This window comes from Lysobacter firmicutimachus, from assembly GCF_037027445.1.
GTDB classification, from domain to species: domain Bacteria; phylum Pseudomonadota; class Gammaproteobacteria; order Xanthomonadales; family Xanthomonadaceae; genus Lysobacter; species Lysobacter firmicutimachus.
Map to the genome: position 1 here is coordinate 3498064 of NZ_JBANDL010000002.1, position 114771 is coordinate 3612834.

The window sequence follows — 114771 nt, forward strand, 5'->3', positions numbered from 1 at the left end:
GCTTGCCGAGGTTGTGCTTGAAGTGATGCAGGATGCGCCCGGCGTTGGCCATGCCGGAACCGGCGATCACGATCGCGCCGCGCTCGATGCGGTTGATCGCCATCGATTGCTCGGCGGTTTCGCTGAACTGGAGATTGGGCAAGCGGAAGGGATTGGGCCGCTCCTGCCAGACCCGCAGCGCGTCTTCGTCGAACAGCGCGGTGTGGCGGTCATAGACGCCGACCACCTTGGCCGCCATCGGGCTGTCGAGGAAGATCCGCCAACGCGCCAGCTGCCACTCGTCCCAGTACTTGGCGAACCAGTACAGCAGCTCCTGGCTGCGCCCGACCGCGAACGCCGGGATCAGCACGTTGCCGCCGTCGTTCCAGGCCGCGTCGAGCACCCGGCCGAGTTCGAGGATGGTCTCGGCGCGGTCCTTGTGCAGGCGATCGCCGTAGGTCGATTCCATCAGCACCAGATCGGCCGCGTCGATCGGCGCCGGATCGCGCAGGATCGGCGTGCCCTTCGGGCCGATATCGCCGGAGAACACCAGCTTGCGCCCTTCCGCCCACAGCTCGACCGCCGACGACCCCAGAATATGGCCGGCCTCGCGGAACGCGATGTCGACGCCGGGCAGGATCGTCTCGCGCGCGTCGTAGGCCAGCGGGCGTACCTGGCGCAGGCTGGCTTCGACATCGTCGCGGGTATACAGCGGCAGCGCCTCGGGCTCGCCGTCGCCGCGCCGGCGGTTGCTGCGCTCGGCTTCGCTTTCGGAAATCGAGGCCGCGTCGAGCAGCATGATCCGCATCAGCTCCGCGGTCGCGGCCTGGGCGTAGATCGGCCCGCGAAAACCGCGCCGCACCAGCAGCGGCACCCGGCCGATGTGGTCGATATGGGCATGGCTGATCACCAGTGCGTCGAGCGCGGTCGGCTCGAAACCGAACGGGTCGAAGTTGCGCCGCTCGGCTTCGGGGCTGCCCTGGATCATTCCGCAGTCGAGCAGGATGCGCCGGCCCGCGGCGTGGACCTCGTGCAGGGAACCGGTGACCTCGCCGGCCGCTCCGTGGAAATGGACTTGCATCGCTCGACCGCCTCGCTGCCGTGGAAAGCCCGACGCTAGCACGGTGCCGATGCGCAGCCGGTCGCGGCGGCGCGCACAGCCGATGCGCAAGCGGGGCAAAGCTGAACGGATCGGCGCCCCCCGACATGACCTTCGACACCCTTCCCGGCGCCGGAACGGGACTATCGTCCGGCCGTGTCCCGGCCCAGGAAGGCCCACCAAGGCGCCGAATCCGCGACAATCCCCTGTTCCCGCTTCACCCCCCAACGCTTTCACGCCAACGCCCTTTCGGCCGGAGCCCGCTGTGACCCTCAAGAAACCGCAAGTCCTGTTGTTGTCCCTCGCCATCGCCACGGTCGTGGCCGCCTGCGGCAAGCAGGAAACCCCTGCCCCGACCGCGCCGGCCGACAGCGCCGCCAAGCCGGCCGAGACCACCGGACTGAAGCTCGACGAGAGCAAGCTGCCGCCGGTCAACCGCTTCGCGATCTCCGATCTCGACACCAGCAAGGACGCCTGTACCGACTTCGGCGGCTACGTCAACGGCAAGTGGCTCGCCGCCAACGCCATCCCGGGCGACCGCACCTCGTGGGGCGCGTTCGAAATGCTCGACGAGCGTTCGACCGCCGTGCAGCGCCAGATCGCCGAGCAGGCCGCGGCCGACACCCAGGCCACCGGCGTGGAGAAGATCGTCGGCGACCTGTGGTCGACCGGCATGGACGCGGCCAAGATCAACGCCCAGGGCCTGGAGCCGCTGAAGGCCGACCTGGCCAAGATCGACGCGCTCGACAGCCCGGAGAAGATCGCCGAGTACCTGCGCGCCTCCGCCGCGACCGGCGACAACCCGCTGTTCGGCTTCGGCGCCGAAGCCGACTTCAAGGATTCGGCCAACAACATCGCCTACGCCGCTCAGGGCGGCCTGGGCCTGCCGGATACGCCCTACTATTTCGACGCCAAGCACAAGGACAAGCTGGCCGCGTACGAGGCCCACATCGCCAAGGTGCTCGAGCTCGGCGGCACGCCGGCGGCCGACGCGGCCAAGCAGGCCAAGGACGTGGTCGCGTTCGAGACCCGCCTGGCCAAGGTCTCCAAGTCGCGCGAACAGCTCTCGCGCGACGTTTCGCTGTACTACAACCCGGTCAGCCCGGCCGATGCCGACAAGCTGACCCCGAACTTCTCCTGGACCAAGTTCTTCGAATCGCAGGGCGTGGCCCTGCCGAAGATGTTCTCGCTCGCGGTGCCGGCCTTCCACCAGGAAGTCAGCAAGATGCTGGCCGACGTCCCGGCCGACCAGTGGAAGGCCTACCTGCGCTTCCACGCCATCGACGGCGCGTCGCCGTACCTGGCGGACGCTTTCGTCGAAGAGAACTTCAACTTCTACAACAAGACCCTGCGCGGCCAGAAGGAGCTGAAGGAACGCGGCAAGCGCGTGCTCGACACCATCGAGGGCCAGGCCGGCGAAGCGCTGGGCCAGATGTACGTCAAGGTCGCGTTCTCGCCGGAGTCGAAGGAGCGCATGCAGACCCTGGTCAAGAACCTCAGCGAAGCCCTCAAGGCGCGCATCGAGAATCTGGCCTGGATGAGCGCCGACACCAAGAAGAAGGCGCTGGAGAAGTGGGCCAGCTTCACCCCGAAGATCGGTTACCCGGACAAGTGGCGCGACTGGAGCGGCCTGAACACCAACCGCGACAGCTATTACGCCAACGTCAAGGCGGCCAACGAATTCAACTACAAGTGGAACCTGAGCAAGATCGGCAAGCCGGTCGACAAGACCGAGTGGGGCATGCCGCCGCAGATGGTCAACGCCTACTACAACCCGCTGCAGAACGAGATCGTGTTCCCGGCCGCGATCCTGCAGCCGCCGTTCTTCGACCCGAAGGCCGACGACGCCACCAACTACGGCGGCATCGGCGCGGTGATCGGCCACGAAATGACCCACGGCTACGACGACCAGGGTTCGCGCTTCGGGCCGACCGGCAATATGGAAGTGTGGTGGGCGCCGAGCGACGCCAAGGCCTTCTCCGGCCTGACCGACAAGCTGATCGCGCAGTTCAACGCCTATGAGGCCGCGCCGGGCAAGTTCGTCAACGGCAAGCACACCCTCGGCGAGAACATCGCCGACCTGGGCGGCCTGGCCACGGCCTACGACGCGATGAAGAAGGCCGCGGGCGACACCCCGGACCCGAAGACCGACGGTCTGACCCGCGACCAGCGCTTCTTCCTCAACTGGGCCACGGTGTGGCGCCGCAACTTCACCGAGAAGGAAATGGAAGTGCGCCTGCAGACCGACGAGCATGCGCTGGCCAACTTCCGCGCGATCGGCGCACCGTCGAACCTGCCGGCCTTCGCCGCCGCGTTCTCGTGCAAGCCGGGCCAGCCGATGGTCCGCGAGGGCGACAAGCAGGTCGTGATCTGGTGATGCGTCGGGGACGGAGGGAGTCGATTCTCTCCGCCTCCTGGCCAGCCGCGGAAAGGCCCGGGGATTCCCGGGCCTTTTTTCTTGTCTGGCCCGCATCCGGCCGAGCGCTTGCCCTCATCCGGCCTGCGGCCACCTTCTCCCGCTTGCGGGAGAGGGTTGGGGTGAGGGCCCCGCCCATTCCTCGCGCAACCGCCAAACCCGTTCATCGCCTTCCCACGCCGGGTTGTTAAACTCGCCCATCCCCAGGATGGAATACGCGATGTCGACCCTACGCCCGCTTGCCTGCGCCCTCGCCCTCAGCCTCATCGCCGGCCTCGCCTCGCCCGCCGCCGACGCCGCCAAGAAGAAGGCCGCCGCCAAGCCCAAGGCGCCCGCCGCGGCTTCCGCCTGCACCGACTTCTACGCCAGCGCCAACGCCGACTGGCTGCGCGCCAACCCGCTGTCCGGCGCCGGTTCGGTCTCGACCCTGGACCAGCTCGCCGCCAATGCGCGCAAGCAGCAGCTGGAGCTGCTCAACAGCGCCATGACCTCGCCGCAAGGCAATGTCCAGAAGCTGCTCGGCGACTTCTGGGCCAGCGGCCTGGACGAAGCGGCGGTCGAGCGCGACGGCGCCCAGCCGATCGCGCCGCTGCTGTCGCGCATCGGCGCGATCAAGAAGGCCAAGGACATCCCCGCCTCGATCGCCGCCCTGCACCAGGTCGGCATCCCGGTCGCGTTCAATTTCGGCGCCGACATCGACTTGCAGGACCTGGAACGCCACATCGGCTACTTCAGCCAGGGCGGCCTGGGCCTGCCGGACCCGGCCTATTACACCCGCAGCGACAACGACACCCGCCAGTTGCTCGGCCATTACAACAACTACGTGCAGAAGATCCTGGCCCTGACCGGCACGCCGAAGGACAAGCTGGCGGCCGAGTCGCAGCAGGTGATCGACCTGGAGACCCGCATCGCCCGCGCCTCCAAGTCGCTGCCGGACCTGCGCGACCCGCGCGCCAACTACGCCCGGGTGTCGGTGGCCGACGTCGGCAAGCAGTACAAGCGCCTGCAACTGGGCGATTTCCTCAAGGCCCAGGGCGTCAGCGACGACAGCGTCTCGCTGGCCAACCCGCAGTTGTTCGCCCAGCTCGACAATCTGGTCGCCACGCTCAAGCCCGAGCAGTGGAAGACCTATCTGCGCTGGCGCGTCGGCGACGCGATGGCGCCGTACCTGGCCAAGCCCTTCCGCGACGCCGAGTTCGAATTCCGCGGCCGCGTGCTGCGCGGCCAGAGCGCGCCGCCGGCGCGCCAGCAGGCCGTGCTCGACGCCGTCACCCTCGCCGCCGGCCCGATGGTCGGCCACGAGTACGCCGCGCGCTATCTGCCGGCCGCCACCGACAAGCGCGCCGAGCAAATCGCCGATCAGGTCCGCGATGCCCTGTCCAAGTCGATCGACGCCGACAGCCGCTTCTCCGACGCGGTCAAGAACGAGGCCCGCGCCAAGCTGGCCAAGCTCAAGATCGAAGTCGGCACGCCCAAGCGCGACCTCGACTACACCGTGCAGCCGATGGGCCGCGGCAGCTTCGGCAGCAACATGCTGATCGCCTCGACCTGGCGCCACCGCGAAGAGATGAAGCGGATCGGCCGCGGCAACGCCGACCGCCGCTGGGACGTGCTGCCGCAGGAGCCGTCGCTGGCTTACGACATCGCCCAGAACCGCCTGATCGTCACCGCCGCCATGCTGCAGGCGCCAGTGCTGGACCTGAGCAAGCCGGAAGCCGCGCAATACGGTTCCTACGGCGCGCTGGTCGGCGCCGAGCTGACCCACGGCTTCGACAACCGCGGCCGCTACGTCAATGCCAAGCAGGAAGTGCGCGACTGGTGGACGCCGAACGAAATCGCCGCCTGGGAGGCCCTGGGCAGCCGCGTCGCCGCCCAGTACAGCGCCGAGGCCTATCCGGGCCTGAGCGGAACCAAGGTCAACGGCAGCCAGGTGCGCGACGTCGCCATCGCCGACCAGGCCGGCTTGGAGATCGCCTGGAATGCGTACCGCAGCGCCGCGCCGTCGGCGGGCAAGGACGCCAACCAGGCCTTCTTCCGCGCCTGGGCCGGCCTGTGGGCGCAGCACCTGAGCCCGGAAGTCGCCGCCCAGCGTTCGGCCGCGGGCATCCACGCGCCGGGCCAGTGGCGCACCAACGTGCCACTGTCCAACCTGGCGGCGTTCGGCGAAGCCTTCGGCTGCAAGGCCGGCACGGCGATGCAGCGCAAGGCCGATCAGCAGATCAAGATCTTCCCCTGACCGATCGAGAAGGCGATACGACGAAGCCCGGCATCCGCCGGGCTTCGTTTTTTGGGAGTCGTCCGCCGCGTTCGCCGGCGGCGGCGCGCGCCGCTCAACGCAGCGCGAACGAATGCGCGATCGAGGTCTCGGTGTCGATGTCCAGCACCCGGCCGTGCGCATCGAACAGCAGCAAATGCCCGGCCTGCTCGCGCACCGCCACGCCCAGCCCGGGTTCGGGCCAGTCGATCTCGGCCACGGTCTGTCCGGACAGATTGAGCGCATAGGCGCGCGCCCGGCGTTCGTCCTGCAGCCAGGCCAGCAGGCCGGCGCCGAGCGTGCGCAAGGTATGCCAGAACGGCTGCGCCTGGCCGCTCGGCGCCGCCAACACGGCGCTGTGCCGGCGCCCGGCCGATTCGTAGGCCAGCAGCAGACCGCCCTCGGCCTGCGCATCGGCGAACACCGCCCAGGCTGCGCCCTGCGGGTGCAGATAGACCGACTCGCCCTCGCCCGGCGCGGCGATCGGATTGCGCGAGACCAGCGCGCGGCGCGGCGCGGCGCGGTAATGCCAGGCCGAGGCGTACTCGCGTTCGCGCACCAGATAGACCTCGTCGCGGGCGAAGTACTGCGCCGCCGCCACCGGGCCGCCGAGATCGCCGACGCTCCACAGCGCGTCCAGCCCGGGCCGGGCCGCATCGAGCACGGCGATGCGCTCGTCGGCGACCACCGACCAGGCGATGCCGTCGTAGCGGTCGGCGAAGAACTGCAGGCGCATCGCACCGAGATCGTCGATGCGATGGCGAACCAGGTCCAGGCGCGAAACGCGTGCGATCGCATCGCGCCGGATCACCGCCAGCGCGACTTCGCCGCTGTCGCCGATCACCAGGTGCGAAGCCGGCACCGGATACCGGCGCAGGCTCTGCCCCTGGCGGTCGACCACCGCGACCCCGGCCTCGCCCAGTGCGACCAGATAGCGGCCTCCGCCGAGCGCGGCGACGTCGAGCGGGCGCTGCAAGCCGGCGGCGGGGTCCAGCCGCAGCCGCACCGGTTCGGCGCGTTCCCATAGCCGCTGGCGCACCAGCGGCGGCGTCTGCAACGCCGGCAGATCCGCTTGCAGCCAGGGGTCGCGCGACAGCTTCAGCAGCCGCTGCAATTGTCGGGCCTCCAGATCGTTGGCGCCGACCGCGCGGTCGGCCGCCAACGCCGGCAATACTCGCGTCGCCAACAAAGCCAATGCGCGGTTATGGCCCTTGTGCGCCGCCAATGCCTGTCCCAGCGCGGCGCGCGGCGGTGCCGGCGCGCCCGGGTCGGCCAGCGCCTCGATGCGCGCGGCGTAGTGCGCGAGCGTGTCCGGCAACAAGACCGCACGCTGCACCAGCGCCGCGGCCGACAATTCGGCGCCGGCGTTCTCGGCCGCCAGCAGCCAGCGTGCGGCCTGCTCGCGCGAGCCCGGGTCCGGCCACACCGCGTCCACCGCGGCCAACCAACGGCCCTGTTCGACCAGGGCCTGGCCCCACTCACGGCGCAGCGCCAGCGCGTGCTCGGGGTGCTCGCTCTCCAACATCGCCACCGCGCTGGCGAAGGCGCCGTCGCGGCGCGCGACCAGCACCGCGCGTTCGCGGTCGCCGGCCAGCATCAGCAAGCGGATCACCGTATCGGCCGGCATGTCCCAGCCCAGCGCCAGTTCGGCGGCCTGTACGCTGCGCTGGTGCCGGACCAGATAGTCCAAGGCCTCCTGGCGCACGTTGAGCAGTTCGGCCAGCACGAACGCGGCTTCGTCGATCCGGCCGTCGCGGTCCAGACGCTGGAACGCGGCGCGGTAGCGCTTGCGCAGCAGCTCGCGCGCCATGTCGCCGATGTCGATGTTGACGCCATAGGACGTCCCGCCGTGCAGGCCGAAATCGGCGCGCCGCCCGGGCAGACCGAAGCCGCGGCCGACGCCGGGTTCGTGACCGTCGATCGGCAGCGCGTGGCGCAGGGCTTCGAGCAGGTCGCCGCGGTCGAATTGCTGCATCAGCCGCCGCAGATACGCGCCCTGGCGCGCACCGAGCAGGCTCGAGGCACGGCTGGCGACGGCCAGGCGCTCCAGCCACTGCCGCCAGGCCGACGGCGGCGGCGGCGTCTGCCGCGCGGGCACGCCGCCGGCGCCCGAAGCCGTCGCCGGGCGGCCCGCGGCGGCGCTGCGGCGCAGCAGCCACGCGGCGACGCGCTCGCTCGGGCCGGCGACGCGCTGCCACAGCCCCGTACCGTCCTCGCGGCCGCGCGCAAGACGCTCGAGAAAGGCCGCGCGCTGCACGCTCGGCGCCGGCACGCGGTGACCGAAGACATCGCGCAGCGGCTTGACCGCCAGGCGCTCGCGCCGGCCTTCGGCCACTGCATCGCTGCAATCGTAGGTCGGGTACAGAACGTAATCGTCGAGTTCGATCGCCGTCGACGGGTCCAAGGTTTCGCCCTGGCTGAGCTCGAAGCTGCGCAGAGCGCCGCCCAGGCTCAAATGCAGATCGGCCGGCGGCAACGCGGCGCGCTCGGCTTCGCTCAACGGGCCCGAGTACAGCGCATGCGCGCCGATCCGGCACAGCGGCAGGCCCGGCGCGCGCTCGCAGCGCAGCGGCCGCGGCGGATCGAAGCGCAGCAGGTCGCCCTCGGCGAAACGCCAGGCGCGGCAGCCCGGCGTCCAGGCCTGCAGGATGCGTCGCTCGCGCTGCGCCGGCGCCAGCCAGGCGGCGTCGAACCACAGCGCATCCACCCGCTGGCGTCCGCGCCAGACCGGATGGCGCGCGCGCGACGGCGCGTTCGCGACGGTGCCCGGCTCAGTCATCGCCGCCCTCGTAAACCAACACGTCCCGCCCTTGATGACGCAGGATCGTCAGCCGTCCGGACACGTCGATCAGGGCGATCGTATCGGCCGCCGCGGCGACGCTGGCGACGCTGATCTTCTGCGGGGATGCATACAGCGTGGTCCGTCCGCGTTCGCCGATCCGCACCACCGCCTTGCGGTCGGGATCGAGCGCGATCAGGGCCGGAGCGTCGGCCGAGACCGCCGCCAAGCCGACCACTTTCCACGCCGCGCTCAGCGCGAGCTCGAAATCCTGCAGGCCCTGCGACCGGCTGCGTCGCCACAGCCGCCAGCGACCGTGGCGCTCGCCGCCGCGTTGGCCGGCGGCGAACTCGACGGCGATGTCGCCCTGCCAACGATCGCCCCAGGCATTGCCGCAAAGGAAACCGACGCCGGCCTCGCCGTCGCAAGGCAGCGACTCCAGCGTTTCGACCCCAGCGCCATCGAACCGGCGCACCTGCACGCCCTCGCCGGTGCCTTGCAGGTAGAACGCACGCTGCGGCGGCAGAGCGACGAAACCGAGCACGTTCTCGCCGAGCAAACGGTAGCCGGGCCGATCGCAGCGGCGGCCGTTGCGCGGATGACGCGCGCTCCAGCACAGCAGACGGCTGCCGCTCCACAGCAGCAGGTGGCGTTGCTCGTCGTCGTTGCCGGCGATTTCCGCGCATTGCATCAGCCGCGCCTGCCCCGGCGCCGCATTGAGATGCTGCGGCAGCGGATGCGGCAGCCCGGGCCAATGGGCCAATTGCCAGGGATCGAGGAATTGCGAACGGGTCAGCACGCCGGCGAAATGCCGTCCGCTCAGGCAGGCCGCAAGCAAGTGCCGGTGCTTGGCCCAGCGCGCGGTCTTCGGCGGCAGCAGGCGCTGCGGCTGGTGCGGCGGGCTCAAACGCTGCACATAGGCGGCGTTTTCGCCCGCCCACAGCGTCGCCACGGAGCGTCCGTCGGCGGCGATGATCGGGGGTTGCTGCCGCGACAGGCGGGCGTGGGCCGGTATTTTCTGCCGGCTCGCGGCTAGGCGCTCGAACTCGCCGCGCAGCAAGCGGCTCGACGGTTCCGGATCGGGCAGGCGCAACCGCAGCTCGCGCCGCGCCTGGCGCGCGGCGACGGTGACCGCGAGTTCGTCGGCATCGGCGCGCACCACGTCGACGCGATGGCCGAGCGCGTAGCCCGGCGCGTGCGCACCGACCGACCAGCGTTCGCTCGGGCTCGGCTCGGCCGCATCCAGTGCCTGTGCCCACTGCGCGTGCAAGTCGCGGCCGAGATCGGCGCCCTGCTCGACGCTGGCGCGGGCGCTCGCGGCGCCGCCCGGAGTCAGGCTGCGCGCGCTCAGCAGGCGCTTGAGCGCCGCCGGCGAATCGGCCTCGTGCAGTTCGCCGGGCCGGGCCAGCACGCCCCACAGGAAACGCGCGCCGGCGGCCTGGGCGCGTTGCGCCAGCAATATCCACAAGACGGCATGGACCAGCCGCGGCGCACCGAGCTGGCTCGGCCCGGCGTCGAACACCGCCACGGTCAGCGCATCGACCTGGCGCGCGACCGGCTTCGGATTCAAAAACAAATGCTCGCCGCCGGCGGCGCGCCGGTCGAACTCCTCCGGCGCCGCGTCGGCCAGCGCCCACTCGCTGAGCAGCAGGCGCTCGTAGGAACCGCGCCGGCGCAGATCCTCGATGCCTTCCGGTTCGGCCGCGCCGCGTTGCGCGCGCAGGCGGAACGCGCCCAGCGCCGGATGCAGGCGCAGCAACAGATCGCCGAGCACGCCGGCGATCTCGGCATCGAACCAGATCAACCACGGCGCCCAAGGCTGCAGCGTGTCGGGCAGGCGCATGCTCAGTCCCGCCAGTTCGCGCGGATGCGCGCCAGCAAGGCCGCGCTGGCCGGCAGCGCACGCTGCAACGGCAGCAGCCGGCGCGGCGCGCGCAGCATCGCCAGCGGCGCCGGTCCGTGCCGGCGCGCGATCGCGCGCGCCAGCAGGTCCAACGGCAGGTCCGGCCGTTCGTGGGTCGGCAGCCACAAGGTCGTCGCCTCGGCGCGCGGCGCCAGATAGACCACGCCCTCGCACCAAGGCAAGGCCTCGGCCGCGCCGGCGACGATCAGGCTGTCGTCGTTGGCGGTCAACGCCAACGTCTCGCGCGCGGACGGCTCCAGCCGTTCGACCGCGTCGAGCAGACGCCGCGACGCCGCGCCGATGCCGATCGCGCCTTGCGGCGCCGGCGGGGCCCCCTCAGCCCGCCAGTGCCAGTTCATACCGGCGCCGATACCCGGGCGACCAGCCGGGCACGCTCGGCGGCCAGTTCGGGCGGAATCGAAGCGGCGTCGAAGTTGGCGTCGATCTCGCGCAGTACCGCTTCGGCGCCGGCGTGGTCGCCCGCGGCCGCCGCCAGGCAACCGCGCGCCGCCTCCAGCAGGCGCGCCTCGCGCGACAACGGCTGCAGCGCCGCGCATTCGACCGCCGCACGCAGGGTCGGATTGGCCGCCGCCGACAACGAGTCGCGCAGCGCATCCTGCGCCGCCGCCTGCGCCTCGCGGGTCGGCATGACGTAGAACAGCGGCCACAGATCGGCCTCGCCGGCGCGCTCGCGCCCGGCCAGCACGGCGGCCGCGGCGATCAGTCGCTGCGCCTTGACGATGCGCCGGTCCGACAGCCCCAGGCCGGCGCCACGCAGTTTGCGGATCGCGTCGGCCAGCAGGCCGCGCGCGGCGCCGAGATCGACCTCGTCGACGCAGCGGCTCAGGGTGTCGATGTCGGCCAGATCGGCGAAATGCTGCGGCGACGAACGGCCGGCCTGCCAACCGCCTTCGAGCAGCGCTTCCAACTGGTGGTCCGGCACCGGTTCGACGAACAGATGCAGCAGGAAGCGATCGGCGAACGCAGCCAGCGACTCGTCGTCGGGCAGAGCGTTCGCGGCGCCCACGCAGACCCGCAACGGACAGGCCAGCTGAGTGTGGCCGCGGCGGAAGCGGCGCTCGTTGAGCACGCCGAGCAAGGTATTCAGGATCGCAGTGGAACCGAGGAAGACCTCGTCCAGGAAGGCGATCTCGGCCTCCGGCAACATGCCGCTGACATCGGTTTCGACCACGCCCTCGCGCAGCCGGCGCAGGTCGACCGGGCCGAACAGTTCCGACGGCTCGGTGAATCGGCCGAGCAGGTACTCGAAATAGCGCCCGCCCAGGGCGGCGGCGACGCGGCGCACGACCGCGCTCTTGGCGGTGCCGGGCGGGCCCAGGATCAGCAAGTGCTCCTGCGCCACGGCGGCGAGCACGATGAGTTCGGCGAGCTGTTCGCGTTCGACCAGCCCGGTGGTGGCGGAATGCACCGCTTCGCGGACGCGGGCGGCGGCCTGCTGCGCGGCGGAAAGTTCGTGCGGAGGCATCATCGACGGCCGGAATCCTTGGCGTACGGGGACGACGGCACGCGGACCGCGGCCGGCCTCCCCAGGGCTGGCGTAGGGGCGCGACACCGGAACCCGGCGCCACCCGCGCACTGTAGGCGCGGGCATGCACGAATCGCAACCTGCGCCTCGTACGCTGAACGCGTCGCCGGTCTATCGTGTCCGGTTTTTCATTACCCTAGGCTGTCGCCACGCCCGGCCAGGACGCCGTCATGCCCGAAACTCCGCTCGAGGACCTGCTCGCCGCGCTCGCGGCCAGCCCGCACAATCCGGCCCTGGGCGCGTTGGTGGTCAACGCCTGCCTGAATGCCGCCGACCCGGACGCCCTGTTGCGCGCGATCGCGCTCGGCGGCGAGCCCCTGCTCGCCGACCCGGTACAGCGCGACGCCGCCTGGCGCTTGCTCCTGCAACACGGCCGCGATGCCGACGTGGCGCGCCTGGCGCCGGCCGGCACGGCCGCCTCGCTGCTGGCGCGTGCGCGCCTGAACCTGCAAGACGGCGCCCGCGACGAAGCGCGCGCGCTGTACCAGCAGGCGATCGCGCTGAACCCCGCACTCGAAGACGCGGCCTTGGCGAACGAACTGGCGGGCAAAGTGATTTCCCTGGCCAACGCGCGCCGGCAACACGAAGGCGCGCCGCGCCCGCAGACCAGCGTGGCCAACGACGACACCGATGCCGAGGACGTGGTGCGGCTGCTGCAGCCGGCGCAGGAGCGGATCGCGTTCGCCGACGTCGGCGGCCTGGACGAGGTCAAGCAGCAGATCCGCCGCCGCATCATCACCCCCTTCCTCAAGCCCTCGCTGTTCGAGCGCTTCAAGCGCCGTTCCGGCGGCGGCATCCTGCTGTACGGCCCGCCCGGCTGCGGCAAGACCCTGCTCGCCCGCGCCACCGCCGGCGAATGCGGCGCGCGTTTCTACAACGTCGCCATCACCGACGTACTCGACATGTACATCGGCGAATCCGAGCGCAAGCTGCACGCGATCTTCGAGCAGGCGCGTCGCACCGCGCCGTCGGTGGTGTTCTTCGACGAGGTCGAGGCGATCGGCGGCAAGCGCCAACACTCGCGCGAGGCCGGCTCGGCCAAGCTGGTCAGCCAGTTCCTGACCGAACTGGACGGCTTCGGCCAGAACAACCAGGGCGTGCTGATCCTCGGCGCGACCAACGTGCCCTGGGCGGTGGATTCGGCGTTCCGCCGCCCCGGCCGCTTCGACCGGGTGCTGTTCGTGCCGCCGCCGGACGAGCCCGCGCGGCGTGCGATCCTGGACTTGCTGCTGCGCGATCGTCCGCTCGACGGCGCGATCGACAGCGCCGAACTGGCGCGTCTGAGCTCGGGCCATTCCGGCGCCGACCTGCGTCACCTGGTCGAAAGCGCGATCGACGAGGCGATCGACGATTCCATCGACCAGGGCCGCGAAGTGCCGCTGAGCATGGCCCATCTGCGCGCGGCGCTGAAGGACAGCCGCGCCACCACGCTGGAATGGCTGACCACGGCGCGCAATCACGCCCGCTACGCCAATCAGGGCGGCCAGTACGACGAAGTGCTGGACTTCCTCAAGCGCCACGGGGGCGGCTGATGGCGGCCTCGGTCTATCGCCTGCCCGACGAACCGCTGCCGTCGGGCCTGTCGCGCTACGCGGTCGATCCGCTGTGGCCGATGCTGACCCTGATGCTGGCCGGCAACGGCTTCGGCCTGGCCTGGTTCGCGTTCAACGGTTTCGCCCTCGGCAGCCCGACCCGCGGCCGCGAACTGGCCTTGCTGGCGCTCAACCTGGCCGGCGCGATCGCGCTGCTGTGGCTGCTGGGCGCGCTCAGCCAGGCCGGCTGGCTGCCGCGCCAGTACATGGAGTACGCCTTGCTGTCGGTGATCACGCTCAAGCTGGCCACCGGCTACGCGCTGTACATGATGCAGCAGCGCTGCTTCGAGCTGTGGGAGTACTACGGCGGCATGGCGCGCAACGGCCTGCCGTTGCTGATTCTCGCGACCCTGTTCGCGCGCCGCCTGTTCGATCTGCAATGGCCGGCGCTGCTGCGCATGGTGCTGGAATGACCCCGGAGCCGCGCGCATGAGCCTGGACATGTCCCGTCACGCCCTCGCTCTGGCCCGCCGTCACTACGGCCACGGCCAGGTCGACCAAGCCATCGACGTGCTGCTGCGCCTGCTCGGCGAAGACCCCGATCTCGCCGAAGCGCACGCCCTGCTCGCGTTCTGCCTGCTCAAGCGCAAGCGCCTGCACGTGGCCGCGCTGGAAGCCGCGCGCGCGCTCGAGCTGGAGCCCGACTCGGTGTATTCGCACCTGGCCGCAGCGCTGGTCGCGATCGCGCGCCGGCGACTGAGCGAGGCCGAAACCCACTTGAACGCGGCGCGCGAACTCGATCCGGCCGCGGCGGTGATCGAAGACGGCTTCGCCCGGCTGCACCTGGCCTGGGGCCACGACGAACGCGCCCTGGCGCATGCGCGCCGCGCCTGCGAGCTGGAACCCGACGATCTCGACTACCGCGCCCTGCTCGCCAGCCTGGAGTTCCGCCGCGGCGACCGCGGCACGGCCGAAGCTTTGGCGCGCGAAGTGCTGGAGCTCGACCCCGAGCATCTGGAAGCGCTGTGCGTGCTCGGTCATTGCGAACTCGCCGCCGGCCGCGTCGACGACGCGCGCCAGCACGCCGCCTGGGCGGTGCAGTTGGACCCGATGGACGAACAGGCCTTGACCCTGCTGGCCGCGGTCAAGGCCCGGCGCAGCCCGCTGCTGGGCCTGTGGTGGCGCTTCCAGAGCTATCTGACCGCCGGCTCGCGCACCCGCACCGTCGTCCTGCTGCTGGGCCTGTTCCTGCTCTACCAGATCGGCATGATCGCACTGAGCCAAAACGGCCTGCAGCGCTGGACCCTGCCCTTGTCGCTGCTGTGGCTGGGCTTCTGCGCCTACACCTGGATCGCGCCGGGGCTGTTCTGGCGTTCGGTGAAGAAGGAATTGCAACAGGTGAGGTTGCGGCCGGGCTTCTGATCGCCCGGGTTTTGTAGGAACGGCGATGGGTCCGAGCTTCGATGAAGGACACGAGCCTTGAGGCCCCTGCGCGTCCCGTGGCCGCGGCTTGCGCCGCTCCCCACAACCGCAGCGATGCTGTGCCTGCCGTTGTTGCTGTTGCTGTTGCTGTTGCTGTTGCTGGTGCTGGTGCTGGTGCTGGTGCTGGTGCTGCGAACAGCTTGGCGCCGCTTCGAACTCGCGAGAACCCCCTGAAGCCCCGGAGGGCGGCCCGCAGGGAGGCGGGCCGTGCGCAGCCAGGCCAGGGAGGGCCTGTGCGGAGCCGCCCCGCGCACGCTCCGAACCATAGTGGCTCTTGATCCGAAACCGCCATGGCGTTTTCTTTGGTGACTTTTGACCGAAGGAAATCCCGTAGGACCTTGTCGCCTTGGACAAAGAAAGTGACCCGGCCGCCTGCGGACGGAAGCTTGGCTTTGGAGCTTTTGTACATAGAAGCCGGCGCGAGGGTTTCGAGCTTCGATCAATGACGAAAGGCGTTGATTCCTCTGCGCGTCCCGTGGTCGCGGCTTACGCCGCTCCTACAGGGGCCCAGGACAAAGCGCGGCGAGAGTGAAGGATGGCGGTCGCGGCTTGCGCCGCTGCTACCCTCTGGAAGCTACTTCACGACCCGCAGCTTCGACGCGCGGCGACGCTGCAACAAGGCTTCGCGGCGAGCATCACGGCCGTTGCCGCCATTGCCCCCGCCCGGCGGACGCCGGCGCCAGTAGAGAAGCGTCAGCCAACCGATCAACATGCCGCCGAGGTGGGCGAAATGCGCGATGCCGCTGCCCTGCGCGAACACGCCGTACACCACCGCCGCGATCGCATAGATGATCACCAACGTGCGCGCCTTGAGCACGATCGGGAACGGCAGCAAGGTCACCCGCCGGTGCGGGAACAACATGCCGTAGGCCAGCAACAGACCGTAGATCGCGCCCGACGCGCCCAGGGTCAGATAGAACTCGCCGTGCCGCACCGCATAGGACGCGAACAGCAACTGCAACACGCCCGAACCGAGCAAGCAGACGAAGTAGTAGACGACGAAGCGCCTGGCGCCCCAGTGATATTCCAACGAGGCGCCGAACATCACCAGCGCCAGCATGTTGAACACCAGATGGCCGACCGAGCCGTGCAGGAAACCGTAGGTCAGCAACTGCCAGGGCATGAAGCCCGGCCCGACGAAATCGAACTTGGCCGGAAGCCACGGCCACAGTTCCAGCCACAGCACCCACGACTGCGTCGACGGGCTCCAGCTCAACAGCCATTGCAAAACGAACGCGGCGACATTGGCGATCAGCAGTTTCCTGGTGACCGGCGGGATACTGGAAAACATCGCGACTCCTCGGACCGGCCGCTATGGTAGCCGCTGCCCCGCCCCGGCGCCGTGAGCGCCATGTGCACAGGCCTTGCGCAGGCGGTCGGGATTCAGTCCGCCGGACCCCAGATCTGCGAGTCCAGGGTCGCGGCGGCGCGCTGGCCGCGCACCCGCCCCTTCTCCACCGTCACCCCCTCGGCACGCAGACGCTGCGATTGTTCGCGATAGCCCTTGGACCCCTCGGGGAACGCGATCCGCCCGTCCGAACGCAGCACCCGGTGCCAGGGCAGCTTGGCGTCCTCGTTCTCGCTGAGCAGGCGCGCGACCAGGCGCGCCCGGCCCGGCAGGCCGGCGCGGCGGGCGATCTCGCCGTAACCGGCGACCTGGCCCTTGGGAATCGCGCGGATCGCGGCGCGGATGCGTGCGGCGGCAGTTTCGCTGTCCATCGCGGTAGCATAAGCCGCTGTAGCGCGCAGGAGTCGCCCCCATGCAGTTCGAACAGATCCGCCAGCACCTGACCCGGACCGGGTTCCACCTCACCGTTCATGACGAGAGCGTGATCTGCATCGAGCTCTCGCTCGAGCAGGGCACCCGCCACCAGGCGATCTTCCTGTCCGAGCTGATGGACGACGACGGCCGCCCGTTCCTGCGCGTGGCCACCGCGATCGCGCCGACCACCGGCCTGGACGCACGCCGCGCGCTGGCGTTCAACTGGGAAAGCCACGTCGGCTACCTGGCGATCGGCGATCTCGACGGAGTGCCCTATCTGCACCTGTGCGAGAACCGCCCGCTGGAAAGCCTGGACGGCGCCGAGGTGCAGCGCCTGGTGCTGGAGATCGGCGGCGTCGGCGACCGCATGGAGCGCGTGCTGTCGGCCAACGGCGACCTGCTCTGAGCCGAGCCTCGTCGCTTTTGCCGCTTTTGCGGGAGCCGCGGCCCACGGGGATTCGGCACAAAAGAGAAAGCCCGCTCGAAGCGGGCTTTTTTCGTCAGGACCCCGCCGATGCGGCGGCGGCTCAGACCCAACCGAACAGACGCATCAGCTCGAACAGGCCGTAGGCGATGCCGCCGGCCGCCGGAATGGTCAGGATCCAGGCCCAGATCATCTTCTCGACCACGGTCCACTTGATCGAATTGAAGCGTTTGGCCGTGCCCACGCCCATGATCGCAGCGGAGATGTTGTGGGTGGTCGAGACCGGAATGCCCAGCGACGAGGCGGCCATGATCACCGAGGCCGCGCTGGTCTCGGCGGCGAAGCCATGGATCGGATGCAGCTTGACCAGCTTGTGGCCCAGGGTCTTGATGATCCGCCAGCCGCCGGCGGCGGTGCCGGCCGCCATCACCACGGCGCAGGTCAGCTTGATCCAGGTGTCGATGTCGTTGTGCGCGATCGCGCCCGGCGAGGGGTGCAGGAACGCCAGCCACGCCGGCAGGTTGTCCAGCGTGCCGGCCTGCTGCGCGCTGATCAGGGCCAGGGCGATGATGCCCATGGTCTTCTGCGCGTCGTTCATGCCGTGGGCGAAGCCCATGCCGGCGGCGCTGAGCAACTGCGCCTTGCCGAAGAAACCGTTGACCCAGCGCGGCCGCGCCATCCGCCGCAGGAGGCCGCCGCTGGCGGCCATGCCCGAGATCAGCGCGAACAGCACGCCCATGACCAGGAAACCGGCGGCGAAGCCGAGTACCGGCGAGGTCACCATCGGCACGATCACTTTCCACAGCACGCCGGCGCTCTTCCAGATCGGATCGGCCGGATGCGACCAGATGACCGCGTGCCAGTTGTTCGAAGCCGCCGCCAGCGCCGCGCCGCACAGGCCGCCGATCAGCGCGTGCGAGGACGAGGACGGCAGGCCCAGCCACCAGGTGATCAGGTTCCAGACGATGCCGCCGAGCAGGGCGCACAGCAGCAGCTGCGAGCCGACCTCGACCACCCCGGCGTCGATCAGGCCCGAAGCGATGGTCTTGGCCACCGCGGTGCCCCACAGCGCGCCGACCAGGTTGGTCGAAGCCGCGAGCATCACCGCCTGCATCGGCGAGAGCACCTTGGTCGCCACCACGGTGGCGATGGAATTGGCGGTGTCGTGGAAGCCGTTGACGTACTCGAAGATCAACGCCGCGAGGATCACCACCAGGACCAGCGTAAGCATGGCGCGGGCCTCAGGAGTTCTTGAGCACGATCTGGTAGGCGACCACGCCGGCCTCGCGGCAGCGGTCGATCGCCTTCTCCAGGATCTCGAAGAACTCCTTGAGCAGGAACATCTGCAGGTTGTCGAGCTGGCCGGAATAGATGTCGCGGTACAGCTCCAGCATCAGCCGGTCGGCTTCGTTCTCCAGCGCGCGCAACTGGTCGTTGAGCGCCTTCATCGGCTCCAGCTTGAGGTGGCGCAGCTGGTGGACCATCTTCACCACCACCGCGGCGGCCTGTTCCAGCATCGCCGCGCGCGGGGCGAAGTCGATGTGCTCCAGGTGGCGGGTGGCCAGCGAGTAGCGATCGGCGAACTTCTCGACCTGCTTGGGGATCTTGTACAGAGCCGAGCTCAGCGCCTCGATGTCCTCGCGCTCGATCGGGGTGATGAAACTGTCGACCAGTTCCTGGCTGATCTTGTCCGAGGTCTCGCGTTCGCGCTGGCGGGCCAGCTTGAACGCATCCAGCGCCGGCTGACGGTCCGAGGCCTTGAGCATGTCGTACAGGGCCTTGGTGCTGTCATGGGCGGCGACCGCAGCCTCCTCGAGCAGGGTGTAGAACTGATTGCCTTGGCCGAAAATGGTCTGCAGGGAAAACATGCTGGGGTGCCTCTGGGCCTGTGGCCGCGGTTGCCGGCCGCCGGGGCCGAAAGGGTTTGCGGGCGCGATTATGACGGTTTGAGGCGCGCCCGCCCACCTTGACGCCGGCCTCGGCCGCCCCCACCCGATACCCGAAGGCCGTCGCAGCGCCGCATGCAGGCGGCTTTCACGCCCACCCGACAGCGCAGCCGGCACGGTCGGCCTGCTCGCCCCTCGCCCGGCAAACCCGTCCCGGCCGCCCCGCCGCGACGGAACCGGCCCGACCGACCCGGCCGCCATCAGGCGGCCTGCTAAGATCGGTGCCGGTCAGAGCGTCGGCCCCGCCGGCCGCTCGGCCGCCCTTCCCGTTTTTCCGCCCCGCACAATGGACGACGACCCAAAACCGCCGCCCGGCCGTACCCCGGCCCGCTCCCGCCGCGCAATGCGCCCCCTCCGTGATCCCACCGGCCGCAGGAGGCATTGCCGATGCTGGAACTTCTGATCGTCGCCGCCCTGATCGTTCTCAACGCCTTTTTCGCGATGTCGGAAATGGCGCTGATGACTTCGCGCAAGCTGCGCCTGAAGCAGATGGCCGAGACCAGCCGCGGCGCCCGCACCGCCCTGGCCCTGGCCGAACACCCCGACCACCTGCTTTCGACGGTGCAGGTCGGCATCACCGCGATCGGCGTGCTCACCGGTACCTTCGGCGGCGAATCCATCGGCCTGGTCATCGCCGGCTGGATCAGCTCCGTCGTGCCGGACGCGGCGCAGTACGCGCGCAGCATCGGCATCGGCACCGCGGTCACCCTGATCACCGCGTCCAGCGTGATTTTCGGCGAGCTCATCCCCAAGCGCCTGGCCCTGACCAACCCGGAGAAGATCGCCAGCACCGTGGCCGTCGTGCTCGACGGCCTGGCCCGTTTCGCCAAGCCGGTGGTGATGGCGCTCGGCGCGATCAACCGCGGCGTGCTGCGCCTGCTCGGGATCAAGGACGACGCCCGCAGCGAGATCAGCGAAGAGGAGATCCGCCTGCTGGTGACCGAAAGCCACGAGCAGGGCGTGATCGACGCCGACGAGCGCAAGATGATGAACCGCGTGCTCAGCCTCGGCGACCGCACCACCGAAAGCCTGATGACGCCGCGCACGCGGATCGCCTGGCTGGACGCGGCGGCGCCGCTGGAGGAGAACCTGGCGACCATGCGCGAGTCGCCGTTCTCGCGCTTCCCGGTCTATCGCGGCAGCGACCAGGACGTGCTCGGCGTGCTCGAGGCCAAGAGCCTGCTGGCCACCCTCGGCGTGCCGGGCGCGGTGCCGGACTTGTTCGGCCAGCTCAGCGAAGCCTTGTTCGTGTCCGAATCGACCCATGCGCTGAAATTGCTGGAGATCTTCCGCGAGGAGCAGCAATCGCTGGCCCTGGTGGTCGACGAGTACGGCGACGTCACCGGCCTGGTCACGGTCAACGACCTGATGGGCGCGGTGATCGGCCGGGTCCAGACCGCCGAGTCCGACGACCAGCCCGGCCCGGTGGTGCAGCGCGAGGACGGCTCCTACCTGATCGACGGCGCCCTGCCCCTGGAAGAGTTGCGCGAAGTCGTCGGCGGCGGCCGCTTGCCGAACGAGGACGAGCACGACTTCCATACCGCCGCGGGCATGGTCATCGCCCATTTCGGCCGCATCCCGCATGTGGGCGAGTACTTCGCCTGGACCGGCTGGCGGATCGAGGTGATCGACCTGGACGGCCCGCGCATCGACAAACTGCTGCTGCAACCGCAGGCGAGGACGCAGGAGTCCGGCGACGATGAGCTCGGCGGCTGACCGCGGCCCCGACGGCGGCGACGGCGACGGCGACGGCGAGCATCCGCGCTCGCGCCGCCGGCGCGGCCCGCGCCCGCACGAAGCCGGCACCCGCGCCCTGCTCGATGCGATCGTCGCCGGCGATCCGGACGAGGTGGTGCGCTTCGGCGACGTGTTCGCCGGGCTCGGCAACCGCTCCTTCGGCATGCTGCTGTTCGTCTCCACCCTGCCCGCCTTCATCCCGATCCCCGGGGTCGGCGGCGCGGTCAGCGGACCGCTGGTGGTGCTGGTCGGCTTGCAACTGCTGATCGGGCTGCGGAAACCGTGGCTGCCCGGCTTCATCGCCCGGCGCGGGCCGCACCGCCATGCCATGGCCAAGTTCCGCAACCTGTTGTCGCCATGGCTGGCGCGGCTGGAGCGCGTGGTCAGCCCGCGCGCGACGTATCTGCTCGACCATCGCCTGGCCAATGCCTTCACCGGGCTGTTGCTGATCCTGCTCGGCATCCTGCTGTCGCTGCCGATTCCGTTCACCAACTTCCTGTTCGGCGCGCTGTTGCTGTTGTTCGCCTTCGCCCTGCTCGAACGCGACGGCAAACTGATGGGCCTGGCCTGGATCGCCGGCGCCGCCGCGGTCGGCGTATTCGGCATCCTCTCCGGCACCCTGGCCCAGACCGCGGCGGAGTGGATCGACCTGGCGGGCCGCAAGATCGGTTGAGGACGCCCCCGACGGTCGCAGCCGCTTCTGTAGGAGCGGCGCAAGCCGCGACAACCGCAGCGACGTGACGCAAGCGTAGCTGCCGAAGCTCGGACAACCGGGCGTAGTCGTTCGCGTAGCCGGGCTTCGGAATGGCGGCGTGGTATCGCACCGCTGCAGTTGTCGCGGCTTACGCCGCTCCTACAGGGGCGGTGGATTCGGGCTTCGGCGAAGCAGCGCAGGTCGTGGGCGTGCTGCGCGTCCCGTGGTCGCGGCTTGCGCCGCTCCTACCCAGGAACCGCTACCAGTTTCGGCGTCTGTTTCTGTAGGAGCGGCGCGAGCCGCGACAACCGCAGCGAAGTGACGCGAGCGTAGCGACCGAAGCTCGGACAACCGGGCGTAGTCGTTGCGCAACCGGGATTCGGAAGGCGGCGTGGTATCGCACCGCTGCGGTGGTCGCGGCTTACGCCGCTCCTACAGGGGCGGTGGATTGGGGCTTCGATGTGGCCGCGCAAGCCTTGGGCGGGCTGCGCGTTCCGTGGTCGCGGCTTGCGCCGCTCCTACCCCGGAACCGCTACCGGTTTCGGCGTCTGTTTCTGTAGGAACGGCGCGAGCCGCGACAACCGCAGCGACGTGACGCAAGCGCAGCTGCCGAAGCTCGGACAGCCGGGCGTAGTCGTTGCGCGTAGCCGGGCTTCGGAATAGCGGCGTGGTATCGCACCGCTGCGGTGGTCGCGGCTTACGCCGCTCCTACAGGGGCGGTGGATCGGGGCTTCGATGTGGCCGCGCAAGCCTTGGGCGGGCTGCGCGTTCCGTGGCCGCTTACGAGATCAGCAAGGCGCGGAATTCCTGGGCGTTGACCGGATGGCCGAGCCAGTAGCCCTGCGCCAGATCGCAACCGCGCTCGCGCAACACCGCGTACTGGCCCTCTTTCTCCACGCCCTCGGCGACCACGGTGATGCCCAGCGAATGCGCCATGGCGATGATCGCCGTGGTCAGGGCCAGGTCGTCCGGGTCGCGCAGCACGTCGGCGATGAAGCTGCGGTCGATCTTGACCCCGTCCACCGGCACCCGGCGCAGATGGCTCAGGCCGGAAAAGCCGGTGCCGAAGTCGTCCAGCCACACCTTGACCCCGCTGGCGCGCAACCGCGCCAACAGATTGCTGGCGTGGATTTCGTCGCCGATCACCGCGGTTTCAGTCAGTTCCAGGTGCAAGTAGTGCGGCGCCAGCCCGGTGTCGTGCAGGCAGTCGGCCACGGTCTTGGGCAGGTCGCCGCTGCGCAGCTGGCGCGGCGACACGTTGACCGAAACGAACAAGGGCTCGGCGTCCGGGCGCGCCTTTTGCCAGGCCATCGCGTCCTCGCAGGCCGCACGCAGCACCTGCGGGCCCAGGGTTTCGATCAGGCCGCTCTGCTCGGCTACGTCGATGAACACCGACGGCGCGATCAGGCCCTGCTCCGGATGCTTCCAGCGCAGCAGCGCTTCGGCGCCGACCATCGCGCCGTCGGCGAGGCGATACACCGGCTGGTACACCAGGCTCAGTTCGCCGCGGTCCCAGGCGCCGCGCAGCTCGTGCTCCAGATGCACGCGGCGCTCCACTGCCTGGTCCATCGCCCGGCTGTAGAAGCGGTAGCAGTTCTTGCCGGCGACCTTGGCCTGGTACATCGCGATGTCGCCGTTCTTCATCAACCCGGTCGCCCCGGACGCGTCTTCGGGGTACAAGGTCACGCCGACCGAGGTGCCCAGGAACACCTGCCGGTCGTGGACCACGATCGGTTGGCCGAGCTCGCCGACCAGCACTTCGGCCAAGTGACTGGCGATGCCGCGGGCCTCGCCGTCGCGGTCGTCTTCGCCCTCGACCAAGATCACGAACTCGTCGCCGCCGAAGCGCGCCAGCAAGGCATGCTCGCCGCCGATCCGGGCCACGGTCTGCTGGATGCGCTGGGCGAACTGCAGCAGCACCTCGTCGCCGGCATCGTGGCCGAGGGTGTCGTTGACCCGCTTGAAATCGTCGATGTCGGCGAACAGCAGCGCCAGTTGGCCGCCGCCGTTGCGCAAGTGCAGCAGGCGCTGGTCCAGCGCTTCGCGGAACGCCAGCCGGTTGGCCAGCCCGGTGAGAGCATCGGTGTAGGCCATGCGGCGGATGTCGCGATCGTGCCGGGCCAGGCTCTGGCTCATGCGCCCGAACGCGCGCATCAGATCGCCGACCTCGTCGTTGCCCTGCCCGCCCGCGGGCGCGCTGTCGAACTGGCCGTTCTCGATCGCCTGCGCGGCGTCGGCCAGTTGCCGGATCGGATTGACCAGCCAGCGCTGGATCAGCCACAGCATCAGCCCGCCCAGCGCGAGCAGGCCCAGGCTCAGCACCCCGACCCACAGCAGCTGGCGCCGGCCGAGTTCGTCCAGGCGCTTGCGCAGTTTGTCCAGGGCGCCGTCCTGGTAGGCGCGCATGGCCTTGAGGTCGTAGCCCACCCGCACCCCGCCCAGGCGCTGCTGGCCGATCTTGATCGGCGCCGACACGTCGAGCGTGGTCTCGGTCCATTGCGCATGCAGCCGTTGCGCGCGCACCACCTGCGCCGCCATCGCATCGTCCATGCGCTTGCCGTAGCTGGGGATTTCCTCGCTGCCGTCGTGGACGATGTTGCCGTCGCTGTCGTAGACCAGCACGTAGCGCACGCCGGGGTTGTTCATCGCCGCGCGGCCGAGTTCGCCGATCGCGTCCAGGTCGAAGTAGTACAGCGGGTTGGTCAGCGAACCGGCCAACTGCGCCACCTCGCCCTCGCCGTGCCGGCGCAGGCTTTCGGCCATGGTGTCGCGCATCGCCTCGCGGCTGATTCCGACCACCTCGGTCTGCATCCGCTCCTGCCGGCCGAGCAGCATCGCGATCAGCACCGTCACGACCAGGCAGGCCACCGCCATCATCGCCAGGAACTTGGCCTGCAAGCCGGCGCGCAGCTTCATTCGACCTCCGCGCGGACCCGCGCGACGCCGTCGCCGATGTGGTCGAGCGTGCGCTGCGAGGCGGCGTCGATCGGCAGGAAGCGGGTGGTCTTGAAGAAACGCAGCAGGGCCTCGCCCGCCTCCGGGTCGCCGGCGGCGTCGATCAGCACTTCGCGCAGCCGCGCGGCGACCTTGGGATCCAGATCGCCGCGGACCAGTTCCAGCGCGCGCGGATAGTCCTCGCTGCGGCCGATCACCACCAGGTCGCGGCGGAACGCATCCGGCACCCGGCGCGGGTTGTCCCAGTCCAGGTTGCTCATCACCCCGGCATCGACCAGGCGCTTGTGCACCCAGGTCGAGATGTTCAGCTCCGAACGCGCGAACAGATAGCCCACCGCGCCGCGGTTGATGCGATCGGTCGGCGACAACAGGATCTCCAGCGCCAGGCCCTGTTCGAGCAAGGTCGCGGCGGGAACGAAGTAGGCGCTGGTCGAGGACGGGCGCTGGAAGGCCACGTTGTGGCCGCTGAGGTCCTTGAGCGTGCGCAGGCCGCTGTCGCGGCGCGCGAAAAACACCGAGTGATAGTGGCTGACCCCGTCGCGCTCGGTCAGCAGCAGCGGCCGCGCCTGCGCGCGCTGCCGCAGCAGCATCGCCGTGCCGGCGGTCTCGCTGACCCAGTCGACCCGGCCGCGGCGCAGATAGCTGGCCATCTGCTGCGCGTCCTTGGCCATCAGGATCCGGCCTTCGCGGATGCCGACGTCGGCCATGCGCGGTACCACGTAATCGAGCAGCGGCTTGAGCTGCTCGTAGTGCGTCTTGGGATCGTCGCTGATACGCCCCAGCACCAGCACATGCGCATCCGAGCCCTCCTTGTGGCTGCCGCGCAGCTCGTGCGACGCCGCCGTCGCGGCGAACGCGGCGAACGCGGCCCACAGGAGCAATGCCTGGACCAGGACCCGCCCCCACCGCGAACCGGAATTCCGCGCGCTAACGCTCAACAGTCGTCACCTGGTCGGATTGCCTAGCGAGCGTAATCGAAACCGAGCCCGGACCGGAACCGGGGCCGCCCCGCCGTCCATCAGCCCGCGCCCCCGCCTCAGCCGCCCGATGGGCCGCCCGGCCCAAGGCATCGCACTCTCCGGGCCGGCTCTGCCGCGCTCGTTCGCACCGCCGGCCCCGGGAGCGGCCGCTCGCTTTCGCCGCAGCGAAGGCGCAGTCGCGACCTCAGCGCCGCTGCCCCGCCAACATCGCCGTGCGCTCCACGTCGGCCAGCACGCCGCGCAACAGCCGCACCTCGCGCTCGTCCAGGTCGGCGCGCAGGAACAGACGGCGCAGCTTGCGCATCGCCGCATCCGGCGTGCGGCCCTTGTGGAAATCGATCGCGTCCAGGGCGTCGCCGAGCTGGCCGAAAAAGCCTTCCAACTGCGCATGCGAAGCCGGCGGATCGCGGCGCTCGTAGGCGCCGCCGGCGGCGGTCGCGGCCAACGAGGCCATGCGCAGCTCGTAACTCAGCACCTGCACCGCGGCACCGAGGTTCAGCGAGCTGTACGCCGGGTTGGCCGGAATGTGCACCGCCGCATGGCACAGTTGCAGCTCCTCGTTGTCCAGGCCGGTGCGCTCGCGCCCGAACACCAACGCGACTTCGCCGCCGCCGCGGGCGCGGCCGTCGATGCGCGCGGCCGCCTCGCGCGGCGCCAGTTCTTCCAGGGCGATGCGCCGGCTGCGCGCGGTGCAGCCCAGCACCAGATGGCAGTCGGCCACCGCCGCGGCCAGGTCGGGCAGCACCGCGGCGGCCTCGAGCACGTCGTCGGCGCCGGCGGCCATCGCGTAGGCGTCGCGGTCGATCGGCTTTTCCGGGGCGACCAGGACCAGCCGCGACAGGCCCATGGTCTTCATCGCCCGCGCCGCCGAGCCCATGTTGCCGGGGTGCTGGGTGCCGACCAGGACGATGCGGATGCGGGCGGCGGCGGGGTCGGCCGCGGCGGACGCAGCCTCAAGTGAGTTGGCATTTTCGGGCGCCTGGAGCGGCGCCGGGGGGTCGCGGGGATCGGCGTTCATGCGCAGATGGTAAACTCCCCGCCCCGGCCCCGCGCCGGTTGCGCTCTTTCTCCCCGCCAGTCCCGCCCCTCCTCACACGCTCGAGGCCGTAAGCCATGCAGAAACCCGCCGTCACCCTCATGGTCAAAGCCGCACGCGCCGCCGGCAACGTCCTGCTCCGCCACATGCACCGCGTGGACGCGCTGAACATCGTCGAGAAGGGCCGCATGGACTACGCCAGCGAGGTCGACCGCCTCGCCGAGGCCGAGATCATCAAGGAATTCCGCCGCGCCACCCCGGACTACGCCATCCTCGGCGAAGAACACGGTCCGCTCGGCCAGGCCCGCTTCACCTGGGTCATCGACCCGCTCGACGGCACCAGCAACTACCTGCACGGCATCCCGCATTTCTGCGTGTCCATCGCGCTGTGCGAGAACGGCGAGCCGATCCACGGCGTGATCTTCGACCCGCTGCGCAACGACCTGTTCACCGCCAGCCGCGGCAGCGGCACCCAGCTCAACGAAAAGCGCGTACGCATCGCCGAGCGCAAGGAATTGAACGGCGCCATGCTGATTACCGGCTTCCCGCCGCGCGAGCGCGCCAACGCCAGCGCCCACCTCAAGTGCCTGGACAATCTGCTGATCGACGTCGAGGACGTGCGCCGCACCGGTTCGGCCGCGCTCGACCTGGCCTACGTCGCCTGCGGCCGCGCCGACGGTTACTTCGAAGCCGGGCTCAAGCCCTGGGACGTCGCGGCGGGCGTGCTGATGGTGCGCGAAGCCGGCGGCAAGGTGGTCGATTTCCGCGGCCGCCCGACCGGCCCGATGGACAACCGCGGCCTGCCGCCGCGGCAGATCGTCGCCGGCAACCTGCGCGTGGCCGACGCGCTGCAGCAGCGCATCGTCAACACCGGCTACGCCAACGCGTTCGACTGAGTTCCGACCCCAGCCGGACACGCAGAACGCCGCGACCGGGTCGCGGCGTTTTCGTTTGCGCGGATGCGCCGCAAGCGCTGCGACGTGGCTGCGCCGCGGCTGCACGGGGCGCGGGCTTGCCGCACAATCGCCGCAACCGTGCCGTTGCGCTGCCGCGCCGGCGGGCGGCGCAGCCACGTCAACGGACGGACCCCATGAGCAAACCCGAAATCTACGTCAGCACCGACGTCGAGGCCGACGGCCCGATTCCGGGCCCGCATTCGATGCTGAGCTTCGCCTCGGCGGCGTACCTGGCCGACAAGACCCTGGTCGCCACGTTCTCGGCCAATCTGGACACTCTGCCTGGGGCGCACGGACACCCCGACACGATGCGCTGGTGGGCCGACAACCGCGCCGCCTGGGACGCCTGCCGGCGCGACCCGCAGGCGCCCGAAGCGGCGATGCGCGCCTACGTCGAGTGGCTGGACGCGCTGCCCGGAAAGCCGGTGTTCGTCGGCTATCCGGCCGCCTACGACTTCCTGTTCGTGTACTGGTACCTGATCCGCTTCGCCGGCCGCAGCCCGTTCTCGCATTCGGCGCTGGACATCAAGTCCTATGCGATGGCCGTGCTCAAGACCGATTACCGCGAATCGACCAAGCGGCGCATGCCCAAGGCCTGGTTCGACCGGCTGCCGCATACCCACGTCGCGCTCGACGATGCCATCGAGCAAGGCGCGCTGTTCTGCAACCTGCTCGCCGCCTCGCGCAGGGAGGCAACGGGTTGAGCGCAGCCGCCGCGCTCCGCCCCTCAGCCGCTGGCACCCCGCCGGATCACGCGGCCCGCGCCGTCACCGTCCAGGTCGCGCCCATCATCGCGATGCCGCGCTCGCGCGCGAGTTCGCGCAAGGCCGCGCGCAGACGCGCCTCGGCGCGCACGCGCACCGCCGGCTCCTGCGCAGCGAGCAAGCGCGCGACCGGGCCGACCCGCATCACCTGGTCGTAGGCGTCGGCGGCGGCCGCATCCGGATCGTCGCCTTCGCCGAGGTAGAACGGCGCTTCGAAGGCGCGCAGCTCGACCGCGTCGAAACCGGCCTCGCCCAGGACCTGGCGCACCCGCTCGGGCTTGCCGAACGCGAACGGGCCGGGCGCGTCGGGATCGGACGGCGGCAGCGCGATCGCCTCGGCGATCGCGCGCAGCGGCCAGCGATACCAATCGTTCCGGTCCGGCCCTTGCCAACAGGCGAAGGCGAGCCGGCCGCCGGGCTTGAGCGTCTTGCGCAATTCGGCGAAAGCCGCGACGGGATCGTCGAAGAACATCACCCCGAAGCGCGAGAACAGCAGGTCGAACCGCGCCGGCGCGAACAGCGGGCGGCTGGCGTCGGCCAGGCGGAACTCGACCGGCAGCGCCAAGGCCGCGGCGCGTTCGCGGGCGCGGCTCAGCAAGGGCTCGGACACGTCCACGCCGGTCACCGAGCCGCCCTCGCCGACCGCACGCGCCAGTTCGAACACGGTCGCGCCGGCGCCGCAGCCGATGTCGAGCACCGCTTCGCCCGGCTGCGCTGCGGCCGCATCGAGCGCGTCGCGGCCGTAGGCGGCGGTGCGCCGGTCGAGCCAGTCGTTATAGGTCAGCCAGCGTTCGCCGACGGCGCCGTTCCAGTCTTCGATCTGCTGCCGATTTGCCACGCCATCGCATCCTCTGTTCGGGGCGACCGCCGCACCCGGGCAGGTACGCGCGGGTTGCAAGAACCCGGTCGCCGGAAACCGATCGTCCGCCGCAACGCGGCAACGCCATGATGGCGCAACGGCCGAACAAAGCGGAACGGCCATGTCGCGCGGCGGCAGGGAGAAAGCAGAATCGGCGTTACCCGGCCGGCGGCGCCGGCGTCTTAGCACAAGGCTCCGACGCGCCCGCAATCGGGCGATCGCGAACCCGCCAGCCGGTCACAGGGAACGCTGGTTCACGCGTTTCGAAAGCGCTTCGGCATCCTCGACACGCTCGGAGTAGCGGTCCGTCAGGTAGCCGGAGCGTCCGCGGACCAGCCAAGTGAACTTGGCCAATTCCTCGCACACGTCGACCACCCGCATGTAGTAAGCGGAGGGCTTCATCCGGCCGGCGTCGTCGAACTCCAGGTGCGCCTTGGCGACCGAAGACTGGTTCGGGATCGTGACCATCCGCATCCAACGGCCGAGCGTGCGCATCTGATTGACGGAGTTGAAGCTCTGCGAGCCGCCGCAGACCTGCATGACGGCCAGGGTCTTGCCCTGCGTCGGCCGCCTGGCGCCCAACGCCAAGGGAATCCAGTCGATCTGCGCCTTCATGATTCCCGTCATCGCGCCGTGGCGTTCCGGGCTCACCCAGACCATGCCCTCCGACCAGTCGGCGAGCTCTCGCAGTTCGGTCACTTTCGGGTGATCCGGGCTCACCGCGTCGGGAAGCGGCAGGTCGCGGGGATCGAAAGTGCGCACCTGGCAGCCGAACCAACGCAGAAGCCGGCCGGCCTCCTCGGCCAGCAAGCGCGAGTAGGAGCGTTCGCGCAGCGAGCCGTAAAGGATGAGGATGCGTGGCGGGTGCCGAGGGTCGTCCGGAGCCGCGAGCGACTCGACATCGATCGCATTGAGCTGGGTCAGATCGATGTTCGGCAACTCCATCGAGACGGGCTGAGTCACGTCCGGGCTCCTGCCCAGACCACCACTTCGCCGTCCTCTTTCGTGAAAGAGGCCACCGGGTGGGCCAGCAGACTCAGCACTCGTTCCGACGGCCGACACAGAGCGGCGCCTTTCTCGGATACGACGATCGGGCGGTTGATGAGGATCGGATGCGACATCATCGCGTCCAGCAACTTCTCGTCGGAGAGTGCGGGATCGTCCAACCCCAGCTCGGCGTAAGGCGTTCCCTTCCGGCGCAGCAAATCTCGCGCCGTCAGGCCCATCGCCCGGATCAATTCGGCCAACGCTTCGCGCGACGGCGGCGTCTTCAGGTACTCGATCACCACCGGCTGTTCCCCGGATCGGCGAATCATTTCCAGCGTATTGCGGGACGTACCGCAATCGGGATTGTGATAGATCGTAACGGTCATGCAAAAGGCCTCAGGTGGGGTCCGGGCGCCGCATGGACGCGCCCTCGAACTGTCCGATTTCATGCACCCTGGCCGCCAGGCTCGATCGCTCCAGCGAGGCCAACGGCAGGGCCACGAAGGCGTTGATGCGGTTCTCCATATAGCCCAGCGCCTTTCGGAACGCTGCCCGTCTCCACATCTCGCCCCCGTCCTCGTGGCTTGGGTCTTCGATCCCCCAGTGCCCGGTCACCGGTTGCCCCGGCCAGACCGGGCACGCTTCGCCGGCGGCCCGGTCGCAGACGGTGAAGACGAAGTCCATGCGCGGCGCGCCGGGAACGGCGAACTCGTCCCACGACTTCGAGCGCATTGCGTCGACGGGATAACCGGACTCGCGCAGAACCTCCAATGCCAAGGGATTCACCTCGCGCCGGGGATGGCTCCCAGCGGAGAAGGCAGTGAAGCGACCGGCACCGACTTGGCGCAGGACCCCTTCGGCCAGGATGGAGCGCGCCGAATTGCCGGTGCACAGGAACAGGACGTTGAACGGCTGGACGGTGCTCATGGGCAGGTCTCCGCAGCGCAGGCAGCGACGGGATCGATGAGGGAGCCGCAGATTTCCGGGTTTCCGGAACAGCAGTCCTCGGTCAGGAAGGCAAGCAGCCGGCGCATGTCGTCATAGCTCGCGGCGTACAGAACTCGTCGCCCGTCTCGCCAGGACCTCAGCAGGCCCGCGCGCTCCAGCGCGGCGAGATGGAAGCTCATCCGCGTCGGCGGAATCGAAAGCGCATCGGCGATCTCGCCCGACGGCATGCCGTCGGGCCCTTTGCGGACCAGCATGCGGAAGGCCGCCAGGCGATCGGTGTGCGCGAGGGCGGAAAGGGCCGAAACGGCGGAATCGTCGTTCATGACCACATTCTACAATTATCCTTGTAGAGTGCAATAAATGATGCTTCTGCCCGCCCGCATGGCCCCGGGGGCCCAGGATGGGCCGCATCGACCCAGCCCCCCATCGACCGCTCCCCCGGGGATACGGCGTTGCGGCCACGCGCTCGCAGGCCGCCCCACCGGGGCCCGCGGGCAAAGAAAAAGGCCGCGCATGCGCGCGGCCTTTTCTTCGCAGCGGTTCCGGCGCCGATGCCGCAGGCGCCCCAGCGGCGGCGGTTACGGACGACGCGCCAGCGCCGCCTCGTCCTTGGCCTTCGGCAACAGGTCCTGCTTGCTGACCTTGAGCAGGCCCAGGGTCAGCAGCGGGCAGGCGACGAAGATCGACGACAGGGTGCCGATGATGATGCCGATCATCTGCGACTCGGCCATGCCGCGCAGCGAACCGCCGCCGTACAGGTACAGCGCGAACACGGTCAGGAAGGCGACGAACGAGGTGATCACCGTACGCGACAGGGTCTGGTTGATCGACTTGTTCAGCACGGTTTCCGGATCGGCGCGCATCGAGCGGAAGTTCTCGCGCACGCGGTCGAACACCACGATGGTGTCGTTGATCGAGTAGCCCATCACCGACAGGATGCCGGCCAGCACGGTCAGGTCGAACTCGTGGCCGGAGATCGCGAACCAGCCGGCGACCACGATCACGTCGTGCAGGGTGGTGATGATCGCGGCGACCGCGAACTTCCATTCGAAGCGGAAGGCGATGTAGATCAGGAAGCCCACCACCACGAACAGCAGCGCGTACAGACCGTTGAGCGCCAATTCGCGGCCGACCTGCGGGCCGACGAACTCGTTGCGCAGGATCTTGGCCTGGTTGTCGGCGCCCGACACCGCCTTCATCACCGCCTCGGCGGCGTGGGCGGTGGCGGCCGAACCGGAGTCGCCTTCGCGCGGCTGCAGGCGGATCAACAGTTCGTTGCCCGAACCGTAGGTCTGCACCTGGGCGCTGTCGTAGCCGTCGGCGGCCAGGCGCTCGCGCACCGTGTCCAGCCCCACCGGCTTGGCCAGGTGCACTTCGACCAGGTTGCCGCCGGTGAAGTCCAGGGCGTAGTTGAAGTTGCGGGTGACCATGGCGCCGATGGCGACGAACATGATCAGCGCGGCCACCGCGATCGAGACCCAACGCAACTTCATGAAGTTGACGTTGGCGTCGTTGGGCAGCAGGGTCAGCGGGAAAATCTTCATGTCTGGGTTCTCCCGTCAGATCGCGATGGACTTGAGCTTGCGGCGGTTGCCGTAGATCAACGTGGCGATGCCGCGCGAGACGGTCACGGCGGTGAAGACCGAAGTCAGGATGCCGATGATCATGGTCATCGCGAAGCCCTGCAGCGGGCCGGTGCCGAACGCCAGCAGCGCCAGGCCGGCCAGCAGCGCGGTCATGTTGGAGTCGAAGATCGTGCCGGAGGCCTTGTCGTAGCCGCTGGCGATCGCCGCCTGCGGCGGCACCCCGGCGCGCAGCTCCTCGCGTATGCGTTCGTTGATCAGCACGTTGGCGTCGACCGACATGCCCACCGACAAGGCCAGGCCGGCGAAGCCCGGCAGGCTCATGGTCGCGCCGATCATCGACATCAGCGCCACCACCATCAGCAGGTTCAGCAGCAGGGCCAGGCAGGTGATCAGGCCGAACATACGGTAGTAGATCAGGAAGAAGGTCAGCGCGAACACGAACGAGTACAGCACCGCGGTGGTGCCGCGCTTGACGTTGTCGGCGCCCAGGCTGGGGCCGACCACGCGCTCTTCGACGAAGGTCATCGGCGCGGCCAGGGCGCCGGACTTGAGCTGCTTGGCCAGGCTGTTGGCTTCGTCGCGGCTCAGGCCGGTCGTCTGGAAGTCCTTGCCGAACACGCCCTGGATGCGCGAGGAGCTGATCACGCGCTCTTCGGTGCGGGTGGTGCGCACTTCCTTGCCGTCCACGATCTCGGTGACCGGGATCTGCTCGACGTAGACGATGCCCAGGCGCTTGCCGACGTTTTCCAGGGTGTGGTTGAGCATGCGCTGACCGCCGATGGCGTTCAGGGTGATGCTCACGCTGGGCTGGCCCTGCTGGTCGTTGCCGGGGATGGCGTTGACCAGCTGGTCGCCGGACACCAGCAGGCGCTTGGACAGCAGCAGCGGCTGCTTGGCCTCGTTGTAGTACACGCGCGCTTCCGGCGGCACGTTGCGGTCGCGCACGGCGGCCGCGGCGGCGGCTTCGTCGCCGACCACGGCGCGGAATTCCAGGGTCGCGGTGGCGCCGATCTGGCGCTTGGCTTCGGCGGTGTCCTGCAGGCCCGGCAGCTGGATCACCACCCGGTCGGTGCCCTGGCGCTGGATCACCGGCTCGGCCACGCCGAAGGCGTTGATGCGGTTGCGCAGGGTGGTCAGGTTCTGCTCGATCGCGTCGAGCGAGATGCGCTGCAGTTCCGACTGCGGAATGTTCAGGGTCAGGGTGCGGCCTTCCAGGTCCTGGGTCAGGGTCGGGAAAGCGGTGCGCAGCTGCTTCTGCGCCTTGTCGGCGTCGGCGTTGCCGGCCAGGGTGGCGACGATGGCCTCGTTGCCGCGGCGCACCACCGAGGTGTAAGGCACGGCGCTGTCGCGCAGGGTCGCACGGACGTCTTCGACGTAGGCCTCCAGACGCTTGTTCAGCGCCGCGGCCTGGTCGACCTGCATCACGAAGTGCACGCCGCCCTGCAAGTCCAGGCCGCGCGGCATCGGCTTGGCGCCCAGCGCTTCCAGCCAGCCCGGCACGGTCGGCGCCAGGCTCAGCGCGACCACGTAGTCGCTGCCCAGCTGCGGACGCAGCAGGTCGGCGGCGCGGGTCTGCTGCTCGGTGTCGTTCAGGCGCACCATCAGGTTGCCCTGGTCCTCGACCTGCACCGACTTGGTCGGGATCTTGGCCTGGGCCAGCAGGTCGGCGGCGCGCTTGGCCAGCGCGGCGTCGATCTGGGTGCTGCCCGACCGCGCGGCGGAGATCTGTACGGACGGATCCTGCGGATAAGCGTTCGGCAGCGCGTACAGCACGCTGACGACCAGGACGACCAGGATGGCGAAGTATTTCCAGCGCGCGAAGGTCAGCATCGAAAACCCCTGCGGCGGCCTCCCCGGCCGCCGCGATTGAAGATGGCGTGGCGGCGTCGGATCAGGCCGACTTCAAGGTGCCCTTGGGCAGCACGTTGGCGATCGCGCCCTTCTGCACGCGGATGCGCACGTTGGCGGCGATTTCCACGGTGATGAAGTTCTCGCCGATGTCGGTCACGGTGCCGGCGATGCCGCCGTTGGTCAGCACTTCGTCGCCCTTGGACAGCTTGTCCAGCATCGCCCGGTGTTCCTTGGCGCGCTTCATCTGCGGGCGGAAGATCAGGAAGTACATGACGGCGATCAGCACCAGCGGCAGGACGAGGCCGCCGAGGCCGCCGCCGAACAGGCCGCCCTGCGGCGCGCCGGCCGGCGCGGCCTGGGCGTAGGCGGGGGCGATCAGGAGGTCGAGCAGGTTCATCTTGAAGTCCTGGAACGAAAATAGTCGGGGATTATGCCACGGCCGGACCGGGGCCGACGGCGGCCCCGGAATGGGGCCCGTGGCACGTTTTTGACCACGCATTCGCCGGCGTTCGGAACCGTCGCCGGCCCCGGACGGACCGGCGCTCCCGCCCCTGCCGCCGGCGGGCCGCCCGCGGCCGGTCAGCTGCGGGCGGCGTAGAAGGACTCGCGGAAGGCGGCAAAGGTTCCCTGCTCGATGGCCTGGCGCATTTGTGCCATCAGGCGCTGGTAGTAGCGCAGGTTGTGCAGGGTGCCGAGCATCGGCCCGAGCATCTCGTTGCAGCGGTCCAGGTGGCGCAGGTAGGCGCGGCTGAAGCCGTTGGCGCAGGCGTAGCAGTCGCAGCCCTCTTCGATCGGACGCAGGTCGCGCTCGTACTTGGCGTTGCGCACCCGCACCGTGCCGGTGGAGGTGAAGTAATGGCCGTTGCGGGCATTGCGGGTCGGCATCACGCAATCGAACATGTCCACGCCGCGCGCGACCGATTCGACCAGGTCCTCGGGCCGGCCCACGCCCATCAGGTAGCGCGGCCGGTCGGCCGGCAACTGCGGGCAGGTGTGCTCGAGCATCTCGTTGCGCTCGGCCTCCGGCTCGCCCACGGCCAGGCCGCCGATCGCATAGCCGTCGAAGCCCAGCGCCTGCAGGCCCTGCGCCGAGCGCGTGCGCAGGCCGTGGTGGACGCCGCCCTGGACGATGCCGAACAAGGCCGCGTCGTTGCCCTCGTGGGCGCGCTTGGAGCGCTCGGCCCAACGCAGGCTCAGTTCCATCGACTTGCGCGCGACCTCCTCGGTGGCCGGGTACGGGGTGCATTCGTCGAAGATCATCACGATGTCCGAATCCAGCACGCGCTGGATATGCATGCTTTCTTCCGGGCCGAGGAAGACCTTGCTGCCGTCGACCGGCGAGGCGAAGGTCACGCCCTGCTCGGTGATCTTGCGCCGGTGGGCGAGCGAGAACACCTGGAAGCCGCCGGAGTCGGTCAGGATCGGCCCGTTCCAGCGCGCGAAACCGTGCAGGCCGCCGTGGTCGCCGATCACCTCCAGGCCCGGGCGCAGGTACAGATGGAAGGTGTTGCCGAGGATGATCTGCGCGCCGAGCTCGCGCACCTGCTCGGGCATGATGCCCTTGACCGAGCCGTAGGTGCCGACCGGCATGAACGCCGGGGTTTCGACGACCCCGCGCGGGAAGGTCAGGCGGCCGCGGCGCGCAGCGCCGTCCTGGCCGAGCAGTTGGAAGGACATGCGGCTCATGCGCGGGCTCCTTGATGGAAGGTTGCGGCGCATGGGGCGACGCGCTGGGGGAATCGGGTCATCGGAATGAGGGCTGTCGCAGGTCGTTGCCGATCAAGCGCAACGGCCATGCTGCGGCCTGTCGGCTTCGGGTTGTGGCGGCGGGGCTACGTCGCGGCGGTCGGCCACAGCAGCATGGCGTCGCCGTAGGAGAAGAAGCGGTAGCGCTCGGCGATCGCATGCGCATACGCGGCGAACATGCGCTCCTTGCCGGCGAAGGCCGAGACCAGCATCAGCAGCGTGCTCTCGGGCAGGTGGAAATTGGTGATCAGGCCGTCGACCGAGCGGATCCGGTAGCCCGGCAGGATGAACAAGCGGGTCTCGCCGGCGAAGGGCTGCAACTCGCCCTCGCCGCTCTGCCCGCCCTCGTGCCGGGTCGCGCTTTCCAGCGCGCGCACCACGGTCGTGCCGACCGCGATCACCCGGCCGCCGGCGGCGCGGGTGCGGCGGATCTGCTCGATCAGGCCGGCACCGACGTTGAGCCATTCGCTGTGCATCACGTGCTGGTCGAGGTGCTCGGCGCGCACCGGCTGGAAGGTGCCGGCGCCGACGTGCAGGGTGACGTGGCCGAACTCGATGCCGCGCCCGCGCAACCGTTCCAGCAAAGCTTCGTCGAAATGCAGGCCGGCGGTCGGCGCGGCGACGGCGCCGACTTCGCGCGCGAACACGGTCTGGTAGCGCTCGTCGTCGTCGTGGCCGGGCTCGCGCTGGATGTACGGCGGCAGCGGCAGGCGGCCGGCGTGCAGCAGCCAGTGCTCCAGCGATTCGGGCACGTGGAAGCGCAGGCGGTAGAACTCGCCGTCGCGGCCGAGCACCTCGGCCTCGCCGCCGGCGTCCAAGGCGATGCGCGCGCCGGGCTTGGGCGATTTGCTGACGCCCAACTGGGCGCGCGCTTCGGAGCCGCCGAGCAGGCGCTCGATCAGGATCTCGACCCGGCCGCCGGTGCTCTTCTGCCCGAACAGGCGCGCCGGGATCACCCGGGTGTCGTTGAACACCAGCAGGTCGCCGGGCTGCAGCAGCTCGGTCAGGTCGCGAAAGCTGCGGTCCTGCAGCGGCGCCGGCGCCGGCGGCACGACCAGCAGCCGGCTGGCCGAGCGTTCGGGCAACGGGGCCTGGGCGATCAGCTCGGGCGGGAGTTCGTAGTGGAAGTCGGACTTTTTCAAAGGGAACCGAAGAGATTGAGCGCGCGGCGCCGCCGCAGCCGAAGCCCGGCCGACCGGTCGGTGCCGGGCGGAAGGCGGCCGGGGGCGGAACCGGGCGGAGAACGGGGCATTATCCCGGGTAAGGGCGGGATCGCCAAAAAAACGGATGCAGGCGAGCGCGGAGACCGGCGTCGGCAAAAGGCCAATCCCCCTTCCCTCCCTTTTCACAGGGGGGCCACAGGGGGATGACGCAGGGGCGGGTGCGGCCCCCGGGGAACGGCCGCGAGCCGTTGCCCCCTTCGACCGAGGCGCGCGGCGCCCGATGCCGGTGGGCTGCTGGGCGTCGCCCGGAGCGCGGAGGATTTGCTGGGGCCGGTTGCCCGGCTCTTGCCAAGCTTCGCCCCGCCTCGCGCGCCCCCGGCCCGGCCGCAGCGCCGCGGCTACAACCAACCGTTCTGCCGTGCGCGCCGGTAGGCCTCGATGCGGTTGTTGCTGTCGAGCTTGCCGATCGCTTCGGACAGGTAGTTGCGCACCGTGCCCTGGCTCAGGTGCAGCCGCTCGCCGATTTCGGCGGTGGACAAGCCCTCGCCGGCCAACCGCAGCACCTGGCGCTCGCGCTCGGTCAACGGGTCCTCGTCGCTCCAGGCGGCGACCGCGAGCTGGGGGTCGATGGCGCGGCCGCCGCGGTGGACCTGGCGCAAGGCATCGGCGAGTTGGCCGGCGGGCGCGTCCTTCAACAGATAGCCGCGCACGCCGGCGTCCATCGCCCGGCGCAGGTAGCCGGCGCGGCCGAAGGTGGTGACGATCACCACCCGCGTCGGCAACCCGGAATCGCGCACCTTCAAGGCCAGATCGATGCCGGTCATGCCGGGCATCTCGATGTCGGTGACCAGCAGGTCCGGCTGCACCCGCCGCACCGCTTCCCACGCCGTGGCGCCGTCGCCGGCTTCGGCCACGACTTCGATATCCGGCTCCAGGTTCAACAACGCGGCCAATGCGCCGCGCACCAGGGCCTGATCTTCGGCCAGCAACAATCGGATCATGCGATACCTCGTTCGAGCAAAGCCGGCCCCTTGTCCTGCGACGACGCCGGCGTCGTCGGCGGCAAGCGCCGCGCCGCGCTCAGCGCCTCGCGCGGCACCAGCAGGCTGAGCCGGGTGCCGCCGCCGTTGGGACTGTCGATTTCGACCGCTCCGCCGATCGCGCGCAGGCGCTCGCGCATGCCGGTCAGGCCGTGGCCTTCGGCGGCCACGCCGCCGCGGCCGTCGTCGGCGATGCGCAGCACGATGCCGCCGCGCGGGTCCTCGGTCAGTTCGACTTCGACCCGCCGCGCGCGCGCATGGCGCAGCACGTTGGTGACCGATTCGCGCAGGGCCAGGGCCAGGGTGGTTTCGATATTGCCGGGAATTTCCAGCGGCGCCAGGCGATGATCGAGGCTGATCTCGCCGCCGAGCAGGGCCAGCCGCGCCGCGGCGAGTTCGGCCTGCAGGCCGTTGGCGCGGATGCCGGCGACCGCTTCGCGGACCTGGGTCAGGGCCTCGCGCGCGACCCGCTCGACCTCGCCGATCTGGTCCTGCGCGGCGCGGGTGTCGTGTTCGATCAGGCGCGCGGCCAATTGCGATTTCAGCACCACAACCGACAAGGTGTGGCCGAGCAGGTCGTGCAGGTCGCGGCCGATGCGCTCGCGCTCGGCCAGGCTGGCCAGGCGCCGCACTTCTTCCTGGGTCAGGCGCAACTCGGCGTTGCGCAGCTCGCGCGAGCGCGCGGCGAGCACGCCGGCGTAGACGATCGAACCGACCAATACATGGATCAGGAACCCCGACAGCGGCATCGCCACTGCCGGCAGGGTCCAGATCATCTCCACGCCGAGCGCGGCGAACAGCAGCACCGTCAGGCTGACCCCGCGCCACAGCGGCAGGAAACTGGCGAGCATGCCGGCGGCGAAGATCAGGTAGGTGCCGCCGCCGACGCCGAACGGCAGCACCGTGTAGCCGATCGCCGCCACGCCCAGCACCAGCCACAAACGCGCCTTGACCCCGGCGCGGTAGAACGCCCAGTACAGCGGCAGGAACACCGCCACCGAGCCGACCGCGACCGCCACCACCCACCACGGCAGCACCGGCCAGAAGAACAGCGGCACGAAGACGAAGCTCAGATAGAGCAAGGACGCCAGGTGCCAGCCCAGCAGGTGTTCCTGTGTGTCCAGCGGCGGTCCGGGCAAGCGCATGGTCGTGTCCTACGGTGAAGTCTGCGTCCGGCCGCGCGGCGGCAGGACAGGCATGGGCTCGGCGCGATGGCGGCGGGATGCTACGAGCGTCGGGGCACGACCGTGACCCACGCTGCGGGATCGCATCCGCCACCGCATGCCGGCGGACTTTAACGGAGTTCGACCGTGTCGATCTCGAATTCGAATGCGCCCGGCGCCCCGCCCGCAGCGAAGGCGATGCCGCGCAGCAGGCTCAGATCGACATTGGCCATGCCGGCCAGGGGCACGCTGACCTGCTGCCATTGCCCGGCCTGGGTCGGCACCAGCTGCAAGCCCGGCGTGCCGGGCAGTTCCTTGCCGGAGAACACCAGCACCGACACCGGGCGGCCGTCGCCGCGCAGGCGCAGGCTCAGCTCGCGCACCGAACGGGCGTCGGCGGCGGCCATCGGCGTCGGGCCGGGCATCAGCATCAGCCCGGCCCAGGGCTGCGGCAGGCCGGCGACGAGGTCGCCCTTGGCCGCCAGCGCCGTACCGCCGCCCTGCCCCGCCTGCAGCTGCGACTTGGACTTGCCGCCCATGTAGGCGTCGAAGGACGCGACCCAGCGCGGGCCCGGTTGGCCGGCGTTCCAGGTCGCCACCGCGCCGGGCTGCAGGGTCGGCATCGAAACGGCGCGGTCGACCGGATAACCGTTCTTCCACACCGTGCGGATCGCGCGGGTCGCGGCGATGTCGGCGGTCGGGTCGCCGTCCACCAAAACCAGGTCGGCGCGCAGGCCCGGGGCGATGCGGCCGCGGTCGCTCAGGCCGAAGCTGCGCGCCGGCGTCGAGGTCGCGGCGCGCAATGCTTCGACCGGGCTCATCCCGGCGGCGACCAGCAACTCCAGCTCGCCGTGCTGGCTGGCGCCGTGGCTGGTGCCGGGGTTGCCGGCGTCGGTGCCGGCGAGCACGGCGACGCCGGCGCGATGCAGCAGGCGCACGTTCTCGGTCGCGTTCTTGGCCTTGTCCGGTTCCACCCGCCAACCGAAGCCGCGCCCCAGCTCGTCCTTCTGCGCCGAACTCAGGAACGGCGCCAGGCGCGGGTCGGCGATCAGCTGTTTGCCGTTGCCGGCGCCGTAGGCCGAGTGCTCGACGGTCAGGGTCGGCACCACGAACGCGCCGCGACGCTTGATCGCTTCGATCAGTTGCGGATCGTCGAGGCGGTCGGCATTGATATGCACCAGGCCGTCGGCGCCGGCGTCGATCGCCAGCTTCGCCTCCTCGGCGCGCGAGACGTGGACGACGGCCAGTTTCTTGCGGGCGTGCGCGGCCTGGATCGCCGCGCGCAGCGAGGCCTCGGACAAGGTGTTCAGGCGCGGCTTGCCCTGCGCGTCGCGCAGTTCTTCCAGCACCAGCTTGATGTAGTCCGAGCCCTCGTCGATGCGCGCATCGACGAAAGCCCGGGCCTGGGCCGGGTCGTCCAGGGTCGGGATCGGCACGCCGTACTGGGTGCCGTGGCCGCCCTTGGCGGTGACCAGGGTGCCGGCCGACCACAGGTCGGCGCGGTCGGTGCGCGCGCGGCCGCTGCGTTCGGTCTTCGCCGCCGTCAGTTGGCCGCTGGCGTTGAACATGTCCAGCTCGGTGGTGACGCCGAAACGCAGGGCGTCGCTGCGCGCCATGCCGAAGCTGTGGGTATGGGCGTCGATCAGCCCGGGCAGCAGGGTCGCGCCCTGGCCGTCGATCACCGCGGTCCCGGCCGGCACCCGCACTTTGGCGCCGACCTCGGCGATCAGGCCGTCGCGCACCAGCACCGTCGCCGACGGCAGCAGCGTGTCGCCGTCGAACACGCGCGCGCCGGCGATCGCGAAGCTCGCCGGCGCGGCACCGGTCGGCGCCGCGGCGGTCTCGGCCGCCGACAGCAGCGCGGCGGCGAACAGCGCGGCGCACAGCACCGGGGTCTTGAGTCGGCGCAGAGCGGGATTCGTCCGGGCGAGCGTGGCCATGGCGGCGGTCCGATGGGTGCGTGGAAGATGCGCCTACTCTCGGCGCGGGCCCCCGCAGCCGGCAGTGGGCGAAAGCATCGATCGCCGGTGACAAGCGTCAACCGGTCGCCGTTGGGCCCGCCTGAATACCTTCGCCCCGATGGGGGTTATCGCCGCCGCGCGGACATGCTAGACTCGATAAATCATTGAAATGAAACGAAAAATCGTCAAATAGGGCGGCCTTCACGCAAAATTTTTGCGCGATTTTTCTTCGTTTCGATCCGCAATAAGGTGTGCGAGATGGCGCTTGGCAGCCGGGGGCTGCTGCAACTGCGAAGGTCCGCGCCACGGCGCCGGACCGGTCTCCCACGTAGTCAAGCCTCGGCGGGACGCCGATGATCTTTGGAGATTGAAATGACCAACCTGCTCGACCAACTCGCGCCGCTGCGCGCCCACGCCGGCAAACGCCGCACCGTCGGCCTGGACGACGACACCCTCGTCCGTTTCGCCGTCACCCATCCCGAACTGGGCGAAGCCGTGGCCGCCGCCGCCGCCGAATACGCCCTGATCCGCGACCTGCACGCCGACCTGCTCGACCTCGATGAGGACGCGCAGATCCACGCGGTCCAGGCCGGCTACGTCAACTTTTACCCGGACGACGGCGTCAACCCGTATGTCGCCCTGACCGCGCGCGGCCCCTGGATCGTGACCCTCAAGGGCGCGGTGCTGCACGACTCCGGCGGCTACGGCATGCTCGGCTTCGGCCACACCCCCTCGGCGGTGATCGCGGCGATGGCCAAGCCGCAGGTGATGGCCAACATCATGACCCCGTCGCTGTCGCAGCTGCGCTTCGAGCGCGCCCTGCGCGGGGCCATCGGCACTGCCCGCGGCGGCTGCCCGTACGAGCGCTTCTTCTGCCTGAACTCCGGTTCCGAGTCGGTCTCGCTGGCCTCGCGCATCGCCGACGTCAACAGCAAGCTGATGACCGATCCGGGCGCCGCCCACGCCGGGCGCGCGATCAAGCGCGTGGTGGTCAAGGGCAGCTTCCACGGCCGCACCGAGCGCCCGGCGCTGTACTCGGATTCCTCGCGCAAGACCTATATCCAGCACCTGGCCAGCTTCCGCGGCGAAGATTCGGTGATCGCGATCGAGCCCTACGACGTCGACGCGCTCAAGCAGGTGTTCGCCGACGCCGACGCCAACGGCTGGTTCATCGAGGCGATGTTCCTGGAGCCGGTGATGGGCGAAGGCGACCCGGGCCGCGGTGTGCCGCCGGCGTTCTATGCCGCCGCGCGCGAACTGACCCGCAACCACGGTTCGCTGCTGCTGGTCGACTCGATCCAGGCCGGCCTGCGCGCCCACGGCGTGCTGTCGATCGTCGACTACCCGGGCTTCGAAGGCCTGGACGCGCCGGACATGGAGACCTACTCCAAGGCGCTCAACGCCGGCCAGTACCCGCTGTCGGTGCTCGCCGTCGGCGAACGCGCCGCCTCGCTGTACCGCAAGGGCCTGTACGGCAACACCATGACCAGCAACCCGCGCGCGCTCGACGTCGCCGTCGCCGTGCTCGAGCAGGTCACCCCGCAGCTGCGCGCCAACATCCGCGCCCGCGGCGCCGAGGCGATCGAGAAGCTGGAAAAGCTCAAGAGCGAGCTCGGCGGCCTGATCACCAAGGTCCAGGGCACCGGCCTGCTGTTCTCCTGCGAGCTGTCGCCGCAGTTCAAGTGCTACGGCGCCGGCTCGATCGAAGAGTGGCTGCGCGAGCGCGGCATCGGCGTGATCCACGGCGGCGTCAACTCGCTGCGCTTCACCCCGAACTTCACCATCGGCAGCGACGAACTGGAGCTGCTGGTGTCGATGGTCGGCCGCGCCCTGCGCGAGGGTCCGCGCCTGCAGCAGCAGGCGGCGGCCTGACGGCCGGGAACCGGCGCAGAAAAGGAGGAAGCCAGCGAAGGCTGTATTTCGCTGGTTTCCGGCCTTCGGCGCCCATCTGCTCATCTGCCCGCTAAGGAATGGAAATGATCCGTTTGTCCAACAAGGAAACCGGCGCCGACATCGGCGAGATCAGCGAGGAAGAGCTGCAGATCCTGGTCGCGGCGCTGGAAGAGGAAAACCGGCGCGACCAGGACTACTGGATCGATCATGCCGTGGTCGACATGATCGAGATCGACCACCTCAACGCCGGCTCGCTGATTACCGTGCTGCGCGCGGCGATCGGCGACAGCGACGGGATCGAGATCCGCTACGTCCGCACGGCCTGAGGCCGGACGCGCTTCGGCTGCGGCGACGCCGCGGTCCGGCCCGCTCTCCATGACGCTCGATCTGGTCCAGGCCCGGCACGAGCGCGAGGCGCTCACCTCGCGCAAATCGTTCGCCATCGAGCTGCTGTTCCACAGGCAGCTGATGGCCCGGGCGTTGCCGCACGAAGCCTATCCGCTGCTGCTCCGGCTACGCGACTACGGGGCCGACGCGGCATGGTCGTCCGCCGAACTGCCGGTTCTGCAGGCGGAACTGACGCGGCTGCAGACCCGGTTCACCGATCCCGCCGACATCCGCCGGCTATCGTTGTTCGTCGCCCAGGCCCTCGCCGACGGCGACAACCTCTACGCCATCGCGGACTGAACCCGCCGCGCCCCACGAACCGACGCCGGAGGCCGGCTTCGGCAACGGCGCGGAACCGCTCTTCGCCCGCACCAGCGAAAGCGAACGCCAGGCCGCTGCGGCGCCTCGCGACGCCGCTCTTTTCCATCGCAGCGAGCGCGCACGCTTGCGGCGGCCCGCGCCGCGCTTGCGCCCCGCCCCGCAACCATCAATCCTGTGCGGCGACAATCGCCGCCCGCCACCGTTTGAGGCCGCCATGAAAATCGTCGAAGTCCGCCATCCCCTGGTCCAGCACAAACTCGGCCTGATGCGCCGCGCCGACAACAGCACCAAGTCGTTCCGCGAGCTCGCCTCGGAAGTCGCGACCCTGCTCACTTACGAAGCCACCGCCGATCTGGAAACCGAAGAGGCGGTCGTCGAAGGCTGGGCCGGCCCCGTCGCCACGCGCCGAATCAAGGGCGCCAAGGTCACCCTGGTGCCGATCCTGCGCGCCGGCCTGGGCATGCTGCCGGGCGTGCTGGAACTGATCCCGGCGGCCAAGGTCGGCGTGGTCGGCCTGCAGCGCGACGAAGAGACGCTGCAACCGGTCGGCTATTACGAGAAGCTCACCGGCCGCATGGAAGAACGCACCGCGCTGATCCTCGATCCGATGCTCGCCACCGGCGGCAGCCTGATCGCCACCGTCGACCTGCTCAAGGCCGCCGGCTGCAAGCGCATCAAGGGCCTGTTCCTGGTCGCCGCGCCGGAAGGCTTGAAGGCGCTGGAAGCGCGCCACCCGGACGTGGAGGTCTACACCGCCTCGGTCGACGAGCGCCTCAACGAAGTCGGCTACATCCTGCCCGGCCTGGGCGACGCCGGCGACAAGATATTCGGCACCAAGCACTACGCCTGAACCGGCCGCGCCGCGGGCAAGCGCTCGCGGCGCGCGATGGCCGCCGGCCTACCGCGCTTTGCGCCGGCGCCGTTGCCGCAGGCGATACAACAGCAATAGCGCGAAGCCGACCGCGACCGCGAACCAGCCCGGCGACCATCCGCCCGGCGCCGCGTTCGCGTTCGCCGCCGGCGCCGTGCGTGCCGGCGCGGCCGCCAAAGCGGCGGCGGCGGCTTCCGGCAACAGCCGCCAGCGGCCGTCGCGCAGCTCCAGCTTGCCTTCCAGCGCCGGCAGACGCAGTTCGCGCCAACTCACCCGCAAATCGCCGATCTGCGGGTCCAGCGGATTCTCCGCACTGCCCAGGCCGTCGCCCTCGGGCTGGAAGGTCGCCGCCAGATTGGCCGGCAAACGGCTGAAATTGGGCCGGAACACCCGCCACTCGCCGATCGTGCGCAGCACGTCGACCTGGATCGGCCTGCCGTCCAGGGTCGCGTCCTGCGCCCACCAACGCTTGTTTTCCAGCGGCATGCGCGCCGGATTGACGTGGCCCGGAGCGAATCCGGCCGAATCGATCGGCGCGGCGTTCCAGACTCGTTCGTAGCCCTTGCCGGTGAATCGCCACTGATACATCTCGACCCGGCGATCCAGGCCGAACTGACGCGTCTCGACGCCGAAATCGCGATCGACCACGCGCTTGCCGGCGACCGGCTCGCCCAAGGGCTCGGCGTCTTCGGCCGGTTGCGCCCGGGCCTGCGCGGCGAAGGCGAGGCCGGCCAGCGCGAACAGCGCGATGGCCCATCCTCGGCTGCGCGCGCGCGCCAGCGTCATGCCGCCAGCGCCCTCGCCTGCAATTCGGCGACTTCGTGCGCGGTGCCGAACTTGCCCTTGTCGTCGCGCACCACCTGGGCCAGGGCGCACCCCGGATCGTGGGTGAAGAACAGATGCACGTTGCGCGCCAGCTTGTCGCTCAGAAAGGCCTTCTTCTCGTCGATCAACAGCTCGGCGTTGCGGTCGTAGCCCATCGTGATCGGCACGTGCACCCAGGGCCGGCCGGGGATCAGGTCGGCGCAGAACACCACGCCGCCGTGCGGCTGGCCGTCGACGAGTTCCGGGCCGACGATCTCGGCCAGCATCAGCCCCGGTGTGTGGCCGTCGCTGTAGTGGAAACGCACGCGGTCGCCGAGCAGCTTGGAATGCGCGCCCTCGACCAACTCCAATCGGCCGGTGGCTTCCAGCAGGCCCGGCAATTCCGGAATGAAGCTGGCGCGGTCGCGCGGATGCGGTTGCAGCGCGCGCCGGTAATGCTCGCGGCCGACCAGGTAATGCGCGTTCGGGAACAGCAGCCGCGGCGCCTGGCCTTCGGCCCACGGCGCCAGCAGGCCGCCGGCGTGGTCGAAGTGCAGATGCGACAGCACCACCACGTCGATGTCTTCCGGCGCGAAACCGGCCGCGGCCAACGAATCGATCAGCACGTGGCGCTCTTCGACCACGCCGTATCGCTCGCGCAGCTTGGGCTCGAAAAAGGCGCCGATGCCGGCCTCGAACAACACCGTCTTGCCGGCCAGCGGCGTCGCCAGCAGCGCCCGGCACGCCAGTTCGATGCGGTTGGCCTCGTCGGGCGGCGACCACTTCGCCCACATCGCGCGCGGCGCGTTGCCGAACATCGCACCGCCGTCGAGCTTCTGCGAATTGCCCAGGATCGACCAGAGTTTCATGGCTGCACCGCCCGTTCGGGCGTCGGCTGAGAAAGCTAGATTCTAGGCTTCAATGCGTGAATCGGGAATGGAGCCGGTGCAGCGGAGATTGGGGATTGGGGATTGGGGATTGGGGATTGGGGATTCGGGATTGGCAAAGCTGCGGCGTTCCGCTTTTGCGAATCCCCAATCCCCAATCCCCAATCCCGGCTTTACTGCGGCGTCGTAGTCGTCGCGAAATGGAAGATGAACTCGCCGTCGCGGCCGTTGTCGCCGGCCAGCACGCGCACCGGCGGCAGGTTCTGGCCGGCGCGCAAGGTCGCGCTGCCGCTGGCGTGGGCCTTGAGGATCAGGCCGGCGGAGCGGCCGCCGATCTTGACCGGCATTTCCTGGCCCGGCACCAGCACCACCTGGCCCATCGACGGATCGCTGGTGCGCGGGCTGACGATGCGGGCGTCGTCGGCATCGCTGTAGTCGCGTGCCGGTAGTTCGAACAGATCCTCGCCGCCGGCGCTGACGTCGAAGGTCCAGGCGGTGCTGCCGTTGGTGCCGTCGTTGACGACTTCGATCCGTTGCAGGGTCAGCAGCACGGTGTAGCGCGAAGGCGCCTGCGGCTTGGCGGGCGCAGGCGTCGCCGTTACCGCCGGCTGGGCCGCGGGCGTCGGCGCGGCGGCCGGCTTTTCCTTGAAGCCGCCGATCTCGCGGACGTTGTTGATCAAGGTGGTGAGAGCGACGAGGAATGCGACCAGGGCGATCGAGATCGCCGGCACCCGGGTATACCAACGCTTGTCCTCGTCCTTGTCCCCGCTCACCTTGCGCCCCTGACTGTGTGATGGCCGTCGCCGTTGCGCGGCAATCTACCGCGCCGCCCGGCCGCCGCGCCATCGCGGCGGCGGCAGGCCGCTCAGCGATCGCTCAGCAGCACATCGGCCTGGCCGACCGGATTGCGCGGATCGGTGCCGCCGGACAGGGTGTTGTCGCGCCGGTCCCACATCACCGTCTGCAGATTGCCCCAGTGGGACTCGCCGGCGTTGACCTTGTGCCCCATCGCCTGCAGCTTGGCCACGGTGGCGGCGTCGAGCGCGCCGGCCTCGGCCGAGATCGCGTCGGGGAACCACTGGTGGTGGATGCGCGGCTGCGCCGCGACCTGCTGCGGCGCCAGCCCGGCGTCGTAGGCCAGCACCGCCAGCAGCACCTGGGTGATGATCCGGCTGCCGCCCGGGGCGCCCACCGCGATCACCTTCTCAGCCGACTCCAGGAAGCTCGGAGTCATCGAGCTGAGCATGCGCTTGCCCGGCTCCGGCGCGTTGGCGGCGAAGCCCATCACGCCGAAGGCGTTGGGCGTGCCCGGGCGCAGGGCGAAATCGTCCATCTCGTTGTTGAGCAGCACGCCGGTGCCCGGCGCGACCATGCCCGAGCCGTACAGCAGGTTCACGGTCTGGGTCGCCGAGACCCGGTTGCCCTCGCCGTCGATGATCGAGAAGTGAGTGGTTTCCTCGTCTTCCAGCGGCGCCGGCTGGCCCGACAGCAGGTCGCTAGGAGTGGCCTTTTCGGGATGGATGGTGGCGCGCAGGCCGGCGGCGTAATCGGCGCTGGTCAGCCGCGCCAGCGGCACCTTCACGAAATCCGGATCGCCCAGGTAGATGGTGCGGTCGCGATACGCGCGGCGCATGGCCTCGACGATGAGGTGGGTGCGATGGGCCGGATCGAGCTTGGCCAGATCCCAGCCCTGCAGCATCTGCAGGATTTCGGCCATCGCCACTCCGCCGGAGGACGGCGGCGGTGCGGTGACGATGTCCCAGCCGCGGTACTTCAGCCGCAGCGGTTCGCGTTCGACCACCTTGTAGCCGGACAGCTCGTCGGCGCGCCACTGGCCGCCCTCTTCCTTCACCGCCTTGAGCAGCTTGGCGCCGACTTCGCCGCGGTAGAAGCCGTCGAAGCCCTTGGCTGCCAGCAGTTCCAGCGTATGCGCCAGGTCCGGCTGCTTGAGGACCTCGCCTTCCTTCGGCGGCGTGCCGTCGGCGAGGAACACTGCGCGGGTGCCGCGGTAGCGCTCCATCACCTCGCGCCGGCCGGCATAGCCCTTCTCCAGCCGCGCATACACCGGGAAGCCTTCGCGGGCGATGCGGATCGCCGGCGCCAGCGAAGTCTTCAGCGGCAACTTGCCGTACTTCTGCGCCAGGTGGACCAGCGCCGCCGGCAAGCCGGGAATGCCGGCCGACCACGGGCCGTTGGTGGCGCGGTCGCGATTGAGCTCGCCCTTGGCGTCCAGGTACGCGGCCGGCGTCGCCGCGGCCGGCGCGGTCTCGCGCGCGTCGACGAAGATGTCGCGGCCGCTCTTGGCTTCGTGCAGCAGGAAGAAACCGCCGCCGCCGATGCCGGAGCTGATCGGTTCGACCACCGACAACGCCGCCGACACGGCGATCGCCGCGTCGAAGGCGTTGCCGCCGGCGCGCACGATCTCCAGCCCGGCCTGGGTCGACAGCGAATGCGCGCTGGCGATCGCGGTGCCGGGCGGATGGGCGAAGCGGCGCGCGCTGTCGGCCGGCGCGGCGGCCGATGCGGGCGCCGGCGCGGCGTCCTGCGCGAAGGCGGGCGCGGCGAGCAGCAGCAGCGAGGCCAGCAACCAGGGGAACGTCGAACCGGCTCGCGGCCGCATCGCCTTGCGCATCGGGTTTACTCCTGTTGTAGACGCCGCAGCTTCTCTAGCAACTGCAGCTCGGATTCGGGGTGTTCCGGGTCCTTGTCGATGCACTCGACCGGACAGACGACCACGCATTGCGGCTCGTCGTAGTGGCCGACGCACTCGGTGCAGCGCGCCGGATCGATCACATAGATGGTCTCGCCCTGGGCGATGGCCTGGTTCGGGCAGGCCGGCTCGCAGACGTCGCAGTTGACGCAGAGTTCGTTGATCTTGAGCGACATGGCGGGAAAGTCCGGCGGAGGGCGCGATTGCCTGTGCCGGTCGGGAGCCCAGTGTAGGCCCCGGCGCGGGCCCGGCATAGCCGGCGGCCGGGACGCTGTATATCGGCGCCGGCCCGCGCCGGCCTCGGCGCATTGCCGCAACGCGGTGCGCAAACGATTCGGGCCGCGAACGCGGCCCGAACCGATGCGGCGGCAGCGCGCGGGCGCTGCGGCTTACTTCACTTCGGCGAAGACATAGTTGACGCCGGCCGGGGTCACGGCGGCCTTGACGCGCTCGTTGTCGACGGCGTCGCCGATGAAGATGAACTTCACGCCCTTCATCGTCGCCGGGTCGACCTTGGCGAACGAGGCCACGGCCAGGTCGGCGGTCTTGGCCGAGCTCGGCGAGCCGAACGCGACCAGGTTGCCCTCGAGGATGCCGCGCGACATGTCGACCTGGGCCTTTTCCAGCATCAGGTCGTAGTCGCGCTGGAAGGTCGGCGAATCCGGCGCCGGCAGGACGTAGACGTAGGTGCTGCCGCTGATGCCGTCCAGGTTGCGCTTGACCACGTCGGTCAGATACGCGTTCCAGGCGTTCTCGTCGTTGGTCTTCGGCGCCGGCAGCGGCGCGGCCTCGGCGGCGACCTCCTTCTTCTCCTCTTTCTGGCACGCGGCCACGAACGGCAGCGCCAGGCAGGCGATCAGCAGCAGGCGGGAGGAAGTCTTCATCGTATGCCCCTTAGGTATTGGCTTTGGTGTGACGTGTTGGGAGGTCAATGGTGCTTGCGTTGCCACTCGGCCCGCAGCGCCGCGTCCACCGCCGGCGGCACGAAGCCGGAAACGTCGCCGCCGAGGCGGGCGATTTCGCGCACCAGCGAGGAGGAAATGAAGCCGTACTGCTCGGCCGGAGTCAGGAACAGGGTCTCGACCTCGGGGATCAGGTGACGGTTCATGCTCGCCAGCTGGAATTCGTATTCGAAGTCGGACACCGCGCGCAGGCCGCGCAGCAGCACCCCGCCGCCGACCTCGGCGACGAAATGGGCCAGCAGCGAATTGAAGCCGCGCACCTCGACGTGCGAGTGGTGCGACACCGCCTGACGGGCCAGTTCGACGCGCACGTCCAGCGGCAGCGCCGGGCCCTTGCCCGGGCTCTCGGCCACGCCGATGACCAAGCGTTCGAACAGCGGCGCGGCGCGGTCGACCAGGTCGACGTGGCCGTTGGTGATCGGATCGAAGGTGCCGGGATAGACGGCGACGCGGTTGCGGGCGGAGCTCATTCGTTGGTCGTTCGCTGCAGGAATGAGGGAAAGCGGGAAGCCGCCCCGCCGGTTGCGGCGCAGTGTAGCAGCCGGCCGCGCGACGGGGTCAGGCCGGGCGGCGGCGGTACAAGGCGTAGCGCACCTCGCGGGTGCCGCCTTCGCGATGCAGGTCCCAGTCGGCCGGCAGGCGGATCGGCGCGTCCGGCAGCGCCTCGGCGTACAGCCAGGCCGACGGCGCCAGGACCGGCAACAACGCCGGCCAGACCCGATCCCACAAGCCGGCCGCGAACGGCGGATCGACGAAGGCCAGATCGAAGCCCGGCGCGCCCGCAGACGCGACCGGCTGCGACGCCAGCCAGGCCAAGGCGTCGGACTGGACCACCTGGGCCGCCTCGCCTCCCGGCAGACGCTCGCTCAGCGCGCGCAGTTGCGCGGCCAGGGCCGGGTCGCGCTCGACCAGCACCGCCGCGGCGGCGCCGCGCGACAGCGCTTCCAGGCCGAGCGCGCCGCTGCCGGCGAACAGGTCGAGCACGCGCGCGCCCGGCAGCATCGGCATCAGCCAGTTGAACAGCGTCTCGCGGACCCGGTCCGAGGTCGGGCGCAGACCGGGCGAATCGGCCACCGCCAGGCGGGTGCCGCGCCAGCGTCCGCCGATGATCCGGACTTTGCCGGTTGTGGCCTTGGCGCCGGCGGGACGACCGGGCGGGTCCGCGCCGGCGACGGCGGACGGAGGCGGAACGCGCGGGCCGCGGCGGGAATTCTTCATCGGGAGGGTTTGCGGGCCGGTGCTAGCATGTAGCAATTCTCGCGCATGCCCCCACGTTCCGTCTCATGGTCAGTTTTTTTCGCCGCAAGAAGCCCGAAACCGCTGCCGGAACGCCTGCGTCCGAGCGCCGCTACAGCACCGAGGAACTGGCCGCCGCCTTCCCCGGTGCCCAGCCGCGCGCGGCCGAACCGGTCGCGGCCGAACCCGCGCCGGCGGCGGTAACGCCGGCCGCCGAAGCGCCGCCGGCCGGCCCGGCCCCGGCCCCGGCCGAGCAAGCCCCCATCCAGGCGACCCCGCTAGCAACGCCGGCGATCGGTTCGCCCACCGCACCGGCGGCTCGCGCCGCCGAACCGCCCATCCCGGCCGAAGTCGTCGCCGCGGCCCTGGAGGTCGAGCCGCCGCTCCGCGACGACGAGGTGCCGCTACCGGCCGCACCGGCGCCGAGCGCGCCCGCCGCGCTGGACTACGTCGACAAGCCCGCCGCCGCACCCGGCAAGCCCGGCTGGCGCGAACGCCTGCGCGGCAGCGTGTTCGCGCGCAGCTTCGGCGGTCTGTTCTCGCGCAATCCGCGCCTGGACGACGACCTGCTCGACGAGATCGAGACCGCGCTGATCACCGCCGACGTCGGCGTAACCGCCACCACCCAGTTGGTCGAAGGTCTGCGCAAGCGGATGAAGTCGCGCGAGTTCGCCGACGCCAACGCCCTGCTCGCGGCGCTGCGCACAGAACTCATCGCGCTGCTGCAGCCGGTCGCCAAGCCGCTGCAGATCGACTCCCAGGCCAAGCCCTTCGTGCTGCTGACCGTCGGCGTCAACGGCGTCGGCAAGACCACCACCATCGGCAAGCTGGCCAAGCGCTTCCGCGACGAAAACCGGTCGCTGATGCTGGCCGCCGGCGACACCTTCCGCGCCGCCGCGGTCGCCCAACTGCAAGCCTGGGGCGAACGCAACGGCGTGCCGGTGGTGGCCCAGGGCCAGAACGCCGACGCCGCTTCGGTCGCCTTCGACGCCTTGCAGGCGGCCAAAGCGCGCGGCACCCAGGTGCTGATCGCCGACACCGCCGGACGCCTCCACACCCAGCAAGGGCTGATGGCCGAGCTGGGCAAAATCCGCCGCGTGCTCGGCAAGGTCGACCCGACCGCGCCGCACGAAGTGCTGATGGTGATCGACGGCACCACCGGCCAGAACGCGCTGTCGCAGCTGCGCCAGTTCCACGCCGCGGTCGGCGTCACCGGCCTGGTGGTGACCAAGCTGGACGGCACCGCCAAGGGCGGCGTGGTGTTCGCCCTGGCGCGCGAATTCGGCATTCCGATCCGCTTCGCCGGCATCGGCGAGCGCCCGGAAGATCTGCGCGTGTTCGACGCCGAAGCCTTCGTCGACGCCCTGCTGCCCGAAACGCTCGGCGGCTGAGGCGCAGCCGCGCCCATGTCCGCGCCGCCGGAGACCGCCGTCCCCGAACGACGACGCTGGCGCAGGCGCGTGCTCGTCGCCGCCGGCGCGGTGCTGGTCATGGTGCTGGCGCTGAGCTGGGTGTCGCAGCCCAGCCAGGTCAGCGCGATCCTGCTCGATCGCGTCGGCCAATCGCTCGGCCTGGAGCTCAGCGCCTCCGGCGCCAGCGAATACCGGTTGCGCGGCACGCCGATGCTGGAAGTGCGCGGCCTGGTCGCGCGCCAACCCGGCGCGGCGACGCCGCTGCTGCGCGCCGAGCGCGTCTACCTGTCGCTGCCCTGGAGCACGATCCGCGCCGCCGGCGCGGTGCTCGACGTCGAACGGATCGAACTCGATGCGCCGCAACTCGACCTGGCCGCACTGCAACGCTGGCTGGAGTCGCGGCCGCCCTCGCCCGGCCCGCTGCGGCTGCCGAGCCTGAGCCGCGGCGCGCGGGTCGAGCGCGGCCGGGTGATCGGCGCCGGCTGGTCGGTGGAACGCATCGCGATCGATCTGCCGGTCTTGCACCCCGCACGACCGCTGCGCGGCCGGCTCGACGGCGAAGTCGTCGCCGCGCCGCTGCGGATTCCGTTCTCGCTTGCGGCGACCCTGCAGCGTCCGGCCGCCGGGCGCGGGCTCGGTCTGGCCGGCCGGGTCGACGTGGTCGCGCACGACTGGCGCCTGCCGATGCGCACCGTCGCCGGCGGTCGCCTGCACGCCGGCGACGACGGCCTCGGCCTGGACCGGCTGCGCCTGGGCGCGCAGGCGCGCTATCGCGCCGGCACCACCGATCTGCCGTTCGTGTTCGGCCTGGCCGGCCCGCTGCGCTACCGCGACGGCCGCCTGAGCCTGGCGCCGCTGGGCGCCGCGCTGCGCGGCCGCGACGCGGTGCCCCACCTCGACGGCACCGGCCGCTTCGCCTATGCGCAGCAGTTGGAACTGCAGTTGCAGGGCCGCCTGGCCGAATGGCCGCAGGCCTGGCCGACGCTGCCGCCGCCACTGGGGCAGTCGCGCTCGCCGCTGCCGTTTGCGCTCGATTACGCCGGCCCGGCCGATTTCTCCGCGACCGCCGCGCTGCGCCTGCAACGCGACGCGACCGTGTTCGACGGCCGCTTCCGCTTGCCCGAAGTGCTGGAGTGGGTCGATGCCGGCGCGCAAGGCTCGCTGCTGCCGCCGCTGCAAGGGCGCCTGCACACACCGCGGGCCGAAGTCTCCGGCGCGGTGCTCGAAGGCGTGCGGATCGAGATCGAGGACGATCCGCCGCCCACCGACTCAGCCCCCGCCCCAACCCGCGAACCGACCGCTAACGCCGCCCCGCCGAACCGATGACCGCACCGCCCGTCCCAGCCACCGCCGACGCCTTCGCCGCCCGCCTGCTGGCGTGGTTCGACGTCAGCGGCCGCCACGACCTGCCCTGGCAGCACCCGCGCACGCCGTACCGCGTGTGGCTGTCGGAAATCATGCTGCAACAGACCCAGGTCAAGACCGCGGCGCCGTATTTCGAACGCTTCGTCTCCGCGCTGCCGAGCCTGCCCGACCTGGCCGCAGCCGAACTCGACACCGTGCTCGGCCTGTGGTCGGGCCTGGGCTACTACGCCCGCGCGCGCAATCTGCACGCGGCGGCCAAGCTCTGCGTCGAACGCCACGGCGGCGAACTGCCGCGCGATATCGACGCGCTGACCGCCCTGCCCGGCATCGGCCGCAGCACCGCCGCGGCGATCCTGGCCCAGGCCTGGGACGATCGCCACGCGATCCTCGACGGCAACGTCAAACGCGTGCTCAGCCGCTACCACGGCATCGACGGCTATCCGGGCCTGCCGGCGATCGAGCGGCAGTTGTGGACGCTGGCCGAATCGCACCTGCCGCAGACGCGCATGGTCGACTACACCCAGGCGCAGATGGACCTCGGCGCGACCTTATGCACGCGCGCCGACCCGTCCTGCATCCTGTGCCCGCTGCAGCACGACTGCGTCGCCCGCATCGAAGGCCGGGTCGCCGAACTGCCGACGCCCAAGCCCGGCAAGGCGGTACCGCAACGCCAGGCGCAGGTGTTGTGGCTGCTCGACGCGGACGGCCGGGTGCTGCTGCAGCGGCGTCCGCCGAGCGGCATCTGGGCCGGGCTGTGGACGCTGCCGCAAAGCGAGGAAACCGCCGGCGCGCAGCAGTGGTTCGAGGCCCATGTACGCGGCGATTTCGCCGCCGGCGAGGCCTTGCCGGCGGTCGCGCACGCTTTCAGCCATTACAAGCTCGACCTGTGGCCGCGGCGCTGGCGCGGCATCGCCCTGCGCGGCGGGGTCGGCGACAATGACGATCTGCGCTGGTTCGCGCGCGCCGAATTGGCCGCACTCGGCATTCCCGCGCCGATCCGCAAACTGATCGAAGCGGCCTGAGCGCCGCACCGCATTCTCCCGGGACCCAACGACATGAGCCGCACCGTTTTCTGCGAATACGAACGCCGCGACACCGAAGGCCTGGACTTCGTGCCCTGGCCCGGCGAACTGGGCAAGCGCGTGTTCGCCCACATCGGCAAGGCCGGCTGGGCCGCCTGGCTGGCCCACCAGACCATGCTGATCAACGAGAACCGGCTGTCGCCGCTGGACCCCAAGCATCGCGCCTTCCTCGAGGGCGAGATGGAAAAGTTCCTGTTCGGCGGCGGCGCGGAGAAGCCCGCAGGGTTCGTGCCTGAAGGCTAGGAATAGCCGAGTGCAGCGAGCGGCCAGCCAAAGCGGCATCGCGGGCGTTGCTCGCTCCGCACCTCTCCACGCTCGGCTCAGGAGCGGGCGAAGAGGAGCCCGTAGCGAGCGAAAGCGGCGTCGCGCCCGATTTGCTCACAACTCATTACTTACTCCTCCGCACTCGTTCCTGCTTCACAGCCCGAACGCCGGCGGGTAGGTCACCGAGCCGCGCTCGCCGGCCAGGGCGCCGGGGCGCAGTTCCAGGGCCATGAAGCACTCGCCCGAGAACGGCGCGGCCAGTTTCGCGGCCAGCGCGGCGGCGAAGCCGAAGCGCGGGTAGTAGTCGGCGTGGCCGAGCACCACCACCGCTTCGAAACCGGCTTCGGCCAGCTGCGCCAGGCCGGCGCGGATCAGCCGTCCGCCGACGCCGCGCCGCTGCCACGCCGGCAGCACCGACACCGGCGCCAGGCACAGCGCGTCGACCGGGCGCCCATCGACCCGCACCGCGAGCGCGGTGAACAGCGCGTGGCCGATCACCCGCGCCCTGTCGTCGAGCGCGACCAGCGACAGCCGCACCAGACCGTCGGCGTGCAGGCGCCCGATCAGCTCGGCCTCGCCAGCGCCGCCGAACGCGGCCCGGGTCGATGCGTCGATCTGCGCTTCGTGTTCGCGGGTTTGCGGCTGGATGCGCATGGGCGTCTCCGATGGCGGGGCGTACGGCGGCACACGGGAAAACATCATCAAACTGAGCATGAAGGCCTCCGTGGGATGCGAGGCAAGACAAGGTCCGGCCTGATGCCGGAACCGGACGCGGATACGCGCGGCCACCAGGCGGCGCGCCCGGACGGCCAGCGCGGGAGCGCGAGGAATGCGCGTCGCGGCATCGGCAACGCAAACGCCGATCGCGGCGCGAACGGCGCGCGCCGGATGCGGCGACGGCAATGGCGGCACGCGCCGCGGACGGCTGCGCATCGCGCGCATCGCCGTCGAATCGATAAGAGCATGGACGTCTGTCGGTAGTCGCCGGAACGGACGCGACCGCGCGCGTTCGCAAGGCGCGAACGACGAACCGCTTTCGACGCGTCGACCCACCTTCGCCGGGCGAAGGGATCAGCGGATGGCTACACGCTCAGACATGGTTCCCTCTGGACCGCCGGTCGGCGGAATACGGGGACGGGCACCGTAGTGCGCCTTGCGCGCGGCTGTCAACTTTCGCCGCCGGGCGACGCCATGACCTCGCCCGATGCACCGGGCTCGTCCTGTTTAGGCACATCCGCCCGTCTAACGGGACCTGCGCCAATCGGCGCCGAGTGGCCGCGATCGGGAACCGATTACAGCGCCAGGGGCAAAAACTGACCTTTTTTGTCTGTCCCAGTCGTGGCCGGCCGGGCTCAGCGCCTGGGATCAACGCTCATCGGGGCACACTCTTCGAAAAACTGTGAACTTTGGCACATTTTTTGCACGATTCAGCTCACGCTTTTTCACCCTGCCGAGCGGCTTCCGCTCCCGTCGGATGGAACCCCGGACTTCATGACGGCCAAATACCTCGCCCCCGCCCTCTGCCTGCTCGCCCTGTTCGCCAGCGTTCCCCGTCCCGTCCATGCGCAGGCCGGCATCGGCGTGCAGGCTGGCGCCACCCCGACCGGCACCATCGGCACCAACAAAGGCGATCCCGGCTCCGGAGCGCTGCAATGCCCCGCCGGCACCATCGTTCGCGGCGCCTACCATCGCGACAAATCGATGAGCGCGGGGCTCACCTCGACCCGCGGCATGACCAACCGGGTCGGCCTGTACTGCGGCGGCATCACCACCGACGGCAGCACCGTCAACGTGGTCAACCGCAACGCCAACGGCAGCCCGGACGTGCTGTCGGGCACCTACGCTCTGCCGGGCACCGAAGTCACCAATTACTGTCCCTCCAACCAGCTGGTGCACCAATTTGGCGGCTGGGACCGCGAATGGTCCAACGGCCAGTACCCGCCGTGGTCCTCGTCGCTGAACCTGGTCTGCCGGCCGCTGACCCTGGACGCGAACTCGTGGGTGCGGATGACCACCGGCACCTCGACCAGCATCGAGGTCGGCGTACGCGAAACCATGTCCGGGCAACCGGCCCACGTCTCGCGCGGTCCGTTCTGCGCCAACACCGCCACGACCCTGGTCTCGGGCTTGTTCATGCAGGCCGGCGGCGAAGGCTACGACGGCATCAACGTCTATTGCGGCACCCTGTTGCAAGCGCGCCATTCGGCGATCCTGAGCTTCGCCGATTTCGCCTGGAACAAGACCCTCGGCGGCACGGGCTGGCAGGTCAACCTGACCCAGGGCAGCACCCTGCTCGACAACGGCGCCGGCACCACCGGCGCCGGCCGCACCCCGCATGCCAGCGTCGCGTCCAACACCTCGACCGTACAAACCGCGAGCGAGATCTACGTGCTGCCCGGCGGCAACTACCGCGCCGCGATCAGCCAACGTCCGGCCGGCATCGCCGCCAATACCTACGTCACCACCGGCACCTGCCTCACCGGCACCACGCTGAGCAACGAACAAGACGCCTCGTGCACGCTGGCCGTCACCGGCCTGCCCGACATCGCGGTGACGCTGAGCACGCCGACGCCGGCCTACAGCAACTACGGCCAGTTGCAGAACATCGTCCTGACCGCGACCAATGTCGGCCCCGGCGCCACCGACGGCGACGACGGCTTCACCGTGGTCGCGACCCTTCCGGCGGGCTGGACCGCCGGCACCCTGCCGGCCAACTGCGTCGCCAGCGCCGGCAATAGCGTCGTCACCTGCGCACTGAATCCGACTCCTCTGGCCGGATCTAGCGCGCCCGGCAGCAACGGCGGCACGGTCAGCTTCACCATTCCGGTCACGGTCAATTCGCCCACGCTCAGCGGCACGTACACCGCCAATGCCGCACTGGGCCGCAGCGTGCCCGACGGCGACGCGGACGCGACCAACAACGACTTCAATACCGCCAACGACACCGCCAGCGGGCCGCTGGTGTTCCAGAAACAGCCGATCCTGCGCCTGCGCAAGGCGCTGCCGCTGGGGCGTTTCGTCGCCGCCGACCAATTCGACTTGAACATCGCCGGCACCGGCGGGCCGGTCGGCGTCACCACCACCGGCAGCGGCACCATCGCGACCGGCGAGGCCTTGCTCAACGGCAGCGTCGGCGCGGCCTACACCCTGTCCGAAACCGGCGCGGCCGGCGCCAACCTCAACAACTACGCCAGCGCCTACAGCTGCAGCAACGCGCTGGCCGGGGGCCAGACGCCGAGCGGCGCCGGCACCAGCTTCAGCCTCACCGCGGCCGCCGGCGACGATCTGACCTGCACCTTCAGCAACACTCGCGCGCCGCTGGCGGACTTGGCCATCACCAAGACCAATGGCGTCAACACCGTTTCCCGCGGCGCGTCGACCATCTACACCATCGTCGTCACCAACAACGGCCCGGACGCGGTCGCCGGCGCGATCCTGCGCGACCCGGCGGCCAGCCGCCAGGGCCTGAGCTGCACCGCAGCGCCGAGCTGCACCGGTGCGGCCTGCCCGGCCGGGCTGAGCCTGGCGCAGTTGGAAAGCGGCGTTGCCCTCGGCGCGCTCGCCAACGGCGCCACGGTGACCGTCCAGATGACCTGCACGGTGCAGTAGGCGCAACGCCGTGCGGTGCGCCGGGATTGGGGATTAGAGATCGGGGATGGGGAAAAGCGGTGGCTCGGGCGACGGGCTCGAACACCGTGGCCCGCCGCCGCTGGCAGTTGCGGCAGCGGGCGTTGCGCCGGCTTAGAACAATTCCATCACGTCGATCACCCGGCCATCGCGGACGGTGACCAGCACGGTCTTGCTGCCGACGTAGTACTCGTAGCGCTCGGCGACGTTGGCGCCGAACTTGTTCTGGATCGGCACGATCTTGGCCGGCTTGCCCGCCACCTGCTCCAGGCGGCCGACACTGTCGCCGACCACGATCACCTTGTTGCCGAAAGCGACGGTTTGCGCCATCGCGGCCGAGCTGAGGACCAACAGCAGCAGCGAAGCGATCGTACGGGTCATGGCCTGCACTCCTTTGAAGATGCGCCGAGCATAGAGCGCCCCCGCCGCGCGTCTTTGCGCCAATCCGCAGAATCACAGAGTTGCGCACCTTCGCGCCCGGCCAGCCGCCAAACGGCAATATCGGCAAAGATGCTGGCGGGCCTTCGGTCCCTGAAAACCCGTGGCGTGCGCGTAACTGGGGAGGGACGCACGCTGCCAGCCCATCCAGGCTGCCCCAGCGCCGGAGCCGACGCAGTCGGCCGGCACCCCGCCGGAGGGTCGGATTTCTCCTACCTGCGCCTGTCGTCGCGGCAATAACTCGACATGCGCGAATCGGCCTGCGCAAAAACGAAGGGCCCGACCTTGCGGTCGGGCCCTTCGTTTACAAATGGTGGCCGGGGAGGGAATCGAACCCCCGACACGGGGATTTTCAATCCCCTGCTCTACCAACTGAGCTACCCGGCCGTTCGCGGTGTCCCGCGAGAGAGGCGGCATGATACGGACGCAAATCGGATCTGGCAAGTCTCCCCCGCGCTGAACGATATCGGCACCGGTTCGCACTGCGCGCCTGTCCGCGGGCGCATGATGCGCGCAGTCCCGCCAGAACGGCCCGCGCCGTCGAGGAGTGCTCATGAAAACCCTGCTCACCGCCGTCCTTGTCGCCGCGGCACTGGCCGGCTGCGCCTCCACCCCGAAACTGGACGACGCGCAGCGCCTGGCGCTGTACCGCGCCCACGCCGGCGCGCCGGTCGACAGCTTCCAGTACTTCGGCACGCTCAACGGTTGGACGCCGCTCGGCGACAGTGCGCTGGCGGTGTGGACGCGTCCCAACCAGGCCTACCTGCTGGAGCTGCGCGGGCCTTGCAGCGACCTCGCGTTCGCCTCGGCGATCAGCGTCAGCAATCAGATGGGCCGCGTGCACGCGCGCTTCGACAAGGTCACCGCGCTCGGCACGCCGTCGATCAAGATGCCCTGCTTCATCGGCCGCATCCTTCCGCTCGACGTCAAGGCAATCAAGCAGGCGCAACAGGAGTTGCGCAACGCCGGCGCGGTGCCGCGCGACGACGCCGCGCAATGAGCCCGCGCGAACACATCGTGTCGCCGCCGCAACGGCGAGTGCGAGTACGCGCGCAGCCGCGCGATGCGACCGGGTCGAGCCGCGAAGCGTGACCGGGGGTCAGAAAATTCCTACAGCCGGCCGCGCCTTCGGCCGACTGTTTGGCCCCGGCCGCGGCGGCAATCTATGCAGGCCCCGGCAGCACGGTCGATGCGATGACACGGATGCCGCTCTGCAAAGGAAAAAGGCCGTCACCCTCGAGCAGGTGAGCCAGCGGAGCCGGGGTGTCTTCATTGCAAGTGCCGAGGAAGCGTGCATGCACGGCGAAACGGATTTCGCGCCGATGGCCAGGACGGCCGGTCGGCCGACGCCGCACAGGACGTGCGGGGTCCGCGCATGAGGGCGGCGACGTGGATGCAGGATTCGCTCCGCGCGCTGCCGCGCTACCTCCTGGTGCTGGCCACCGTCTCCGCGCTGGCATGCCTGGCGCAGACGGTGGCGCCTTCTTCTGCGCGCCCTTCTGCGCCCACCGCCTCCTCGCTGGCGTTCCCGACTCCTGCGCACCCCGCCGGCACGGCCGATGCGGCGACGCGCGGCACGGCCGTACGCGTCGCCGCACCCGCACGCCCATCGTCACGCCCCGCACCGCCTGCGGACTCTTCCGCGACGCACACCGTTGCGCTCGACTCCGCGACCGCCGCATCGCACTGAACCGCGTTCGCGACGCGCACTGCATCGGCCTTCGGCGGCCGGTCCGTGCGCGGCCCTTGATGATCGCGCGGTGATCAGGCCGGAATCGCCCGCACAGCGATGCCCGCTCGCCCCTGCGCGCTCAAGCCGATCCGTCGCGGCCGATCCGCCCGGTCGAACGCCTCCGGACCGCCCCGCCCCGGGATCGGCGCGCTTGCCCGGCCGGCCGCCGCCATGCTCCCGGCGAACCGGCCTGAGCCGCGCCTGTCCGCGCGAACCTCACCCGGCGCGCCCCTGCCGGGGCCACCATTCGCCGTAGTATCCTCGCGGTCCCAACCCTGTGGAGCGGCGGAATGAAAGCACGGCCCCGGATGCGTACGATCGGCCTTACGATCGGCCTGACCCTGGCCGCCGCGTTGCTGGCCAGCTGCTCGACCGGCCCGGTGCGGCGCGTCTCCGAGCCCGCCGCGCGCATTCAGCAGCTGACCGTACGCGCCAACGGCAGTTGGACGGTCGAAGTGCGGCTGGAGAACTTCAGCAGCATCCCCATGCGCTTCGACCGTTTCGACCTGCAGCTCAAGCTCGGCGAAGAAAGCGCCGGCCAACTGCAGGCCCAGCCCGCCCTGTCGATCGGGCCCGAATCGGCCGACGTCGTCAAAGTCGACCTGACCCCGTCCGGCACCGCCAAGATCGCCGTCGCCGACGCCCTCGCCGGCGGCCGCAGCCTCGCCTACAGCCTCAAGGGCGACGTCGTGGCCACGCCCGACGAGACCAAGCAGCGCACCTTCGCCATCGAACGCAGCAGCGCGTTGAGCCCCGCGCCGGGCTTGCCCGGCGTGATGCGCTGACAGCCGGGATTCGGGATTGGGGATTCGTAGAGGCGCACGGCGCCGCTGCGTCCCGCCTTCGATCCCGCCCCGCTCCGCCGCTGCGAATCCCTAATCCCCAATCCCGAATCCCCGCCCATGAGCACCTACAAAGCCCCCCTCGCCGACATGCGTTTCGCCCTGTTCGACGTGCTCGGTGCCGAAGCCGCGTTCCAGCGCCTCGGCTACACCGACGCCAGCCGCGACGTGCTCGACGCCGTGCTCGAAGAAGGCGCGCGTTTCACCGAGACCGTACTCGCGCCGCTCAACAGCGTCGGCGACCAGATCGGCTGCAGCCACGACAAGGCCAGCGGCGCGGTGACCACTCCGCCGGGCTTCAAGCAGGCCTACGCGCAGTACGTCGAAGGCGGTTGGTCCGGCCTCACCGCCGATACCCGCTTCGGCGGCCAGGGCCTGCCGCACGCGGCCGGCGTGCCGCTGAAGGAAATGATCGACGCCGCCAACCTGGCCTGGGGCAATTTTCCGCTGCTCTCGCACGGCGCCACCGAGGCCTTGCTGCACCACGGCGAGGAATGGCAGCAGGAGGTGTTCCTCAAGCCGCTGGTCGAAGGCCGCTGGACCGGCACCATGTGCCTGACCGAGCCGCACTGCGGCACCGACCTGGGCCTGCTCAAGACCCGCGCCGAGCCGCAGGCCGACGGCAGCTATGCGATCACCGGCACCAAGATCTTCATCACCGCCGGCGAACACGACTTCACCGACAACATCATCCACCTGGTGTTGGCGCGCCTGCCGGACGCGCCGGCCGGCAGCAAGGGCATTTCCTTGTTCATCGTGCCCAAGGTCAAGGTCGCGCGCGACGGCCGCCTGGGCGAGGCCAACGCAGTGCGCTGCGGCAGCCTCGAACACAAGATGGGCATCCATGCCTCGGCCACCTGCGTGATGAATTTCGACGGCGCCCAGGGCTATCTGATCGGCCAGCCGCACAAGGGCCTGATGGCGATGTTCACCATGATGAACACCGCCCGCCTCGCGGTCGGCCTGCAGGGCCTGGGCCTGTCCGACCGCGCACTGCAGAACGCGCTGCGCTATGCGCGCGAACGCCTGCAGATGCGCGCGCTGTCGGGCGCCAAGTTCCCCGAACTCGCCGCCGACCCGATCATCGTCCACCCGGACGTGCGGCGCATGCTGCTGACCTGCAAGGCGCTGGTCGAAGGCGGCCGGGTAATGGGTTACGACGCCGCCCTGCTGGTCGACCTCGCCCATGCCAGCGGCGACGAAAAAGAACGCGCCGACGCCGATGCGCTGATCGGCTTCATGACCCCGATCGTCAAGGCCTGCCTGACCGAATGGGGCGTGGAATGCACCTACCACGCGCTGCAGTGCTTCGGCGGCCACGGCTATATCGCCGAGCACGGCATGGAGCAGCTCGCCCGCGACGCACGCATTACCACCTTGTACGAAGGCACCACCGGCATCCAGGCGCTGGACCTGCTCGGGCGCAAGGTCATGCAGTTGCAGGGCGCGGGCCTGAAGCTGATGCTGGAGCGGATCGAACGCTTCTGCGCCGAGCACGAAGGCAACGCCGCGGTGGCCGAGTTCGTCGCCCCGCTGCGCGCCAAGGCGGCGCAGTGGCAGCAGCTGACGATGTCGGTCGGCAAGCGCGCGATGGCCAATCCGGACGAGGTCGGCGCCGCCGCCTACGACTACCTGATGTACTCCGGCTACGTGTCGCTGGCCTATTGGTGGGCGCGCAGCGTCGCCGCCAGCGAAGCTTCGGCGCAGTCGGAACGCTTCAAGGCCGGCAAACGCGAAACCGCGCGCTTCTTCTTCGCCCGCCTGCTGCCGCGTTGCGAAGGCCACGCCGCGGCGATCGGCGCCAGCGTCGAGACCCTGACCGCGCTCGACGCGGAGGCGTTCGACGCCTGAGCCGCCCCCGCCGGTCCGCGCCGGTCGCGCATCGCGCGCCGGCGCCGGCGGCGACGATCCGACCGCCGGCGCTCGGGCGGTCGCGAGCGGTCGGCGGCGCGCGATTTCGCGCGCCGCTACCAAATTCGTCATCAAACGGGTATAAGCTGGTTTCCCGATGGAGACCGATAGAGCGAAGATCCGCCTGGTCCGAACCGGAACCCACGCTGACATGCTGCAGCGTGAGCCGGATGCCTCCGGTGTCGCCGACCAATACTCGCCGTGGCCCGGCCCCCGCGCCGTCCCACGCAACGCCCTCGAACGTCTGAGCTCGGTGCGATTGCTGTCGCTCGACGCGCACGGCCGGGTGCTGGACTGGATGAACTGGCAGACCGCCAGTTGCCTCTACGCCCGCGGCGCCGTCGCCTGGACCCTCGGCGATCCCTGCCTGGAAGTGCACGGCGGCATCAACCGCCTGACCGGCGAGCGCAGCGTGCTGGCCCTGCATCCGATCGTCGCCGCGCGCGGCCACGCCCGTCCCGGCGCGCTGGATCCGACGCCGGCGCTGACCAACGCCGCCCTGTTCGCCCGCGACGGCCATCTGTGCATGTACTGCGGCCAGGATTTCCATCGACCGCACCTGACCCGCGATCACGTCGTGCCGGTGTCCAAGGGCGGCCGCGACCTTTGGGAGAACGTGGTCGCCGCGTGCTTCGGCTGCAACTCGCGCAAGGGCAACCGCACGCCGCAACAGGCCGGCATGCCGCTGCTGGCGGTGCCGTACCGGCCGAGCTGGGTCGAGCATCTGATCCTGTCGAACCGCAACATCCTCGCCGACCAGATGGCGTTCCTGAAAAACCAGTTGCCCAAGCGTTCGCACCTGGCGAACTGAAGCATCGGCGCGACCGGCGCCGCGCGCGCCCGATAGCAGGCGCGGACGTGGCCTCGCAGCGGCGCGAAGACGAACGCCCAGCATCCGTCGCCCGGTCCGCGGACAGCGGACAGCGACGCACGCGAACGCGGGGCGAACGCGCGTCGCGGTCCGGCCCCGTCCTGCAGTGGCAGGCCGGCGTGGGGGACGGACGAAAGGTTCGGGCCGCTCCGCCGTCCGCCCGTTCGACGCCGCGCTTGCGACGCCGCGATCGGAGCCCCCGCACCGCAGCCCCCTGGCCCGACGGTCGCGGCACGCCCCGGGGCCCGATGCCGCAACCCCTTTTGCCCCCGGCTCGTGCGCGTGTACCCGCTTTCGCCGTCGGCGTCGCGAGCCAGGGCGAACGCCACACCCCGATCTTCGTGACGAAGTTCGCAGTATCGCGCTGGAAACCCCGTCTTTCTGCCCAAAAAGGCGCCTTATCGACGCATCACGTCGCGTTGACGGTGACTCGTGCAGTCCGCAACACTTCTCGCTTGATTCTGATGCGGAAACGACCATGCCTTTGACCCTCGGCCTGACCGGAATGGACCCGGCGACGGAGTCTGCGTTGCAGACCGCGTTCAAGGTCGCCAACGCCCAACTGGGCGGGCACTGGTCGCTGGTGCCCGAGCAGCAGGCCGATTTCGTCGTGGTCGACATGGACAGCATGTACGGGCCGATGAGCTGGCTGCGCCTGCATGCCTCGGGCAAGTCGGTGATCGCGCTGACCGCCGCACAGCGCACCCAGGCCGACTTTCTGCTCTCCCATCCGGTGAACACCGATTCGGTACGGCTGCTGCTCGGCGAGATCGCCGTGCAGAGCGGCCAGTCCCTGCCCGTGGCCGCCCCGACGCCCGCCCCGGTCGACATTCCGCATCAGCCGCGCACCGATCCCACCGCCGCCCTGCCCGAGGCGGTGGTCGAACTGCTCGAAGCCGACCGCGCCCAGATCCGCGCCGCGCAAGCACCGGCGGCGTCCGCGCCGACCGCAGCGGCGAGCGCTGCACCGACAACGGTCGTCCCGGCGCCCGCGGAGCCGGTCGCTGCCGCGGCTTCCGCGCCCACCGCACCGGCGGCCGATGCCGCGCCGGCGCCGATCGCGGCCGCGCCCGTGGTTCCGCCGGCGGTTCCCTCCGCGGTGCCCAGCATCACCGCCAGCGGCGACGGCCTGCTCGATTGGCTGATGCCGGGCCGCCTGCGCGGCCTGGTGCGCCTGAACCGCGGCGGCCAAGCGCTGTTGATCGACGCCGACGAACGCAAGTATCACGGTCCGGCGGCGCTCAAGCCGCTCGTCGAGCTGTTCGAACGCGGCTTCGCCGCAACCGATTTCGAGACCGTGCCCGCCGCGCAATGGCAGGCGGCCGCGACCCAGGCCGGCGCGGCGATGCCGCTGTCGCGCCTGGTCTGGTTCGGCAACCTGCTTGCCGGCCGCGGCCGCCTCGCGCCCGGCTACGATCCGCAGCGCCGCTATCGCATGACCAAGTGGCCGCAGACCGAACGCGAGTACCCCAAGCACTTCCGCATCGCCACGGTGATGATGAAGGCGCCGGCGCACCTGGCCGAGATCGCCGAAGCCAGCGGCGTCAGCGAAGCCGAAGTGGCCGATTTCATCAACGCCAACCTGGCCACCGGTTTCGCCGAGGCCGAAGGCGATCCGGCGCCGGCCGAAGGCGCCAAGTCCGGCGGCCTGTTCGGCCGCCTGCGCGGCCGCTGAACCGCTGCGGCACGGGGTCGCAGTTCCGTTCGCCGCGATCGGCAACGCAAAACGCGGCGTATACGCACGTATTCGGGCGATCCCGCCTGAATGCGGGGAGTCACGCTTCTTGCTCGCCTCACACGGGGGCGGGACAATGACCGACTAGCTGAACGCCAGATGGTCGTGATGATCGATTCGCAGCGCTACCCGCGTCTTTCCCGCATCCAGGTTCCCGCCGACCTGCGCCGCTTTCCCGAAGAGGAATTGCCGGCCATCGCGCAGGAACTGCGTGCCTACCTGATCGAGCAGGTCGCCCTGGTCGGCGGCCATTTCGGCGCCGGTCTGGGCGTGATCGAACTCACCGTCGCCCTGCACTGGCTGTACGAAACGCCGCGCGACCGACTGGTCTGGGACGTGGGTCACCAAAGTTATCCGCACAAGATCCTCACCGGCCGCCGCGACAGCATCCACACGGTCAAGCAGAAGGACGGCGTCGCGCCGTTCCCCAAGCGCGACGAATCCGAGTACGACACCTTCGGCGTCGGCCACAGCTCGACCTCGATCTCGGCTGCGCTGGGCATGGCGATCGCGCTCGACCGCCTCGGCGACGAGCGCAAGGTGGTGGCGGTGATCGGCGACGGCGCGATGACCGCCGGCATGGCGTTCGAAGCGCTGGCGCATGCCGGCGGCCTGGACCCGGAGCCCAACGTTCTGGTGATCCTCAACGACAACCAGATGTCGATCTCCGAGAACGTCGGCGGCGTGACCAAGATGCTCGGCCGCCTGACCAGCAGCCGTACGCTCAACGCGATCCGCGAGGGCGGCAAGAAGCTGCTCGGCGACAAGCGCAAGCCGGCGGCGAAGTTCGTGCGCCGCTGGGAAGAGCATTGGAAGGGCATGTTCGTGCCCTCGACCTTCTTCGAGGAAGTCGGCTTCCACTACACCGGCCCGATCGACGGCCACGACCTGCCCGCGCTGCTGCATGCGATGAAAACGCTGAAGGGCCTCAAGGGCCCGCAGCTGCTGCACATCATCACCACCAAGGGCAAAGGCTACGAACTGGCCGAAGACGACCAGATCGGCTACCACGCGGTCGGACCGTTCGACCCGGAGAAGGGCCTGGTCGCCAAGGCCGGCGCCAAGAAGCCGACCTATACCGATGTTTTCAGCGAGTGGCTGTGCGACATGGCCGCCGCCGACGAGCGTCTGCTCGGGATCACCCCGGCGATGCGCGAAGGCTCGGGCCTGGTGCGTTTCAGCAAGGAGTACCCGCAGCGCTACTTCGACGTCGCCATCGCCGAGCAGCACGCGGTGACCCTGGCCGCGGGCATGGCCTGCGAAGGCGCCAAGCCGGTGGTCGCGATCTACTCGACCTTCCTGCAGCGCGGCTACGACCAACTGGTGCACGACGTCGCGATCCAGAATCTCGACGTGCTGTTCGCGATCGACCGCGGCGGCGTGGTCGGCCCCGACGGCGCCACCCACGCCGGCAACCTGGACCTGTCCTACCTGCGTTGCGTGCCGAACATGGTGGTGATGGCGCCGGCCGACGAGGACGAGTGCCGCAAGATGCTCAGCACCGGCCATCGCTACGAGGGCCCGGCCGCGGTGCGTTATCCGCGCGGCACCGGCCCCGGCGCGGCGATCCAGCCGAACCTGGACGTGCTGCCGATCGGCAAGGCCGAACTGCGCCGCCAGGGCGCGCGCATCGCCCTGCTCGCCTTCGGCGCGATCGTGCCGGCAGCCGAACAGGTCGGCGCCGAACTCGGCCTGACCGTGGTCAACATGCGTTTCGTCAAGCCGCTGGACCGCGAACTGATTCTGGAACTGGCCAAGACTCACGACGGCTTCGTCACCCTGGAAGACAACGTCGTGGCCGGCGGCGCCGGCAGCGGCGTGGCCGAGTTGCTGTCCGCCGAAGGCCTGGTCCTGCCGGTGCTGCACCTGGGCCTGCCGGACGAGTTCCAGCATCACGCCAGCCGCGAACAGTTGCTCGCCGAGGCCGGCCTCGACGCGAGCTCGATCCGCGCCAGCGTGCTCAAGCGTTGGCCGCTGCTGGCCGCGGTGCCGGCGCAGTCGGCGGCGGGCTGAGTCCCGCGCCGGCTTCGATGCAAAACGCCCGGCTCGCGCCGGGCGTTTTCGTTTCGGGAGCGCAGGCAGCGCTCGGTTATTGCCAGTATCGCTGCGGCGGAAGCTTCGGCCGCAACGTTTCTCCTGGGCGGGAACGGCGCGAACCGCGACCGCGGCACTGCGGCTACAACGCCGCCCCGCTCACCCGGCCCAGAACGGCATGGCCGCGAACGCGCTCAACAGCGCGGCCACCGCGATCTTCGCGCTCGCCTTCGGCGCCATCGTCATCAGCAACGTCCACGCCAGCGCCGACACGATCATCGCAGCGAACCAGAAGATCGGCCCCTGCGCCCAGCCGCGCTCGTAGACCAGCACGGCGAACATCAGCGCCAGCAGCGCCCAACCCGACGCGCGCAGGACGCGGGCACGCGCGGGCACGAACGCCGCGCTCGATACCTGACGATGGTGTTTTTCCAGCCCCCGGCTCAGCAGGCACCACGCGGCCACGCCCAGACTCAATCCCAGCCACAGCATGCGCGCGCTCCTCAGCGATCCGCCAACGCCGGCTCGGCGACGCGTTCGCGCCGCGACGCCGCCTGCGCCGGACGGCGCGCCTTGAGCAGACCGTGGCGCGCCAGCAACGCGAACCCGGCCGCCAGCGCCACCGCGGTCAGGTCGACCGCCGCCAGCGTCCATTCGCCGCGGCCGATCGTCGCCAGCAGGTGACTGCGCGGCGCGGTGGCGAAGTTGACCAGCGGAATCAGCGCGAACGCGACCGCGTTGAGCGCGAAGAATTGCGTCCAGCCGCGCTTGTGCACCGCCGGAATCGCCGCGTACAGCGTCGCCGCGATCCACACCGCGCAGAACACGCTGATCTCGGCCTTCGAACGCGCCAGCGCATCGGCCGGAATCATCCGGTTGGCGATCACCATCGCCGCGCTGGCCAAGGGCATGCCGCCGACCACGCCGAGGTTCAACGCCTGCACCAGACCATAGCCCGACAAGCGACCGGCCTCGGCGATCTTCTTCGCCCGCTTGCCGACCCAGACCTGCATGCCGCTGGCGATCATCACGCAACCGGCGAGGCCCATGACGAAGTACAGCCAGCGCAACGCACTGCCGCCCCATTGCGCCATGTGCATGCCGCCGAGGAAGGTGTAGGTCTTGTAGCCGGGCCCGAAGGCGCCGGTCTCGTGCAGCAGCTTGCCGTCGTTGGCGTCGTAGAACACCTGGTCGAAATTCCAGGCCACGTCGCGGCTGTGGTCGCCGCCGAAGGAGATGGTCGCGCTGGTGTCGTCGGGATGATGCACGCTGACCCAGGTGAGCGGCTGGCCCAGGCGCCGGCGCGCGTCGTCGACCAGGCGGTCGATCGGGTAGATCGCCGTCAGCGGCTTGCCGGTTTCCGCGCGCTCGTAGCTGTCGGCGGCTTCGGCGTAGAACGTCTCGGCGTTGCCTTCGTAGGCGGCGAACAGCCCGGCCGGCATGTAATTGGCGACGAAGATCGCCACGCCGGTGTAGGCGATCATCAGGTGGAACGGCAGGCCGAGCACGCCGGTGAGGTTGTGCCCGTCGAGCCAGGCGCGCTGGCCGCCGGCCCGGGGCCGGAAGGTGAAGAAATCCTTGAAGATGCGCTTATGGATCACGATGCCGGTCAGGATCGCGATCAGCATGAACATGCCCGCCAGGCCGACGATGTACATGCCCCAGGTCGGTGAATGCAGGTTGAAGTGCAAGGTGAAGAAGAATTCGCCGCCGGCGGTTTCCGGCACCTTCTTGCCGGTGACCGGATCCAGGCTGATCAGGTCCGGATCGCCGGCGTCGTAGTACACGCCGGCGTCCAGAGTCTTGCTGCGCTCGCCGGGCAAGGTCACGTAGTAGGCGTGCGGATGCGGCTTGGCGATCTTCTGCAATCGCTCGACCGCGCCCTGCAGGCTGGGCGCCGGCGCGGTCGGCGCGCGCTCCTGGCCGTGCAGCGAAGGCTGCATCCAGTAGGTCAGTTCCTTGTCGAAACAGGCGATGGTGCCGCCGACGAAGATCACGAACAACAGCCAGCCGATCAGCAGTCCGGCCCAGGTGTGCAGCCAGGCCATGGCCTGGGAGAAGCTGTTTTTCATCTCGGTGGCCTCACGTGGGCGGCACGGCGGAGCCGGGGAACAGGGCCGCGGCGCCGCACAGCTTGGCCGCCCACAACAGCACGGCCGTCGCCAGCGCCGGCGCCCAGCAGGCGCGCCAGGCGCTGCGCGCGGCGAAGGCGTACATCGCCACGCCGCACCAGACGAAGAAACTCAGCAGGCTGGCCGCGACCACCCGGTCGACGCGCGGAAACGGCAGGGCCACGCTGAGCAAGGCGGTGCTGGCGTAAGCGAAAAAATAGCCGATGACGATCGCCGCGAAAGCGCGCGCCGCGACCGCGCCGCGGTAGCGCCAGGACAAGGCCGGGCGCGGCTTGCGCGCGCGCGGCGGGGCCGGATTGGCTAGGGTGTCGGTCATGGCGCTGGGCAGGGCGTCCACCCGCGCCCATAACGGCGATCGCGGCGGGGTGACGTTTGGGCGATGCGGAGCGGGCGAGGCTTCAGTCTAATTGGCAATAGTTCTCATTTGCAAACCGCAGCAGCGGCGGCGAGACCCGGATGTACGTTCCTGGACGCAGTCGATCTTGCCGGCCCGGTCCGGTTACAGATCGCCACACCGGTCGCGCCCGCGACCGGCTACGATCCGCTTTCGCCGCGTCCCTCATCCCCCGGAGCGCTTCGCATGCGCCGTTCCCTGTTCGCCCTGCTGCTGTTGGCCCTGGCCCCGAGCGTCGTCCCGGCGCAGACGGCCGCGCCGGCGGCCGACACAATCCGCGACCTGGACACCCTGGTCGTCACCGGCGAACAGCCCGGGCCCGGCATGTGGAAAGTGGTGCGCGGCGGCCACGTGCTGTGGATCCTCGGCACGGTCAGCCCGTTGCCCAAGAACATGACCTGGCTGTCGCGCGACGTCGAGGCGGCGATCGCCGAGTCGCAGGCGGTGATCGCTCCGCCCTCGGTCAATTTCGATACCGACCTGGGCATGCTGCGCACGATGATGTTGATTCCGACCGCGCTGAAGGCGCGCAAGAATCCCGACGGCAAGACCCTGCAGGACGTCGTCCCGGCCGACCTGTACGCACGCTGGTCGGCGCTGAAGGCGCGCTACATCGGCCGCGACGGCGGGGTGGAGAAGTGGCGGCCGATCTTCGCCGCGCAGGAACTCTACGAAGCGGCGATCGAGCGCTCGGGCATGAGCCTGAAGGGCGTGGTCAAGCCGGTGGTCGACCAGGCCGCCAAGCGCCACGGCGTGCCGGTGCTGGAGGCACGGGTCGCGCTCAAGATCGCCGACCCCAAGGCGGCGCTGAAGGAATTCGGCGCCAGCGCGCTGGACGATCGCGAGTGTTTCGCCAAGACCCTGAGCCGGATCGAGGGCGACCTGGAATCGATGCGCGCGCGCGGCAACGCCTGGGCGATCGGCGACATCGCCGCGTTGCGCAGCCTGCCGCAGGGCGACCAGTACCGCACCTGCATGGAAGCACTGGCCGCGACCGGCGTCGCCCATCGCCTGGGCTTCGCCGACCTGCGCGAACGCGTCGCCGCGACCTGGCTGGAACGCGCATTGGATTCGCTGGCCGAGAACCGCAGCACCTTCGCCACCCTGCCGGTGTCGGATCTGCTGGAAAGCGGCGGCCTGCTCGACAAGCTGCGCGCCCAGGGCTACACGGTCGAGGACCCTTGAACGACGACGCCCACGCGTGAGCGGCTGCGCGCTCAGGCGCGCAGCCGACGCACCAGGCCACGGTCGCCGTCGACCTCGATTTCCTCGCCGTCGACCAGGCCCGCCAACACGCCGGGCAGGTTGGCCACCGCCGGAATGCCGAATTCGCGCGCGACGATCGCGCCGTGCGAAAGATAGCCGCCGGTCTCCATGACCAACGCCGCCGCGCGCAGGAACAGCGGCGTCCACGCCGGGTCGGTGCTCGGCGCCACCAGGATCTCGCCCGCCGCCAGCGCCGCGCCTTCGCGCGGGTCGCGCACGATCCGCGCGCGGCCGCGCGCGCGGCCGGCGCCGATCGGCGTTCCGCTCCAATCGCCCTCGCCCGCCGCAACGCACACCGGCTCGGGCGACAACACAGGCGCGCTGCCGTGTTCGACCACCAGCTCGAGTTCGGCCTGCCGCGCCTGCCGCCCACGCAGCTCGCGCCGGCTCAGCGCCCGCATCCGCGCGTGCGCCGGTGCGAGCCGGCCATCGGCGAGCGCGCACCATTCCTCGGCGTCGAGTTCGAACGCGTCCTCGGCCCGCTCCAGCGCGCCGCGCTCGCAGGCGCGCTCGCCCAACTTCAGCGCCAACCGGCGCAACGCTTCGAAATACGCCATCAACGCGCTGCGCGCGGCCTCGCGCTGGTTGCTGTCGCGCGCGGCGCTACGCAAAAGATAGTTCAGCGCCGGCCGTTGCCAGGCCGGCAAGCGCCCGCGCAGGCGTTGCCGCGCCGACGCGCCGGCCTCGCGCTGGCGCCGGCGCAGCGCTTCGGCATCGCTGCCGAGCAGGGCCAGGATCTGTTCGAACAGATACCGCGGCTGCTCACGCCAACGCGCACGACGCAGATAACTCTCGGCGACCGCGCGATGGCCGTAGCGATCGAGAAACGCCGCGAATTCGCTGCGGAACGCGCTGTCCTGCGGCAAGGCTTCGCGCCAGGCCGCATCGTCCCGCCTGCCGTTGCGCAGCCAGGCCAGCACGGTCGGCTCGGCCGCGGCGGTCGCCGCCAGCGCCATCAACTCGTAGCCCTGGCGCGCGGTCGTGCTCGGCTCGCCGCCGGCCAGCAAGGCCGCCGCCAAGGCCTGCCCTTCGCCCGGGCAGTACTTCTCGATCAAGTCGACCAGACCAGCGAGGCTGCCGCCGGCCGAGCCCTGCAGGAAGAACAATTCGTCGGCCCGGCGCACCTGCTCGGTGTGCTCGCGCAGACGCTGGGCCAAGGCGCGATCGCCCTGGCTCAGGTCTTGCTCGCGCCACCGTTTCGCGCAGGCCAGCGCGGCGGCGACATCGCGCCCGGCGCGGCGGCGGCGCGCCGCGGAACGGCGCAGATATCTCAACAGGCGAGCGCCCCGGCGCAGACGGTCGCGCCAGCCCGGCGCCGGCACGGCGATCTCGGGCAGGCGGCCGCCGATCAAGGCGTTGATCGCCGCCGGCGCGATGCCGTAAGCGTCGTAGCCTTCCCACTGGATCAGCGAGGCCTCCAGATAGACCCGCCCGTGATGCAGCCCCGCATGCGGCACGCCATCCAGCACGGGGTAACCGCCGAGTTCGTAGCCGGCGGTGAGCATGCGGTCGGCGGCCACGGCATAGATCGACCAGTCCATCGCCGACAGCGGCTCGGGCAGGATTTCGCGGGTGTTGCCGCGAGTCCACAGCGCCGCTTGCGTGCGCAACGCGGGATAGGTGTGGCGCGCGCCGGCGGTGATCGGCCGCGCCTGTACGATCCACACCCGCGCGCCGTCCCAGACCCACTCCACATCGTAGTGCGGCCGGGCGAAGTCGAGCGCGCGCGCCGCGTCCATGGCCAGGGACGCGACCTGTTGCGATTGCTCGGGCGTCAGCACCGCCTGCGCGCCCTGCTCGGCGGGCGTGTCGGCCAGTTCGGTGCCGCCTTCGGCGCGGGCGCGGGTGTAGTGGCGCTTGGCGCCGATCCGCCGCTGCAGCGGCGAGACACGTTGCTCGATGCGATCGTAGTGCAGCAGGTACTCGTCGACGTCGGCCTGGCCGCCGACCAGGGCCTCGCCCAGGCCCCAATGCGCGTTGACCGCAACGCGGTCCTCGCGCCCCGAACGCGGGTCGCGGGTGAAGACCACGCCCGAGGCCAGCGCCGGCAGCAGCGGCATGACCACCACCGCCATCGCCGTGTCTTCGCCGTCGAGGCCGAAACGCTCGCGGTAAGCGCGCGCGGCCGGCGTGCGAGCCGAATCCCAGACCTCGGCCACGGCCCGCGCCAACGCGTCCAGGCCAAGCACGTTGAGGCAGGATCGGTGGATACCGGCAAACGAAGCCTGCGTCGAATCCTCCTGGGGCGCCGAGGAGCGCACCGCCAGCGCGCGCTCGAGCCAGCCGCGCCGGGCCAGTTCCTCGGCCAGCCGCGCGCGCAACGCCGCATCGACGGGATCGCCCGACGCACGATCGCGGCTGGCCGCGGCGGCGATCACGAAGCCGGAGGGCACCGCGATGCCCAGCCGGGCCATGCGCCCGAGCTGCCAGCCCTTGCCGCCGGCCACGGCCGCTCCGGCCGCGGCCGCCTCGCTCCAGTCCAGCACGGCGGCAGGCGCGTTCATGCGCGCGTCTGCACAGGCTGCGCCGCGCCATCCACGAACAGCTCGACGATCGCGCCGAATTCGTCCTGCAAGGCGGGTGGCGCCGCGCCGTCGGCCGGCGCCGCCAGCCAGCGCATCAGCGCGCCGAGGTACAAGTGCTGGAGCAGGTCGGCGAAATGCTCGGCGGGCAGGTCGCGGCGCAACTCGCCGCTCGCCTGTCCTGCCAGGATCAGGGCGCGGAACAACCGCTCCAGACCGCTGCGCTCTTCGCCATCGCGCCGCCGCGAGGCGGCCTCGACGGCCAGGAAGCGGTAACGCAGGTACGGCGACAGATACGCCCGGCGGCGCTCGTACCAAGGCACCGAAGCCTGCAGCCAGCGCGCCAGCCGGCGGGCGAAGTCGTCCGGCTCGGCCAGGCTCGCCGCCAGCCCCTCCATGGCCTGCGCCAGTTCGCCATGGAACTGATGCGCCAGCAGCGCCTCCTTGACCGGGAAATGGTTGTAGAGCGTGCCCTTGGCCACGTCGGCCGCGACGGCGATCTGCTCCATCGTCACCGCCTCATAGCCCTCGCGTTCGAACAGGCCGAACGCAGTGGCGGCCAGGTGGTCGAGGGTCTGCTGGCGCTTGCGTTCGCGTCGGCCCGGATCGGGCGCTGGGAGAGAGGCGTTCATGGATCGGCCAAATATTGAACTTCGAATATATTTGTACGACGTTCAATATTTGGCAAGTGCCGGCCCTGCGACCCTGGATGCGGTCGGCACCCGCCCTTTCTCAAGCACGAGCCACCGCTCGGCGCGGCTCTACGGCGCGCCGATGGGCAGCGATGGGAGGCCGAAGGCCGTGCCGGACTCGGCGCGCGACCCGGGACCCGGCCCCGGGACCCGGCCCCGGCTCGCCGGCTCGCCGGCTCAGAAACGCGTGCGCAGGTCGTCCAGCACCGGCACCAACGCCAGCAGACACAGCAGCGCCGCCAGCGGCACGGTCGCGGCGAACCCGAGGTGGGCGAAGCCCAGCGCACCCAGCACGCCGCCTGCGAAGAACAATCCGACCAACCGCGCCAGCAGCCACAAGCGGCGCCGGTCGGCGCGCACCGGCGGCGTCGCTTCGCGCCGGTTCCAGTAGGCGGATTTGCCCAACTCGATGCCCAGATCGGTGATGAGACCGGTGACGTGGGTGGTGCGGATTTCCGCGCGCGATAGCTTGGTGATCATCGCGTTCTGCAGCCCCATCACGAAACACAGCAGGGTCGCGGTCGCCGAAACGAACACCCATTGCGTGGCGTGCAAGCGGCTGCCGGCCACGCCGAAGGCCAGCAACAGCCCCGCCTCGCCCATCAACGGCAAGGCGTACTCGCTATGCAGGCCGCGTCGGCGTCCCCAGTGGATCAACATCGCCGAGCAGGCGGCCCCGGCGAGAAAGGCCAGCACCGCGGCCAAGCCGCTCGCCACCAACGCCAACCGGCCCAAGGCGAGATTATCGGCCATGCCCGACACGATCCCGGTCATGTGCGAGGTGTATTGCTGGACGGCCAAAAATCCTCCCGCATTCACCGCACCGGCAACGAAGGCCAGATAACCCGCCAGTTGACGGTCGGCACCGGGGTGGCGCGCGCGCCCGGTGAGACTGCGGAGATAAGCCACAGGCATGGCGTCCCTCTAACCGGACAGCGTCGGCCAATCGCGACGCGATCGATTATCGCGCCGAACCGACAAAACGTAAGCCGCTCCCCCGCTGGCGCCGATCCCTGCATCGTCGCGGCCGCGGCCTCCGGCTACGCCTCATGGCGCGCATAGCTCGCGGCGCCGAGCAGACCGGCGTGCGGATGCATGACCGCCAGGACGGGCACGTTCGCCATTGCCGCGGAAAACCGCCCCTTGTGCTCGAAGCGCTGCCGAAAGCCGGAGCCGCGGAAGGCCGGCAGCAATCTCGGCACCAAGCCCCCGGCGAGGAAGACGCCGTCCCAGGCTCCCAAGGTCAGCACCAGGTCGCCGGCGACCGCACCGAAAACCGCACAGAACACCTCGATCGCCCGTCGGCAGCGGGGGTCGCCGTCCGCCGCCATCGCCGTGATGTCGGACGGTCGCAACGGTTCCGGATCTGCCCGCTCCATCCGACTCAACGCACGATGGATATTGACCAGTCCCGGCCCCGACAACAGGCGCTCGTTCGACACCCGGCCGAATTCGACCGACAACTGTTCGAGAATGCGCGCTTCCTCGGCATTGCACGGGGCGAATCCTGCGTGACCGCCCTCGCTCTGCAAGGCGCGGCATTGTCCGTCGCGCATGCTCAGACCGCCGACGCCCAGGCCCGTGCCCGGCCCGATGACGGCGTAGTCCCCGCTCTGACGCGAATGGACGGCGCTCCACCCCGCCGCACCGATCGCGCTGACATCCTCCGCGCCGTACAGCCGGATCGCCATCGCCTGCGCGGTGAAGTCGTTGATCAGTTCCAGGCGTTCGAGCCCCAGCGCGGCGCGGGCCCGTTCCGCCGAGATCACCCAGGGGTGATTGGTGATCCGCGCTTCATCCCGATCCACCCGCCCCGCCACGGCGAACACGCCCGCGCCGGCGTGCGCGCCCGCCTGCGCGAGAAAATGCCGGGCCGCATGCTCCAGCGAGGGAAAGTCGGCCACGGCGTACTCGCGCACGCTGTCGTCCCGATAGGCCTGCACCGACTCCGGGGCGGACAAGGCGAATCGCGCATTCGTGCCGCCGATATCCGCCAAAAGCAGGCTCGCCGACGTCATCGGCGCCCGACCGGGACGAAGCGGATCGCCTGCCCGCCGCCCGGCGCGAGCCGCAGCGTCAACACGTCGCCGCGCCGCACCTCGCGGGTATCGCGGGCGAAGGCGAAGCGATCGCCCTGCCAGTCGGCGCCCTCGCCGTCGCGGTAGATTTCCGCGCGATAGGTCCGGTCCGGGTCGAGAAAGCCCAATGGCACGGCCAGATTGCGCGCGTGCTCGTCGGAAACGCTGCCGAGGAACCAGTCCTCGCCGCCGCGCGCCTTGCGGACGACGGTGACGTAATCGCCGACCTCGCCGTTGATCACCTTGCTGTCGGACCAATCCACCGCCACATCCTTGATGAACTGGAACGCTTCCGGATAGCGCTCGTAGTTCTCCGGCAGGTCGGGCACCATCTGAATCGGACTGTAGATCACCACATACAAGGCAAGCTGCTTGGCCAGGGTGCTTTGGATCGGCCTGCCTTTGGCGCCGGTCAGGCTCAAGATACCCGGCGTGAAGTCCATCGGCCCGGCCAGCAGACGGGTAAACACCAGATTGGCCTCGTGCTCGGGTGGATTGGGCGGACGTCCCCAGGCGTTGTATTCCATGCCGCGCGCGCCTTCGTTGGATATCCAGTTCGGATAGGTGCGCCGCAGGCCGGTGCTCTTGATCGGCTCATGTGCATTGATGGCGATGCCGCGCTCGGCCGCCGCGGCCACCACCTTCAGATGGTGGCGCGCCATCGCCTGGCTTTCGTGCCAGGCGAAACGAACCCGACCGTCGTCGCCGCGCACCCTGGCGCCTCCCGCATCCGCGACGTAGCCGGTCTTGACCGCATGCACCCCCACGCGTCGATACAGGTCCATCGCCGCGTCCAACTGGGATTCGTAACGCGCTGCGTTGCCGGCCGTTTCGTGATGGCCGATCAACTGCACTCCCTTGGCCTGGGCATAGCCGGCCAGCTTGTCCAGATCGAAGTCGGGATAGGAACGGGTGAAATCGAACTCGCCTCCGTCGCCGAACCAATGCCCGTCCCAGCCGACGTTCCACCCCTCCACCAGCACGCCACCGAAGCCGTTGCGCGCCGCGAAATCGATATGGCGCATCACGTTCTCGTTGTTCGCTCCGTGGCGAGGACCCGAGCCCCAGGTCTTGGTGTCCAGGTGCATTTCCCACCAGACGCCTGCGTACTTCATCGGCTTGAACCACGACACATCGCCGATCCGGTTGGGCTCGTTGAGATTGAGGATCAGGCTGGAATCGACCAGGCCGCCGGCGTCGTCGGCCACTTGCAGCGTCCGCCACGGCGTATGGAACGGAGCTTGCCGCACGACCTTTCCGGCCTGGCCCGAGCCCGGCGTCAGCGCGCTGCGCAATTTTCGCCCATCGACGCGAACCAGATTCATGCCCGAATAGTCGACCAGGGCTGCCTCGTGAATCGAGACATGGGTACCGTCGGCCAGTTTCATGGTGATCGGCGTTTGCGCGAAGCCGACCTGCTCGATGGGCGTGCGATGGTAGAGGTACTCCTCGCGATTCCATTCTCCGGCCGGTATCCACCAGGCCGTCGCATCGGCGGCGAGATTGAACTCGGTGAGCTCTTCATCGATCACGACCGGCGCCTGTGCGGATTCCGGAAACTCGTAGCGGAACCCGAGTCCGTCCTCATATACCCGGAACACCACGTCGAACCGGCGCTTCGCTCCGATCGTCTCGCCGATCGTCAGCCTCAGCTCGTTGTACCGGTCGCGGACGAACTGTCGTTCGCCCCACGGCTGCTCCCAGGTATCGTCGTGCCGGCGGGTGCTCTTCGACACCAGCGCCAGGTTCCGCTCCAGGCGACCGCTGCCCAGCAGCATGCCCAAACGCGATTCGTCCAGGATCGGTTTTCCGCGGCGATCGACGCGGTAGTGCAGCCGATCCTCGTCGACCGTCACGCTCACCTGCAGGCTGCCGTCGGGCGATTCGATCTTCGCCGCCGCTTCCGCGCGCGCGCTCGCCGGTTGCACCGCCATCGCGAACAGCAACAAAAACAGCGAGTTCCCCGCCGTTCGGCCATGCACGCACTTGCAAGACAGGAATTTCATCTGATGTCGGCTCCGTGAATCGATCAGAAGCTCACCCGAACCCCGAGTTCGAAACGGCGGGCGAACGGTTCGTAGAAGGTGGTGAAACGTTCGTCCAAGGCGTAGGTATGCTGCACTTCCTCGGTCAAGTTGTAGACCTGCAAGAAGCCGGTGACCTTGTCGTTGAAGGCGTAGCTTGCGCTGAGGTCCAGGAATCCCGAAGCGGCCGTGGTGGCCGGCGTGTTGACGGGGCCGCAGACCGCGCAGGAAACGTACTTGTCCCGATACGAATAGGACAGGCGCGCGGCGATCGGCCCTTTTTCGTAGATCGCCTGCAGGTTGAGCGTATTCCTGGACACGCCGTCCAGCGTCGTGGTCTTGCGCACGCCGTTGACGGTGACGTCGGCGGTGCTGTCCACATAGGTGTAATTGATCTGACCGCCGAAACCGCTGGAGTGCATGTACTGGTAGGCCGCCTCCAGCCCGGTCAACTGGGCGGTATCTCCGTTCAGCGGCGCGGTCACCTGGAAAGTCTGGCCCAGGATCGTTTCCGGGAACAGCCCCATGGTGACGAAGCCGTCGATCCGCTTGTGGAACAGGGCCACCGACGCGGCCGCGCCCTCGTCGCCATACCACTCCAGCGACAGATCGAACGCATCGGAACGGATCGCCTCCAACTCCGGGTTGCCGTTCCGGGTGACCCGGGGCGGATAGCTGTTGATCTCGTAGTTCACGTCCACGCCGAGTTGGGTGAACGTCGGCCGGGTAATCGCCCGCGACGCGGCCGCGCGCAGTTGCAGGTTGTCGTTGAATCGATAAGTGAAATTGGCCGACGGCAGCCAATCGTCGTAGTTGTGATCGACGCTGACCGGATGCACGTCGGAGAAGGTCGGCCGGTAGTTGGTGCTGTTCGGAATCGGTTCCAGGGCCAACAGCTCCTGGCTGTGCCCCTTGGAGGTCATGTCGGTGCGGACGTAGCGCAGGCCGACATTGCCGTCCCAGCGGTCGCCGCTGAAATTCGCCTGCACATAGCCGCCGTACTGATCCTCCTCGATCAACGACGAAGCGCGTTCGCGCAACTTGGCGGCGATAGTCGAATCGAAGTATTCCTGTCCGCGCAGCTTGACCGCCGCCTGGAACAGGGCCGCGGCGTCCAGCGCCGGCCAGCGATTGCGGCCGCCGACCAGGCCCGCGCGATATCCGCCGTCGGGAAAGGCCGTCGTCGCGCGCACGCCGGCCTCTCCCAGCGTGTCGCCGAAGCCGCAGTAGCCGCAACCGCTGGGGGACGCGAAGAATTTCTTGTCCTTTTCCCGATTGGCGTAGAACAACCCGCCCTCCAGCGTCGCCATGACGTCGCCCAGGTAGGTCACGTAGTCGAAGTCCGCGCGCGCCGAAATGGCTTCGTCGCGAGTCGACTCGCCCTTCTGCTCCATGAAATGCAGGCCGATTTCGTCGTTGCTCACGTCCAGGCAGCTGCGGCCGTCCGGCAAGACGCAGCTGACGCTCGGCACCGGGCTGGCCGCCTGGTAGCGATAACGGCCGCCATTGACCCCGGCGACCGTGAAGTAGTCCTTGCCTGAGTTCGGCCGGTCCGCGACCGAATAGGCGAGGTCGAACGTGGCCGCGAGCTTGTCGGTCGCTTGGAACCGGGTATTCCAGCCGACCTGGTACAGATCGACGCTGCGCTCTTTGCTGTCGGTACCGATTTCGAGCGGCGTATCGTCCAGATCGAAGGACGTGATCAAGTGGCGGTTGACGCCCCCGCCGTTCCACGGCGCCAGGGTCGCGTTGGCGAAGCGCCCCCAGCCGTCGTTGCTGTAGAAGTTGACGTTGTACGAGTAGTTGGTCTCGGGCGTCTCGTAGCGCGAATAAAACGCGTCCAGCGTGGTCTTCAGGCGGTCGTTCGGCCGCCAGGTCAATCCGCCCACCCAGCTCAGCCGCTCGCGGTCGCCGGTCTTGACCTGATAGGAGATGATGCCGGGGAAGGCGCCGCGACCGTCGGCCGGATCGCTGCGGACGCCGTCGCCGTTGGCGTCGGTGGTCTCGGTGCTGCGCGCGAAGCTTTCGAACGTATCGGAACGCCACTTGCGCTTGTAGTAGTACAACCCGCCGAACACGCCGACGGTGTTGTCCCGGAAGGTATCGCTGCCGATGAAGCCCAGCCGCGGCGTGGTCGACGACGAAGCATCGTCGTGGAGGGCGCTGACCGAGCCGCTGAAGTGCCGGCCGGGCCGCGACAAGGGATCGAAGGTCGACAATTCGACCAGGCCGCCGATGCTGCCGTCCGGTTGCGATGCGGTGGGCGACTTGTACACCGTGACCCGATTCAGGACTTCCGCGGGCATCACGTCGAAGCTGAAATCCCGCCCGGCGTTGTCGGTAGCGAGCACGCGGCCGTTGAACGTCGTCAGATTGAACTGGCTGTTCAGACCGCGAATCGAGACAAACCGTCCTTCGCCGCCGGTGGTTCGCCCGATCTGCACGCCGGTCACGCGCTGCAGCGCGTCCGCGATGTTGGCGTCGGGAAACTTGCCGACGTCCTCGGCGCTGATGGTGTCGGTGATCGATTTTTCGTCGCGCTTGCGGTCCGAAGAGCGCTCCAGACTGCCGCGGATGCCGACTACCTGGATCCGGTCGAGATCGGTCACTTCCTGAGTCGGAGCCGGCTCGGGCGCCGGCGGCGCGATGGAGCCGGCGGACGGCGCTTGGGCGTTGGCCCGTTGGCTCATCAATGCGATGACCAACAGGCAGGCGGACGTCAGTGGCGCACGCTTCGGTGTCTCGCTCATCGGTGTTGCCTCCTGCTGCCGACAGGGCAGCGCTCCCGGCGGCGGACACTAGGCCAGCTGATTTGTGATTTGCAATTGCTGCAAATTAGTGTGTTTTTGCATGATAATTTGCTCAAACTGTTGTCACATTTGTTGCAACGGCTGCCACACCCTGCAAACTCCATGCAATTGCATCGGAAACAGTCCAGACTCGACCCGACTTCCCTCGCACTTCGCCCCCGACCAGACGTTGCAGGAGCCTCGGCGTGCATCAGCGCTTCCCCAGCCCGATCAATCGCTTGGAGCAAGGCAACACTCGTCTCGCAGGTCCCGGCGGGCACTGCGCATCCGCCCGATGCTGTCGCCCGGCAGCGTCCGACCCGCAACGACAGTCGCCCCGTCGGTGGCGGACGATGCCCTCGCCTGCGATGGCTGCGGGCCCTGTTCGATGCCCGGAGGTACCGACGGGTATTGCTGCGTCCGCACAACGAACTTGCGCGAACCGGCGGTGCCGGCGCTTCGGCAACGGCGAAGCGGCTAGGGGAAACGCACACATTCGGCCGGCCGGTGACGCCTGCGCCTGGGATTTCGGACGCATCGGCCGGCGGTGGCGGGCAACGCCGCCGAACGCTCGTCATCGCCCCGCACCGGCGCCCTCGCTTCGGAGGTCCCTGCCTTGACCCAGCCAGACGACGCGAAGCAGCGGCAAAGGAAACTTCGGCTCGAAGACATCGCCAAGCAGGCGGGCGTGTCGATTTCCACGGTATCGCGGGCCCTGAACGGCGGCGCGCGGGTCAATGCCGACACCCGCCAGTTGATCCTCGGCCTGGCCGAGAACGCCCGCTACAACACGCCGGGCCGACGCCGGTCGCGCGCGATGCCCCGCCCCGGCGCGGCCCCGCTCAAGGTGGTCATGGCGCCATCGAACGAACTGCCGACCGAACCGATCAATCCTTTCAGCCTCGGCCTGCTGGGCGGCATCGCCAAGGCGATGCGCGAACGCGGCCTGGACTTCTCGGTCAGTCACTCCGTGCCGGCCGATGCCCGCTCATTCAACGAACTGCTCGAGTCCAACGGTTCGGAAGTGATGATCGTTCTTGGCCAGCAGCAACTGCACCCGATGCTGAACCAGCTGGCGCGCGACGGATTCCCGTTCGTGGTCTGGGGCGCCGAACTGGAGGATCAGTCCTATTGCTGCGTCGGCTCGGACAACCTCAGAGGCGGCCAGCGCGCCACCGAGCACCTGTTGCGCCTGGGCAGAAGACGCATCGCCTTCCTGGGCGGCCTGCAGACCATGGAGCTGAGCCAACGCCACCAGGGCTACCTGGCCGCCCTGGAGCGCGCTTCGCTCAAGCCGATTCCCGATCTGCACCTGCGCTCCAGCCTGCGCCCCGATGTCGCCGCCGAGGCCGTCGACACCCTGCTCCAGCGCGGCACTGCGCTGGACGGGATCGTCGCAGCCAGCGACATGCTGGCCATCGGCGCCATGCGCTCACTGGCCAAACACGGCCTGCGCGTGCCGGACGACGTCGCCGTGGTCGGCTACGACGACATCGAAATTTCCGCCTATACCCACCCTTCGCTCACCACCCTCCGGCAGGACCCGGTCAAAGCGGGCCGATTGCTGGTCGCGAAGGCCTTGTTGGCCCATGAAGGCAAAAAGCCCCATTCCGAACGCCTGCCGGTCGAACTGATCGTGCGCGAATCGTGCGGAGCTTGAGCGCGGGGGCCGCTCTGATTTCCCCGGGGCGCCACGCGGCACCCAGGCTCCGGCGATACACGCGCGAGGCCGTACGAAGAAGACAGGAAAGATTACGGCGAGGCTCCGGGGCGCGACGCCGCCGCTTCAGGATCAGACCCGCCTGCGCGGAGCCGGCTCATTTTCGAGCGACTGGCATGGCCCCTGTGTTCCGCAACATCGAATGGTCGGGACGGCCGGATTCGAACCGACGACCCTCTGCCCCCCAGGCAGATGCGCTACCAGGCTGCGCTACGCCCCGACGTGTGTTGCGATGTACCGCTCGTGGCGAGCGGGGCGGCAAGTATAGCCGTAAAGCGGTGGGATTGGGGATTCGGGATGAGTCGAAGCGCCACGGCCCCGCTCTGCCAATCCCAAATCCCAAATCCCGATTCCCGGCGCTTCAGCGCCGCAGCAGCTGCAGCACCTCTTCCAGCTCCATCCGCACCTGCTTGACGATCTGCGAGCTCAGCGCCGACTCATCCTTGGCCGCCTCGCCTTCCAGGCGCAGGCGCGCGCCGCCGATGGTGTAGCCCTGTTCGTACAGCAGGCCGCGAATCTGCCGCACCATCAGCACTTCGTGGCGCTGGTAGTAGCGGCGGTTGCCGCGACGCTTGACCGGGTTGAGGGTGGGGAATTCGGTTTCCCAGTAACGCAGTACATGCGGCTTGACGTCGCACAGCTCGCTGACCTCGCCGATGGTGAAGTAGCGCTTCGCCGGAATCGGCGGCAGTTCGCGATTGCTGCCCGGATCAAGCATGCTCCCCTCCGCTGTACGCTTCGACGCGTTCCTTCAGCTTCTGGCCCGGACGGAAGGTCACCACCGTCCGCGCCGAAATCGGGATCTCTTCGCCGGTCTTCGGGTTGCGCCCCGGCCGCTGGTTTTTGCGACGCAGATCGAAATTGCCGAAGCCCGACAGTTTGACCTGGCGGCCCTGCTCCAGCGCTTCGCGCAACGCGTCGAAGAACGCGTCGACGAATTCCTTGGCCTCGCGCTTGTTCAGTCCGACTTCGTCGAACAACCGCTCCGCCATTTCCGCTTTGGTAAGTGCCATTGTGTCCTCTGCGCAACGCCCGGGGCGGGACGCCGATCCAATCGCTCAGGCGCGCAGCTTCGCGCCGTGTTCGCGCTCGACCGCCGCAGTGACTTCGGCCACCACCGCATCGACCTCCCGATCGGTCAGGGTGCGCGATTCATCCTGCAGAATCAAGCCCATAGCGAGACTCTTGAATCCGGTTTCCACACCCTTGCCCTGGTAACGGTCGAACAGGACCAATTCCCGCAGGCTGGGGCCGGCGGCCGCCCGCACGGTCGCCTGAACAGCGCCCCAGGAGACGCTGTCGGCGACGATGAACGCGCGGTCGCGGCGCACCGAGGGGAAGCGCGACAGGCCGCCGGCGCGCGGCAGGGCGCGCTCGCTCAGCGGGGCCAGGTCGAGCTCGAACGCGATCACGTCCTGGTCCAGGTCCAGGGCACGCTGCAGGCGCGGGTGCAGCTGGCCGATCCAGCCCAGGCGGCGCTCTTGGCCGCCGTCGACCCGCCACACGTCGGCCGAGCGGCCCGGGTGGGCCCAGGCCGGCCGGCTCGGACGGTACTCCAGGCTCGCGCCGGCGCAGGCAGCCAGGCTGTCCAGGTCGCCGCGCAGGTCGTGGAAACCGACCGCGCGCGCCGGCACCGCCCACTGCTCGGCGCTGGCGGTGCCGCAGACCGCGACGGCGACGCGCTGGGTCTCGACCGGCGCCGCCGCAGCGTCGCCGGCATGGAACACGTTGCCGAGTTCGAACAGCCGCACCCGCCCCTGCTGGCGCGCGGCATTGCGCGCCAGCGCGGCGACCAGGCCGGGCAGCAGCGAGGTGCGCATCACCCCGAGCTCGGCGCTGAGCGGGTTGGCCAGCGGCACCGCGCCGGCCTCGGCCTGCCACAGGCTCAGCCAGGCGGCGTCGACGAAGGCGTAGTTGATCGCCTCCAGGCAGTCGCGCGCGGCCAGTTGGCGGCGCACAGTGACCGTGTCGACCCGGCCCTCGCTGGGCGCGATCAGGCGCGCGGCGCCGCCCGGCAAGGTGGTCGGGATCTTGTCGTAACCGTGGATGCGGGCGATCTCTTCGATCAGGCCCTCTTCGATCGCGATGTCGAAGCGGCGGCTCGGCGGAGTCACCCGCCAGCCGTCCTCGCTGCGCTCGAGCTTGAGGCCGAGCGCGCCGAGGATGCGTTCGACCTCGGCGTCGGCGACGGTCAGCCCCAACACTCGCGCCAGGCGGGCGCGGCGCAGCGCGACCGGATGCGGCTGCGGCAGGTGGTCCGGCAGGGCCGATTCGACCACCGGGCCGGGCACGCCGCCGGCGATGTCGAGGATCAGCCGGGTCGCGTACTCGACCGCGGTGCGCGGCAGTTCCGGATCGACGCCGCGCTCGAAGCGATGGCCGGCGTCGGTGTGCAGGCCGAGCTTGCGGCCGCGGCCGATGATCGCCGCCGGGGCGAAGTGCGCGGCCTCGAGGAACACGTTGCGGGTGGCGTCGGTGACGCGGGTGTCGTAGCCGCCCATGATGCCGCCGAGCGCGACCACCCGCTGCGCGGCGCCGCGGCCGTCGACGATCGCCAGGAACTGTTCGTCCAGCGTCACGTCCTGGCCGTTGAGCAACTTGGTCGCCTCGGCGGCGCGGGCACGGCGCACGCCGACCGGGCCCTGCAAGGTGTCGCGGTCGAAGGCGTGCATGGGCTGACCGATCTCGAGCATCACGTACTGGGTGACGTCGACCAGCAGCGAGACCGGACGCACGCCGCTGCGGCGCAGGCGTTCGGCCATCCATACCGGGGTCGGCGCGCTCGCGTCGACGCCTTCGATGACCCGGCCGCAGTAGCGCGGCGCATCGGCGCCGGCATCGAGCTCGACCGCCAGGGTCTCGGCGCTGACGGCCGGCACCGCGGCGATGTCCAACGCCGCGACGCTGGCGCCGGTGGCGGCGGCGACGTCGTAGGCGATGCCGCGCACGCTGAAGCAGTCGGCGCGGTTAGGGGTCAGCTTGATTTCGATGCTGGCGTCCGGCAGGCCCAGGTACTGCGCCAGCGGCGTGCCGACCGGCGCGTCGGCCGGCAGTTCGAGCAGGCCGGAGGCATCCGGGTCGACGCCCAGTTCCTTGGCCGAACACAACATGCCGAAGGACTCGACCCCGCGCAGCTTGGCCGCCTTGATCGCGATTCCGCCCGGCAACTGCGCGCCGACCGTGGCCAGCGGCGCGATCAGCCCGGCGCGCGCGTTCGGCGCGCCGCAGACGATCTGCACCGTGCCTTGCCCGGTCTCGACCTGGCAGATCTGCAGGCGGTCGGCCTCGGGGTGCCGCTCGGCGGAAACGATACGCGCCACGACCACGCCCTGCAGGGACTCGCCGAGCGCGACGACTTCTTCGACTTCCAGCCCGATCGCTGTCAGCGTCGCGACGAGCTGCTCGCGCGAAACGGAGGTCGGGACGTGCTGGCGCAGCCAGTTTTCGCTGAATTTCATGGGGAGCCGGGATTTGGGATTCGGGATTCGGGATTTGCAGAGCAGGACTCGGGAAAGGGACGGATCCGCTGTGCGAATCCCGAATCCCCAATCCCGACTCCCCGCCTCAGGCGAACTGCCTGAGGAACCGCACGTCGTTCTCGAAGAAGCTGCGCAGGTCGTCGACGCCGTAGCGCAGCATGGTCAGGCGCTCCACGCCCATGCCGAAGGCATAGCCGGTGTAACGCTCCGGGTCGATGCCGACATTGCGCAGCACGTTCGGATGGACCATGCCGCAGCCCAGCACTTCCAGCCAGCGGGTGCTGCCGTCGGCCTGCTGCCAGGCGATGTCGACTTCGGCCGAGGGTTCGGTGAAGGGGAAGTAGCTGGGGCGGAAGCGCATCTCGAAATCGCGCTCGAAGAAGGCGCGCACGAATTCGGCCAGGGTGCCCTTGAGGTCGGCGAAGCTGGAATGCTCGTCGATCAGCAGGCCTTCGCACTGGTGGAACATCGGCGTGTGGGTCTGGTCGCTGTCGCTGCGGTACACCTTGCCCAGCGCGATCATGCGCAGCGGCGGCTTGTTCTGCAGCATGTAGCGCACTTGCATGCCCGAGGTGTGGGTGCGCAGCAGGCGCGCCACGCCGGCGCCGTCGGGCGCGAAGTAGAAGGTGTCGTGCATCGCCCGCGCCGGGTGGTGCGGGGGGAAGTTCAGCGCTTCGAAGTTGTGCCAGTCGTCCTCGATCTCCGGGCCGTCGGCCAGTTCGAAGCCGAGCCGGCCGAAGATGTCGGCCATGCGTTCCATGGTCCGGCTGACCGGGTGCAGGCCGCCGCGCTCCGCGTCGATGCCGGGCAGGGTCACGTCGATGGTTTCGGCGGCCAGGCGCGCGTCCAGCGCGGCAGCGTCGAGGGCGCTCTTGCGCTGAGCCAGCGCTTCGGTCAGCGCGTCGCGGGCCTTGTTGATCGCCTCGCCGGCGGCCTTGCGCTCCTCGGCCGGCAGCGCGCCGAGCTGCTTGAGCTGGGCGGTGACGCTGCCGGACTTGCCGAGCAGGGCCACGCGCAGCGCTTCGATGGCGTCGGGAGAATCGGCCGCCGCGATGTCGGCCAGCGCGTGCTGCGTCAGTTGCTCGATCTGCGCCATGTGCTCAGGTTTCCTTTCACTTGCCTTGCGTTGAATTGCCTCGCGATCGGCCCCGGCGAAGCTGTTCCGCCCAGGCCCTCGCCTCTTCGCTGCCCGCTTCGACCGATCGTCTGGTCGCCTCGTCGCAGCCCGCCGCCGATTCCGGAGCTTCGGTCGCGACCGTCGCGTTGAGCACCACGCCGAGCAGTCGCTGGGCCGGAACCCGCTTCTGCAACTGCTTGGTGATCGCCATGACGTCGTCGTCGAACTGGCCGGTGCGCGATTCGTCCAGCACCTTGCACTGCTCGTTGCGGCCCCTGGCGAGCATCACCGCGGCGTAGCGCTCCAGTGTCGCGGTCTCGCCCGCACCGGTCTCCCGCGCCGACGCCGCCATCGCACCCCACGCCCACCCCAGCAACGCCAGCGTCCGCAGACCGCGTCCTGCGCATCCCTTCATCGCCCGCTCCTCGAACCGCCCGGTTCGCCGGGCCCAGAAACGACAATGGGGAAGGACTTGCGCCCTTCCCCATGCCTTAGGTTCCCCGTGAAAAGTCCGCACGCGCAGGTGCGGGCTCTTGCGGAGGGATCCGCCTTAAGCCGCGAGCGCGCTCTTCGCCTTTTCCGCCAGCGCCGCAAAACCCTTCGCGTCGTGCACGGCGATGTCCGCCAGCACCTTACGGTCGAGGGTGATGCCGGCCTTCAGCAGGCCGTTGATGAAACGGCTGTAGCTCAGGCCGTTGATGCGGGCCGCCGCGTTGATGCGGGTGATCCACAGCGAACGGAAATTGCGCTTCTTCTGCTTACGACCGATGTAGGCGTACTGCAGGGCCTTCGTCACCGCCTGCTTGGCGACGCGGAAGACCTTGCGGCGGGCGTTGTAGTAGCCCTTGGCCTGCTTCAGGATTTTCTTGTGACGGCGACGCGCCGTAACACCACGCTTAACTCGTGCCATTTTTCAGTCTCCTCACAAATACGGAAGCATGCGGTCCAGACGGCCGGCGTCCTCGGCGCGAACATGGTTCGTCTGCCGCAGGTTGCGCTTCCGCTTGGTCGCCTTCTTGGTGAGGATGTGGCTCTTGTTGGCGTGGCCGCACTTGTACTTGCCGGAAGCGGTCTTCCGGAAGCGCTTGGCCGCCGCCCGATTGGTCTTGATCTTGGGCATTGCGATGTCCTTTCGGAGGTTTATGTCACTGGCCTGGGCGGTGGCTTGCGGCGCTGACGCGCCCGGCCACTCTTTCCGTCCTGCCCTTGCCGGCTTGTAAGTCGTTGATCTGAAACGAATCTACGACAGGTCCGTGAACTTGCATACAACAAACCCGGCGAACCGGGCCGCATAGTATGCGGCCTGGGCGCCGGGCTTGCAAATATTTCGAAGGAAATCAGTCGATTGGCGCCGCCCGCCGGGTCGCCCCGGCGGCGCGCGGGCCCGCCCCGCACCGGGGCCGGGCGCTTACTGCTTCTTCTTCGGGGCGATCATCATGACCATCTGCCGCCCTTCCAGGCGCGGACGCGATTCGACCACGATGTCCTCGCCCAGGTCGGCCTCGATCCGCGCCGCCATCTCGCGACCGAGCTCCTGGTGGCTCATTTCGCGGCCGCGGAAACGGATGTTGACCTTGACCTTGTCGCCCTCTTCCAGGAAGCGGCGCATGTTGCGCAGCTTGATCTGGTAGTCGCCCTCGTCGGTGACGGGACGGAACTTGAGCTCCTTGATCTCGACCTGCTTCTGCTTCTTCTTGGCCTCGTTGGCCTTTTTCTGCTGCTCGAAGCGGAATTTGCCGAAATCCATGATCTTGCAGACCGGCGGATCGGCATTCGGCTGGATTTCGACCAGATCCAGGTCTTCCTCTTCGGCCATGCGCAGGGCTTCGTCGCGCGTGAGCACGCCGATCATCTCGCCATCGCTGCCGATCACGCGCACGCGCGGTACGCGGATTTCCTGGTTCTTTCGATTCGGCTTCTCGGGGGTACTGATTGTTGGATCTCCAAGGTGGCTCAGGCCGTCCCGGGCTCGTGCCGGGACGGGGTATACGGGCTGCGCGCGGCTTTAGCCGGCCTTCTCGGCCTTCAAACGCGAGGCGAACTCGGCGACGGTCATCGTCCCCAGGTCTTCCCCACCCCGCGTCCGCACCGCGATCATGCCATTTTCCTTCTCGCGGTCGCCGGCCACGAGCAGGTACGGCACGCGCTGCAGCGTGTGCTCGCGAATCTTATAGCCGATTTTTTCGTTCCGCAAATCGGCCTCAACCCGGAACCCTTGATTTGCAAGGAGTTTCCGGACGTCCTCCACATAATCGCCCTGGGCGTCGGTGATGTTCATCGCCACCGCCTGGACCGGGGCCAGCCAGGCCGGGAACTGGCCGGCGTGGTGCTCGATCAGGATGCCGATGAAGCGCTCCATCGAGCCGACGATGGCCCGGTGCAGCATGACCGGGGTGCGGCGCTGGCTGTTCTCGTCCACGTACTCGGCGCCCAGCCGGCCCGGCATCATGAAGTCGACCTGCATGGTGCCCAACTGCCAGGTGCGGCCGATCGCGTCTTTGAGGTGGTACTCGATCTTGGGGCCGTAGAAGGCGCCCTCGCCCGGCAGCTCCTGCCACTCCACCCCGCAGGCCGACAGGGCGCTGCGCAGCGCGGCCTCGGCCTTGTCCCAGGTGGCGTCGTCGCCCAGGCGCGACTCGGGGCGCAGGGCGATCTTGATCTGGATGTCTTCGAAGCCGAAGTCGGCGTAGACCGCCAGGGCCTGGCGGTGGAAGGCGGTGACCTCGGACTCGATCTGGTCTTCCAGGCAGAAGATGTGGCCGTCGTCCTGGGTGAAACCGCGCACGCGCAAGATGCCGTGCAACGCGCCGGAAGGCTCGTTGCGATGGCAGGAGCCGAACTCGCCGTAGCGGATCGGCAGGTCGCGATAGCTGTGCAGGCCCTGGTTGAACACCTGCACATGGCCCGGGCAGTTCATCGGCTTGACCGCGTAGGTGCGCTTCTCCGACTCGGTGAAGAACATGTTCTCCTTGTAGTTGTCCCAGTGGCCGGACTTCTGCCACAGCGACACGTCCAGGATCTGCGGGCAACGCACTTCGCCATAGCCGCTGTCGCGGTAGACCCGGCGCATGTACTGCTCGACCACCTGCCAGATCGACCAGCCCTTGGGGTGCCAGAACACCAGGCCCGGCGCTTCTTCCTGCAGGTGGAACAGGTCCTGCTGCTTGCCGATCTTGCGGTGGTCGCGCTTCTCGGCTTCCTCGATGCGCTGGATGTAGGCGGACAGTTGCTTCTTGTCGGCCCAGGCGGTGCCGTAGACGCGCTGCAGCTGCTCGTTCTTCGAGTCGCCGCGCCAGTACGCGCCGGAGATGCGGGTCAGCTTGAAGGCCTTGAGGAAACGCGTGTTCGGCACGTGCGGGCCGCGGCACATGTCGACGTATTCCTCGTGGTAGTACAGGCCCATCGCCTTCTCGTCGGGCATGTCCTCCACCAGACGCAGCTTGTAGTCCTCGCCGCGCGAGGCGAACACCGCGATCACCTCGTCGCGCGGCGTGACCTTCTTGATCACGTCGTAGTCCTTGTCGATCAGCTCGACCATGCGCTTCTCGATCGCGGCCAGGTCGTCCGGGGTGAACGGGCGCTCGTACCAGATGTCGTAATAGAAGCCCTCGTCGATCACCGGGCCGATCACCATCTTCGCGGTCGGGTACAGCTGCTTGACCGCGTGGCCGACCAGGTGGGCGCAGGAATGGCGGATGATCTCGACGCCCTCGGGGTCCTTGGGGGTGATGATGCGCAGCTTGGCGTCGTGGTCGATGCGGTCGCTGGCATCGACCAGCTTGCCGTCGACTTCGCCGGCGACGGTGGCCTTGGCCAGGCCGGCGCCGATCGAGGCGGCGACCTCCATGACCGAAACGGGGTGGTCGAATTCGCGGCGGCTGCCGTCGGGAAGGGTAATGGCGATCATGGCTTCGTAGGCTTGGAAATCTGACTCACAGGAGCGGCGTGGAGCATCGCGCCCCAGCCGGATAGTCGGGGCGGGAGCGCGGTCGCGGATGACGCCGCCGCTGCGGGAAAATCGGGGAATCCGGTGCTTCGGACAAGAAAAAAGCGCCGCGAGGGCGCCTGCGTGAGCGGGGCCTGCGCGGGGTCAGCGATGGGCGCGGGTAGTGTCCATGTCGCACGCTCGGCCGGCGGGTTGGCGCGGGCCACCTTCTGTCGCGGACGCGGCCGGATGCCGCGTCGTCGCCGGTAATAGTTGGGGACGGGACGGGGCCAAGTCAACCGTCCGTCGCCCGCGAGACCGCGACGGGGCGCACACGGGAATCGCGCGCGGCTGCGGTACCGTGTGCGCTTCAAGGACGCCATCTGCGTGGGGACGTGATGGAAATCAGGGAAGCCGGCCGCGCTGCGCGCGGCTGCGGAGCAGCTTCGGCACCGGTTTCCGCCGGCGGCCGAAGCCTTGGGCGGTCCGCCCGCCGTGGCGCCCCCCGAACCGGCGATCGTCGCGATCGGGCGGCTCGGGGGCTTCCGCGCCGCGCCGATGCCCGCCCTCTGCGCTCGCGCCGCGGCGGCCGATGAGCGACGCCGCCCCCTCCTCCGCCGCGCCGACCGCCAGCGGCTCCGCCCTGGCCGTGCTGCGGCGGCTGCTGCCGACGCTGTGGCACTACCGCGGCCGGGTCCTGCTGGGCCTGGCGCTGGTGCTGGGCACCAAGCTGGCCCTGGTGGGACTGCCGCTGCTGCTCAAGCAACTGATCGACGCGCTCGGCCAGCAGCCGACCGCGTTGACCGTGCCGGCCGCGCTGCTGATGGCCTACGGCGCGCTGCGGCTGGCCTCCTCGCTGTTGCAGGAACTGCGCACGATCGTCTTCGCGCGGGTGCTGGCGCGCAGTTCGCGCGAGGTCGGCCTGCGCGTGTTCGCGCACCTGCACGCGCTGAGCCTGCGCTTCCACCTCGACCGCCGCACCGGCGCGGTCGGCCGCGACCTGGAGCGCGGCATGGGCTCGATCTCCGAACTGCTCGACACCCTGCTCTACATGGTGGTGCCGACCTTGGTCGAGCTGGCGCTGATCGTCGCCATCCTGGTCGCCGGCTACGACTTGTCCTTCGCCGCGATCACCTTGGCCACGCTGGCGACGTATCTGGCCTTCACCTACCGCATGACCGAATGGCGGCTGCGCTGGTACCGGCAAATGAACCAGGCCAATACCGAGGCCAGCGCCGGCTCGGTGGATTCGCTGCTCAACTACGAAACCGTCAAGTACTTCAACAACGAAGCCTTCGAAGCCCGTCGCTTCGACCAGCGCCTGCGCGAGCTGGAAGACACCGCGGTCAAGAGCCTGAAGGCGGCGTCGCTGATGGGCATCGGCCAGGCGGCGATCATCGCCGTGGGCCTGACCGCGCTGCTGTGGCGCGCCGCCGCCGGCGTCGCCGACGGCCGCATGAGCCTGGGCGATCTGGTCCTGGTCAACGCCTACCTGCTGCAGATGGCCGCGCCGCTGAGCTACCTGGGCGTGATCTACCGCGAAGGCAAGCAAATGCTGGCCAACCTGGAGCGGATGTTCGCCCTGCTCGACGAACCGGTGGAGGTGCGCGACCGGCCCGGCGCCCCCCCGCTGCGCGTGGCCGGCGGCGAGGTGCGGTTCGAGGACGTGCGTTTCCGCTACGGCGAACGCGAGATCCTCGCCGGCATCGACCTGACCATCCCCAGCGGCCGCACTCTGGCGGTGGTGGGCAGCACCGGCGCCGGCAAATCGACCCTGGCGCGGCTGCTGTACCGCCACTACGACCCGGACGGCGGACGGGTGCTGGTCGACGGCCAGGATCTGCGCGAGGTGGCCGTCGATTCGCTGCGGCAGCGCATCGGCGTGGTGCCGCAGGACACCGTGCTGTTCAACGAATCGTTGTACTACAACATCGCCTACGGCCGCCCCGACGCCAGCCGCGAGGAGATCCTGGAGGCCGCGCGCGCCGCGCGCATCCACGACTTCATCCAGGCCCTGCCGCAAGGCTACGACACCGGCGTGGGCGAGCGCGGGCTGAAGCTCTCCGGCGGCGAGAAACAGCGCATCGCCATCGCCCGCACTCTGCTCAAGCGGCCGGCGATCCTGATCTTCGACGAAGCCACCTCGGCGCTGGACGCGCACACCGAGAGCGAGATCCAGCGCGAATTGCGCCAGGCCGCGCAGGGCCGCACCGCGCTGGTGATCGCCCATCGCCTGTCGACCGTGATCGATGCCGACCAGATCGTGGTGCTGGACGCCGGCCGCATCGTCGAGCGCGGCGACCACGCCGGGTTGCTCGCTGCCGGCGGCCGCTACGCGGCGCTGTGGGCGATGCAGCAGCGCGGCGCGCCCGCGCACGACGCGGACGACGCCAGCGCCGCGGACGCCGACGCTCCCGAACCGATCCCGACTCCCGCCCTCACCGACTGAAGGAAGCGCACATGACGACATTGATTGTCTCCGATCCGTGGGACATCCACGCCCGCTCGGTGGCCTGGGCGTTGGAGAACGAAGGCGAACGCGTGCACGTCTGGTACACCCACGACTATCCGCAGAAGCACGGCGTCAGCCTGCGCACCGGCGGCGGCACCGGCTCGATCTGCCTGCACTGCCTGCGCCACGGCTGCGACTTCGACACCGCCGACGTCGATACGGTGTGGTTGCGCCGCTGGTATCAACCCGAGGCCTCGGCGCAGTTGCATCCGGCCGACGTCCTGTTCGCCCAGCGCGAATCCACCGAGTTCGTGCGCGCGGCGATCAATCTGCTCGATGCGCAGCGCGAGCGCTTCTGGATCAATCCGGTGCAGGCCAAGTCGCTGGCCGACCGCAAGGCGGTGCAATTGCACCACGCCGCCGCGGTCGGGCTGGACACCCCGCCGACGCTGATCTCCAACGATCCCGAGGCGATCCGCGCCTTTTACCGCGAGCATGGCGGCCGCGCGATCTACAAGCCGATCACCGCCGCCTCCTGGATCAGCGACGACAAGGTCTGGGGCACGTTCACCACTCCGTTGACCGACGAATTGCTGCGTCAGGACGCGGCCCTGTCGAACGCGCCGGGCATCTACCAGCCGTTGCTGGACAAGGCCTACGAGCTGCGGGTGACGGTGATGGGGCGCACCGTGATCGCCGCGCGCCTGCATTCCCAGCGCGAGGGCCAGTACCTCACCGACTGGCGCGCCAACGACTTCGACGAGCACATGGGCTGCGAGCGCTACGCGCTGCCTGAAGCGGTCGAAGCGCGCTGCCTGCAGGCGATGGCGCGGATGGGGCTGGTGTTCGGCTGCATCGACATCGTGGTCACCCGCGACGGCCGTTACGTCTTTCTCGAAGTCAACGAGATGGGACAGTTCATGTGGCTGGAGGCGATCAACCCCGGCCTGCAGCTGCTGGATTGCGCGGTCCGGTTCATCCGCAGCCGCGACACGGCCTTCGTCTACGACTGGCGCGAGCCGGCTTACCGCTATCGCGACTACTGGGAATCGCGCGGCGAACGTGGCGAGGCCGAGCCGGACGCGCAGCGCCACGTGCCCCTGCCGCAGGCCTACCAGATGCGCGAATGAGCGCCGGCGGGCCGAGCGTCCAGGAAAACAAGCGGGCCGGGAGGCAGTGCCTCCCGGCCCGTTTTCCCCTGCGCAATCCGGGCTGCCGGATTACGGGATATGGTCGCCGTTGTCGGCCGAATCGATCTCGCCGAACGGGCTGGTACGGCGATAGGTCGTCGCCGCCACGAACGCCGCATCCTGCGCGGCGCCTTCCATCTGCTCGGACTCGATCGCGACCATGCGGCCGATCAGGCGGGTTTGTTCGCTCATTGCCCACTACTCCTTTAGCAAGGCGGCGGATCGCCGCAAAACCAGCATCCGCAAGCGCGGCCGCGCCAGCAAGCGGCGATTTGCGCGCCCGGATGCGCCCGCGCGACGCCGAGCGCGGATTTTTCTTCGCAGCGACATGCAGTTGAATTCGCCAGGAGCGGCAAATTCAGCAAGGCAAAATCGGCAATCAAACCGACTTGTGCGGCGTTAAGCACGTTCATTTCGCGCTTGGTTCTGCGACCGAGTGCGGGTTCTGCGCGAATGCCGCGACGCCGCCCGCAATCGCGCCGCCGGACGGTCTGCCAGGCCGCGGCGGCGCCCCAGGCTGTCGGCCCGCATCGGACCACAGCGGCTTCGGCCGCCGCCTGGACGGGCCTGCGCGCGGCGATCACGGCGCGCATCGGCGATGCGCACGGCAGCGATCGCGGCGATCGGTTGCGCCGCCGTCCCGACACGAACGCACGACGCGCGGCCGCGACCCTATCGATGCCGGATACGCCCTCGGCCGCATCGCGCGAAGGCGCCAACGCCTCAACGACGGCAACGCAGAACCTGCGCCCGAACGGCGCGTTGCGGACAAACGAAAACGGCGCACCTCTTGCGAGATCCGCCGTTGCCGTAACAAATTGGTGGGCGGTACAGGGTTCGAACCTGTGACCCCTACCATGTCAAGGTAGTGCTCTACCGCTGAGCTAACCGCCCGTCGCCGTATTTTTCGATCAACACCCCGGCGAGGGCGCGTAGTGTAGCCCAGCCCAAAACGGGCGACAAGCCCTCTTAACGCCCCGCTCCCACCGGCTCCGCGCCGCTCCGGTGGGCGCCCGGCGGCGCTCAGGCCGCGAAACCGGCGTCCTTGAGCTTGCGCAATTCGTCGCGCACCGCCGCCGCCTGTTCGAACTCCAGGTCGCGCGCGTGTTGGTACATCTGCTGCTCCAACTGCTTGATCCGGGCCGCGAACTGGGCCGGACTGAGCGCGGCGTAGTCGGCGGCTTCCTCGGCCAGCTTGCGCCCCTTGCCGCGGGCCTTGAGCGCTTCGGGGTCGACGCGGGCGCCTTCCATGATGTCGACCACCGCCTTGGCCACCGACTTCGGGGTGATGCCGTGAACCTGGTTGTATTCGACCTGCTTGCTGCGGCGGCGGTCGGTCTCCTCGATCGCCTTCTGCATCGAGTTGGTGATCCGGTCGGCGTACAGGATCGCCTTGCCGCGCAAGTTGCGCGCGGCGCGGCCGATGGTCTGGATCAGCGAGCCGGTCGAACGCAGGAAGCCCTCCTTGTCGGCGTCGAGGATCGCCACCAGGGACACCTCGGGCATGTCCAGGCCCTCGCGCAGCAGGTTGATGCCGACCAGCACGTCGAACTTGCCCAGGCGCAGGTCGCGGATGATTTCCACCCGCTCGACCGTATCCACGTCCGAGTGCAGATAACGCACCTTGACCCCGTGCTCGCCGAGGTACTCGGTCAGGTTCTCGGCCATGCGCTTGGTCAGGGTGGTGATCAGTACGCGGTCGCCCATCGCCACGCGCTCGCGGATTTCGCCGAGCACGTCGTCGACCTGGGTCGCGACCGGACGGATCTCGACCTGCGGGTCGATCAGGCCGGTCGGACGCACCACCAGCTCGGTGATCTGCCCTTCCGAATGGCGCAGTTCGTACGCCCCCGGCGTGGCCGAAACGAAGATCGAGCGCGGCGAACGCCCCTCCCACTCCTCGAACCGCAGTGGCCGGTTGTCCAACGCCGACGGCAGGCGGAAGCCGAACTCGACCAGGGTTTCCTTGCGCGAGCGGTCGCCTTTGAACATCGCGCCGATCTGCGGCACGGTGACATGCGATTCGTCGACCACCAGCAACGCGTCCGGCGGCAGGTAGTCGAACAGGCACGGCGGCGGCTCGCCGGGCATGTGCCCGGTCAGGTGGCGCGAGTAGTTCTCGATGCCGTTGCAGTAGCCGACCTCGGCCAGCATCTCCAGGTCGAACTGGGTGCGCTGGGCCAGGCGCTGGGCCTCGACCAGCTTGTTCTGCGCGTACAGCTGTTCCAGGCGCTCGCGCAATTCCTCCTTGATCGTGTCGATGGCGTCGAGCACGGTGCGGCGGGTAGTGACGTAGTGCGAGCCCGGGTAGATCGTGTAGCGCGGCACCTTGTTGAGGGTTTCGCCGGTCAGCGGGTCGAACAGGGTCAGCTGCTCGATCTCGCCGTCGAACAACTCGATCCGCAGCGCCTCGGCGTCGCTTTCGGCCGGGTGCACGTCGATCACCTCGCCGCGCACCCGGTAGGTGGCACGGCGCAGCTCGGTGTCGTTGCGGGTGTACTGCATCTCGGTCAGGCGGCGGATCAGCTCGCGCTGGTCGATGCGCTCGCCGCGCACCATGTGCAGGACCATGCGGAAGTACTCGTTCGGGTCGCCCAGGCCGTAGATCGCCGAGACCGTGCAGACGATGATCGCGTCGCGCCGCTCCAGCAGGGCCTTGGTCGCCGACAGGCGCATCTGCTCGATGTGCTCGTTGACCGAGCTGTCCTTCTCGATGAAGGTGTCGCTCGACGGCACGTAGGCCTCGGGCTGGTAGTAGTCGTAGTAGCTGACGAAGTACTCGACCGCGTTGTGCGGGAAGAAGGCCTTGAACTCGCCGTACAACTGCGCCGCCAGGGTCTTGTTCGGCGCCATCACGATGGTCGGCTTCTGCACCTGCTGGACCACGTTGGCGATGGTGTAGGTCTTGCCCGAGCCGGTCACCCCCAGCAGGGTCTGGTGGGCCAGGCCGTTCTCGAAGCCCTGGACCAGGCGCTCGATCGCCTGCGGCTGGTCGCCGGCCGGCGAATACGGCGCGACCAGCTGGAAGCCGGGGGACTGGGCGGTGTCGTCCATCGTGCGATCCGAACGCGGGGGAGTCGACCAGTGTAGCCAACCCGGTCTCAACGGGTGAGATGAGCGCCTGGCAGCGTCGCCAGACGCCCTCCTCCCGCCCCAAAACGGCCAGGCCCGCTCCGATCCGGAGCGGGCCTGGCCGCGGCGCCCCTGGCAGGCAGCGCGAGGAGTTACTTGTTCCAGCACTCCGCCGGAAGCGAGGCCGGTCCCTTCACGCCGGTATTGGACAAATTCATGGTCCCGCACTTGTCCTTGTCCTGCCCGGTCGAAGCGCTCGGCACCGCCTGCAGCACGAAGCGGTTTGCGGTGACCGCGCCGTCGAAGGAAATCGTGTACTGCGCGGTGCCGTCCTTCGGCGACTGCGGGGGATTGTGGTAGATCGCGCTCAGGTTGGCGCCGACGTAGGTGTTGTTGATGGTGTAGTAACGCTCCATCGCCTGTGCCGCCTCGGCTAGGTCCGACTTGGCCTGGCCGCGCCGGCTCTTGCGCACGCTGTCTTGGTAGGTCGGCACGGCGATGCCGACCAGGATGGCCACGATCGCCACCACCGCCATGAGCTCCATCAGGGTGAAGCCCCGGCTCAGGCGCGCGATCGAACGGTTTCGGTAAGACGTCATGTCGGTCCCCTGTTATCGGATCTGGCGCCAGGACTGGCGTCCGCACGGCCGCGGCAGATAGATCGGCTGCGAGCCCGAAGTCTGCACCATCACCGAGCACTTGGCCGCGACCGCCTTGGCGATCTCTTCGTCGGTCGCCGTAACCGGCAGGATATCGGTCTTCGGCGTCGCCACCACGGCCACGTCCTTCACCGGCGCCGTACCGGAGCCGCTGCCCTGGCGCTTGAGCTTGACCGCGCCGACCTTGTCGCCGAAGCGATTGCCGGTGGCCGAGCCGATGCGCCCGTTGGACAGGCCGGCCGAACCGCTCAAGGCGTCCAGGCCGTACAGCCAGTTGTTGCCGTCGGTCGAGCAGCCGTCGGTGCTGTTCGGGTCGTAGGTCGGGAAGAACAGGATGCCGTTCTGCAGGCGCGGATTGCCGATGAAGCGCTCGCCGGTCGCAACCGGGTTGCCGTTCTTGGCCGTGTCGACGCCGAGGTTGATGAACCAGCCCTTCTTGGTCGCGTCCAGGCGTCCGCCGTCGACATAGCGCAGCACGGCGCCCGTAGTGTCGACTTCCTGGTTGATGTACTGGGCCTGCAGCTCGTTGCGGCCGGCGATGACCGCACCCTTGTCGATGATGCCGTACACGCTCTGCATCGCCTTGTCGCTGGGATCTTCGGTGAACGAGAAGCTGCCGGTGCCGAACAGCACCATCACGTCGTTGCCGACCGTGGTCGCTTCCAGGCCGCCGAGAATCGGCTGACGCAGGCTGTAGTTGTCGTTGTAGCGGGCGATGAACAGCGGCTGGCCGCCGAAGCCGACCGTGTTGTTGCGCAAGTCGAACTTCCACACCGCGCCGTTGAGGTCGCCGGCATAGACCGTGTCGGCGAAGCCGTCGCGGACCTGAGTGGCGCTGGTGCCCTGGTAGCGGTCGATCACCACCACGTTACCGAGGCCGTTCTTGGTCCGGGTCGGCAGCGTGCCGGTGGTTTCCTGAGCGGTGATGCGAGTGACCTTGCCGTCGGCGATATCGACCAGGAACAACACGGCCTTGCCGTTCGCGCTGTCGTAGCCGTTGCCGAAAATGGCCTTCCACTTGATCGCGCCGCCGGCTTCCTTGACCGGAACGATGGCGATCTTGCCCAGCACGCTGCCGATGTCCTTGGCGCCGTTGGCGTCGCCGGACATGTCGTTCACTTCCCACAGCACGTTCAGCGCGGTCTGGCTGGTCACGTCGAGCGCGAACACGCCCTTGCCGCCGGCGCCGACGCTGGCGGCCAGCACCGTCTTCCAGGCGCTCCCGTCGTGGGCGTCGGAGACCGTGACCAGGCCATCGACGAAGTAGCGATGCTGGAACACCTGATCGTTGCGATCGGCGGCGCGGTACGGGAACAACAGATTGCCCATGTGCCCGACCGAGGTCGCCGGGATGTAGGCGAACTGCTCCTTGCCGCTGTCGCCGTCGAAGGCATGGAACATGCCGTCGTTGGCGCCGACATAGACGAAGGTCTTGCGACTGGTGCGCTTGGTGTTGAGATAGTTGGCGTAGTTCAGCAGGTCCGGAGTCAGGCCGTCGGCGCTGCGCAGGCCGCGATAGCCGTAGTCGTCGCCCTTGGAGGAGACGATCGGAGTCGAATTGACGATGTCGCCGAGCAGCGTGGTGCGCTTGCGCAGTTTGCCGCCGTCGTGGGCCCGGCTGCCGCGCAGATAGGCCACCGCTTCGGCGCCGGTCACGCCGCCGTCGATGCGGTTGAACTTGCCGGCGCAGTTCTGCAGCGCGTCGCTGCACAACGCCGTCTGCACTGCCGCGTCGGTGGCGCCGAGCGCAGTGGCGGTGAAATCGCCTACGGTCGGCTTGACGCTGCCGGCCGTGGTCTTGCCGAACCGGACCGTACGGCCCGCATCCGTGATTTGGGAAGCGGCCTCCCACTTCTGGGTAAAGGTGATGGTCCCGGCGACCGGATCGTTGACCGCCGTATACGCAGTCAGCCGGCTGAACCAGTCAGTGCCGTTGTTGGCCGACTCGTAGATCGGCTCGACCGACAAGGTGTTGGAGCCCACGCGCGCGCCGACCAGGCCGATGGTGCCCGACGGAGTGGCGCCGCCGCCGACCGAGGCCAGGATCTCGCGCATCGCCGAAGTGATGTCCGAAGGGGTCGTGGCGTTGATGTACTTGCCGCGCGCGTTCATGGTCGCGTGCCAGATCTCGTCGACGGTGCTGGGAGCATCGTTCTGGAGAGCACGCCAAGCCGGATAGCCCGCCGGGGTGTAAGGATCCGGGGTGTTGGTGACCGGATTGTAGGTCACGCCGTAAATGTCGCCGCGAGCTCCGAGGGTGACCCCGTAGAAGTTCATGTGCGGGTCTTTGCGGCAGTCCAGCCGGGGGTCGTTCGGGGTGGTATTGCAGGCCTCCGGAACCGGCACCTTGCCCAGGCCGAGGTCGCTGCGCAGCGTCGTCTTGTAGTACAGCGCAGCGGTATCGGCGAGCGTATTGGGGTGCCCATCGGCGAGCGGCGCGGGCATGTCGGCGTCCTGCGAGCCGACCGCGGGTCCCCCGCCGTTGCTGTAGCCGTCGGTGAACAGCATGCCGGCGTTGATCTGACAGGCGTACTTCACCGGCGCGCCGGCGTCGGTGCGCAGGAACTGCTTGCCGATATGCTCCACAGCGAAGCGGTTGGGCGTGCCGCCGCTCGCGTTCAAGGTCAGCAGCTTTTCGTTATAGAGCGCCGCTTTCTCGGCCGCCACCGACATATCCCGCATAGTCACGTCGCCGTAGCTGGTCGGATTAATCGTGAACATGCCGACGCGCATCTTCTCGGTGCGCTCGAGCGACAAGGTCAGCGCCGCCTTCATCGCGCGGTTGCGATTGCCGTAGAAACTGAACCAGTTGGCGAAATTCTGGATCGCAACGGCGTATTTCCCAGTGGAATAATTGCCGGGTTTGATCTCGTATTTATAGAGGTCGCAGCCATTGCCGCACGCGTTCTTGGCCAATGTCGGCGTCGCGGTATAGCCCCAGGCGGAGCCGGCGGTAGCGGACTTGAGGTAGAACGTCGCCGGATAGTACTCGATGGAGATCTCGCAATAGTCGCTGACTGTGGTCGCGCTGTTGAGCGTGCGCCAGCTGCCGCCGCGCAGCCCACCGCAATTGCCGTCGGAGTAATACACCGTATCCTTGGGCAGGACCGCCCCCTTGGGCACCATGAACAGGTTATCGCCCCCGTTCATGCGCCAATTACTCGCAAGGCTGATCGTCGGTGACGCTTTGTCCGGATCGACTCGGGTATCAGCGATGCTGGCCTGAGGATAATCGACGATTTCGTTGGATGCGTTCGGCCGTTTCCAGGGTGAGTAGGTGATGTTTGGATTGAAGTAGGCCGGATTCACGTCGGGCGATCGCGCGAAGCCGAAATTATCGATCGGCGGAATCGCATAGCGATTGTCGCCGATACGATAGTCGTTCGACGGAATGGTGTGGTGGAAGTTCTCTAGATCCTTGCTGTCGTTCTGGGTGCGCGGCCGCGCGTTGACGCCAGTGCCGATGAAGAAGCCGTTGGTGGAAGCGGCGTCCTCTTCCCAGAATGCCGCGCCGTCCTTGCCCGGGAACAGGGTCTGGAAGGTCATCGAACCGGAGTTGTCGACCGCCATGACGAACGCGGGCGGCACGGTCACGCTCGAGTTCAACGGCGTCTGCGCCAGCGAGCCGCCGGCCTGGATCGCGTTGGCGTTGTACAGCCAATAGCCGCCGGCGGCGACCGCCAGCGCCAACGGCGCGAGTAGATAGATGCGCGGGGAAGTCATGACGTTACCCTCAGGGCACGAAAATGGTGTCGATGACGGCGTCCGAACCCGGGTTCGCGCCGCGGTCCACGGCGTAGGCCGTGACCTGGAAGATCAGATTGGTGTTCTCGCTGACCGGTGCGGTGCCCATGCCGATACCGCTGCCGCCGGAGACGCACTCGTCGATGCGGCGCGTATAACTGAGCTTGGCCGGTAGCGGGTTGGCGTACTTGAGCTTTTCCGCCCAACCCGACGGGTCGAAGCCGGCGGTGCAGACCGACTCATCCAGGTCGATGGCCTCGGCGCCGCCGCTCTGGACCTGGCGCTGCAAATCGCTTTCCTTACCGCGGGCGCGGCCTTCGGCATTCTGGAATGCCATATTGGTAGAGCGATAGCTGGCCGTCATACGCTCTTGCAGACCGGTGACCTGCATCGCGGTAATGCCCAGCAGCGCCAGCAAGATCAACATGATCAAGGCGACGTACAGCACCACGCCGCGCTGACTGCGCTGGAACTTGGGATACGAACGGGTACGGATGATATTCATGGCAGGCCTCAGTTTCCGTACAGCCGGTTGCGCAAAGCGATACTGGTTTCGTACACAGTGCGATAGCGCTGGTCGTCCGGCAAGGTCAACTGGGTCCCGAGCGAACGCGTAGCCGCGGTTCGTTGCTGCGCCGAAGCCGGGTCGGTGCTGCGGATCAGCAAGCCGACCTGCATGCCGCCGACGCGTTGCCAGCCGCCGCTGCTGTCGCTGGCCGGCAGCAGATTGGCCGCCGTGCGCACCGCATCGATCACGCCAGTCGGCGGCTGGGTCGGGTCGGTGACCATGTCCTGGGCGAACAGCAGCTGCATATTTTCCACACCCTCGACGATTTCCTCGGACGCCACCGCGATAGTGTCCGTACCCGGAGCGGCATCGAACCGAGCCCGATACAGCGTAGGAATTGCCTTTCCGGTGAAATCGACGGCGTTCTTCTTGAGACCGATGTAATAGAGGTAGCTGTCAGCGCGGTACAGACGGGCCTGACCCGATGCGAAGGTGTCGGATCCGTCGAAGGCGATCTGGTTGACGCCCGTGGTCCGCACGGTGAGAACCTTGGCGCCGCTGACATCGGCGACGGCGCTGGCCTGGAACAGCACGACCGAGCGGCAGTCGGCGATGCCGAACAAACCGGGCGTGGCTACTGCGCGCGTCAACGAGCCCCACTGGGTCTGGCCCGGATTGACCCGGATCGTCGCCGGGTTGCCTGTGGTGAAGCCGATCACTTCCGCGCTTTCCGGCGAAAGGACACGCAGCACCAAGAGATCGCTGCCGCGGATCGGCCTTGGATCCAATGAATTGAAAAAATCATTCTGCACCGCGGGCACCCAGTCCGCTGCGCTGCCTACGACGGGATCCGCGATCAAACTTACGGTATCGGCGGGACCGGTGTTGCGCGCCTCGTAGCCGCGGACCGAATAGTCGAACCGCAGCGCCTCGCGTGCAGCTGGAACGGTCGTGTAGTTGCTGCGATCAGACAGGAACAGTTCGCCGAACATGCCGTTGCCGGCATAGAAGTGGGCCTGATCGGAGACACAGCCGAAATGACCGCTCATGCGCGCGTCGCGCTGCAGCGCATCGATCGCGAAACGCGAGCTTTCCTGCGTACGCGCCAAGCCCTGCGCCATCTGATAAGACGCCCGCGAAGCGCTGAAGATCTCGACCAAGCCCAACAGCAGCAGGCCGCTCAACAGCAATGCCACCATCAACTCGATCAGTGACAAGCCTTGTTGCAGTCGTCGGCTCACAGCGCGCTCTCCATTTCGAATTTGGTGCCGGCGCCGGGAAGCGAGCTCCAGCGCTTATCGTCGTCCCACACGATCTCGATTCTGACCGTCTTATTGGCGTTGACGACCACCGTCGCTACCGCCGACTCGCCCAATGCCTGACGCATGCGGCAGGTGAACGCCGCCTTGCGATCGTCCGGGGTCAGCTTGTTGATCCGCGCGCAGCTGGCGTTCGCCGCCGCCGACGAGGCGTTGTAGGTGCCGCCGTACTTGGCCGCCAGCAGGCGGTTGGAGCGAATGTCGTCGAGCAGGTCGCTGGACAGGTTGGTGGCGATGGTGCGCTGGTTGGCGCTCTGCGACAGGCGCAGGTTGGTCGCCTGCAGCATCGCCAGGCCGAGCAGCCCCAGACCCATGACCAACACCGCGATCAGGACTTCGATGAGGCTGAGGCCGCGCTGCGCTCGGGCGGACACAGGCCGACGGGCAGGTCGACGGCTCATGGGCAGGCTCCCTTGGTCACGCTGACGCGACCGATGCGATTGATGTCGAACGAGCGCACGTTGTAGGCGCCGGGCTTGCAGGTATCCGCCTTCATGGAGAAGTTGAAACTTCTGACCGTGACGGTGTTTCCCGACTTCTGGATCGCGCGGCCGCGGTCGTCGAAACCGATCGGCGTCGTGTCCGGAAAGCTGAGGGTGACCCCGTCCAGCGGCTCGATCACTCGCTTGACTTCGGTCGTCTTATTGCGATTGCCGTCGCCGTTCTCGTCGGTCCATACGAGCATGCCGTCCTTCCATTCCGCCCCGCAGTCGTCACGAGTCGGGTTGCTCGGGCAAACCCAGGCCTGGCTCTTGCTGCGCAAGGCCTCGGCGCGAGCGAGATTGAACGTCGCCAGCATTTGGTTGGTCGCGGTCGACACCCGGTTGGACCGGATGGATTCGGTAAAACTCGGCAGAGCCAGGGCGAGCAGGATCGCGGCGATCCCGATCGTCACCATCAGCTCGATCAGCGTGAAGCCGGCGGCACGGCGCATGTGCGGTTCTCTTCCCCAGAGGACAGCGACGATGCTAACAGTCGGAATTACTTGGAAAACCCGCCACACCGACGAGCGGTCGGGCTGGGTCGGCCAATGGTCCGAGGGGGAAAAATATTCCGACCAGCGTCACGTCCGGAGGGTCGACCGGCACCGTCCGCTGCGCCGCACGCGGCGATTGCGCGGATCGAGGATTGGGGATTCGGGTTGCCGCACGGCCCCGCCTTAGTCATCGCCTGCCCGGCACGAACGAAACCGTCCTCCCACCAAACCAATCCCCAATCCCCAATCCCCAATCCCCAATCCCCAATCCCGAAAAGAAAAAAGCCTCGCATCGCTGCGAGGCTTTTTTGAATATGGCGCCCGAAGTTGGACTCGAACCAACGACCCCCTGATTAACAGTCAAGTGCTCTAACCGGCTGAGCTATTCGGGCGGGGCTGCATATGATGCTTATTGAACGGCCCGGCGTCAACACTCGAGTGAGAAACGAAGCGCCGACGCCGGAGCCCGGCATGATACCCGTTCAGGTGACCACGCGATAGCAGGGGCGGTACTCGCCGGCGATCTTCATCCGCCGCTGTTCGACGAAGGCCCGCAGCAGCGCATCCAGCGACTGCATCATGTCCGGATCGCCGTGGATTTCGAACGGGCCGAACTCCTCGATCCGGCGCATGCCGTCTTCCTTGACATTGCCGGCGACGATGCCGGAAAACGCCCGGCGCAGGTCGGCGGCCAGCTCGTGCGGCTTGCGGCCGTGGTGCAGGTCCAGCGCGGCCATGGCCTCGTGGGTCGGCACGAACGGCTTCTGGAACTCCAGCGGGATGTCGACCGACCAGTTGAAGAAGAACGAGTCCTTCTGCTCGATGCGGTACTCGCGCACCCGGCGGATGCCGCTGCTCATGCGCTTGGCCACCTGCTCCGGGTCGCCGACGATGATCTCGTAGCGCGAGGTCGCCGCCTCGCCCAGGGTCAGGCGCAGGAACTTGTCGATCTGCTCGAAATACGGCGCCGACGCGGTCGGGCCGGTCAGGATCAACGGGAACGGCAGTTCGGCGTTCTCCTCGCGCAGCAGGATGCCGAGCAGGTACAGGATTTCCTCGGCGGTGCCGACGCCGCCCGGGAACACGATGATGCCGTGGCCCATGCGGACGAAGGCCTCCAGGCGCTTCTCGATGTCCGGCATGATCACCAGGTGGTTGACGATCGGGTTCGGCGACTCGGCGGCGATGATGCCCGGCTCGGTGATGCCGATGTAACGCATGTTGCGGCGGCGCTGCTTGGCGTGGGCGATCGTCGCGCCCTTCATCGGCCCCTTCATCGCGCCCGGGCCGCAGCCGGTGCAGATGTCCAGGCCGCGCAGGCCCAGCTCGTAGCCGACCTGCTTGGTGTAGATGTACTCGTCGCGCGAGATCGAGTGGCCGCCCCAGCAGACCACCAGGTTGGGGTCGGCCGGGTGCAGGATGCGGGCGTTGCGCAGCAGGCCGAACACCGAGTCGGTGAGGCCGTCGCTGCTGCCCAGGTCGCGGCCGCCGCCCTTGCCGAGCTCGATCGCGGTATAGGCCAGGTCGCGGACCACCGCGAACAGCAGCTCGGCGACGCCGCGGATGATCTCGCCGTCGACGAAGGCCATGGCCGGGGCGTGGCGCAGGTCGATGCGCACGCCGCGGTCCTGCTGGTGGACCTCGATGTCGAAGTCGGGGTAGAGCTCGCGCGCGGCGCGCGGGTCGTCGGAAGCGCTGCCGCTGGTCAGCACGGCCAGGGCGCAGCGGCGCAGCAGGTCGTGCATGCCGGTGGACGCGTCGCGCAGGCGCGCGACCTCGTCGCGGGACAGGACGTCGAGTCCGCCCTTGGGGTAGATGCGGGCGTTGACCGTCGGCAGGACGGCCGTGGCGGGGGTTGCGGTCATTGCGTTTTTCTCTGCGTTTTCATCGATTAGTGGGAAAGGACTCTAGCAGCTTGTCCGCGGGACTGCGGAGGCCGCGCCCCCGGCCGGACCGGTCCGCGGCCGTGCCGCCCCACCCTGCCCGGCCGCGAAATCGGCGGCCCCATAAAAAAGAAAACGGCCGGGGCATCGCCCCGGCCGTTCTCGGTTTTCGCCAGATACCGCAAGAATCAGAAGCGGTAGTGGAAGCTCAGCTGAGCCGCCCAGCGCGAGATGCCCTTCTCGTCGTAGATCTGCTCCGGATCCGGCTTGGTGAAGCGGTAGACGTACTTGCCGGTCGCCGGGTCCACGCCGCCGTAGTCGACGATGCCGCGCATGCCCGGGAAGGCGACTTCTTCGACCCGGCCCCAATCCTTGTTCAGCAGGTTGCCGACGTTGAGGATGTCGAGCGCGAGCTCGGCCTTGTGGCCTTCCCAGAAGCCCGGGAATTCCTGGGCGATGTGCAGGTCGAACTGGTTGACCCACTTGCCGCGGACGGCATTGCGCTGGGCCACCTGGCCGGCATGGCTGCGCATGTACTCGTCGTTGTTGAAGAACTCCCAGAACGCCGCCTCTTCGGCCGCGTTGCGGAACAGCACGTCGCCCGGGCCCTTGGGGATGTACAGCAGGTCGTTGAAGCGGCCGTCGCCGTTGGCGTCGTTGTCGAAGGCGTAGCTGTACGGACGGCCCGAGCGGCCTTCGTAGAACAGCGACACGGTGGTCTTGTTGTCGCCGAAGAACGCGTGCTTCCAGTTGATCGCCGCGGTGAAGCGGTCGCGGATCTCGTAGCTGGAGCGGGCGGCGACTTCTTCGTTGGCCTGGAACACGGCGACGTTGCCGAGCTGCGAGCTCGAGGTCGAGCTGGTCAGCGGGCTGACTTCGTCGGCGTGGGTGTAGGTGTAGGCGACGCTCCACGACCAGTCGCTGTTGTTGAACGGCTTGCTCAGCGACAGGGTGAACTGCTGGCTTTCGCCCTTGCTGGTCTGACGGGCGATGATCGCGTCGTTATAGGCGGTCGCGCGGCGGGCGCGGGCGTTGGTGCGGCTGTTGGTGCACGACGAACCGTTGAGGCCGGTTTCGCGCAGGCAGGCCACGCCTTCGGCGTTCCAGCTGGTCGCGGCCAGGCCGTTGGCGTCCCAGTAGATGTTGCGGCCGTCCTGGCCGGTCTTGGTCGCCGCACCGAGGTTGAGCTGCTGGTAGTACAGGGCGTCGTTGACCGAGGTCACGACGGTTTCGGCGCTGGCGACGATGCCGTACCACGGCAGCTCGGTTTCGAACGCCAGGTTGGCCTTCCACACCGACGGCAGGTTCAGGTCCTTCTCGATGAAGTCCACCGACTGGGTCGCGCCGGCGGCGCCGCCGGCGGCGTTGACCAGGCCGAGCTGCGCATCCGGGTTCGGGCTGAAGCCGTTGATGCCGTTGGTGAACACGTAGTCGGTGTAGGACAGGCCGTTGTTCGAGTACGGGTTGGCCAGCCACACGGTCGGAGTGCCGCCGCGGAACAGGCCGATGCCGCCGCGCAGCTGGGTCGGGCGCTCGCTGTCGAAGGTGTAATTGAAGCCGAAGCGCGGCGCCCACATGTCGGTGCCGTCGATGTTGTTGTCGTTGCGCACGCCGAACAGCGCCGAAGCGGCCGGGTTGAACGTCGGCTTGTCGTCGACCATGGCGCGGTCGTAGCGGATGCCGAAGGTCAGGCTCAGCTTGTCGTTGACCGCCCAGGTGTCCTGCACGAACAGGCCGAGGTTCTTCTGGGTGAACTCGGCGGCCATGTTGTCGAGCTGGCCGCCGGCCGGGTAGAACAGCTGGTAGCGGCTGGAACGGCCGGCGCGGTAGTCGGCCGGGCTGTTGAAGGTGTAGACGCCGTTGACGCGGCGGCCGAACAGGTTGTAGACCTCGTTCGACTCGTAGTCGGCGCCGAACTTGACGGTGTGGTCGCCCAGGAACAGGTTGCCGGCGAAGAACGCGTTCCAGGTCTTGGTCTCGAGGACGTTGGCGTGGGTGTTCTCTTCGGTGCCCAGGTTCAGGGTGTTGCTGCCGAAGCGGACCGCGATCGCCGGCAGGTCGAAGCGCGGGCTGCGCACGGCCGAGTAGTCGCGGTAGGAGACCTTGGCTTCGGTCGAGAACACGTCGGTCCAGTCGCTGAACAGCTGCGCGGTGTAGGTCTTGAACTCGAAGTCGTTGATGTAGTGGTACGAGTTCAACGCCAGCGAGTTGGTGCCGAAGCCCTGCAGGAACGCGGTGCTCTGCTCGCTCTTGGCGTAGCGGAAGTTGGCGCGGTGCTGGTCGTTGATGTTCCAGTCGAACTTGATGCCGTATTCCTCGCTCTTGGTGTCCAGCGAGGGCAGGCTCAGGTCGCCCGGATCGAAGCCGTAGACGCTCTTCGAGGTGTTGATGACGTCGTCGATCTGCGCCTGGGTGATATTGACGATGTTGTTGGCGCCCGAGCCCGGAGGACCGAAGCTGGAGTTGCCGGTGAAGACTTCCTTGCCGGTGTACTTCTCGTAGTTGACGAAGAAGAACAGCTTGTCCTTGACCAGCGGGCCGCCGAAGGTGCCGCCGTAGGTCGACTCGCTGTCGAACAACTGCGGACGCACGTCGTTCTGGTTCTTGCCCGACCAGTCGTTGTCGCGGTACACGCCGTACAGCGAGCCGTGGAATTCGTTGGTGCCCGACTTGGTCACGGCGTTGATCACGCCGCCGGTGCCGCCGGAGATGGTCACGTCGTAGTTGGCGACGTCGACCGAGACTTCGTCGACCACGTCCATCGAGAACGGCTGGCGCGGCGTCGGCAGGCCGTTGCCGCCGAGGCCGAACGAGTCGTTGGTGCTGATGCCGTCGACGCGGATCACGTTGTAGCGCGGGTTCTGGCCGCCGACCGAGATCTCGTTGCGGGACTTGTCGGTCAGCACGACGCGCGGGTCGAGGCGGACGAAGTCCTGCAGGTTGCGGTTGATGGTCGGCATCGACTCCAGCTGTTCGCGGGTGATGGTCGAACCGGCGCCCATCTTGGTCGAGGAGAACACTTCCGAACCGCCCGCGGCGATCGCCTGCACGGCGTCGAGGGTGGTGACCGAATTGTTCAGCGCGACGTCGACTTCGTTGACCTTGTCGAGGTTGAGGTAGACGCCGTCCTGGCTCGCAGTGCCCGCGCCTTCCTTGTTGATGACGACCGTGTACGGACCGCCGACGCGCAGACCGCGTGCGTTGTAGCGACCGTCGGCACCGGTGACGGCGCGGCTGACCGTGCCCGACTCGGTGTGGGTGATGGTCACTTCGGCGCCGGTGACGGGCTGGCCGTCGGCACCGAGGACGCGACCGGCGATGCCGGCGGAGGTGCTCTGCGCGAATACCGGCGCAGTGGCGAGGACGGCGAGCAGACCAAGCGTGAGCTTGGACGTGCGGACGCGGTTGCGATGGGTCATTACTATGGCCTCGGTACGTGGAATGCGTGGCGGAGTTTCGGGCCGGCGCGGCTTTGCGCCGCAGGCCGGGCCCTGAGGTTCTTCTGGCTAGCCCCTACCCGGGCGGCGGCACAGTACGTCGCCGTCGGGTTAACAGCAGTTTAACAGGCTAGGAGGGGAGTGTGACAGGGACGTGACGCAGTTCATGCCTTGTCACACGGTGACCGCGGTCAAAGCTGAACCGGCAAGTGCCGCAAAGTTCGGGGAAAAACCGCAAATCCGGGCAAAGAAACCAGTCGCGGCGGGGACTTAGCACCGCGCCGCGGACCGCCCCCTGGAGCCGCCCAGCGGCCGGGAGCGGTCAGCGCGCCACGTTGGAATGGGCCGAGAGAGCCACCGAATCGCGGCGCACTGCCGGGCCTCGCCCGCGCATCCGCCCCGCCGCCTCAGGGCGGCGAGATCTGCAGATAGGTGCCGAGCCCGTCGAGGAACATCTGCACCGAGATCGCCACCAGCAGCATGCCCATCAGGCGTTCGATCGCGATCAGGGCGCGGCGGCCCAGCAGCTTGTACAGCAAGGTGGCCGAGAACAGGATCGCCGCGGTCGCGCCCCAGGCGATCATCAGCGCCAGGCTCCAGTCGCCCAGGCGCGAGGGGTCGTTGCTGCCCATCAGCATCACCGCGGCCATGCCCGAGGGGCCGGCCACCAGCGGAATCGCCATCGGCACGATGAAGGGCTCGCCGTCGGGCAGTTCGCCCATCAGCCCTTCCGGCGGCGGGAAGATCATGCGGATGCCGATCAGGAACAGGACGATGCCGCCAGCGATCGACACCGACTCCTGGCGCAGGTGCATCAGCTCCAGCGCGTACTTGCCGCCCCACAGGAACATCATCAGCACGGCCAGCGCGATCAGCAGCTCGCGCGCCAGGACGATGCGCTGGCGCTTGGGCGGCAGCCCGCGCAGCAGGCTGAGGAACACCGGGATGTTGCCCAGCGGGTCGAGGATGATGAAAAGCAGCAGCGCGGCCGAGGCGACGGTCATGGCGTCGGCGTCCAGATCCGGCCGCGGTGCGCGGCGCCGGCCGGCGACAGCAGGGTCACCGCCGCGGCCGCGTAGGCCGCCGGCTCGCGCGCGGCGCGGTCGCTCTCTTCCACGTAGGCGCGGGCGCGCAACGGCGTGCGCATCGGCCCGGGACGCAGGCCGGACACGCGCACCGGGGAGTTGCCGAGTTCGGCATGGAGCATGCCGACCAGCGCCGCCAATCCGTGCTGGGCGGCGCCGTAGCCGCCCCAATAGGCCTGGCCGACCCGCTGCGGGTCGTCGACGGCGAACACCAGCGCCGCATCCTCGGCCCGCGCCAGCAGCGGCAAGCAGGCCTGCGACAGCCACCAGGGCGCGGTCAGGTTCACGTGTACGGCGCGCGCGAACGCGGCCGGGTCGGTCTGCATCAAGGGCGTCAGGCCGGCGAAGTCGGCGGCGCAGTGCAGCACGCCGTCCAGCCGGCCGAGTTCGGCTTCGATCCGCGCCGCCATCTCGGCATAGTCGTCCGGCTGCGCGCCTTCCAGGTCCAGCGGATACAGCAGCGGCTCGGGGCCGAGCTTGGCCAGGGCGTCGTAGACGCGGTTCAACTTGGCCGGCTTGCGGCCGAGCAGGACCACGGTCGCGCCGGACTGCGCGCAGGCGGCCGATGCGGCCGCGCCGAGACCGCCGGCGGCCCCGGTGACGAGCACGACCCGCCCGGCGAGGACCGGCGCCGGCGCGGAGCTGGCGGCGCTGGAACTCACTGCGACTGGGTCTCGCTGATCATTCGCGCCAGTTCGCCCGACTCGTACAGCTCCAGGGTGATGTCGCAACCGCCGATCAGTTCGCCATGGATGAACAATTGCGGGAAGGTCGGCCAGTTGGAGTAGCGCGGCAGATTGGCGCGGATCTCCGGATCCTCGAGCACATTGACCGTGTGCAGCGAGGTCGCGCCCGCGGCCTTGAGCGCCTGCACGGCGCGGCTGGAGAAGCCGCACATCGGGAACTGCGCGGTGCCCTTCATGAACAACACGATCGGATGGGCTTCGACTTCGGCCTGGATCCGTTCCATCACGGACATGGGTACTGCTCCTGCGAGGGCGGGTTGCCGACTTTGACGGTTCGGCAACCCGGCGTGGGGATAGAATATGAATTGTAAGCCTTCAAGGCGTCGCACAGGCGGCCGTCCGGGAACTCCATTGTCCCGGGACCGGAACGCCGGCCGCGGCGCCCCCCGCTAGCCAGCCCCCTCGACTCTTGGAGCCCGCCAATGGCCATCGAATTGCCTGCCCTGCCCTACGACCGCACCGCGCTGGAACCCACCATCTCGGCCGAGACCATCGACTTCCACTACGGCAAGCACCACAAGGCCTACGTCGACAATCTCAACAAGATGATCGAAGGCACCGAGTTCGCCTCGCTGTCGCTGGAAGAGATCATCAAGAAGTCGCAGGGCGGCATGTTCAACAACGCCGCCC

General features: G+C 69.0%; 96 protein-coding genes, 4 tRNA genes and 2 pseudogenes (2 of these 102 cut by a window edge). 31 read left to right on the forward strand and 71 right to left on the reverse strand.

Annotation, left to right across the window (positions count from 1 at the left end; translation table 11 throughout):
- Nucleotides 1-1060, reverse strand: the 5' portion of a protein-coding gene (locus tag V2J18_RS15205; RefSeq protein WP_336132179.1) for an MBL fold metallo-hydrolase. 314 nt of this gene lie to the left of the window's left edge; the window shows 1060 of its 1374 coding nt (coding positions 1-1060); it begins with the start codon at nt 1058-1060; the stop codon falls past the left edge of the window.
- A 283-nt stretch (nt 1061-1343) separates the two neighbouring features.
- On the opposite strand from V2J18_RS15205, the gene V2J18_RS15210 reads away from it, so the two are divergent.
- Both V2J18_RS15210 and V2J18_RS15215 read left to right on the forward strand, forming a co-directional pair.
- Entirely contained in the window at nt 1344-3455 is a 2112-nt protein-coding gene (locus V2J18_RS15210) for a M13 family metallopeptidase (protein WP_075575057.1), read from the forward strand.
- 259 nt (nt 3456-3714) lie between these two features.
- Nucleotides 3715-5730, forward strand: coding sequence for a M13 family metallopeptidase (locus V2J18_RS15215; RefSeq protein ID WP_064747481.1), 2016 nt, complete (start codon nt 3715-3717; stop codon nt 5728-5730).
- Nucleotides 5731-5824: 94 nt separating this feature from the next.
- Here the strand turns inward: V2J18_RS15215 and V2J18_RS15220 are convergent, their stop codons facing one another.
- The 4 genes from V2J18_RS15220 to V2J18_RS15235 are packed head-to-tail and all read right to left on the reverse strand — an operon-like array spanning nt 5825 to nt 11916.
- Nucleotides 5825-8527 (reverse strand): bpX6 domain-containing protein, encoded by a 2703-nt coding sequence (locus V2J18_RS15220; RefSeq protein WP_336132182.1) that lies wholly within the window; start codon nt 8525-8527, stop codon nt 5825-5827.
- Nucleotides 8520-10370, reverse strand: a complete 1851-nt coding sequence (locus V2J18_RS15225; protein WP_336132183.1) for a hypothetical protein — start codon at nt 10368-10370, stop codon at nt 8520-8522. The genes V2J18_RS15220 and V2J18_RS15225 overlap by 8 nt, the downstream gene beginning before the upstream one ends.
- 2 nt (nt 10371-10372) lie before the next feature.
- A complete protein-coding gene (locus tag V2J18_RS15230) occupies nt 10373-10789 on the reverse strand; it encodes a bpX5 domain-containing protein (protein WP_064748988.1) in 417 nt (138 codons plus the stop codon).
- Complete coding sequence (locus V2J18_RS15235) at nt 10786-11916, reverse strand: AAA family ATPase (RefSeq protein ID WP_336133121.1); 1131 nt, start codon at nt 11914-11916, stop codon at nt 10786-10788. Before V2J18_RS15235 ends, V2J18_RS15230 begins: the two co-directional genes overlap by 4 nt.
- A gap of 230 nt (nt 11917-12146) precedes the next feature.
- Here V2J18_RS15235 and V2J18_RS15240 point away from each other — a divergent pair, with 230 nt between their 5' ends.
- The 4 genes from V2J18_RS15240 to V2J18_RS15255 are packed head-to-tail and all read left to right on the forward strand — an operon-like array spanning nt 12147 to nt 15164.
- Entirely contained in the window at nt 12147-13508 is a 1362-nt protein-coding gene (locus tag V2J18_RS15240) for an ATP-binding protein (protein WP_336132184.1), read from the forward strand.
- The gene (locus tag V2J18_RS15245) at nt 13508-13981 is read left to right on the forward strand and encodes a hypothetical protein (RefSeq protein WP_336132186.1); all 474 of its coding nucleotides are present in this window, start codon (nt 13508-13510) and stop codon (nt 13979-13981) included. The genes V2J18_RS15240 and V2J18_RS15245 overlap by 1 nt, the downstream gene beginning before the upstream one ends.
- A 28-nt stretch (nt 13982-14009) precedes the next feature.
- The gene (locus tag V2J18_RS15250) at nt 14010-14930 is read left to right on the forward strand and encodes a tetratricopeptide repeat protein (RefSeq protein WP_336132188.1); all 921 of its coding nucleotides are present in this window, start codon (nt 14010-14012) and stop codon (nt 14928-14930) included.
- A gap of 57 nt (nt 14931-14987) precedes the next feature.
- On the forward strand, nt 14988-15164 hold the full coding sequence (locus V2J18_RS15255) for a hypothetical protein (protein WP_336132189.1): 177 nt from the start codon (nt 14988-14990) through the stop codon (nt 15162-15164).
- Nucleotides 15165-15564: 400 nt separating this feature from the next.
- On the opposite strand, the gene V2J18_RS15260 is transcribed toward V2J18_RS15255, so the two are convergent.
- Nucleotides 15565-16281, reverse strand: a complete 717-nt coding sequence (locus tag V2J18_RS15260; RefSeq protein WP_064748438.1) for a rhomboid family intramembrane serine protease — start codon at nt 16279-16281, stop codon at nt 15565-15567.
- Between the two features lie 92 nt (nt 16282-16373).
- A complete protein-coding gene (locus V2J18_RS15265; RefSeq protein ID WP_336132192.1) occupies nt 16374-16709 on the reverse strand; it encodes an MGMT family protein in 336 nt (111 codons plus the stop codon).
- Between the two features lie 41 nt (nt 16710-16750).
- Between V2J18_RS15265 and V2J18_RS15270 the strand changes: the two genes are divergently transcribed.
- Nucleotides 16751-17158 carry a hypothetical protein gene (locus V2J18_RS15270; RefSeq protein WP_064748436.1) on the forward strand — a complete coding sequence of 136 codons (408 nt, stop codon included), beginning with the start codon at nt 16751-16753 and terminating at the stop codon, nt 17156-17158.
- A 121-nt stretch (nt 17159-17279) separates the two neighbouring features.
- Here the strand turns inward: V2J18_RS15270 and V2J18_RS15275 are convergent, their stop codons facing one another.
- Both V2J18_RS15275 and V2J18_RS15280 read right to left on the reverse strand, forming a co-directional pair.
- Nucleotides 17280-18407 (reverse strand): inorganic phosphate transporter, encoded by a 1128-nt coding sequence (locus V2J18_RS15275; RefSeq protein ID WP_336132194.1) that lies wholly within the window; start codon nt 18405-18407, stop codon nt 17280-17282.
- Between the two features lie 10 nt (nt 18408-18417).
- Nucleotides 18418-19044, reverse strand: a complete 627-nt coding sequence (locus V2J18_RS15280; protein ID WP_336132196.1) for a DUF47 domain-containing protein — start codon at nt 19042-19044, stop codon at nt 18418-18420.
- Between the two features lie 465 nt (nt 19045-19509).
- Here V2J18_RS15280 and V2J18_RS15285 point away from each other — a divergent pair, with 465 nt between their 5' ends.
- Both V2J18_RS15285 and V2J18_RS15290 read left to right on the forward strand, forming a co-directional pair.
- Nucleotides 19510-20838, forward strand: coding sequence for a hemolysin family protein (locus tag V2J18_RS15285; protein WP_336132198.1), 1329 nt, complete (start codon nt 19510-19512; stop codon nt 20836-20838).
- Complete coding sequence (locus V2J18_RS15290) at nt 20822-21532, forward strand: exopolysaccharide biosynthesis protein (RefSeq protein ID WP_336132199.1); 711 nt, start codon at nt 20822-20824, stop codon at nt 21530-21532. The genes V2J18_RS15285 and V2J18_RS15290 overlap by 17 nt, the downstream gene beginning before the upstream one ends.
- Nucleotides 21533-22333: 801 nt before the next feature.
- On the opposite strand, the gene V2J18_RS15295 is transcribed toward V2J18_RS15290, so the two are convergent.
- The 3 genes from V2J18_RS15295 to V2J18_RS15305 form a co-directional block, all read right to left on the reverse strand.
- On the reverse strand, nt 22334-24469 hold the full coding sequence (locus V2J18_RS15295; protein ID WP_336132201.1) for a putative bifunctional diguanylate cyclase/phosphodiesterase: 2136 nt from the start codon (nt 24467-24469) through the stop codon (nt 22334-22336).
- On the reverse strand, nt 24466-25335 hold the full coding sequence (locus tag V2J18_RS15300) for a phosphate/phosphite/phosphonate ABC transporter substrate-binding protein (RefSeq protein ID WP_064748449.1): 870 nt from the start codon (nt 25333-25335) through the stop codon (nt 24466-24468). Before V2J18_RS15300 ends, V2J18_RS15295 begins: the two co-directional genes overlap by 4 nt.
- Before the next feature lie 337 nt (nt 25336-25672).
- Entirely contained in the window at nt 25673-26506 is an 834-nt protein-coding gene (locus V2J18_RS15305) for an RNA methyltransferase (RefSeq protein WP_336132202.1), read from the reverse strand.
- Between the two features lie 95 nt (nt 26507-26601).
- Here V2J18_RS15305 and V2J18_RS15310 point away from each other — a divergent pair, with 95 nt between their 5' ends.
- Nucleotides 26602-27420, forward strand: a complete 819-nt coding sequence (locus V2J18_RS15310; protein ID WP_221673347.1) for an inositol monophosphatase family protein — start codon at nt 26602-26604, stop codon at nt 27418-27420.
- 194 nt (nt 27421-27614) lie between these two features.
- Nucleotides 27615-28184 (forward strand): 3'-5' exonuclease family protein, encoded by a 570-nt coding sequence (locus V2J18_RS15315; RefSeq protein ID WP_064748430.1) that lies wholly within the window; start codon nt 27615-27617, stop codon nt 28182-28184.
- A 46-nt stretch (nt 28185-28230) separates the two neighbouring features.
- On the opposite strand, the gene V2J18_RS15320 is transcribed toward V2J18_RS15315, so the two are convergent.
- From V2J18_RS15320 to V2J18_RS15380, 13 genes are all read right to left on the reverse strand, one after another.
- Nucleotides 28231-29082 carry a class I SAM-dependent methyltransferase gene (locus V2J18_RS15320; RefSeq protein WP_064748429.1) on the reverse strand — a complete coding sequence of 284 codons (852 nt, stop codon included), beginning with the start codon at nt 29080-29082 and terminating at the stop codon, nt 28231-28233.
- 258 nt (nt 29083-29340) lie between these two features.
- Nucleotides 29341-30048 (reverse strand): arsenical resistance protein ArsH, encoded by a 708-nt coding sequence (gene arsH, locus V2J18_RS15325; protein ID WP_425606032.1) that lies wholly within the window; start codon nt 30046-30048, stop codon nt 29341-29343.
- A gap of 14 nt (nt 30049-30062) precedes the next feature.
- Entirely contained in the window at nt 30063-30476 is a 414-nt protein-coding gene (gene arsC, locus V2J18_RS15330; protein ID WP_336132207.1) for an arsenate reductase (glutaredoxin), read from the reverse strand.
- A 10-nt stretch (nt 30477-30486) separates the two neighbouring features.
- A complete protein-coding gene (locus tag V2J18_RS15335; protein WP_336132209.1) occupies nt 30487-31017 on the reverse strand; it encodes an arsenate reductase ArsC in 531 nt (176 codons plus the stop codon).
- Nucleotides 31014-31361 carry an ArsR/SmtB family transcription factor gene (locus tag V2J18_RS15340; protein ID WP_336132210.1) on the reverse strand — a complete coding sequence of 116 codons (348 nt, stop codon included), beginning with the start codon at nt 31359-31361 and terminating at the stop codon, nt 31014-31016. The genes V2J18_RS15335 and V2J18_RS15340 overlap by 4 nt, the downstream gene beginning before the upstream one ends.
- Nucleotides 31362-31616: 255 nt before the next feature.
- Nucleotides 31617-32582, reverse strand: coding sequence for a protein translocase subunit SecF (secF, locus tag V2J18_RS15345; RefSeq protein WP_064748425.1), 966 nt, complete (start codon nt 32580-32582; stop codon nt 31617-31619).
- Between the two features lie 15 nt (nt 32583-32597).
- The gene (secD, locus tag V2J18_RS15350; RefSeq protein WP_336132212.1) at nt 32598-34454 is read right to left on the reverse strand and encodes a protein translocase subunit SecD; all 1857 of its coding nucleotides are present in this window, start codon (nt 34452-34454) and stop codon (nt 32598-32600) included.
- Nucleotides 34455-34515: 61 nt separating this feature from the next.
- Complete coding sequence (yajC, locus tag V2J18_RS15355) at nt 34516-34872, reverse strand: preprotein translocase subunit YajC (protein ID WP_064748423.1); 357 nt, start codon at nt 34870-34872, stop codon at nt 34516-34518.
- Nucleotides 34873-35054: 182 nt separating this feature from the next.
- Nucleotides 35055-36161 (reverse strand): tRNA guanosine(34) transglycosylase Tgt, encoded by a 1107-nt coding sequence (gene tgt / locus V2J18_RS15360; RefSeq protein WP_064748422.1) that lies wholly within the window; start codon nt 36159-36161, stop codon nt 35055-35057.
- Between the two features lie 146 nt (nt 36162-36307).
- Nucleotides 36308-37363, reverse strand: coding sequence for a tRNA preQ1(34) S-adenosylmethionine ribosyltransferase-isomerase QueA (gene queA / locus V2J18_RS15365; RefSeq protein ID WP_064748421.1), 1056 nt, complete (start codon nt 37361-37363; stop codon nt 36308-36310).
- 419 nt (nt 37364-37782) lie between these two features.
- Nucleotides 37783-38385, reverse strand: coding sequence for a response regulator transcription factor (locus V2J18_RS15370; RefSeq protein WP_064748420.1), 603 nt, complete (start codon nt 38383-38385; stop codon nt 37783-37785).
- Nucleotides 38382-39569 carry a sensor histidine kinase gene (locus tag V2J18_RS15375; protein ID WP_064748419.1) on the reverse strand — a complete coding sequence of 396 codons (1188 nt, stop codon included), beginning with the start codon at nt 39567-39569 and terminating at the stop codon, nt 38382-38384. The genes V2J18_RS15370 and V2J18_RS15375 overlap by 4 nt, the downstream gene beginning before the upstream one ends.
- A gap of 149 nt (nt 39570-39718) precedes the next feature.
- On the reverse strand, nt 39719-41527 hold the full coding sequence (locus V2J18_RS15380) for a CIA30 family protein (RefSeq protein ID WP_336132214.1): 1809 nt from the start codon (nt 41525-41527) through the stop codon (nt 39719-39721).
- A 393-nt stretch (nt 41528-41920) separates the two neighbouring features.
- Between V2J18_RS15380 and V2J18_RS15385 the strand changes: the two genes are divergently transcribed.
- From V2J18_RS15385 to upp, 4 genes are all read left to right on the forward strand, one after another.
- The gene (locus V2J18_RS15385) at nt 41921-43420 is read left to right on the forward strand and encodes an aminotransferase class III-fold pyridoxal phosphate-dependent enzyme (protein ID WP_064748417.1); all 1500 of its coding nucleotides are present in this window, start codon (nt 41921-41923) and stop codon (nt 43418-43420) included.
- A gap of 104 nt (nt 43421-43524) precedes the next feature.
- Complete coding sequence (locus tag V2J18_RS15390; protein ID WP_075575157.1) at nt 43525-43767, forward strand: hypothetical protein; 243 nt, start codon at nt 43525-43527, stop codon at nt 43765-43767.
- A 49-nt stretch (nt 43768-43816) separates the two neighbouring features.
- Nucleotides 43817-44128 carry a hypothetical protein gene (locus V2J18_RS15395; RefSeq protein WP_336132216.1) on the forward strand — a complete coding sequence of 104 codons (312 nt, stop codon included), beginning with the start codon at nt 43817-43819 and terminating at the stop codon, nt 44126-44128.
- Nucleotides 44129-44363: 235 nt separating this feature from the next.
- A complete protein-coding gene (upp, locus tag V2J18_RS15400; RefSeq protein WP_064748414.1) occupies nt 44364-44999 on the forward strand; it encodes a uracil phosphoribosyltransferase in 636 nt (211 codons plus the stop codon).
- 48 nt (nt 45000-45047) lie between these two features.
- Here upp and V2J18_RS15405 read toward each other — a convergent pair whose 3' ends face one another.
- The 8 genes from V2J18_RS15405 to rsmD form a co-directional block, all read right to left on the reverse strand.
- A complete protein-coding gene (locus tag V2J18_RS15405; RefSeq protein WP_064748413.1) occupies nt 45048-45806 on the reverse strand; it encodes a TMEM43 family protein in 759 nt (252 codons plus the stop codon).
- Nucleotides 45803-46693, reverse strand: coding sequence for an MBL fold metallo-hydrolase (locus tag V2J18_RS15410; RefSeq protein ID WP_064748412.1), 891 nt, complete (start codon nt 46691-46693; stop codon nt 45803-45805). Before V2J18_RS15410 ends, V2J18_RS15405 begins: the two co-directional genes overlap by 4 nt.
- A 191-nt stretch (nt 46694-46884) precedes the next feature.
- On the reverse strand, nt 46885-47484 hold the full coding sequence (locus V2J18_RS15415; RefSeq protein ID WP_336132219.1) for a hypothetical protein: 600 nt from the start codon (nt 47482-47484) through the stop codon (nt 46885-46887).
- Nucleotides 47485-47576: 92 nt separating this feature from the next.
- Nucleotides 47577-49331 carry a gamma-glutamyltransferase gene (ggt, locus tag V2J18_RS15420; RefSeq protein ID WP_064748446.1) on the reverse strand — a complete coding sequence of 585 codons (1755 nt, stop codon included), beginning with the start codon at nt 49329-49331 and terminating at the stop codon, nt 47577-47579.
- Between the two features lie 17 nt (nt 49332-49348).
- A complete protein-coding gene (locus V2J18_RS15425; RefSeq protein ID WP_064748410.1) occupies nt 49349-49597 on the reverse strand; it encodes a YfhL family 4Fe-4S dicluster ferredoxin in 249 nt (82 codons plus the stop codon).
- 213 nt (nt 49598-49810) lie between these two features.
- On the reverse strand, nt 49811-50305 hold the full coding sequence (locus tag V2J18_RS15430; RefSeq protein ID WP_064748409.1) for a hypothetical protein: 495 nt from the start codon (nt 50303-50305) through the stop codon (nt 49811-49813).
- A 44-nt stretch (nt 50306-50349) separates the two neighbouring features.
- Entirely contained in the window at nt 50350-50853 is a 504-nt protein-coding gene (gene coaD, locus V2J18_RS15435) for a pantetheine-phosphate adenylyltransferase (RefSeq protein ID WP_064748408.1), read from the reverse strand.
- A gap of 88 nt (nt 50854-50941) precedes the next feature.
- Nucleotides 50942-51601, reverse strand: a complete 660-nt coding sequence (gene rsmD / locus V2J18_RS15440; RefSeq protein WP_336132221.1) for a 16S rRNA (guanine(966)-N(2))-methyltransferase RsmD — start codon at nt 51599-51601, stop codon at nt 50942-50944.
- A 65-nt stretch (nt 51602-51666) separates the two neighbouring features.
- On the opposite strand from rsmD, the gene ftsY reads away from it, so the two are divergent.
- The 4 genes from ftsY to V2J18_RS15460 all read left to right on the forward strand — a co-directional run bounded on the left by ftsY (nt 51667) and on the right by V2J18_RS15460 (nt 55721).
- Nucleotides 51667-53010, forward strand: a complete 1344-nt coding sequence (ftsY, locus tag V2J18_RS15445; protein WP_336132223.1) for a signal recognition particle-docking protein FtsY — start codon at nt 51667-51669, stop codon at nt 53008-53010.
- 69 nt (nt 53011-53079) lie between these two features.
- The gene (locus V2J18_RS15450; RefSeq protein ID WP_336132225.1) at nt 53080-54357 is read left to right on the forward strand and encodes an AsmA family protein; all 1278 of its coding nucleotides are present in this window, start codon (nt 53080-53082) and stop codon (nt 54355-54357) included.
- Nucleotides 54354-55418 carry an A/G-specific adenine glycosylase gene (gene mutY, locus V2J18_RS15455; RefSeq protein WP_336132226.1) on the forward strand — a complete coding sequence of 355 codons (1065 nt, stop codon included), beginning with the start codon at nt 54354-54356 and terminating at the stop codon, nt 55416-55418. The genes V2J18_RS15450 and mutY overlap by 4 nt, the downstream gene beginning before the upstream one ends.
- A 33-nt stretch (nt 55419-55451) precedes the next feature.
- A complete protein-coding gene (locus V2J18_RS15460; protein ID WP_064748403.1) occupies nt 55452-55721 on the forward strand; it encodes an oxidative damage protection protein in 270 nt (89 codons plus the stop codon).
- Nucleotides 55722-55895: 174 nt separating this feature from the next.
- Here V2J18_RS15460 and V2J18_RS15465 read toward each other — a convergent pair whose 3' ends face one another.
- Entirely contained in the window at nt 55896-56396 is a 501-nt protein-coding gene (locus tag V2J18_RS15465; RefSeq protein ID WP_336132228.1) for a GNAT family N-acetyltransferase, read from the reverse strand.
- A gap of 837 nt (nt 56397-57233) precedes the next feature.
- On the opposite strand from V2J18_RS15465, the gene V2J18_RS15470 reads away from it, so the two are divergent.
- Nucleotides 57234-59351: a prealbumin-like fold domain-containing protein gene (locus tag V2J18_RS15470; RefSeq protein ID WP_336132230.1), complete on the forward strand. Its 2118-nt coding sequence runs from the start codon at nt 57234-57236 to the stop codon at nt 59349-59351.
- 132 nt (nt 59352-59483) lie between these two features.
- Here V2J18_RS15470 and V2J18_RS15475 read toward each other — a convergent pair whose 3' ends face one another.
- Entirely contained in the window at nt 59484-59750 is a 267-nt protein-coding gene (locus V2J18_RS15475; RefSeq protein WP_064748396.1) for a hypothetical protein, read from the reverse strand.
- 368 nt (nt 59751-60118) lie between these two features.
- Nucleotides 60119-60194 (reverse strand) — tRNA-Phe (locus V2J18_RS15480).
- 166 nt (nt 60195-60360) lie between these two features.
- On the opposite strand from V2J18_RS15480, the gene V2J18_RS15485 reads away from it, so the two are divergent.
- From V2J18_RS15485 to dxs, 6 genes and pseudogenes are all read left to right on the forward strand, one after another.
- Nucleotides 60361-60807, forward strand: a complete 447-nt coding sequence (locus tag V2J18_RS15485; RefSeq protein WP_064748395.1) for a DUF6491 family protein — start codon at nt 60361-60363, stop codon at nt 60805-60807.
- A 1040-nt stretch (nt 60808-61847) separates the two neighbouring features.
- A complete protein-coding gene (locus V2J18_RS15490; RefSeq protein WP_064748394.1) occupies nt 61848-62324 on the forward strand; it encodes an LEA/WHy family protein in 477 nt (158 codons plus the stop codon).
- Nucleotides 62325-62441: 117 nt separating this feature from the next.
- Nucleotides 62442-64232 (forward strand): acyl-CoA dehydrogenase C-terminal domain-containing protein, encoded by a 1791-nt coding sequence (locus V2J18_RS15495; RefSeq protein ID WP_064748393.1) that lies wholly within the window; start codon nt 62442-62444, stop codon nt 64230-64232.
- Between the two features lie 310 nt (nt 64233-64542).
- Nucleotides 64543-65103: pseudogene (locus V2J18_RS15500) on the forward strand (HNH endonuclease); the annotation flags it as partial.
- A gap of 538 nt (nt 65104-65641) precedes the next feature.
- Complete coding sequence (locus V2J18_RS15505; RefSeq protein WP_336132233.1) at nt 65642-66838, forward strand: hypothetical protein; 1197 nt, start codon at nt 65642-65644, stop codon at nt 66836-66838.
- A 168-nt stretch (nt 66839-67006) separates the two neighbouring features.
- A complete protein-coding gene (dxs, locus tag V2J18_RS15510; RefSeq protein WP_336132234.1) occupies nt 67007-68911 on the forward strand; it encodes a 1-deoxy-D-xylulose-5-phosphate synthase in 1905 nt (634 codons plus the stop codon).
- Between the two features lie 180 nt (nt 68912-69091).
- On the opposite strand, the gene V2J18_RS15515 is transcribed toward dxs, so the two are convergent.
- The 3 genes from V2J18_RS15515 to V2J18_RS15525 are packed head-to-tail and all read right to left on the reverse strand — an operon-like array spanning nt 69092 to nt 71380.
- Entirely contained in the window at nt 69092-69424 is a 333-nt protein-coding gene (locus V2J18_RS15515; protein ID WP_064748390.1) for a DUF3325 domain-containing protein, read from the reverse strand.
- An 11-nt stretch (nt 69425-69435) separates the two neighbouring features.
- Nucleotides 69436-71004, reverse strand: a complete 1569-nt coding sequence (locus V2J18_RS15520) for a PepSY-associated TM helix domain-containing protein (RefSeq protein WP_336132236.1) — start codon at nt 71002-71004, stop codon at nt 69436-69438.
- A gap of 10 nt (nt 71005-71014) precedes the next feature.
- Entirely contained in the window at nt 71015-71380 is a 366-nt protein-coding gene (locus tag V2J18_RS15525; protein WP_222423764.1) for a hypothetical protein, read from the reverse strand.
- A gap of 264 nt (nt 71381-71644) precedes the next feature.
- On the opposite strand from V2J18_RS15525, the gene V2J18_RS15530 reads away from it, so the two are divergent.
- Complete coding sequence (locus V2J18_RS15530; RefSeq protein ID WP_064748388.1) at nt 71645-72643, forward strand: TraB/GumN family protein; 999 nt, start codon at nt 71645-71647, stop codon at nt 72641-72643.
- 32 nt (nt 72644-72675) lie between these two features.
- On the opposite strand, the gene V2J18_RS15535 is transcribed toward V2J18_RS15530, so the two are convergent.
- The 6 genes and pseudogenes from V2J18_RS15535 to V2J18_RS15560 all read right to left on the reverse strand — a co-directional run bounded on the left by V2J18_RS15535 (nt 72676) and on the right by V2J18_RS15560 (nt 82790).
- A complete protein-coding gene (locus V2J18_RS15535; RefSeq protein ID WP_336132239.1) occupies nt 72676-75228 on the reverse strand; it encodes a PEP/pyruvate-binding domain-containing protein in 2553 nt (850 codons plus the stop codon).
- Nucleotides 75225-75878: a TetR/AcrR family transcriptional regulator gene (locus tag V2J18_RS15540; RefSeq protein WP_064748386.1), complete on the reverse strand. Its 654-nt coding sequence runs from the start codon at nt 75876-75878 to the stop codon at nt 75225-75227. Before V2J18_RS15540 ends, V2J18_RS15535 begins: the two co-directional genes overlap by 4 nt.
- Before the next feature lie 243 nt (nt 75879-76121).
- Nucleotides 76122-76853 (reverse strand): annotated as a pseudogene (locus V2J18_RS15545) (YoaK family protein); the annotation flags it as partial.
- Nucleotides 76854-76978: 125 nt separating this feature from the next.
- Entirely contained in the window at nt 76979-77956 is a 978-nt protein-coding gene (gene glk, locus V2J18_RS15550) for a glucokinase (RefSeq protein WP_336132241.1), read from the reverse strand.
- Nucleotides 77953-80022: a glycoside hydrolase family 97 protein gene (locus V2J18_RS15555; RefSeq protein ID WP_425606033.1), complete on the reverse strand. Its 2070-nt coding sequence runs from the start codon at nt 80020-80022 to the stop codon at nt 77953-77955. Before V2J18_RS15555 ends, glk begins: the two co-directional genes overlap by 4 nt.
- 23 nt (nt 80023-80045) lie before the next feature.
- Nucleotides 80046-82790 (reverse strand): TonB-dependent receptor, encoded by a 2745-nt coding sequence (locus V2J18_RS15560; RefSeq protein ID WP_336132243.1) that lies wholly within the window; start codon nt 82788-82790, stop codon nt 80046-80048.
- 586 nt (nt 82791-83376) lie between these two features.
- On the opposite strand from V2J18_RS15560, the gene V2J18_RS15565 reads away from it, so the two are divergent.
- Complete coding sequence (locus tag V2J18_RS15565; RefSeq protein WP_064748381.1) at nt 83377-84489, forward strand: LacI family DNA-binding transcriptional regulator; 1113 nt, start codon at nt 83377-83379, stop codon at nt 84487-84489.
- Nucleotides 84490-84692: 203 nt separating this feature from the next.
- Here the strand turns inward: V2J18_RS15565 and V2J18_RS15570 are convergent.
- The 10 genes from V2J18_RS15570 to thrS form a co-directional block, all read right to left on the reverse strand.
- Nucleotides 84693-84769: transfer RNA gene (locus V2J18_RS15570), tRNA-Pro, on the reverse strand.
- Nucleotides 84770-84910: 141 nt separating this feature from the next.
- Nucleotides 84911-85267, reverse strand: a complete 357-nt coding sequence (locus V2J18_RS15575) for a MerR family transcriptional regulator (RefSeq protein WP_057948383.1) — start codon at nt 85265-85267, stop codon at nt 84911-84913.
- Nucleotides 85260-85562: an integration host factor subunit alpha gene (locus tag V2J18_RS15580; RefSeq protein ID WP_031370383.1), complete on the reverse strand. Its 303-nt coding sequence runs from the start codon at nt 85560-85562 to the stop codon at nt 85260-85262. The genes V2J18_RS15575 and V2J18_RS15580 overlap by 8 nt, the downstream gene beginning before the upstream one ends.
- A 45-nt stretch (nt 85563-85607) precedes the next feature.
- Entirely contained in the window at nt 85608-88007 is a 2400-nt protein-coding gene (pheT, locus tag V2J18_RS15585) for a phenylalanine--tRNA ligase subunit beta (RefSeq protein WP_336132246.1), read from the reverse strand.
- 106 nt (nt 88008-88113) lie between these two features.
- Nucleotides 88114-89124, reverse strand: a complete 1011-nt coding sequence (gene pheS, locus V2J18_RS15590) for a phenylalanine--tRNA ligase subunit alpha (RefSeq protein WP_064748379.1) — start codon at nt 89122-89124, stop codon at nt 88114-88116.
- Nucleotides 89125-89140: 16 nt separating this feature from the next.
- Entirely contained in the window at nt 89141-89560 is a 420-nt protein-coding gene (locus V2J18_RS15595; RefSeq protein ID WP_141233497.1) for a hypothetical protein, read from the reverse strand.
- 135 nt (nt 89561-89695) lie between these two features.
- On the reverse strand, nt 89696-90055 hold the full coding sequence (gene rplT, locus V2J18_RS15600) for a 50S ribosomal protein L20 (RefSeq protein WP_064748377.1): 360 nt from the start codon (nt 90053-90055) through the stop codon (nt 89696-89698).
- 12 nt (nt 90056-90067) lie between these two features.
- A complete protein-coding gene (gene rpmI / locus V2J18_RS15605) occupies nt 90068-90265 on the reverse strand; it encodes a 50S ribosomal protein L35 (RefSeq protein WP_027083463.1) in 198 nt (65 codons plus the stop codon).
- Between the two features lie 288 nt (nt 90266-90553).
- Nucleotides 90554-91078, reverse strand: coding sequence for a translation initiation factor IF-3 (gene infC / locus V2J18_RS15610; RefSeq protein WP_075575150.1), 525 nt, complete (start codon nt 91076-91078; stop codon nt 90554-90556).
- Nucleotides 91079-91150: 72 nt separating this feature from the next.
- The gene (thrS, locus tag V2J18_RS15615; protein ID WP_064748376.1) at nt 91151-93052 is read right to left on the reverse strand and encodes a threonine--tRNA ligase; all 1902 of its coding nucleotides are present in this window, start codon (nt 93050-93052) and stop codon (nt 91151-91153) included.
- Nucleotides 93053-93662: 610 nt separating this feature from the next.
- On the opposite strand from thrS, the gene V2J18_RS15620 reads away from it, so the two are divergent.
- On the forward strand, nt 93663-95519 hold the full coding sequence (locus V2J18_RS15620; RefSeq protein ID WP_336132248.1) for an ABCB family ABC transporter ATP-binding protein/permease: 1857 nt from the start codon (nt 93663-93665) through the stop codon (nt 95517-95519).
- 11 nt (nt 95520-95530) lie between these two features.
- Nucleotides 95531-96652, forward strand: coding sequence for an MvdC/MvdD family ATP grasp protein (locus tag V2J18_RS15625; RefSeq protein ID WP_064748375.1), 1122 nt, complete (start codon nt 95531-95533; stop codon nt 96650-96652).
- 90 nt (nt 96653-96742) lie between these two features.
- Here the strand turns inward: V2J18_RS15625 and V2J18_RS15630 are convergent, their stop codons facing one another.
- The 16 genes from V2J18_RS15630 to grxD form a co-directional block, all read right to left on the reverse strand.
- Nucleotides 96743-96904 (reverse strand): hypothetical protein, encoded by a 162-nt coding sequence (locus V2J18_RS15630; RefSeq protein ID WP_336132251.1) that lies wholly within the window; start codon nt 96902-96904, stop codon nt 96743-96745.
- A gap of 14 nt (nt 96905-96918) precedes the next feature.
- Nucleotides 96919-97305, reverse strand: a complete 387-nt coding sequence (locus tag V2J18_RS15635; protein WP_336132253.1) for a hypothetical protein — start codon at nt 97303-97305, stop codon at nt 96919-96921.
- A gap of 226 nt (nt 97306-97531) precedes the next feature.
- Nucleotides 97532-97606: transfer RNA gene (locus tag V2J18_RS15640), tRNA-Val, on the reverse strand.
- Nucleotides 97607-97735: 129 nt separating this feature from the next.
- Entirely contained in the window at nt 97736-99766 is a 2031-nt protein-coding gene (gene uvrB, locus V2J18_RS15645) for an excinuclease ABC subunit UvrB (RefSeq protein WP_336132254.1), read from the reverse strand.
- 170 nt (nt 99767-99936) lie between these two features.
- Nucleotides 99937-100383, reverse strand: coding sequence for a type IV pilin protein (locus tag V2J18_RS15650; RefSeq protein WP_064748373.1), 447 nt, complete (start codon nt 100381-100383; stop codon nt 99937-99939).
- 12 nt (nt 100384-100395) lie between these two features.
- Complete coding sequence (locus V2J18_RS15655) at nt 100396-104166, reverse strand: pilus assembly protein (protein ID WP_336132257.1); 3771 nt, start codon at nt 104164-104166, stop codon at nt 100396-100398.
- Nucleotides 104167-104176: 10 nt separating this feature from the next.
- Entirely contained in the window at nt 104177-104692 is a 516-nt protein-coding gene (locus V2J18_RS15660; protein WP_064748371.1) for a pilus assembly PilX family protein, read from the reverse strand.
- An 8-nt stretch (nt 104693-104700) separates the two neighbouring features.
- Nucleotides 104701-105936 (reverse strand): PilW family protein, encoded by a 1236-nt coding sequence (locus V2J18_RS15665; protein ID WP_064748370.1) that lies wholly within the window; start codon nt 105934-105936, stop codon nt 104701-104703.
- A complete protein-coding gene (gene pilV, locus V2J18_RS15670; RefSeq protein ID WP_075575148.1) occupies nt 105933-106415 on the reverse strand; it encodes a type IV pilus modification protein PilV in 483 nt (160 codons plus the stop codon). Before pilV ends, V2J18_RS15665 begins: the two co-directional genes overlap by 4 nt.
- Nucleotides 106412-106948 carry a GspH/FimT family pseudopilin gene (locus V2J18_RS15675; RefSeq protein WP_064748368.1) on the reverse strand — a complete coding sequence of 179 codons (537 nt, stop codon included), beginning with the start codon at nt 106946-106948 and terminating at the stop codon, nt 106412-106414. The genes pilV and V2J18_RS15675 overlap by 4 nt, the downstream gene beginning before the upstream one ends.
- A 357-nt stretch (nt 106949-107305) precedes the next feature.
- Nucleotides 107306-107382, reverse strand: a tRNA-Asn gene (locus tag V2J18_RS15680).
- Nucleotides 107383-107472: 90 nt separating this feature from the next.
- Nucleotides 107473-108855, reverse strand: a complete 1383-nt coding sequence (gene ppnN / locus V2J18_RS15685; RefSeq protein WP_064748367.1) for a nucleotide 5'-monophosphate nucleosidase PpnN — start codon at nt 108853-108855, stop codon at nt 107473-107475.
- Between the two features lie 206 nt (nt 108856-109061).
- A complete protein-coding gene (locus tag V2J18_RS15690) occupies nt 109062-112292 on the reverse strand; it encodes a TonB-dependent receptor (protein ID WP_064748366.1) in 3231 nt (1076 codons plus the stop codon).
- Nucleotides 112293-112717: 425 nt separating this feature from the next.
- Nucleotides 112718-113314, reverse strand: coding sequence for a YhgN family NAAT transporter (locus V2J18_RS15695; protein WP_064748365.1), 597 nt, complete (start codon nt 113312-113314; stop codon nt 112718-112720).
- Nucleotides 113311-114057 carry an SDR family NAD(P)-dependent oxidoreductase gene (locus V2J18_RS15700; RefSeq protein WP_336132263.1) on the reverse strand — a complete coding sequence of 249 codons (747 nt, stop codon included), beginning with the start codon at nt 114055-114057 and terminating at the stop codon, nt 113311-113313. The genes V2J18_RS15695 and V2J18_RS15700 overlap by 4 nt, the downstream gene beginning before the upstream one ends.
- On the reverse strand, nt 114054-114374 hold the full coding sequence (gene grxD / locus V2J18_RS15705) for a Grx4 family monothiol glutaredoxin (RefSeq protein WP_064748363.1): 321 nt from the start codon (nt 114372-114374) through the stop codon (nt 114054-114056). The genes V2J18_RS15700 and grxD overlap by 4 nt, the downstream gene beginning before the upstream one ends.
- 189 nt (nt 114375-114563) lie before the next feature.
- Between grxD and V2J18_RS15710 the strand changes: the two genes are divergently transcribed.
- Nucleotides 114564-114771: the beginning of a superoxide dismutase gene (locus tag V2J18_RS15710; protein ID WP_064748362.1), read on the forward strand. Its footprint extends 371 nt past the window's final position; 208 of the gene's 579 nt are visible here — the first part of the coding sequence; its start codon is at nt 114564-114566; the stop codon falls past the right edge of the window.

Bases quoted from the DNA above. Each gene is read 5' to 3' on its own strand.
- V2J18_RS15215 (WP_064747481.1), top strand. From the start codon at position 3,715: ATGTCGACCCTACGCCCGCTTGCCTGCGCCCTCGCCCTCAGCCTCATC.
- V2J18_RS15220 (WP_336132182.1), bottom strand. From the start codon at position 8,527: ATGACTGAGCCGGGCACCGTCGCGAACGCGCCGTCGCGCGCGCGCCAT.
- V2J18_RS15225 (WP_336132183.1), bottom strand. From the start codon at position 10,370: ATGCGCCTGCCCGACACGCTGCAGCCTTGGGCGCCGTGGTTGATCTGG.
- V2J18_RS15230 (WP_064748988.1), bottom strand. From the start codon at position 10,789: ATGAACTGGCACTGGCGGGCTGAGGGGGCCCCGCCGGCGCCGCAAGGC.
- V2J18_RS15235 (WP_336133121.1), bottom strand. From the start codon at position 11,916: ATGCCTCCGCACGAACTTTCCGCCGCGCAGCAGGCCGCCGCCCGCGTC.
- V2J18_RS15240 (WP_336132184.1), top strand. From the start codon at position 12,147: ATGCCCGAAACTCCGCTCGAGGACCTGCTCGCCGCGCTCGCGGCCAGC.
- V2J18_RS15245 (WP_336132186.1), top strand. From the start codon at position 13,508: ATGGCGGCCTCGGTCTATCGCCTGCCCGACGAACCGCTGCCGTCGGGC.
- V2J18_RS15250 (WP_336132188.1), top strand. From the start codon at position 14,010: ATGTCCCGTCACGCCCTCGCTCTGGCCCGCCGTCACTACGGCCACGGC.
- V2J18_RS15260 (WP_064748438.1), bottom strand. From the start codon at position 16,281: ATGTTTTCCAGTATCCCGCCGGTCACCAGGAAACTGCTGATCGCCAAT.
- V2J18_RS15265 (WP_336132192.1), bottom strand. From the start codon at position 16,709: ATGGACAGCGAAACTGCCGCCGCACGCATCCGCGCCGCGATCCGCGCG.
- V2J18_RS15270 (WP_064748436.1), top strand. From the start codon at position 16,751: ATGCAGTTCGAACAGATCCGCCAGCACCTGACCCGGACCGGGTTCCAC.
- V2J18_RS15275 (WP_336132194.1), bottom strand. From the start codon at position 18,407: ATGCTTACGCTGGTCCTGGTGGTGATCCTCGCGGCGTTGATCTTCGAG.
- V2J18_RS15280 (WP_336132196.1), bottom strand. From the start codon at position 19,044: ATGTTTTCCCTGCAGACCATTTTCGGCCAAGGCAATCAGTTCTACACC.
- V2J18_RS15285 (WP_336132198.1), top strand. From the start codon at position 19,510: ATGCTGGAACTTCTGATCGTCGCCGCCCTGATCGTTCTCAACGCCTTT.
- V2J18_RS15290 (WP_336132199.1), top strand. From the start codon at position 20,822: ATGAGCTCGGCGGCTGACCGCGGCCCCGACGGCGGCGACGGCGACGGC.
- V2J18_RS15295 (WP_336132201.1), bottom strand. From the start codon at position 24,469: ATGAAGCTGCGCGCCGGCTTGCAGGCCAAGTTCCTGGCGATGATGGCG.
- V2J18_RS15305 (WP_336132202.1), bottom strand. From the start codon at position 26,506: ATGAACGCCGATCCCCGCGACCCCCCGGCGCCGCTCCAGGCGCCCGAA.
- V2J18_RS15310 (WP_221673347.1), top strand. From the start codon at position 26,602: ATGCAGAAACCCGCCGTCACCCTCATGGTCAAAGCCGCACGCGCCGCC.
- V2J18_RS15315 (WP_064748430.1), top strand. From the start codon at position 27,615: ATGAGCAAACCCGAAATCTACGTCAGCACCGACGTCGAGGCCGACGGC.
- arsH (WP_425606032.1), bottom strand. From the start codon at position 30,048: ATGGAGTTGCCGAACATCGATCTGACCCAGCTCAATGCGATCGATGTC.
- arsC (WP_336132207.1), bottom strand. From the start codon at position 30,476: ATGACCGTTACGATCTATCACAATCCCGATTGCGGTACGTCCCGCAAT.
- V2J18_RS15335 (WP_336132209.1), bottom strand. From the start codon at position 31,017: ATGAGCACCGTCCAGCCGTTCAACGTCCTGTTCCTGTGCACCGGCAAT.
- V2J18_RS15340 (WP_336132210.1), bottom strand. From the start codon at position 31,361: ATGAACGACGATTCCGCCGTTTCGGCCCTTTCCGCCCTCGCGCACACC.
- secF (WP_064748425.1), bottom strand. From the start codon at position 32,582: ATGAAGATTTTCCCGCTGACCCTGCTGCCCAACGACGCCAACGTCAAC.
- secD (WP_336132212.1), bottom strand. From the start codon at position 34,454: ATGCTGACCTTCGCGCGCTGGAAATACTTCGCCATCCTGGTCGTCCTG.
- yajC (WP_064748423.1), bottom strand. From the start codon at position 34,872: ATGAACCTGCTCGACCTCCTGATCGCCCCCGCCTACGCCCAGGCCGCG.
- tgt (WP_064748422.1), bottom strand. From the start codon at position 36,161: ATGAGCCGCATGTCCTTCCAACTGCTCGGCCAGGACGGCGCTGCGCGC.
- V2J18_RS15370 (WP_064748420.1), bottom strand. From the start codon at position 38,385: ATGATCCGATTGTTGCTGGCCGAAGATCAGGCCCTGGTGCGCGGCGCA.
- V2J18_RS15375 (WP_064748419.1), bottom strand. From the start codon at position 39,569: ATGCGCTTGCCCGGACCGCCGCTGGACACACAGGAACACCTGCTGGGC.
- V2J18_RS15380 (WP_336132214.1), bottom strand. From the start codon at position 41,527: ATGGCCACGCTCGCCCGGACGAATCCCGCTCTGCGCCGACTCAAGACC.
- V2J18_RS15385 (WP_064748417.1), top strand. From the start codon at position 41,921: ATGACCAACCTGCTCGACCAACTCGCGCCGCTGCGCGCCCACGCCGGC.
- V2J18_RS15390 (WP_075575157.1), top strand. From the start codon at position 43,525: ATGATCCGTTTGTCCAACAAGGAAACCGGCGCCGACATCGGCGAGATC.
- V2J18_RS15395 (WP_336132216.1), top strand. From the start codon at position 43,817: ATGACGCTCGATCTGGTCCAGGCCCGGCACGAGCGCGAGGCGCTCACC.
- upp (WP_064748414.1), top strand. From the start codon at position 44,364: ATGAAAATCGTCGAAGTCCGCCATCCCCTGGTCCAGCACAAACTCGGC.
- V2J18_RS15405 (WP_064748413.1), bottom strand. From the start codon at position 45,806: ATGACGCTGGCGCGCGCGCGCAGCCGAGGATGGGCCATCGCGCTGTTC.
- V2J18_RS15410 (WP_064748412.1), bottom strand. From the start codon at position 46,693: ATGAAACTCTGGTCGATCCTGGGCAATTCGCAGAAGCTCGACGGCGGT.
- ggt (WP_064748446.1), bottom strand. From the start codon at position 49,331: ATGCGGCCGCGAGCCGGTTCGACGTTCCCCTGGTTGCTGGCCTCGCTG.
- V2J18_RS15425 (WP_064748410.1), bottom strand. From the start codon at position 49,597: ATGTCGCTCAAGATCAACGAACTCTGCGTCAACTGCGACGTCTGCGAG.
- V2J18_RS15430 (WP_064748409.1), bottom strand. From the start codon at position 50,305: ATGAAGACTTCCTCCCGCCTGCTGCTGATCGCCTGCCTGGCGCTGCCG.
- coaD (WP_064748408.1), bottom strand. From the start codon at position 50,853: ATGAGCTCCGCCCGCAACCGCGTCGCCGTCTATCCCGGCACCTTCGAT.
- rsmD (WP_336132221.1), bottom strand. From the start codon at position 51,601: ATGAAGAATTCCCGCCGCGGCCCGCGCGTTCCGCCTCCGTCCGCCGTC.
- ftsY (WP_336132223.1), top strand. From the start codon at position 51,667: ATGGTCAGTTTTTTTCGCCGCAAGAAGCCCGAAACCGCTGCCGGAACG.
- mutY (WP_336132226.1), top strand. From the start codon at position 54,354: ATGACCGCACCGCCCGTCCCAGCCACCGCCGACGCCTTCGCCGCCCGC.
- V2J18_RS15460 (WP_064748403.1), top strand. From the start codon at position 55,452: ATGAGCCGCACCGTTTTCTGCGAATACGAACGCCGCGACACCGAAGGC.
- V2J18_RS15465 (WP_336132228.1), bottom strand. From the start codon at position 56,396: ATGCGCATCCAGCCGCAAACCCGCGAACACGAAGCGCAGATCGACGCA.
- V2J18_RS15470 (WP_336132230.1), top strand. From the start codon at position 57,234: ATGACGGCCAAATACCTCGCCCCCGCCCTCTGCCTGCTCGCCCTGTTC.
- V2J18_RS15475 (WP_064748396.1), bottom strand. From the start codon at position 59,750: ATGACCCGTACGATCGCTTCGCTGCTGCTGTTGGTCCTCAGCTCGGCC.
- V2J18_RS15485 (WP_064748395.1), top strand. From the start codon at position 60,361: ATGAAAACCCTGCTCACCGCCGTCCTTGTCGCCGCGGCACTGGCCGGC.
- V2J18_RS15490 (WP_064748394.1), top strand. From the start codon at position 61,848: ATGCGTACGATCGGCCTTACGATCGGCCTGACCCTGGCCGCCGCGTTG.
- V2J18_RS15495 (WP_064748393.1), top strand. From the start codon at position 62,442: ATGAGCACCTACAAAGCCCCCCTCGCCGACATGCGTTTCGCCCTGTTC.
- V2J18_RS15505 (WP_336132233.1), top strand. From the start codon at position 65,642: ATGCCTTTGACCCTCGGCCTGACCGGAATGGACCCGGCGACGGAGTCT.
- dxs (WP_336132234.1), top strand. From the start codon at position 67,007: ATGATCGATTCGCAGCGCTACCCGCGTCTTTCCCGCATCCAGGTTCCC.
- V2J18_RS15515 (WP_064748390.1), bottom strand. From the start codon at position 69,424: ATGCTGTGGCTGGGATTGAGTCTGGGCGTGGCCGCGTGGTGCCTGCTG.
- V2J18_RS15520 (WP_336132236.1), bottom strand. From the start codon at position 71,004: ATGAAAAACAGCTTCTCCCAGGCCATGGCCTGGCTGCACACCTGGGCC.
- V2J18_RS15525 (WP_222423764.1), bottom strand. From the start codon at position 71,380: ATGACCGACACCCTAGCCAATCCGGCCCCGCCGCGCGCGCGCAAGCCG.
- V2J18_RS15530 (WP_064748388.1), top strand. From the start codon at position 71,645: ATGCGCCGTTCCCTGTTCGCCCTGCTGCTGTTGGCCCTGGCCCCGAGC.
- V2J18_RS15535 (WP_336132239.1), bottom strand. From the start codon at position 75,228: ATGAACGCGCCTGCCGCCGTGCTGGACTGGAGCGAGGCGGCCGCGGCC.
- V2J18_RS15540 (WP_064748386.1), bottom strand. From the start codon at position 75,878: ATGAACGCCTCTCTCCCAGCGCCCGATCCGGGCCGACGCGAACGCAAG.
- glk (WP_336132241.1), bottom strand. From the start codon at position 77,956: ATGACGTCGGCGAGCCTGCTTTTGGCGGATATCGGCGGCACGAATGCG.
- V2J18_RS15555 (WP_425606033.1), bottom strand. From the start codon at position 80,022: ATGAAATTCCTGTCTTGCAAGTGCGTGCATGGCCGAACGGCGGGGAAC.
- V2J18_RS15560 (WP_336132243.1), bottom strand. From the start codon at position 82,790: ATGAGCGAGACACCGAAGCGTGCGCCACTGACGTCCGCCTGCCTGTTG.
- V2J18_RS15575 (WP_057948383.1), bottom strand. From the start codon at position 85,267: ATGCTTGATCCGGGCAGCAATCGCGAACTGCCGCCGATTCCGGCGAAG.
- V2J18_RS15580 (WP_031370383.1), bottom strand. From the start codon at position 85,562: ATGGCACTTACCAAAGCGGAAATGGCGGAGCGGTTGTTCGACGAAGTC.
- pheT (WP_336132246.1), bottom strand. From the start codon at position 88,007: ATGAAATTCAGCGAAAACTGGCTGCGCCAGCACGTCCCGACCTCCGTT.
- pheS (WP_064748379.1), bottom strand. From the start codon at position 89,124: ATGGCGCAGATCGAGCAACTGACGCAGCACGCGCTGGCCGACATCGCG.
- V2J18_RS15595 (WP_141233497.1), bottom strand. From the start codon at position 89,560: ATGAAGGGATGCGCAGGACGCGGTCTGCGGACGCTGGCGTTGCTGGGG.
- rplT (WP_064748377.1), bottom strand. From the start codon at position 90,055: ATGGCACGAGTTAAGCGTGGTGTTACGGCGCGTCGCCGTCACAAGAAA.
- rpmI (WP_027083463.1), bottom strand. From the start codon at position 90,265: ATGCCCAAGATCAAGACCAATCGGGCGGCGGCCAAGCGCTTCCGGAAG.
- thrS (WP_064748376.1), bottom strand. From the start codon at position 93,052: ATGATCGCCATTACCCTTCCCGACGGCAGCCGCCGCGAATTCGACCAC.
- V2J18_RS15620 (WP_336132248.1), top strand. From the start codon at position 93,663: ATGAGCGACGCCGCCCCCTCCTCCGCCGCGCCGACCGCCAGCGGCTCC.
- V2J18_RS15625 (WP_064748375.1), top strand. From the start codon at position 95,531: ATGACGACATTGATTGTCTCCGATCCGTGGGACATCCACGCCCGCTCG.
- V2J18_RS15630 (WP_336132251.1), bottom strand. From the start codon at position 96,904: ATGAGCGAACAAACCCGCCTGATCGGCCGCATGGTCGCGATCGAGTCC.
- V2J18_RS15635 (WP_336132253.1), bottom strand. From the start codon at position 97,305: ATGCGCGCCGTGATCGCCGCGCGCAGGCCCGTCCAGGCGGCGGCCGAA.
- uvrB (WP_336132254.1), bottom strand. From the start codon at position 99,766: ATGGACGACACCGCCCAGTCCCCCGGCTTCCAGCTGGTCGCGCCGTAT.
- V2J18_RS15650 (WP_064748373.1), bottom strand. From the start codon at position 100,383: ATGACGTCTTACCGAAACCGTTCGATCGCGCGCCTGAGCCGGGGCTTC.
- V2J18_RS15655 (WP_336132257.1), bottom strand. From the start codon at position 104,166: ATGACTTCCCCGCGCATCTATCTACTCGCGCCGTTGGCGCTGGCGGTC.
- V2J18_RS15660 (WP_064748371.1), bottom strand. From the start codon at position 104,692: ATGAATATCATCCGTACCCGTTCGTATCCCAAGTTCCAGCGCAGTCAG.
- pilV (WP_075575148.1), bottom strand. From the start codon at position 106,415: ATGAGCCGTCGACCTGCCCGTCGGCCTGTGTCCGCCCGAGCGCAGCGC.
- V2J18_RS15675 (WP_064748368.1), bottom strand. From the start codon at position 106,948: ATGCGCCGTGCCGCCGGCTTCACGCTGATCGAGCTGATGGTGACGATC.
- ppnN (WP_064748367.1), bottom strand. From the start codon at position 108,855: ATGACCGCAACCCCCGCCACGGCCGTCCTGCCGACGGTCAACGCCCGC.
- V2J18_RS15690 (WP_064748366.1), bottom strand. From the start codon at position 112,292: ATGACCCATCGCAACCGCGTCCGCACGTCCAAGCTCACGCTTGGTCTG.
- V2J18_RS15695 (WP_064748365.1), bottom strand. From the start codon at position 113,314: ATGACCGTCGCCTCGGCCGCGCTGCTGCTTTTCATCATCCTCGACCCG.
- grxD (WP_064748363.1), bottom strand. From the start codon at position 114,374: ATGTCCGTGATGGAACGGATCCAGGCCGAAGTCGAAGCCCATCCGATC.